Origin of the sequence: Metabacillus sp. YM-086 (assembly GCF_048059995.1) — a bacterium.
Lineage (GTDB): Bacteria > Bacillota > Bacilli > Bacillales > Bacillaceae > Metabacillus > Metabacillus litoralis_B.
In genome coordinates this window covers 1-110,228 of the sequence record NZ_JBLUOI010000012.1, presented here as the reverse complement: position 1 = coordinate 110,228, position 110,228 = coordinate 1, and the positions used below count along the sequence as shown (strand labels likewise).

Below are 110,228 nucleotides of genomic sequence, written 5' to 3'. Positions count from 1 at the left end.
GCATCGATATTATGCGCTATCAATCTGGTAATACACAATACCGTGATCGTATTAATAAACGAGGAAATAAGAAGCTAAGGAAGATTTTATTTTTTATGATTTGTACGATGATTATGGCAAAAGGAAAACCTAATCATTTAGTAGACTATTATTACAAATTAAAAACGCAACCTCAGAGAAAGCCTCATAAGGTCGCGATTGTGGCGTGTATCAATAAGTTTCTGAAAGTGACGTTTCAGTTACTGACACACGGCATACTTTACGATTATGAGTCCGCACTACCAGCTCAGAAATCGTAGCCAAGTTTATATTCACTATAGCACACTGACCTTTCGAAAAAAAGAATATCGTGAGGTCTTTTTGTCATGGGAAAATTTAGATGTATTTGGGAGGGGTACCCCTCCCAAATACATCTAATAAAAAAATATAAACGAATTAACTGAAATACGCTTGACTAATCGTAAGAAATAAGCGGAATTTTTCCGGTTAGACGAAGAATGGAACTCAATTTTGGGGATATAAGCGGAATTTTTCTGCTTACACCAAGTAAAATGGTCCATTTTCATCTTTTTCGATTAAATAGGCGGATTGTTTCCGTCTATTTAATCTATTTTTTGTGCTATCTCCTCATTAAGAGGAATTTCTCCACTTATTTTAGTAGCTTATTTCCTTGCGATTCTTGAAGATTTGGAAATCGCTTAATCGGGTGTTATCTTGGTATAAAAAATGCTTGGAGCATAATACATCTCCAAGCATTTTTTGTTTGCTGATTTATTTGCCAAATTGCTTTTAATCCTAGTGCGAATTACTATTTTGAAAAGCAATGTTAATTCAATTTTGTACTTCAAAACCGAACCTGTAGGCCATAACAGTTTGCTTCCTTTTGAAGAAATTAATAAATAGATGTAGTATCTTTTGACGTTGTTTCCAGAATTTCTTTAACACGTGATAAGAATCGGCCACAAATTAATCCATCAAGCACTCTGTGATCTAAAGACATACATAAATTAACCATATCTCTGACAGCTATCATGCCATTAATGATGACAGGCCTCTTTACAATAGATTCAACCTGAACAATTGCAGCTTGTGGATAATTTATAATCCCCATTGACTGTACGGATCCGAAAGAACCAGTGTTATTTACCGTAAATGTTCCTCCCTGCATATCAGTTGAGGTTAATTTTCCGCTCCGAACTTTATAAGCAAGATCTGTAATCTCTCTTGCAATTCCCTTGATCGTTTTCTCATCTGCATTTTTAATGACCGGTACGTAAAGAGAATCCTCTGTTGCAACAGCTATAGAGATATTAATCTCCTTTTTCTGGATAATTTTATCTCCCGCCCACATTGAATTAATTTGAGGAAATTCTTTTAGTGCTTGAGCTACTGCTTTTACAAAAAAGGCAAAGAAAGTTAAGTTAAAGCCTTCATTTTTCTTAAATTCATCTTTTACAGAATTACGGTATTGAACTAAATTTGTAACATCCACTTCCATCATCATCCATGCATGAGGAGCTTCATGTTTGCTGCGAACCATGTTTGCAGCAATTGCTTTTCTAACTCCTGATACTGGAATTTCAATATCTCCCGGAGCACTCGGAGGTAGAGGCTGAGTTTGCTTAGGTAGTGGTTGTGAAATATCATTTACAGGTACTTCCTCAACCGGCTTTTTCTCTTCTTGATGATCAGAAGGAATTGACCCACTTTCTATTAGCTTTAATAGATCTTTTCTCGTAATTCTTCCACCTGCACCCGTTCCATTAACTAGCTCTATGTTTATATCATGTTCTTGGGCAATTCTCAGAACTGCAGGTGAGTAGCGTTTTTTATTCGATTGATCATTAATGCTAACATTATGTTCTGAAACAGATTCCTCATTACTTTGAGTAGCGTCTTTACTTTCACCTTTATGTTCAATACCACTGACCTCTATTGTGCAAATCACTTCACCAACCGCTAAAGTGTCTCCCTCTTCTGCAATAAGCTCACGTATTACACCAGTAAAAGAAGACGGTACTTCTGCATTTACTTTATCTGTCATTACTTCAGCAAGGGGATCATATTTATTAACTGTATCTCCAACAGCCACAAGCCACTTGCTAATGGTACCCTCTGTGACGCTTTCACCTAGTTGAGGCATTTTAATTTGTTCAATTGCCACTTATAATCCTCCTCATTAAAAAGGCTTTATTATTAAAATTCAGCAAGCTCACGTATCGCTGCCTCTACTTTATCAGGATTAATCATAAAGAATTTTTCCATCGTTGGGGCATAAGGCATTGCTGGAACATCTGGTCCAGCTAAACGTTTAATTGGTGCATCTAAGTCAAATAAGCAATTTTCTGCAATAATGGCTGACACTTCACCAATAATACTTCCTTCTTTATTATCCTCTGTTACAAGAAGCACTTTTCCTGTTTTTGAAGCAGCTTCAATAATTGCTTCTTTGTCCAAAGGATAAATGGTTCTTAAATCAAGAACGTGTACAGAAATACCATCATTAGCTAAACGTTCAGCAGCTTGCAAAGCGAAATGAACACATAGGCCATAAGTGATAACCGTTACGTCTTCTCCTTCACGCTTTACATCAGCTTTTCCAATTGGCAACACATAGTCATCTGCAGGAACTTCACCTTTGATTAAACGATAGGCACGTTTATGTTCGAAAAATAACACTGGATCTTCATCACGAATGGCAGCCTTTAATAACCCTTTTGCATCATAAGGAGTAGACGGGATGACAATTTTCAAGCCTGGTTGGTTAGCAAAAACCGCCTCCACTGATTGCGAGTGATACAATGCACCATGCACTCCACCACCAAAGGGTGCTCTTATCGTTATAGGACAAGTCCAATCATTATTAGAGCGATAACGAATTTTTGCTGCTTCTGAAATAATTTGATTCACTGCAGGCATAATAAAATCTGCAAACTGCATTTCAGCAATCGGTCTCATTCCATACATTGCTGCCCCTATTCCTACACCGGCAATTGCCGACTCGGCCAGAGGAGTGTCAATGACTCTTTCTTCACCAAACTTTTCGTATAATCCAGCTGTTGCTTTAAAAACTCCACCTTTTAAACCAACATCCTCTCCTAACACAAAAACTTTTTCATCGCGCTCCATTTCTTCACGCATCGCCATTGTAATGGCATCTATATAAGAAATAATCGCCATTTTTCTTCCCCCTTACTCTGCGTATACATACTTTAACGCATGTTCTGGATCCGCATATGGAGCCGCTTCAGCGTATTCAGTTGCTTCGTTCACAAGATTCATAATGTTTTCGACGATTTGTTTTTCTTTCTCATCGGTTAAAATAGTTAATTCTTTTAAGTATTGAGCAAATTTTAAGATAGGATCATTTTTCTTTGCTTCAGCCACTTCTTCCTGCTCACGATAGCTACGATCATCATCATCACTAGAGTGTGGTGTTAAGCGGTAGGAGATTGTTTCGATTAAGGTAGGACCTTCTCCGCGACGCCCGCGGTCTGCAGCTTCTTTTACAGCTCGATATACTTCAAGTGGATCATTTCCATCAACGGTTTCACCAGGCATGCCGTACCCTATGGCACGATCTGAGATTTTCTCACAGGCAACTTGCTTCTCATAGGGAACTGAAATAGCATATTTGTTATTTTCACACATGAATATAACAGGAAGCTTATGAACAGCAGCAAAATTGGCTCCTTCATGAAAATCTCCCTGATTCGAAGAGCCTTCCCCAAACGTAACAAATGTTACAAGATCTTTCTTTTGCATTCTACCAGCTAAAGCAACCCCTACTGCATGTGGCACTTGTGTGGTAACTGGTGAAGATCCTGTTACAATCCGATTTTTCTTTTGACCAAAATGTCCGGGCATTTGTCGACCACCTGAATTAGGATCCTCAGCTTTAGCAAATGCAGAAAGCATAAGTTCTTTTGTTGTCATACCAAACGCTAAAACAACACCCATATCACGGTAGTAAGGAAGTACATAGTCTTTGTTACGATCTAACGCATAAGCAGCACCAACCTGGGCCGCTTCCTGTCCTTGGCAGGAAATGACAAATGGTATTTTACCTGAACGGTTTAATAGCCACATTCGTTCATCAATTTTCCTTGCTAATAACATCGTTTCATACATATTTAACACATCTTCATCCGTAAGGTTTAATGAGAGATGACGGTTTTCTGTCATATCAATTCCTCCTATTTAAAAGGATGAGCACTGGTAGAGTCATTCCTGTAATAGATTAAGACCTTTTGTTCTACCAGACTCTTTATTTCAGGCAAAATAAATGTAATTTATAAATGGATTGCTTTTCCATAAACCGCTAGAGCTGCTTCACCGATTGCTTCAGATAACGTTGGATGTGGATGAATCGTGTGTGAAATTTCCCATGGGGTTGCATCCAACACTTTTGCAAGGCCTGCTTCGGAAATCATGTCTGTGACATGAGGTCCAATCATATGAACACCCAATAAATCATCTGACTCTGAATCAGCGACCAGCTTAACAAATCCATCTGTTTCTCCGTAAACAAGAGCTTTTCCTATCGCTTTAAAAGGAAATTTCCCTACCTTTACTTTAAAACCTTTCTCTTTTGCCTCGTCCTCTGTATAGCCAACACTAGCAATTTCAGGAGAACTGTAGATACATTTTGGAATAAGGGTTTCATCCATTGGCATCGGTTCTTTTCCTGCTATATGTTCAACGGCAATGATCCCCTCATGTGAGGCAACATGAGCAAGCTGTAACCCCCCGATCACATCACCAATCGCATAAATATGAGACTCTTTCGTTTGGTAAAAATCATTGGTATGGATATAACCCTTTTCAAGCTGAATATCTGTATTTTCTAGTCCAATTCCTTCAACATTTGGTAATCGTCCAACTGATACTAGCATTTTTTCGGCTGTAAATTCTTTCATTTCCCCGTTTTGATCAGCTTTTACAGAAATACCATTGTTGTCTTTACTTACTGTTTCAGGTAAAACCTTGGCACTAGTGACAATTGTAATGCCTTTAGTTGTCATTAACTTATTCATTTCTTCCGCTATCTCTTTATCTTCTGTTGGGAGAATTCGATCTGAATATTCCAGTACCGTTACCTCAACACCAAAATCTGATAACATGGATGCCCACTCAATTCCAATCACCCCACCACCGACGATCAGGATTGATTTTGGTAGTTCTGTTAATTCAAGTGCTTCATCAGAACTTAGCACAACGTTTCCATCAATTTCTAAGCCTTGTAGACTACGTGGTCTGGAGCCAGTCGCAACAATTACATTTTTTGGTATTAACATTTCATTTTCTTCTCCATTGTTCATTTCAACAGAGATGGTACCCGGCATCGGTGAAAAAATGGAAGGACCTAGAATACGACCGATTCCTTCATAAACATCGATCTTTCCTTTTTTCATTAACTGCTGAACACCGGTATATAATTGATTTACTATCGATTGCTTACGATCTTGAACTCTTAAGAAGTTCAAATTCACGCCGGAAGTTTCAACACCGTATTCTTCAGCTTTTTTAGTCATTGCATATACCTCAGCACTTCTCAATAAAGCTTTGCTAGGGATACACCCTTTATGAAGACAGGTTCCTCCTAGCTTGCTTTTTTCAACAACTGCTGTTTTAAGACCAAGCTGAGAAGCACGAATAGCCGCTACATAGCCACCTGTACCTCCGCCGAGAATAACCAAATCATATTCCGTTGCCATTAAAACACCCTCTCTTTCACTAACTTCAAACACTTGCTAATCCTAGACAAGTACTAAAAAACCTTTGAAACCATCTTTTCGTTAGGATAATGTTTTGCCTCTTCTTCATTTCTTAGAACCCGTAAAGCACCTTCTGCTAATGCCTGAAGTTCATTTTCACCTGGAAAAACTAAAACATCTGCAATCCAATCAATGTAGGAAGAAATCTCTTTTACAAACTTTTTGCCATATGCAAGTCCGCCTGTTAACACAATCGCATCAACTTTCCCTTTTAACACAGCACTTGCCGAACCTATTTCTTTCGCAATTTGATAGGCCATAGCTGAATAGATCAGGGCAGCTTTTTGATCTCCTGCCTCCACCATTTTTTCAACTTTAATCGCATCATTCGTTCCAAGGTATCCAACTAGGCCACCTTGACCTACTAGTTTTTTCATCATTTCTTCTCGAAAGTATTCACCTGAATAACACATGCTTACAAGGTCTCCTGCTGGAACGGTCCCAGCACGCTCCGGACTAAAAGGTCCGTCACCATGCAGCCCATTGTTCACATCTATTACACGTCCGTTACGATGAACACCAACTGTGATTCCACCACCCATATGGGTAACGATTAAATTCAGTTCTTCATATCGTTTATTTAAATCCGATGCTACTCTCCTTGCAACAGCTTTTTGATTTAAGGCATGAAAGATACTTCTTCGTTGAATAGAAGGAACACCTGAGATTTTTGCAATCTCTTCCATTTCATCTACAACAACAGGGTCAACAATAAACGCAGGGATATTTAAGGCATTGGCAATTTCAAATGCAATAATACCGCCTAAATTAGACGCATGCTGACCAGCGAATCCATTCCGCAAATCTTCAATCATTTGATCATTAACTGTATAGGTGCCACCTTCAATTGGACGAAGTAAACCTCCACGACCACAAACGGCACCTAATTTTGATATGTTGATCCCTTCTTGATCTAGCGTTTCTAAAATCGTTTGTTTTCGAAACTCATACTGATCGATAATGTGAGGATAGGTATTCAGTTTTTCAGAATCATGTCTTAATGTTTTTTCAAAGATTGATCTTTCATTATCAAAAACACCAATCTTTGTTGAAGTGGATCCCGGATTAATGACAAGGATTCGATATTCTTTTAATTCCAACGTCTAAACCTCCGCTGTATCTCAGACATCTTTTCCAAAAATATGATTATGTACGGGAGTTAGAAGTACACTCCTAACTCCTTTTACTTAGTTCATCTACGACTTAAAATATGATGTCCATTTTGTAAAAATTGACTACGAGAGTTTCTCATTCGTTCAATTCTTTCCTCTGCTAAGCGGTCTGCTGCAAGATAAGTAGGGATTCCGTCGCGTTTTGCAATTTCAATAACTCGTGAAATATTATTATAAATTGTTTCAACTTTTTTCAATGCTCTTTCACTGTTGTATCCATACAGTTCATCAGCTACATTAATTACGCCACCTGCGTTAATTACATAGTCTGGTGCATAAACAATACCCATTTCATGGATTATGTCACCATGTTGCGTATCTTTTAACTGATTATTTGCCGCTCCAGCAATAACCTTAGCTTTTAACTGTGGAATTGTTACATCATTAATTGTTGCCCCCAAAGCACAAGGTGCATAGATATCACATTCTACTCCGTATATTTCATTCGGCTCTACTGCCCTAGCATTAAAATCTTCAACTGCTCGACGTACGGCATCTTTGTTAATATCTGTAACAATTAGTTTTGCACCCTCTTCATGCAAATGCTTGCAAAGATTATACGCAACATTTCCTACTCCTTGAACAGCAACGACCTTTCCTTCAAGCGAGTCAGAACCAAATGCCTCTTTTGCTGCAGCTTTCATGCCACGATAAACTCCATAAGCCGTAACAGGTGATGGATTGCCTGATGATCCAAAAGCCGGTGAAATTCCAGTCACATAATTCGTTTCTTCATGAATTAAGTCCATATCAGCAACCGTTGTACCAACATCCTCCGCTGTAATGTAGCGACCGTTCAACCCTTGAATGTAGCGACCAAATGCTCGAAACATTTCTTCATTTTTATCTTTTCGAGGATCTCCAATTATTACTGTCTTTCCTCCACCAAGATTTAATCCGGCAGCAGCATTTTTATAAGTCATTCCTCTTGCTAAGCGAAGAGCATCTTCTATCGCTTCTTCTTCAGAATTATATGTCCACATACGTGTCCCACCTAGCGCAGGTCCTAACGTTGTGTCATGGATGGCAATAATCGCCTTTAGTCCTGATTGTTTATCCTGACAAAATACCAATTGCTCATAATCGTACTGCTCCATATATTTAAAGATTTCCATGTTGTTTCCTCCTAATGATTACTTTCCGGTTGAACATAAAGCTAACGCCAATGAATAGAGTTTGCTTTCTGAAGAATCCGATCGACTCGTTAAAACAATTGGTGCTTTTGCTCCTGCAATCACTGCCCCAACCTTGGCCTTCGCAAAATAAATTAAGGATTTATAAAGAACATTTCCTACTTCAATTGTCGGGACAAATAAGATATCAGCCTGACCAGCCACCTCACTTGTAATTCCTTTATGTTCTGCCGCCGATAGAGAGATTGCATTATCAAGCGCTAACGGTCCATCAATGATACAGTCTTTTATTTGCCCTCTTTTATTCATCATCGTTAGTGAAGCTGCATCTAACGTTGCTTGCATAGAAGGATTTACCCCCTCAATAGCAGCAATTGCTGCTACTTTAGGTAGTTTTATACCAATGGATTGAGCAACCTGGACAGAATTAACAATAATTTGCTCTTTCTGATGTAAATCAGGAGCAATATTCATCGCTGCATCAGTCACAATGATTGGGTTTTTATAACCCGGAATATCAAACAAAGCTACATGGGATAAAATCCTTCCCGTTCTTAATCCATACTCTTTATTTAAGACAGCCTTTAAAAGGGTAGAGCTTGAGATATTCCCTTTCATTAATACGGTTGCTTCATTTTGGTGAACCGCTCTAACTGCTAGTTCTGCTGCTTGTTCCCTTGTTCTAGCATGAAAAATGTGCACATGTTCTTTTTCTGCATTCTTTTGATTCAGTAAATAGTCAATTTCATCTCGATTACCGAATAATAGAAATTGTGCGAGACCTCGATGAGTAGCCTGCACTACAGCTTCTATTACTTCCTCATCCTCAGCTTGAGCAACTGCAACAGTTTGCCCTTTTTTGTTCACTGCTTCATTTAGAAGGCTTTCCAAATTCATTTGCTACTCATTTCCTTCCAAGATGTTTTTCATCAGCTTCTACTATCTTTTAAGCAAGAAGTGTGCCAAAAATATTTATATTTTTCATATTGAACTTGTCCATTATTCATTTATCAGCATTTAACTTTTTTTACATATGTATAATAAGGGCGACAAATTTTTAAATACATGAAATTTATCCTCCCTTATCATATAACGATTATGCATCATTTTGCAAACTATGAATCATGTTGCATGCTATTATTTGCAAGGTTATATTTTTCCATCTTATAATACAAACTTCGAAGTGAAATTCCTAAAGCCTTTGCTGTTTGGGTTCGATTATAATCATGTTGTTCTAAAGACTTCTTAATCACTTCCGCTTCCACTCTTTCTACAGCTTCCGCAAGTGTTTCACTATTATTATGAACAATTGTGATATCTTCTTGTATTTTATCCTCTTTGGCTGGTTGCTGAAGCAATGGTATATGTTGCCCATCAATCGCTGTCTCATGATGCTCCATAAAAATAATTGCCCTGCCTAGAACATTTTCAAGCTCCCTTACATTTCCCGGCCAGTTATACTCCATCAGCTTCTTAATTGCTTGGGACGTGAGGCTCTCAATATTCCTTCCGTAGTCTTGGTTTAACTTACGAATTAACCTCTCACAAAGGGCAGGAATATCTTCTTTTCGATCTCTTAATGGTGGAATTGAAATAGGATAACGATTTAATCTATAGTACAAATCTTCACGAAAAAGCCCCTCGGCCATTGCTTTCTCGATATTAACATTCGTCGCTGCAATACAACGAACATTAACTGAAGTGGGCTTTGTTCCTCCAACTCTTACAATTTCATTTTCCTGCAGGACACGAAGTAATTTCGCTTGCATATTGGCGGAAAGTTCACCAATTTCATCCAAGAAAATACTTCCATTATTTGCTTCCTCAAAAAACCCTCGTTTCCCACCACGCTTTGCACCGGAAAACGCCCCTTCTTCATAGCCGAACAATTCACTTTCAAGAAGATTTTCAGCAATAGCCGCACAATTTACCCGAATGAATTTATTAAATTTTCGATCACTAGCATTATGTATCGCGTGGGCAAACAACTCTTTTCCTGTACCTGATTCCCCTCTTAACAGAACAGTGGCAGGGGTTTTTGCTCCAAGCTTCGCCTGCTCAATTGCCATTTTCATCTCTTCACTAACTCCAATAATATCTTCAAAAGAGTATTTAGCTTCCAGTGTCCGAATAATCTGTCTTGCTCTGTTTAATTCAGTTGTAAGTGTTTGAATTTCAGACACATCATGGATCACACCAACACTACCTTTAAGCTTTCCGCTTACAATAACAGGAGCAACATTTACAATAACATCTTTTTTTGCTGGACCGACTTTCATTCTTACACCACGAACAGCGCGCCTTGTTTGCAATACCTTCATATGCATGCTTTCTCCCTCAGATATGTCAGCTGTAGCAGGCTTACCTATTACTTGCTCTTCTGTTAACCCGGTTAGTTTTGTGTAAGCCCGATTAATTAGGATTCCACGACCTTCCTCATCAACAACTGAAATTGCCTCTTCAGACGATTGAATGATTGCCTCTAGCATCATTTGTATATCTTTTAAATTTGTTACTTCTTCTGCTAAGTTCACCACTTCGGTGATATCTTTAAATAACGACAAGGCTCCTAACAAATTTCCTGATTCATCGATTAAAGGAATTCTTGTCGTAATAATTTTCAATCCATTTTCAAGAACCTGTTCTTGATTTGTCTCAACTTCTCGGGTTTTTAAGGTTCTTCCGAGTTTTGTCGATGGAATAACTTCCTTTATTTTCAAACCAATTGCCTTTTTTCGAGGAAATCCGGTGATTTTTTCTGCAGTTTTATTAAAAAGTATGATTCGTTCGTTAATATCAATAACGATCATTCCGTCATTTGTGGAATTAAAAATAGTTTGCTGCTTATATGTTTCTTCCTTTAATCTAGCAATCAACACCTCTTTTTCTTCCACTAATTCAGAAATGAGTAGTGCAACAGATCCAGGTATAATGGTTGTATCAGGATGTTTCTCCTGTTGAAGCTCGTGCATTAGTTCATCAGATCCAGTTGCATCTATAATAATATTTACCTTTTGATTGGTAACCTCTCTCCAATTAGTAGCTGTTTTAATTCCTTGAGCTTTAGCATATTTCACCCCAGGAGCATGCTCATTCTTATCAATAACCATCATTACATCCATCATCTTTGTTTCAATCATTCTTTTTATTAGTGCTTTACCACCTTTACCCGCACCTATGATCACAACTTGTTGCATACAATCTATCCCCTTCATTTCACATTAAAGTCCATCCATAACCTTTGTTCAGAATTTGCAATTTTTTGCACAGTTCTATTTTATCCTAAAAGAATACCACTTGACAAACCGAGCTTCGAAACAGACAATTATTCTGAGAATACGAAAGGACGAAGAATAATGTCGAGGATAATTGCATTAATCATTATGGTCATCCCAGGCGTGTTAGCTGCCTATGGTATTAAGCTTATGAGAGATATGACATTTGGTATCCTTCAACCTCCTATTCCTTTCTTAGCTCTACAATTTATCATCGGCTTAATTCTATTTTTAGGTGGACTAGCCTTTGTAGCAGGGTTTATTTTTTATCGAGATCGTAAACGAAATAAAGTACAAAAACGGTTCAGTAAAAGTAAATAGGCATGGTTTGAAAGGAATAAATAAAAAGAGTGAGCTCGTATAATAGCTCACTCCTCTTTGTTTAAATTTACTGCTTTCTCAGGAAAATCAGTTATAAATGCTGCACATCCATCATTGACTAAGTTTTTCATAACTTCTTCATCATTAACTGTAAATGGTCTAACATCAAGAGAATTTTGTTTCGCCTCATTAATGATAAAAGAGTTAACTGCATAATAATGCGGGTGCAAACCAGTAGCACCAATCGTTTTGGCATAATTCCACGGTTTATATAATCCTTCCATATACAGAATAGCCGTTTCAATTTCAGCATCAATCTGCTTACAAGTAACTAAACTATAATGATTAAAAGAAGAGATGATCACATTCTTCTGCATTTTATATTTATGTATTAATTCGATTGTTTTCTGTTCTATAAATGGATACTGAATGATTCCATTTTTAAGTTCAATATTAACAACAAAAGAATCTTGAAGCTGAGAAGCCCAATTTAATACCTCTTCAAGGGTTGGAATAGGTGTTTTTTTACTATATTGTTTAAATAGATAGCAAGCATCAAGGTGAGAAATTTGCTTTAAGGTTAGGTCCTTTACATACCCCAAGCCATCTGTAGTCCGATCTACTTTTTCATCATGGATGACGACTAATTCTCCATCATTTGTCATTTGAACATCCAACTCAATTCCGTTTGCCCCAACGTGGTGTGCTTCTTGAAATGATAGCATCGTATTTTCCGGGTACGTTCCAGCTGCTCCTCTGTGACCAAAAATCAATGTCATCTTGTTTACACCTTCTTTTCATGTAAAATAATAGTTAAATATAAATAGGAGGGATGATTCTTATGAGACCATTACAAATCTCTGCAGACACTGCACAAAAATTAGCAGCTTCGCTTAATGTTCCATTAGAACAGGTAATGCATATGCCACAGCATATTTTACTTGCTAAACTGGCAGAAATTAATAAAGAAGAAGATCAGAATTAATCTCTCTTCTACTGTGCCCTTAAAACCTATCTCAGACGATAAGTATTTAAGGGTTTCTTTTTTACCCACGCTCATTGTATCATCTTGAACAGTTAAATTTATCAACTTCTTTATTCTACCTTTTTACCCACTTTCCTTTATTCTTTTATTTTTTAGTACCAAGTAATAATAATAGGTGTTATGATAAACTTATAAAATTTGATGAGGTGATATGAATGCAATCAAAGGCCAGAATCACAGCAATTGGCACCTATGTCCCCACCAAAATCATGACAAATAATGATTTTGTTCAGATTATTGATACAAACGATGAATGGATTTCAAAACGAACAGGAATTAAAGAAAGACGCCTTGCTGCGGAAAATGAATTCACAAGTGACCTATGCGTAAAAGCTGTTGAAGATTTAGTCATTCGATATAATAAAGAAATTAGTGATGTTGATTTTATCATTGTTAGTACACTTTCACCAGACTTTTTAACACCAAGTGTCGCTTCATATGTCCAAGGTAGATTAGGTATTAGACAGGCAGGGGCTATCGACCTGAATGCAGCATGCGCTGGTTTTACATACGCACTGCATATTGCTAACAGCTTACTATCAAGTGGTCTTCATAAGAAAATACTTGTAATAGGAGGGGAGACGTTATCAAAGATAACAGACTTCACAGACCGAACATCATGCATTTTATTTGGTGATGGTGCAGGTGCTGTTTTAGTAGAAGCTGATAGCAAAGGTCATTTTCTGGCATCAAGCGTGAATTCTGAAGGGGAAAAAGGTATCCATTTGTATGGTACACACCTCTCAACTACGATGTTCGAGCAAGATCTTCAAGATAAAAAACAACTTGTACAAAATGGCAGAGAGGTCTATCGATGGGCGGTCACAACTGTCCCAACCGGTATTAATACGTTGTTAGCTGACTCAAACTTAACTAAGGAAGATATTGATTGGTTTATCCCACATAGCGCTAATTTGCGCATGATTGAATCAATATGTGAAAAAAGCGGATTCAGCATTAACCAAACCTTATATAGCTTAGTTCATTTTGGGAATACATCTGCTGCCTCAATTCCATTAGCTCTTGATTTAGGTATAAAGGAAGGAAAAGTGAAACCAGGTGACACCTTATTACTTTATGGATTTGGCGGAGGATTATCACATTCTGGCCATATACTAACTTGGGGATAGACCATTTCCCTGCCCCGTTACATAAGATTTTAATCTTTAGTGAATAGTAAAAAAAAGCGATGCTAAAGGAGATTCACAACATGAAGCCGCGTATGATTTGCACCGTTTTATTTCTTTTTATAATGGTTTTTTCTCCTACCCATACTATCGGTAATGAATCTGTAAAATACGGAGCTCAGGAAGCTTTAGAAGACTCAAACATATCTCTGGCCGAGGCACTTTCATATGCTCTTGAGGATAAATATTTAAAGCAAGCAAACTTTGATTATTCTATTGAAAAATACGGTAGTATCCGCCCTTTTGTTCAAATAAAAATCGAAGATCAACACCAGATGAGCATGTTGCTACCGTTATTTAAAAAATATAATATTGAGCTTCCTAAAGATAGAGCAAGACATTATATAAAAAAAAATACAGGAAGTCTCTATCAAGTGTTTCAAATACAGATTGGCCGAGAAAGAAACGCTATAAAAATGTATAAAAAGTTCTTATCTATTCGAGAATTTCCCAAAGACATTTTAGACACATTTCAAGAACAACTAATAGTTTCCCAAAGGCACTTAGAGTCATTAGAACAAAATGTGATAAAATATAAGTGATTTTTCAATACTGAACACAAAAACCTCCTTAACACTTTGGTTTAAGGAGGTTTTTCATTATCTTTGTTAGCTCGCTTTATGCTCTAAACGAAGCTTATCAGCTACCATTGCAATAAATTCTGAGTTTGTTGGCTTTGCTTTTGTCATGCTTACTGTGTAGCCAAATAGAGATGAGATGGATTCAATGTTTCCACGGCTCCATGCCACTTCAATCGCGTGACGAATAGCACGTTCAACACGTGATGCAGTTGTGTTATATTTTTTTGCAATATCAGGATATAACACTTTTGTAATTGATCCTAATAATTCGATATCGTTATAAACCATAGAAATTGCTTCACGTAAGTATAAATAGCCTTTTATATGTGCAGGAACTCCAATTTCATGGATGATGCTTGTAATGCTAGCATCTAAATTTTTACCTTTGGATTGTGGCTCAACAGCAGATCTAATTGAAGAATTAGCTCGTTTAATGATTGGTGCAGCATTTCCGCTTACTTGACGGATGTGACTTGCTAAACCTTCCATATCAAACGGTTTTAAAATAAAGTAAGCAGCTCCAAGGTCAACCGCTTTCTTCGTTACATCTTCTTGTCCAAATGCTGTAAGCATGATTACATTTGGTTGCGGACGATCCATTTGTCTTAGTTTTTCTAAAACGCCTAGTCCATCTAAGTGTGGCATAATAATATCCAATACTAAAACATCCGGCTCCTTATCTTTTAACATATTTAAACATTCTTGACCATTATATGCAACACCAAGAACCTCAATATCATCTTGGCTTGATAAATATTCTTCTAATAAACCAACAAGTTCCCGATTATCGTCAACTATACAAACTTTAATTTTACCCACAAATACTTCCTCCTCAGTCTTGATTTGCCATTATATCTTATATCTATACATATGATTACATAAATCAATTCGACAATCCAGTAAAAATACCTTTATTTTTTTGAAAAAACTTTAAAAAATGGAGGATAACAAAGTTTTTCTTCATTTTACTCTATTTTTCGACTTTATACACCATTTGACAAATCAAATCCATGTTCATTTTGTCGAAAAATCTTTTCACCTTTATTTTACATAATTCCACGGACATTGAAAAGGAAAAAGATAAAAAACTGCCAAGAAAAGAAAATTTTCTTGACAGTTCCTTATTAGCTTGCTTTATCTTTTTCTTGATTTCCATAAATATCAATACCTGCTTCATTTAGCATCCATTCAATATGAACACCATACCCTGAAGTTGGATCATTTACAAAAACGTGAGTAACCGCACCTATGACTTTTCCATTTTGGATGATTGGACTCCCGCTCATCCCTTGAACAATACCACCGGTTTTATCCAGTAATTTTTCATCTGTGATTTTAATAACCATTCCTTTAGTTGCCGGGAACTTTTGAGGAACAGAGCTAACGACTTCAACATCAAATTCCTCAACCTTGTCATTATCAACAACTGTTAGGATTTTTGCTGGACCTTCTTTGACTTCATTTGATAAAGCAATTGGCATCGCCTTATCCATTATTCCATTTGTAATATCTTGATTAAGCTCACCAAAGATACCAAAAGGACTATTACGTGTAATGTTACCGATAATTTTGCGATCTCCTGAAAACCTTGCTAGTTTTTCACCTGGGTTTCCGTTACTACCTTTTTCAATTGAAGTAACAGTTGATCGAACAATTTGACCATTTTCAACAACGATTGGCTTTTTCGTATCCATATCCGAAATGACGTGACCCAATGCTCCATATTTTTTAGATTTTGGATCGTAAAACGTCATGGTACCAATGCCTGCTGCCGAATCGCGAATATACAGGCCAATTCGATATGAACGATCATTTTCATCTTTTAGTGGATACAGTTTCGTTTTAATTTCTTGATCTTCTCTCGATAACACTAAATCAAGTGGCTTACCTGTATTACCTGCATCTTGAATAAATGGAGTAACATCACTCATTTGCTCAATTTTTTTCCCGTTTATCTTTGTAATAATGTCGCCTACTTCCACTCCAGCAATTTCACCTGGAGACTTCTTACCTTCTGCAGTATTAATTTGATGGTGTCCAACCACCAATACGCCAAGAGTATTTAGTTTTACACCAATTGACTGACCTCCAGGAATGACCTTGAAATCAGGTAACACCTTTACACCTGTTTTTTTCACCGGAAAGCCAGCAAGATCAAATACCACTTCACCTTCTCCTGCTTTTTTCCCATGAACATCAAGTGTTTTACCATCCGTATTTTTCTGAACAGTAAACGCTGTCTCTGCATCTTGAGAAGCATTTACAGGTATCGAACGATTCACGCTCACATTTTGTGACTCAAATACCGTCAAATTTTTAGGTATTTTAACGTATTCTTGAACTTCTTTCACAAAACCTAAACTCATTAATAAAACAAGGAGAAGTACACCAATTATTTTTCTGATTTTATCTGTCTGCAAAAACCTTCACTCTCCTCGCTCCTAACCCACACCATATCTTCTTATATGGCTACAGTTTTAATGTAGCCTTTTAAGGCCTGATTTATAACTGTAATGGATAGAAATTTAAAGGATTTGTTGTCAGAATTAACATCATTTTGAAAGTGAAACAAGGATGAAATTACCGTAAATAAAAACCAAAAAAGCTGCCAACTTATATAGTGGCAGCTTTCACTTAACGTTTTGATGAAGAAGCAAGTAACAGAAGTTCTTTTGCATGTTCCTTTGAAAGCTCCGTTACTTCTACCCCAGCAATCATTCGTCCGATTTCTTTAACTTTCTCGTCTTCTACCAATGGCTTAACACTTGTTTTGGTTCGACCCGATTTTGTTTCTTTTGCAATATATAAGTGTGTATCAGCCATTGCAGCGACCTGTGGAAGATGTGTAATACATAGAACTTGAGAACCGTTAGAAACTCGATAAATTTTTTCAGCAATAGCTTGAGCAACACGCCCACTAACACCGGTATCAACTTCATCAAAAATAATTGATGTGATTCCTTGGTGCTGTGAAAAGATACTTTTCATTGCAAGCATGATCCGTGAGAGTTCTCCACCTGATGCAGTTTTATTTAATGGTTTTAATGGTTCACCAGGGTTAGTAGAAATATAAAATTCAATTTCTTCTGCACCTGTTGAAGTATATTTTATCTCGTTAACATTGTTTCTTTTTTCTTTCATGTTAACATCAAAGCTTGTTTTCTCCATATATAACTCTTTAAGCTCTTGATGAATTTCCTCAATTAGCATCTTAGCATGCTTCTGCCTAATCATTGAAAGGTTTTTCGCCTCAATGGATAAATCTTCTGTAATCGATTGAAGCTCTTTTTGTAATTTAGTTATATGGCTATCTTTATTTTGTATCGTATCGATTTCCTCTTCAATCTTAGCTGAATATGTCAAAATCTCTTCAACAGATTGACCATATTTTCTCTTTAAAGTGTTAATTTCATTCAATCGACCCTCAACGTAATTCAGTCGTCCAGGATCAAATTCTAGAGATTCCAATTCATTTCGTAGCTGATACGAAATGTCTTCCAACATATAAAAAGCGTTTGAAACCGTCTCTGAAAGTTCCTTTAAAGTAGTATTTATTTGGCCCACATTTTCAAGCTGACTCATGGCAAGACCTATCCAATCTAACCCTTTTTGTTCGCCATGAAGTGAGTTATAACCGTTTTGCAGTGCATCATATATCTTTTCATAGTTCGATATTTGATTTTTCTCTTCTTGTAATAGCTCGTCCTCTTTTGGCTGTAGCTCTGCCTTTTCTATTTCATCTAATTGAAATTGAAGCAAATCAAGCCGGTGAGCCATTTCCTGTTCATTTTCGGAAAGCTGGGTAATTTTCTTTTTTAAGCCATCATAATGTCGGTATACATCTAAATAGGCTTCTAATGCATCCTTTACTTCTTGCCCACCATATTGATCCAGCAATGATAGATGATTTTCCTCGTTCATAAGCTCTTGATTATCATGCTGCCCATGAATATCAACCAAAAGCTGACCAACTTCTCTTAAAACAGCAATTGTTACTAACTTCCCATTTATCCGGCAAATACTTTTACCTGTTGAAGACATATCTCTTCTAAGAATAATCATTCCATCACTAACATCAATTCCAAACTCTTCACATTTGAGATAAACAGGATGATTCGTATCATCTAATAAAAATAGCGCCTCTAATTCTGCCCGTTTTTCTCCATACCGAACAAATTCCGAAGATCCTCTTGCTCCTGCTAATAAATGAATGGCATCAATGATGATTGACTTTCCAGCCCCGGTTTCACCAGTTAATACAGTTAGTCCTCTCTCAAATGAAACTGTTAAAGATTCAATAATCGCAAAGTTTTTTATTGATAATTCCGCTAACAAACAGAATCACACCTCTTATAATAATTTCTATCAATTTATTTCCTAAGGAATTAAAGCATGTCTAAAAAACGTTGTGTGATTATATCCGTGTCATTTGGTGTTCTGCAAATGAGTAGAATTGTATCATCACCACAAATTGTTCCTAAAACTTCATCCCAATCCAGGTTATCAATTAAAGCTCCAATTGCATTAGCATTTCCTGGTAATGTTTTCATCACAAGCATATGCCCTGCAGAATCCACCTTAACAAATGCATCCATTAAGGCACGCTTTAGTTTTTGTAATGGATTAAACCTTTGGTCAGCAGGCAGACTGTATTTATATCGTCCATCAAGCATTGGCACTTTAACTAGATGCAGCTCTTTTATGTCCCTTGATACCGTTGCCTGTGTTACATTAAAGCCCATCCCTTTTAATAAATCAACTAATTCATCTTGTGTTTCAATATCATTATTTGTAATTATTTCACGTATTTTGATATGTCTTTGTCCTTTATTCATCTAAGGCACCCCTTTTGCATTGATGCAATTCTTCTCTTTTTGTATGTTTATACTTCTCATCTTATATTAAATCCTTATAAATGTACAGATTTAATAAAAATCCTTTAGAAAAACTGCATAAAATAATGCAAAATTGGATTTTGGATTTCTTTGTTGATTATTAGGAATTGCATGAATATACAGACTATTTTTAGGACCAATTAAAAAAACAGGAAAATAGCTGTGGGCTATTACTCCTGTTTATCACTTTGCCTTTTTTCTTTTAGTGTGGCATGCGCTTCCTCTACTACTTGTTTTGCTGATTTTTGAAAATGATTTGTTCCTTTTTCCTGAGAACCTTCCCATCTTATGTGTAGAAGGAACTCAATATTGCCATCTCCTCCCGTTATCGGAGAAAATGAAAGGTTCTGAATATCATACCCTTCCTTTAGAACGAATTCCATCATTTCTTTTAAAACATGCTCATGTACCTCAGGGTCACGTACAATGCCCTTTTTCCCAACAAATTCTTTTCCAGCCTCAAACTGAGGTTTTACAAGAGCAACTACATCGCTTTCTGCACGTAAAATTGTTTTAAGGACAGGAAAAATAAGTCTTAAAGAAATAAATGAAACATCTATAGATGCAAATTCTGGCATTCCTTTTTCAAAATCAGCTGGAGTTACGTAGCGGAAATTTGTTCGCTCCATTACAACTACACGTTCATCTTGTCGAAGCTTCCATGCTAATTGATTATACCCTACATCAAGTGCATAAGATAACTTTGCACCGTTTTGGAGGGCACAATCCGTAAATCCACCTGTCGACGAGCCGATATCAATCATTATTTTGTCACTAACATTAATATCAAACTCATTTATTGCTTTTTCCAGTTTTAAGCCACCACGACTTACATAAGGAAGTGTTTGACCTTTAATTGTTAATACAACATCTCTTGAGACCTTTTCACCGGGTTTTTCTAATCGCTCTTCGTTCCCATAAATAAGACCTGCCATAACTGCACGCTTCGCTTTTTCTCTTGTATCAAACAAACCATTTTCTACAAGCAGAATATCTAATCTTTCTTTTTTATTACTCATGAGCGAAGTACCTTTTGTTCTTGTTTAGGAATCATAGCTTCTAACTTATGAACAACATGTTCAGTTGTCATTTCGATTTCCTCAAGTAGCTTCGAAACACTTCCGTGTTCAATAAATCGATCTGGAATACCGATTCTTGAAATAACAGTTTGTATATATTGATGTTCCTGAGCAAATTCAAGTACAGAGCTTCCAAAACCACCTTGAAGAATGGCTTCTTCAATTGTCAAAATCGGCATTCCCTCAGCAAAGATTTCATGTAACATCTTTTCATCTAAAGGTTTTATGAAGCGCGCATTTACAACTCGAATTGATTTTCCTTGTTTCTCTAGGATAGTAGCTGCTTCCATTGCCATTTCAATTGTCGTTCCAAATGTTAAAATAACAGCATCCGTACCTTGCTTTAACACTTCCCATGTTCCAATCGGAATCACTTTAAGCTCTTCGTCCATAGCTACACCTAAACCATTGCCTCGAGCATAGCGTAGAGCAATCGGACCATCATTATATTTAAGTGCCGTATTAACTAAATGCTGACCCTCATTTTCATCTTTAGCCATCATAACGACAATGTTTGGAACATGTCGTAAAAAGGCAATGTCAAATACACCTTGATGTGTTTCACCATCAGCACCAACTAAACCAGCTCGGTCAATTCCGATGAAAACATTTAAGTTTTGACGACAAATATCATGAACGACCTGGTCATAGGCTCTTTGTAAGAAAGTCGAGTATATCGCTAAAAACGGCTTCATATTTTGTGTTGCTAGACCTGCTGCTACTGTAGCTGCATGCTGTTCAGCAATTCCAACATCAAACATGCGATCAGGAAATTCCTGAGCAAAGGCTTCTAATTTAGAACCAACTGGCATTGCTGGTGTAATAGCTACAATTCGCTCATCTTCACGAGCAAGTTTTTGAACTGTATCACTTACTAGTTTACTCCAGGCAGGACCAATTACTTTTGGTTTTACGAAGTCACCCGTTTCAATCTTATATGGACCTGTTCCGTGCCAGGTTCCAACTTTATCAGATTCTGCAGGTTGATATCCCTTACCCTTCTTGGTAATTACATGAAGTAAGACAGGTCCTGAAGTCTTTTTAGCATATTGAAGATTTTCAAACAAATCATCATAGTTATGTCCATCAACAGGACCTAAATAAGTAAAGCCTAGTTCTTCAAAAAAGACGCCTGAAACTAGCATATACTTTAAGCTGTCTTTCACTCGTTCAGCTGTAGCGGCAAGCTTCCCACCTACTGCTGGAATTTTCTTCAATAAATATTCCAGCTCATCTTTAACCCAATGGTATTTGCCAGCTGTACGGAGTCTTCCAAGGACATTATGAAGTGCCCCAACATTTGGAGCAATCGACATTTCGTTATCATTTAAAACAACAATCATGTCTTTTTGCTCATGTCCAATATGATTTAGTGCTTCTAAGGCCATCCCACCTGTTAAGGCACCGTCTCCAATAATCGGGATAATATGTTCTTTAGATTTTTTAATGTCTCTTGCAATCACCATTCCCATTGCAGCGGAAAGTGATGTTGAGCTATGACCGGTTTCCCATACATCATGTTCACTTTCGTCACGTTTTGGAAATCCTGAAAGTCCTTTATATTGACGTAACGTATCAAAATCACCAGCTCGGCCAGTTAAGATTTTATGAACATAAGATTGATGGCCAACATCCCAAATAAATTTATCCTGTGGACTATCAAACACTTTATGAAGGGCAATTGTTAATTCAACAACACCCAAATTAGGTCCAATATGCCCGCCTGTTTCAGATAATTTTTCTATAAGAAATTGACGAATTTCTGCACTAAGTTTTTCGAGTTCATTGTTAGATAATGTTTTTAAAAAGCTAGGGTCTTTAATGGATAGAAGATCCAAATGGATCACTCACTTTCAATTCAGTTTGATTCTCTAGTCGATTTCGTTACTTCTATTATATTCTTGTCTATCTATTTTAACGTAAAAACCTTATATTTGAAAACGTTTTTAAGAATTCAACAATACTCTATGTTTGATGATCGTAACGTTTTGCAAGCAAAAAAAACTTACCATAAAAATGCTATAATTACAATGATTTATGTATATAATTGACTTTTATTAAGCTTGAAAACGTTTAATTTATATGAGGAATAGAGAGATCTAAAAAAACCGTTACCAAACGGAAACGGTTTTTTAATCAATGATCTCTTTTGGCAATTAAATCACACATTTGTTCTAATAGTTCAGATGGAACAGATAAGCTTTTTATTAATTGTTTTGCTTTCATAATATGATCCTCAAGCTTTGTTTTTGCTCCTTGCATAGTTAAGATTGAGGGGTATGTTGTTTTTTCATTAATTGTATCCGAACCTACAGGCTTTCCAAGTTTTTCTTGATTTCCTTCTAGATCTAAAATATCATCTCGGATTTGAAACGCAATTCCTACATGATAGGAAAATTCTCGTAGCTTGTTAATATCCTCTTCAGGCGCTTCAGCTAATATAGCTCCTGCAATAATACTAAAAGCGAGTAACTTTGCTGTTTTGTTTTCATGAATAGACTGAAGCTCTTCTATGCTTAACTTTTTTGCTTCGCCTTCCATGTCAGCAACTTGTCCACCAACCATTCCTTCTGCACCAGATGCCTTAACTAGTTCAGATATTAGTCTCAGCTTCTGTTCAGCTGAACAAGTTGGATCATTAGCAATTAGGGCAAAGCTTTGAGTTAATAACCCATCACCAGCTAGCACAGCTATCGCTTCACCAAATACTTTATGATTTGTTGGTTTTCCTCGTCTTAGATCGTCATCATCCATACAAGGTAAATCATCATGAATTAATGAATAGGTATGAATCATTTCGATGGCACAGGCAGTCGCCAAGCCAAGTTCTTCAGGTTTATTATATGTATGTAGCACAGCTAAAACTAAAATCGGTCGTAAGCGCTTCCCACCAGCCTCTAGCGAATAAATCATTGACTCCTGTAAGATTTTTGGCGTTTGAAGTTCTTTTATATAAAAAGGAAGTGCCTCTTCAATCTTTTGTTTTCTAGTACTTAAAAAATCGTTTAACATGTTGGTCACGATTTTTCTTCCTCCTGAAGCTCAAATGGCTTTAGCTCACCATCTTCACGTAAAATAAAATCCATTTGTTTTTCAACATGCTGAAGCTTATCATGACATAACTTTGAAAGTTCCATTCCTTTTTGAAAATATTCAATTGCTTTTTCTAAAGGAACATCACCCTCTTCAAGCTTGCCAACAATCTCTTCTAGCTGTTGCATCACAGTTTCAAATGAAACTTCTTCATTTTTTGTTTGCTTTTCATCACTCATGTATTGTTCGCTCCTCTATCCCCTGAACTTGACAATCAATCTGACCATCTTTTAATTGTACTTTCAGTTTGTGCCCTGTTTTTATACCATTTACGCTTTTAATCAGCTTGTCATCTTGATAAACAAGACTATATCCACGATCCATAATCTTTAATGGACTTAATGCATTTAGTTTAGCAAGTGTTACTTGAAATTGCGACTGTTTATGCGTTATTAATGTACTCATTTCCCTGTTAAGCTTTTTAAGTAAGGCTTCATGCTCTAGATTGGATCTTTTTATTTGATCTTTTGGATGCACTTGGGCCAAACGGTTCTGCAAATACATATAGTTATCTCTTTTGCGATTTATCGTTCTTTGGCCTTCTTTTGATAATCGGTCCATTATTGTGTCAAGTTGCTGTTCTTTTTGTAGATAAAGCTGCTTTGGATAACGAAATGCATACGAATTTTGATAATGATTCAGCTTTTCTTTCTGAGAATTTACCTTCTCTTGTAAAGCTCGTTTCACCCTATTTTTCCGGTCTAACACACGATCAATCAAATCACTGGCATGTGGAACAGCTTGCTCTGCTGCACCTGTAGGGGTTGGTGCTCGTAAATCTGCAACAAAGTCAGCAATTGTAAAATCTGTTTCATGGCCTACTGCAGAGATAATTGGCACAGTTGAAGCAAAAATCTCCCTTGCCACAATTTCTTCATTAAAAGCCCAAAGCTCCTCTATCGATCCGCCACCTCGACCAACAATTAAAACGTCCAATGTTCCTAATTTATTAGCTGTTTTAATGGCTTTTGCAACCGACGCCCCAGCTTGAACACCTTGAACAAGGGCAGGAATGAGAATGACTTTTGCTAGAGGATAACGTCTGTTTATTGTTGTTAATATATCACGTATGGCCGCTCCAGTTGGTGAAGTTATGACTCCAACTTCATTCGGGTATTTCGGTATTGGTTTTTTATGTATTTCATTAAAAAGCCCTTCATTTTGAAGCTTCTTTTTTAACTCCTCGTAAGCTAGATATAGACTACCAATTCCGTCTGGCTGCATTTCTTTAACATAAACCTGGTAGCCGCCACTTTGTTCATAAACAGAAATTTCACCACGCATTAATACCTTCATACCATTCTCTGGTCGGAATTTTAATGATTTGTTTGCCCCAGCAAACATAACTGCTTGAATTCGTGCTTTTTCATCTTTTAAAGTAAAATACATATGACCACGACTATGTAAATTAAAGTTTGAGATTTCCCCCTTTATCCAAATGTCTGACAAGTGTGGGTCAACATCAAATTTACGTTTTATATATTTTGTTAGTGCTGTAACAGTTACATATTTTGGTTCATTCATTAGCATGCCTCCTTCCCTTAACAAAAAAATTGAAGGAAGGACAGAATATGAAGTTCCATTCTGCCCTTTTTTTGAATTTCTTATTATAAGTTTCTTATTTCGTTTCCAGAACTTGCTTGGCAGATTGAACAGTGTTATGCGCAAGCATAGTAATCGTCATTGGGCCTACTCCACCTGGAACCGGAGTTAGATAACTTGCAACTTCTTTTGCTTCTTCGAAAACAACGTCCCCTACTAATTTTCCAGTTTCAAGGCGATTAACACCAACATCAATGACAACCGCACCGGGTTTAATTTGGTCGCCTTTTATAAAATTAGCTCGTCCAACAGCGGCCACCAAAATATCTGCTTCCTTTGTATAGGATGTCAAATCTTTTGTTTTTGAATGACAATAAGTTACTGTTGCATGTTCATTTAATAAAAGTTGTCCCACAGGTTTTCCGACAATATTACTTCTTCCAACAACAACCACGTTTTTACCAGCCATTTCTACGCCAACCGATTTTATCATTTCTACAATACCAGCAGGTGTACATGGTAAAAATGTTTCTTGCCCTGTCATCATGCGACCGATATTAATTGGGTGGAAGCCATCAACATCTTTTTGAGGTGAAATTTTCTCTACAACAGCTGTTTCATTGATATGTACCGGAAGCGGAAGCTGAACTAAAATACCATGATATTCATCATTATTGTTATAGCTTTCGATCACATCTAGCAGCTCTTTTTCCGAAAGACTTTCAGGGAAATGTTCCAATTTAAACCCTACACCAATTTCCTCAGCTGCCTTTTGCTTTCCTCTAATATAAGAGAGTGATGCTGGATTGTCCCCTACTAAAATAACAACAAGTTTCGGTAGCACACCTTTTGCTTTAATTTGTTCTACCTCAACAGCCAACTCACTTCTTTTTGTTTTAGATAACTCTTTACCATCAATTATTGTTGCAGCCATTCCTTATTCCTCCTCAATTATCCCTAATTAAATCTGTAAATTTTGTTTAATTTTAGAAAGAACACCATTAACAAACTTGCTAGAATGATCATCCCCAAACGCTTTTGCAAGTTCCACTGCTTCATCAATTGTCACATTAGCAGGAACATCTTGTTCATATTTTAGCTCATAGGCAGCCATACGAAGAATGGTTTTATCTATGTTTGCCAAGCGATCAATTGTCCAGTTTACTAGATGCGGACTTATTAGCTCATCAAGCTCTTTTTCATGCTCAATTGTTCCGAAAACAAGTTGATTCATAAATTCATTAGAACGTTCTTCATCTAAAGCATGTTCTATTGCTTCATTGGGATCTGTATTACTTACATTCACTTGAAAAAGCGCTTGAAGGGCCTTTTCTCTTGCTGTTCTTCGTTTCATCCTTTACTTGCTCCTTTAATGTTAAAAAATGTCGAATGTCATAATGTGATCATAACATATCTCACAAACATATTCATTCAGAAATCACCTGTTTTTTAGGAATACCCGAATGAAAAGGCTTTTTTTATAAAAAACATTCGTTGTTTTAAATTTGATGTTTCCTTTTCCATTACTGTTTAAAACTATAATCTATTCAATTAGGTAAAAGCATTCAGGTTGATAAGAATATTGCTCTATTATCAATATAACCAGTCATAAAGATTCTATAATCACCTGATACGGTTTCATGTAAGAAATACCTGACTCAAACCAGTTATTTGTCTATACAAACATCCAGTCAACCCTACCATCTTATCATACAAAAAAAGAAACCAAAGGAAGATCCTTTGGCTCACAGACACATATATCTTTAATAGAAGTATGAAATGTTACATTTCTTGATCTACTTCTACCTCATTTGTTTTTGTCTCAAATTGGACACCAACAACGTGAATATTGACTTCATTCACCTCTAAAGCTGTCATATTTAACAACGCTTGGCGGATATTGTCTTGAATTTTTTGAGCAACAGTTGGAATAGAAACTCCGAAGATCATGACACAGTAAACTTCGATAATAATTCCTTCTTCAGTTAAATCAACTTTTACACCTTTTCCGTGATTTTTCTTTCCAAGTCTCTCAACAACACCTGCAGCAAAATTACCACGCATTGATGCTACTCCTTCAATTTCTGAAGCCGCAATACCTGCAATGACTTCAATTACCTCAGGAGCAATCTCGACCTTACCTAAACCGTTGTTTTCAGGATTCATCTCTAAAACATTATTAGTATCTTTCAAGAATCAGCACCTCCGTGTAATTTTATGACTCCATAACCTTATGCAATTCTAAGAATTTCGTATTAAAATCTCCACTTACAAACTTTTCATGCTCAAGCAGTCTCAAATGGAATGGAATGGTTGTCGATATTCCCTCAATTACAAATTCACTCAAAGCACGCTTCATTCGAGAAATTGCTTCTTCTCTAGTTGCACCGTAAGTAATAAGTTTCGCAATCATTGAATCATAATACGGTGGAATAGAGTAACCAGGGTAGACCGCTGAGTCCACTCTAACACCCAAACCACCCGGCGGCAAGTACATCTGAATCTTACCAGGTGACGGCATGAAGTTCTTTTCAGGATTTTCTGCGTTAATACGACATTCAATTGACCACCCATTAAACGTAACTTCATCTTGTGTAACTGATAATTTTTCACCAGAAGCAACTTTAATTTGTTCTTTTATTAAGTCAATTCCTGTTACCATTTCTGTTACTGGGTGCTCCACCTGAATACGCGTATTCATTTCCATAAAGTAAAACTTCTTGTTCACATGATCAAAAATAAACTCGACTGTTCCTGCACCAGTATAAGCAACAGCTTCTGCCGCTTTTACGGCTGCATCACCCATTTCTGCTCGAATTTCTTCAGTTAGCGCAGGAGATGGTGTTTCTTCAATTAATTTCTGAAGTCTTCTTTGGATTGAGCAATCACGCTCTCCTAAGTGGATTGTATTGCCATGGCTATCTGCTAACACCTGGATTTCAACATGGCGGAAATCTTCAATGTACTTTTCGATATATACACCTGGATTCCCGAATGCTGTAGCAGCTTCTTGTTGGGTAATTTCGATTCCTTTTACTAAAGCTTGCTCATCTTTTGCAACACGAATCCCTTTTCCGCCACCGCCAGCTGTCGCTTTAATTATAACAGGATATCCCATTTCATTTGCTAGTTTTTTGGCATCATCAATGCTTTCAATAATACCTCTTGAACCTGGAACAATCGGAACTCCAGCCTCACGCATTGTCTCACGCGCAACATCTTTTGTTCCCATTTTCGAGATTGCTTCTGCACTTGGTCCGATAAAAGTGATGTTTACTTCTTTACAGAGCTCTGCAAAATCAGCATTTTCAGCTAAGAATCCATATCCAGGATGAATAGCATCACTTTCAGTAAGCTTTGCTACACTAATAATATTTGTAAAGTTTAAGTAGCTGTCCTTTGAAGCAGTTGGTCCGATACAATATGCTTCATCAGCAAGCTGTACATGCAAAGCTTCACGGTCTGCTTCGGAAAATACAGCTACGGTTTCAATCTCAAGCTCTTTGCATGCACGAATAATTCGAACAGCTATTTCTCCTCGATTTGCAATTAGTATTTTCTTAATCATATTATATGCTCCTTATTCAGGCTTAACTAAGAATAAAGGTTGACCATATTCAACTAGTTGTCCATTCTCTGCTAGTATTTCGACGATCTCACCCTTTACTTCAGCTTCGATTTCATTAAAGAGTTTCATCGCTTCTACAATACATACAACAGTGTCATTCGTCACCTTTGAACCAACTGATACATAATTTCCTGCTTCAGGTGAAGAAGCTGCATAGAATGTTCCTACCATTGGAGAAGTGATCTTATGTAAGTTTGATGTGTCAGCTTTAGTCTCTTCTGTTTTTGGTGCAGAAGCCTCTTGAACAGGCTGTTGAGTTGGGACAGGTTGTGGTTGTGTAGACACTGCTTCCACTGGTGGAGCGGCTACTACATTTCTTACAACTGTTTCAACTTCCTGTGATTGCTTTTTCATTTTTATTTTGGAACCATCTTGTTCAAATGTAAATTCATTAATAGAAGATTGATCAATTAATTTAATCATTTCTCTTATTTCTTGTATTTTTAGCATGCTTAGGCACCCCTTTAATTCATTGATCATGCGTAGTACATGATCTGCTAATTTATAATCTAGTACTAAAACTTAGTCCCATAATACCATCTTACAGTACATGTGAGAAGAAATTCAACAATAATTCTACCCATTTCTTTTCGTTTCTACCGGTAATAAGTAGATTTATTTTAGTATAGTGCTATATTTAATCGTTTCTAAAAACAGAATAAGATGGTAAAAAGGTTAGCCCTATCATTTTAGGGCTAACCTTTTTGGTTATTTTTAAAAATTATTTATCTCTTACTGGTTGGAAGGTAACAATAACATCTTCCATGTTTTCCATTTCATCTCTTACTAGTAGCATGATTTCATTTGCAGCTGTTTTACTATGCTCTTCTGCTTTAATCGTAATTTTCACATCATTTCCTTCAGCACGTACTAGCGCATCGTCAAAGCCTTTTGATTTGATTAAAGTTTCTAAAAGCATTTCTTTACGCGCTGCATCATTTAAAGCTTCCATCTCGTCATAAGCATCACTTTTTTCTTCCGCTGACGCGTCATTGCTAGCTACAATAGCTTGCAATTGCTCTTTCATTTCATTACGTTGATCATCTAATTGCAAACGTAATTCTGTGAATAACTCATCACTAGAAACACTAGAGATTACTGTTCCATCTTCTAACTCTTCTGTTTGAACATCAGCTTCTTCTCCTGCTTCTGTGCCTTCGCCTTCAGTTGCTTCACCCTCAGTATTTTCACCTTCAGTTCCTTCTTCTGCAGGTTGCTCTTCGGCAGCTTCTTCAGCTGTTGCATTTTCACTAACTTCTTGATCTTCTCCTGTCATTACGATATTACTTGTTCCACCTTCAGGAGATGTTACATAATAAACTGATAATACCACCACTAAACTTAACATTGTTAATAACCAAACCGTTTGTTTTTTCAACATCATCTATTCATCCTCCTTCATTTTTTTCGATGCTACAGCTACTCGATGACTAGGTACTCCTAACACCCGTGTAACTGACTCTACTATTGTTTTTTTTATATGAATGTTGTCAGCACCCTCGGCAACAATTAGAACCCCACGAATTTCCGGCTTTTGTGTTTGAACAATAATTGGAGTCTCTTTTTCACCATCCTGGATGATGACAACTTGTTCATCTATTGATTGATCTTCCACTTCTCGTTTCCCACCTTCACGATCCGTTTCTGTTGTTGTTTGGCTTTGGGAAACGCTGTTTTTTTCAATTATTTTCTTTGCTGTTGAATCAACATTTACAACAACATGTACATTTCCTACACCTGAGACTGTTTCAAGCACTTCTTTTAATTGGTTTTCGTATTCAGCCTCATAATCAGAGATGGAGCCAGTCGTATCACCCTTTGCCTGCTTAAACACTTCTGTACTTTCAGCTTCCTCAGTACTAGATGTGACCGGTAGTGCATTTTGTACTGAATCCTCACTACCTGTAAAAAGATTACTAAACAGCATGAATGCTACGCCTAGCACGAATACGAGAATAAAATAATGATATTTTGATGGTTTTTTAGAATCTGATTGACCAAGCATTGACTTTAGCTTATCAATGAAGCTTTCTTTATTACTCATTTAATGACTCCTCCCCCCTTTCCAAGTCAATTGAGATTTTTTCTTCTTCAACTTCCCAAATTTCAGCCAATGATGCTACCATTTTTGATAGTTGATTTTCATCAACTAGTTCTTCTTTTACTAATTCACTTGTAGTATCTATGGATACAGGCTGAACAACTTCAACCGCCCCATCCTCTGCCGCTTCTTTTGCTACATTTGGTTTTAATATGACCTGAATATGTTGCAAGTCTTTTTGAGAATTGATTTCTTCTACTTGTTTGTTTTCGGAAAGGTGGATCGTATCAATCATGACATCATAACTTTGCACCAGCTCCTCTTCTGCCATCGTTTTCATTTGGACAGCCATTTGTTTTAAAATATATGCACGTTGTGAGGCTTGTATTTCTTTTTTCTGAAATTCTATTAAATTTTTTCCATTTTCACCTTCTGAAGAAGCTTGCAATCTAAATTCACTCAAAACCTCATTCATATCAGCAGAAAATATTTTAAAGATTGGGTTAATAATGACAATGATTAGCAATAAACTGATAACCATCTTTGCATATTTCTGCATAGATGAATTTGGTAGAAGCAAGTCAATGACAACAGCCAGTAAAATAAACACGATAATATTGGTAATCCATTCTGTTAAAAATGACATCCTAGATTCCTCCTTTATCGCATCATCATCGTTAGATTTCCTGCTGCAATGATCACCGTTAAGCTCAAGAAAAACATAAGAGAAACGATTGCCAATGCTGCAAAGATATAAATAACACTTTTACTAATAATATCTAAACAGGTAATAACTGGGCCTCCGCCAAGCGGCTGAAGGATAGATGCAGCAAATTTATAAATAAAGGCTAGAGATAATACTTTAATCGCTGGAAATGCGGCAATAACTAAGAGAATCGCTACCCCGATTACACCCACTGTATTCTTTAATAAAACTGAAGCACTGATTACTGTATCAGTTGCATCAGTAAACATCCGACCTAGTACTGGTATAAAGTTTCCAGTAATAAACTTTGCTGTACGAATGGTGATTCCATCTGACACAGCTGCAGATGCCCCTTGGACGGATATCACCCCAAGAAAAATGGTTAGAAATGAAGCAAGTAAACCGATGCTTATATTTCTTAGCAGTCCTGCTAGCTGAGTTACTTTATATTGATCTGTTAACGTACTAACAATACTTAATAAAGCCGATAAGAACAGAAGCGGTAAGACTACATTTTGGATTAATAATCCGCTAGTGTTCATTAAAAAAATAATTACTGGATGGAAAAATGCCGCTGAAATGATTCCCCCTGATGAAGCCATTAAGGCTAATAACAACGGTATAAGAGCTAAAATAAAATTTGTCATTGACTCTATCGCATTGGTTGTATATTCAATCGCAACATGAAAACTGTTCAGTGCAATAATAATTAACACCATGTATACCAATGCGTATGCCACTTTACTTACTGTACTTTGGTTAAAAGCATTTTGTAGTAATTGAAGCAGCATACTAAAAATGGTTAATAATATTAATGTGCCTAGCAGCTTTCCATTAGCAATTAATTCATGAAACAAAAACTTGAGAAATGCCTTCATCCATTCTTGAAAGGAAAGCTCTTTTTCCCCACTTAAAAATTGAAGTAAGCTCCCTTTCTGACTTTCTGGTAAAAACCCCCCGTATTCCGTCATCACCGCATCCCAATAGGATTTAATGTCGGTGACATCAAGTTTCTCAACCTGTTCATTTACAAATGTTTCTGTGTTCAATTCCATTCCCGGATCTTCGGTTTCCTGAGGTGCTGTCGTGGAGGCTTGTACACTTATTGGGATCGCAAGAAAAATAGAAAGAAAGAGTAAGATATTAAGAAATGCTCTCATTCATACACCTCCACTAAAACATGTCAAATAGAGTATTAATTGTTGTGATTTACTAGTTGATTCTTGATTGTTTCCTACTGCCTGAGAGGTCAGAGATGAGTGATTAGGGCGCTTTAGCCCTATAACAGGTAAAATTAAGTTCCAGGTATCATCCCAAGGACTGTTTCAATAATGACCGTTAAAATTGGAATCGCCATTGTTAATATGAGAATCTTCCCTCCTAATTCAATCTTAGAAGCGATGGCACCTTGTCCAGCATCTTTCGTGATCTGTGCACCAAATTCTGCGATATAAGCAATTCCAATGATTTTTAAAATAGTTTCCACATAAATGAGATTCACATTTGCGTTAAATGCAATTCGTTCTACCATCCGAACGATTTCATACACCTGATCTATCAAAAACAGAAAAATAACACAGCCGACAAACACAACAAGCATAAAAGCGAAGGTCGGCTTTTGTTCTTTTACGATCAGTGCAAGAAAGGTTGCAATTAGCCCTAGTCCTACGATTTGAATAATTTCGATAGTGGCCGCCCCCCTTACCCTTGGAAAAGAAAGACAGATTTTATCTTCTTGAATAGATCATCTACTATAGATGCAACCATGAATAAGATATAAATAAAGCCAATGAGTGTAACCCATTGTGCGTATTCTTTTTTTCCCATTTGATCTAAAATTGTGTGGAGAAATGCAACGACGATTCCTATCCCGGCAATTTGAAAGATCGTGTTAATATCTACACCCACCTAAAGACGACTCCCTTCCACTTCTACATCAATAAAATGACTAATAATAACCCTGATAATACACCCAAGCTTTTCACCATTTTTTCATAGCGATTTTGACGGTCAATTGCATCTGCTTCTTCCCTTTCTAAATGAGAAAGCGCTAACTTTATATGCTTCTGCTGTGAAACACGATCATGCTGTCCTAAAGTTTCCCCAAATTGCTTTAGGACTTCGTACTCTCCTTGCTTAAACGCTGTAAAACGCCAAATTTCTTGAAGACTCTCCTCCCAAGCCCCTTTGACACTTGTATGACCCTTAACCAGCTTTTTAGCAAACTGTTCAAAAAACCATGATAACGGCTTAGGCAGCTGCTTTGAGATATTTTGGGACGCAACAATAAGAGAGGTATGGCCGTACATAATTTCTGCCTCCAGTGATTGTAATGCAACCTTAAGCTGCCTTAGTTGCCGCGTCCTTTGACTCAAGTGCTTTGCCGCTTCAAAACCCACCCAGGTTGTTGCAATGACAATGAGGATCGCACCTACCCATTTGATCATTTATGTAACACTTCCTTTTTTAGTAAGTGTTGACCATGATTGTTTACTATTTGTTGAACCGTTCCTGGGCCATCCCTTCTAGTTAGCTCTACATAACGATCAAAGACGTTGGCTTCAAATAACGCTTTTAAGCTTGGCCGATTCAACAACTCACTTGCACGGTATCCATGTACCGTTACAAATAATTGAACTCCCGCATGAACAGCCTCCATTACAGCTTCTGCATCCTCTAACGTACCAATTTCATCAACAACTAACACATCAGGACTCATTGACCTGATCATCATCATCATTCCTTCAGCCTTTGGACAAGCATCAAGAACATCCACACGTTCACCTAATTGATGCTGTGGAACACCCTTTACACACCCGGCAATTTCCGATCTTTCATCAACAATTCCTACTTTTTTGGATTCAATTTGTTGATATCCACTACTAATTAAGCGAGCAAAATCTCTTAATAGAGTCGTTTTTCCTGTTTGAGGAGGGCCAATAATTAATGTGTTCAACCATTTTTGTTGATAAAGATAGGGAATATATTTCTCAGCGATACCTATCTTTTCTTTTGCGATTCGGATATTAAACGAAGTTACATCACGAATGGCTTTGACTCGTCCATTTTCTGTAATGACTCGTCCTGATAAACCAACACGATGTCCCCCGCGGACGGTAATATAACCCTTTTTTAATTCATCCTCTAATGTGTAAATGGAGTAATGACTAAGCTCATTTAATAGATTGATTGAATCCTCATAGGTTGTGTTATAAGAAAGAAAGACAGGCTTTCCAGCAATAATCACTTCAACTCTTTTCATAACACGTATTCGGATTTCTTCTATTCGAGACAGACTTGCAGGGTGAAGCTTCACAAGTTCTTTACTAATCGATTCCGGAAGCATTTCTATCATTTCCTTCATACCGCTTCCTCCTATTAACCTATTCGTTACTCTAATGTATGCAGGCTTGACCATAATCATTACTTATTTACATAATGTTTTGTAGGAAGTAGACACGTTCACTTATAGATTCCAAATAAGATAAAGAACACCCCAAGACCAATAAATAATAATTTGGCATAAGATAATTGATCAGCAATGTGAAAGATTCCAATCGTCATTGTTACAATAAAAATGACTGGACCTACAATTGCTAACAAAGAATTGATCGTAACAGCCTTCTTTACATCATTAAAGAGAAGCATTAATATCGCAGCTGTAAGTTCAATTGAAGCAGATAAAAACCTCAGTCCAGCCATTGTCATAACAGTAGAATCAATGTGAGAGAATAATCGTTTCATGTTGTCCTCCTAAAACACAGTTTGTACAACATATGCTGCAAAGAGAAAAATTAGACAGAAAAAAAATCGGGCGGTGCCAGTGCACCACCCGATTTTCTTTGTTTCACAAAAAAAGAGATGCATACTCTGCACCTCTTTTCCCTACTATTAACTTAATTTATGCACGCGAAACATAAGAAGCTTCAGTTGTGTTAATGATTAAACGATCACCTTGGTTGATAAAGAACGGAACTTGAACTGTTAAACCAGTTTCTAGAGTAGCTGGTTTAGTTCCACCAGAAGCAGTGTCTCCTTTAATACCAGGTTCTGTTTCTGTTACTTCTAATTCAACTGAATTTGGTAATTCCACCCCTAGAGTTTCTGTACCAAACATTACAATTTGAACTTCCATATTTTCTTTTAAAAATTTTAATTCATACTCAATTTGAGTAGAGTTTAATTCAATTTGGTCATATGTTTCTGTATCCATAAAAGCATGTTGGTCGCCATTTGCATATAAATATTGCATTCTGCGTGTTTCAATTTGCGCTTTTGCTACTTTTTCACCCGCACGGAATGTTTTTTCTTGAACAGCACCTGTACGTAAGTTACGTAATTTTGAGCGAACAAACGCTGCTCCTTTTCCAGGTTTAACGTGCTGGAAATCCATTACACGCCAAATGCCGTTATCTACCTCAATTGTTAAACCTGTGCGAAAATCATTTACTGAAATCATTAAAAAAATCCTCCTAGTGATATATAAATAAGGAATGGTAAACGAATATTTACATCATTCTTTTATATAAAAAGATGTTTCCTATTATAAAATAATAAGATCTTTCGGTGAATGAGTTAAAGACTCATTTCCTTTTTCCGTGATTACTGTATCATCTTCAATTCTTACTCCACCAAGGCCGGCTACATAGATTCCCGGTTCAACCGTGACAACCATTCCTTGCTCAAGAACTGTATCCGATTTAAAGGAAAGGGCTGGACCTTCATGAACCTCCATACCAAGACCATGTCCGGTAGAATGACCAAAGTACTCCCCGTATCCTTGCTCTTTTATGTAGTCACGTGTTAAGGCATCTGCTTGTTTACCAGTTAAACCTGGCTTAATGCCGTTCATGCCCCGTAATTGAGCCTCTAGAACAATCGAATAAATTTTCTTTAACTCGTCACTTGGTTCACCTACTGCAAACGTTCTAGTAATATCTGAACAGTATCCTTTGTAGTATGCACCAAAGTCAAGTGTTACAAAATCACCTTTTTCAATTTCCTTTTCACTCGCTACACCATGAGGTAAGGCCGAGCGATATCCTGAGGCTACAATGATGTCAAAAGATGATGAAACAGCTCCGTTTTTTCTCATGAAAAATTCAAGCTCATTTGCCACATCAATTTCTTTTAACCCTGGTTTTATGTAAGTTAAAATGTGTTTATAAGCCGCATCCGCTATTTCAGCAGCTTCCTTTAATATCTTAATCTCTGCTGGTGACTTAATCAAGCGTAACTTTTCCACAGCACCTGAAACTGGAATAAATTCACTGCTCTTTAATGCTTCTTTGTATGAAGAAAATAATTGATAAGTTAAAGAATCCTGTTCAAAACCAAGTCGTTTTATACCTAGCTTTTCAACTTGATCAGCTACCTCCTCAATAATTGGGCCAGTATGCTGAACAATTTCAAAGCCTTCGATTTCCTTTGCTGCTTGCTCTGTATAACGGAAGTCTGTTATAAAAACTGCTTTGTCTTCAGAAATGACAACCACACCAGCCGTACCTGTAAAGCCAGTCATATATCTTCTATTATAACTGCTCGTTATTAAAAGACCATCAATTGATAATTCTTTAAAACGTTGACGAATTTTTTCAAGTTTCATATTTTACCCTCCAATTCGTTCTTTTAATGCTAAAATCGCCAGCTCATATCCTTTAAAGCCAAGCCCAATAATTTGCCCAACTGTGACCGGTGCTGTTACAGATGTATGTCTGAATTCCTCTCTAGCATGGATATTTGAGATATGTACTTCAATGACTGGTAGAGAGATGCTCGCAATCGCATCTCGTATTGCATAACTATAATGTGTAAAAGCACCAGGGTTTATAACAATACCATGATATTGCTCATTTGCTTCATGAATTGCATCAATTAAATCTCCTTCATGATTTGATTGAAAGCATGTAACTTCACAATTTACTTTTTCACCAATTGTTAAAAGGTCTTTCTCAAGATCTGTTAATGTTTTTGAACCGTATATTTCAGGTTCTCTTAATCCAAGCCTATTTAGGTTCGGCCCATTAATAACTAAAACCTTCATGACTCTCTTACACCTCACAGTTAATCCTTAAGTTAAACAATCTGTTAATATCGCATAGGAGCAACTTCCCACTGCTACAATTAACAAATAAGCTTCAACATAAGCTTATACATAATAGAATAAAAAAAGAATGTTCATCACATGAACATTCTATCATATCTGAACACATCTCTACTATTGTTTCGTTCAGCTTTCAGGATTAGCTTGAAATTCATTGTAATCAAATGAAATTGAGTATCCAACAAATGCACCGTATAGAATATAAAGACATAATGTAGTAACAACAGTTCCACGAGGCAGTTCAAAAACCGTATCCAAATTTGGAAAGATTGGATTTAAAACAAAGAAAACTAATGCCCACAAGGCCCCACCAAATGCAACACCAATCCACAAGGATTTAAATCGTTTCAGTATAGCAAAATAAGCTAATGCTACACCGATAGACACCAGTCCCAGTATAACGATGCTTATTAGATGCCCTAATGTTCTATCCTTCCAATCACCTAATGCAAATGGTTGCAGAATTAAGTTAGGACTAATTTCCGTAAAATTTAAAATATAAGAAAAGTATGCTAACAAGCTCCAAAATACACCTCCAACAAAACCTGTAGTTATCGTTTTTCCGACCGTTGACATTGGTTCTTCTTTTTTGTTTTGTTCTAATTTAGGGTTATCCTCTAGCTTTTGTTCATCATCATTTTGTTTCTTTTTATCCGCCATTTTCCAACACCTCCATTATTACTATGTCCAATTTTTTGATTGTCCATGTTTTTAGAAATACAGTTTTTTGTTGAAGAAATTTTAAAAGACTATATTAGAGGTGTTGGTGCACAAAAAAGCACAGATGACCTAAGGAAGTTTACGTGCACCAAGTCGAGATAATTTTCAAATAAAATGGAAATTCCATGTCTAGCAGGAAAATGCATGGGTATAATGTAAATAAAGGAATGTTTTCCAGGCTATTGGTTACACTAACGAAGATGACATGGGGGCTAAGGTTTTATTTTGACAAAAAATCCAACCATGAACAGAAGAAGAAATACGCAATCATATTGTTCATTTCTAAACATCGCTCTAGAGGTTTCCTTTCAAATTCTGTATTATAGAGATAATAGCTAAACATTGTATTAGACGTTGTTTACTTTAATTTAGAATTAGGAATAGATAGGTTGGTGTCATATGTCAAATCAAAACAAGCCTGCATATGGTGGGCAAGCTGTTGTCGAGGGTGTTATGTTTGGTGGTAAGCATCATTATGTAACAGCCATTCGACGAAACGATAACTCAATTGATTATTTTCATTTACCTAGAAAAAATCAACCTGTTTTATCAAAACTAAAAAAAATACCCTTTTTAAGAGGTATTGTTGCCATTATCGAAGCAAGTGCAAATGGTTCAAAGCATCTAAATTTTGCTACTGAACGTTTTGAAGTAGATCCTGAAAATGACGAAAAAATGTTAGCTGAGAAACAGAATGATTCAAAGCTTACGATGTGGCTGGGAATTGCAGCAGTCGGGGTCCTTTCATTTTTCTTTGGAAAAGTGATTTTTACTCTTCTACCCGTTTTTTTAGCCGAATTTTTCCGCCCCCTTATATCATCAGACTTCGGGCAAATTCTCTTAGAAGGCGCTTTCAAACTTGTGTTACTATTAGCATATATATATGCTATATCTTTTACACCTTTAATTAGGAGGGTGTTTCAATACCACGGTGCAGAGCATAAAGTAATTAATACTTATGAAAACGACTTGGAATTAACAGTTGAAAATGTCCAAAGTCAATCCAGGTTGCACTACAGATGTGGTAGTAGCTTTATTTTATTCACCGTGATTGTGGGTGTGTTTGTTTACACTCTTGTCCCGACTGATCCTCTATGGCTGCGAATCGTGAACAGACTAGCCTTGATACCTGTTGTATTAGGTATTTCCTTCGAAGTGTTACAGCTAACGAATAAAGTTCGTGAACTACCAGTGTTACGCTATTTAGGATATCCAGGACTCTGGTTACAACTGTTAACAACAAAGGAGCCTACAAACGATCAAGTTGAAGTGGCGATTGCAAGCTTTAATGAATTAATTCGGATGGAAAAAGAGACAGAAACATCTACAGAACAAATTGTCTAATTATAATCTACTTTGATTGGTATCTTTTCTTGGAGGTGGTCAAATGAATCGTCGTGTGAATTGGATTGTCATGATTGTTATCTCTTTAGGGGTTATTGGTTTTATTACAACGTTAGTATCTGATCCTCTATGGCTTTTAAAACAAATCGCCATCTATGCTGCTATTGCTGGTTTAATCTATCTTGTTTATCGATTATTTTCAAAAAGAAGAATGGGCAAAGAACATTCCTCTTATATGAAAGCTGCAAAGCAATCTAAAAGACGTTTTGACGACCGTAGCACGAAGTCTTCTAATGTCAAAAACATTTCACAAGCTAAAAAGGCAAGAAAATCCTCTGCAATCAAAAAGAAAAAACAAACTCCTTCTCATTTAACTGTCATAGAAGGAAAAAAAGGCAAAAAGAAAAACAGAGCGTTTTTCTAAAAAGACCACTTCTTTAGAAATTCATTCGTTCTGTTTCTACCTAGCTCTATAAGGGCTAGTTTTTTTTGTTCATTTAATTCAAATTCGGTTGTTACAATATCCTCAACAGGGATAAACACCATATCTTTTTCATGTCGTCTTGAAATATGCCGCCCATCATGTGCTTCCTTCATTGTTTCAAATAATGCTCCAAATAAATCAATTGCATTATTAATCTTCTTTTTAGGTCGTTCTTTTTCACTATAACTAAGCTTTACGCCAAGAACCGGCCTTGTTTTAAAAGGCTTATCCTGCTGATAAAATAGCCAAATCGGGAAATTGCTAAGAACTCCCCCATCTACAAATATAGTAGCCCCCTTAGAAGTATTCAACTTAACAGGTTCAAAAAAATAAGGTAAGCTACAACTCATGCGCACTGCCTTTGCCACAGAAAAGGATTGTGAGTTAATACCGTACTGATGGAGATCATCAGGTATAACAATCAACCTTCCATTGGTTAAATCAGAAGCAATAACTCTTAAACTCCCCGGTGCTATATCAGCAAACGTGGAAATACCTCTTTCTTTTAGCCTCTGACATAGCCATTCCTCTAATTTATTCCCTTTATATAACCCAAGATTCCAATATAATGAGAGCCATTTCGTAAATGGTAAAGGCAGAAGAGATTTACGTTCATCCAAAAACATTTTCAAATCTACTTCATCCATTATCTTCAAAATTTCATCACTTGTATAACCTGCAATAATGAATGCAGAAATAATAGAACCTGCACTTGTACCAGCTAGCCTTTTAAATTGATATCCCCTTTTTTCAATCGCCTGATAGGCACCAATGAGCGCAAACCCTTTAATACCCCCACCTGAGAAAACACCATCAATTTGCATCGGCCTCTCCCCTTCCCTCTAATAGTGTAAGAGCAGGGAAATGAAAATAGACCATCAATCATCATTTAGGGGAATCATTTACACCATGTACTTATATTTTGAGATGACCTTTCAAACTTACTAGCTATAAAACATAAACTCAAAGAAAAAACCCTTATCAATAAAAGGGTTTTTCCTAAAGACTTTATTGTTTCATTTTTGGATCAAGAACATCTCGTAAACCATCACCCATTAAATTAAACCCTAGTACTGTTAACATAATCGCTAATCCAGGAAAGAAAAGTGTCCATGGCGCTTGTACAAGGTACTGCTTAGAATCTGACAGCATTTTTCCCCACTCCGGATTTGGTGCTTGTGCTCCTAACCCTAGGAAACCTAGAGCTGCAGCTTCAATGATAGCTGTTGCGATAGCTAGTGTTGCTTGTACAATGATGGGCGTCATACTATTCGGCAGGATATGTCTAAATAGGATTCTGCTATCCTTCATCCCTACTGCCCTTGCTGCCATAATATACTCTTCTTGTTTCACACTCAAAACCTTTGATCTAACCAGACGACCAAAGTTAGGAATATTTATAATAGCAATTGCAATTAAAGCATTTTGTAAAGATGGTCCAAGGATCGCTACTACAGCTATCGCTAATAAAATACTTGGAAAGGCAAGCATAATATCAAAGATTCTTGAAATAATTGAATCGACCCAACGTCCATAATAGCCTGCAATAATCCCTAAAAGTGTACCAAAAATCGCAGAACCTAATACAGAAAAGAAACCAACCCACAGCGAAATTCGAGCACCATAGAGAATTCTTGAGAGAATATCACGCCCGAAATCATCTGTTCCAAACCAATGCTCACTTGATGGTGCTAACAGTCGTTTTGATAATTCCTGTTCCTTAAAGCCATAAGGAGCAATAACAGGCGCCAATATGGCCAGAATGATAAAAAAGATAACAATCCCAAGACCAACAAGCGCTAATTTATTTTTACAGAAGGATTTCCAAGCCTCTTTCCAAGGTGGTGTTACTTGTTCCTCAACAGCGGTATTCAAAGGATTTGGAGTGTTTTTTGCTAACTCTGCCACAATTATCCCCCCATTCTAATTATTGATGATATTTTATACGTGGATCAACGACAGCATATAATAAATCGACGATTAAATTGATTAAAATAAAAATGGCTGCAATGACTAAGATTCCTGATTGTATAACTGGATAATCTCGATAACCGATTGCATCATATAAATAACGACCAATTCCCGGCCAACCGAAAATCGTTTCTGTTAAAATGGCTCCACCTAATAACAGACCTGTTTGCAAACCAATTACAGTTAGAACTGGAATAATAGCATTTTTTAAAGCATGTTTATAAACAACCCAGAACATTTTTAGACCTTTTGCTCTAGCTGTACGAATATAATCAGATTTCATTACTTCCAACATTGTAGAACGAGTCATTCTTGCGATAATCGCCATCGGTATTGTAGCTAATGCCAAACTTGGAAGGATAAGGTGCTGTAGTACCTGAACAAATTGATCTGTCCTGCCCTGAAGCAAGGTATCGATCATATAAATATTCGTTATGGCGGTTATCGGGTTCCTAACATCTTCTCTTCCTGTTGAAGGCAACCATCCTAACTCTATCGAAAACGCCCATTGCTCCATTAAGCCAAGCCAGAAAATTGGCATTGATACACCAACTAACGCCAAGATCATAGCTAAATAATCAAACCATGAATTTGAGAACCATGCACTAATAATACCTGCATTTACCCCTATAAATATAGCGATTATCATCGCCACGATCGTTAGTTCAATCGTTGCAGCTAAGTACGGCCAAATTTCCTCATTAATTGGACCCCTAGTTCTAAGGGAGGTTCCAAGATCTCCTGTCAAAAGTGCTTTTATATAATCCACATATTGGATATACCATGGTTTATCTAATCCTAGTTCTGTCGTTAATGTAGCAATGGCCTCTTTCGTAGCCTTTTGTCCAAGAATAACCTGCGCTGGATCACCTGGTATAGCACGTATTATTGCAAACACAACTAATGTCATTCCAAACAATACGGGTATAAGTGAAAAAACACGACGGACTGTATAAGAAAACATATTGCTCACCTCTTTTTGTAGAAACTATCAATATTTTGCTTAACAAAAGGGGAGACAGAGCTCCCCTTTCTTTACATGATTATTTAAATTCAACTTTCGTTAATGCCTCAGAACCAGTTGGATGTGGTAAATAATTTACTAAATCACTAGTTCCTGCTAATAACGGTGTTGAGTGAACCAATGGTACCCATGGTGCATCATCATGAATGATTTCTTGAGCTTGTTTGTATAAATCATTTCTTGTGTTTTGCTCTGTTTCAGTTTGAGCTTTAATTAATACATCATGAAGCTCATCATTACTGTAATAAGAATAGTTGTTACTTCCAATACTATCTTTGTCTAAAAGTGTGTATAAGAAGTTATCAGGATCTCCATTATCACCAGTCCAACCTAACATGTAAGCGTCAAACTCACCTTTAGCAGCTTTATCTAAGTAAGTTGCCCAGTCAACTGATTGAATTTCTGCTTTAACGCCAATCTCAGCAAATGACGCTTGGATAACCTCTGCTACCTTCATGCCTTCAGGCATATAAGGACGTGCAACTGGCATAGCCCAAAGATCCATTTCAAATCCATCAGCATAGCCTGCTTCAGCTAATAATTCCTTTGCTTTTTCTAAATCATAAGGATATGCTTCAATCTCATCATTGTATCCTTCAACAGAAGGCGGCATTGGGTTCTTTGCAACTTCTGCTTTACCACCATAAAATGCTTCGATAATTGCTTCTTTATCAACTGCATGGTTTAATGCTTGACGTACAAGTTTATTATCAAATGGAGGACGATTTACTGTAAATCCTAAGTATCCAGTATTCATCGATGGACGCTCAATTAATTGAAGCTGATCATTACCTGTAATTGTTGCTTCATCTGAATTATTTAACCCATCCATAAGATCAATTTCACCATTTGTTAAAGCATTGAGTCTTGATGAGTTTTCAGGAATAACACGGAAAATAACTTGCTTTAACTTAGGAAAACCTTCTAACCAGTAATCCTCATTCTTTTCAAGTACAATACGATCGTTTTGTTTCCACTCCACAAATTTAAATGGACCAGTACCAACTGGATTTTCTCTAAATTTGTCACCAGATTCTTCAACTGCAGTCGGACTAGCGATTCCAAATGGAGACATTGCTAGGTTCTTTAAGAATGGAGCTTGTGGGCGGTTTAGAACAAATTGAACTGTATTTTCATCTACAGCTGTAACAGACTCAATAACATGCCCTTCTTCACCTTTAAATCCCCCAAACATTGTGTAGTAAGGAAAATCATCTGCATTTCCATTCATCCAACGTTCAAAGTTAAAAACAACTGCTTCTGCATTAAAATCTGTACCGTCATGGAATTTAACACCTTGACGTAGCTTTAATGTGTATGTAAGAGCATCTTTTGAAACTTCCCATGACTCTGCAAGTCCTGGGTGAAGTGTTGTATCTTGCTCTCCATATTCAACTAAGGTTTCAAAAATGTTTTCAGTTACTTTAAATGTTTCACCTTCAGTTGTTGTAATTGGATCAAGAGATGTCGAATCTCCCCCACGTCCAAAAACTAAAGTATCCTTTTTCTCTCCTTCGCTAGAAGACTGTCCTTCGCCACCAGCTTTTTCGTTTGAGTTACCACTACATCCAACTAGAAGCATACTAATCGCTAATAGTGAAATAAGTAGCAGCTTGAGTGATTTGTTTTTCATTCGCTTTCTTACCCCCATTTTTTTATTTATCATAAATGCTGCATGTTAGTCATTGTATAAATGACATGCAACAAAATGACCATTTATATTTTTATATTCTGGTCGAGTTGTTTTACAAATGTCCATACATTCTGAGCATCTTGTATGAAAGGCGCATCCTGCAGGAGGATTCGATGGACTTGGTATTTCACCAGTAATCGTAATTCTCTCACGATTATTTTCTGGATCTGCGATAGGTACAGCAGATAGTAGTGCCTGTGTATAAGGATGCATCGGGTTCGTATAAAGTTCCTCACTATCAGATAACTCTATTAATCTACCTAAATACATAACACCCACTCGGTCACTAATATGACGAACAACACCAAGGTCATGAGCAATAAAGATATAGGTAAGTTGAAACTCATTTTGTATATCTTTCATTAAGTTTAGTACCTGGGCTTGTATGGATACGTCCAATGCTGACACCGGCTCATCGGCGATAATTAATTTAGGCTTTGTCATAAGCGCTTTCGCAATACCAATCCTTTGACGTTGTCCACCACTAAATTGATGTGGATACCTTCTTGCATGGTAGCTGCTCAAGCCAACGATTTCTAACATCTCTTGAACTCGTTTCTTTCTCTCTTCTTTTGAACCAATACCATGTACAATAAGGGGCTCTTCTAAAATTTTTTCAATAGAATGTCTCGGATTTAAAGAAGCATAAGGATCCTGGAAAACCATTTGTATGTCTCTTCGTGTTTTTCTTAATTCTGTTTTAGACAGGTTCCTAAGATCTTTATCTTCAAAAATGATGCTTCCGTCACTAGCTTCTATTAATCTCATAAGCAATCGGCCTGTTGTAGATTTCCCACAACCACTTTCACCTACGATTCCTAATGTTTCGCCCTTTTTAACGAAGAAAGATAAATCATCAACCGCTTTCACTTCACCTTGCTTTTTGCCAAGTAATCCACCATTTATAGGGAAATACTTTTTTAACCCGTTAACTTGAAGAAGTAACTCTGTCATTTTTCTCTACTTCCTCCTTTCCACTATGCAAAAAGCATCGAACATTATGATCTTCTTTTTCCATTTTATATAGTTGAGGTGTTTCTTCTTGGCATTGACCAAACATTTCCTCACATCTTGCAGCAAAACGACATCCGTTTATAATACTTCCAGGTCGTGGAACGTTACCAGGTATACTGTATAACCGATCTTTTTTCCCTCGAATATCAGGAACCGATTTAATTAATCCCTTTGTATATGGATGTTTAGGATTTTTCAAGATTGTTTTTACGTCACCTTGTTCGACAATTTGACCGGAATACATAACAATTACCCTATCACATACTTCTGCCACTACTCCTAAGTCATGAGTAATAAAAATAATCGATGTATTCATTCTTTCATTTAAATCTTTCATAAGAGATAGAATTTGGGCTTGTATCGTAACATCTAGGGCAGTTGTAGGTTCGTCCGCGATTAAGACTTGCGGATTACAGGCCATCGCCATCGCAATCATTACCCTTTGCCTCATCCCCCCGGAGAGTTGATGTGGATAATCATTAACGATTTCATCTGCTCTTGGTATTCCAACTAACTTAAGCAATTCAATTGCACGCAGTCTTGCCTCTTTTTTCGCTAGATTTGTATGTAACTTTAAAGCTTCAATTAATTGATTGCCTATTGTAAACAATGGGTTTAATGATGTCATAGGCTCCTGGAAGATCATCGATATCTGATTCCCTCGAATGCCTCGCATTTCTTTTTCACTAAATTTTGTTAGGTCTTTACCTTCAAATAATATTTCACCATGCTCAATCACACCAGGAGGGCTAGGTATTAATCCCATTGTTGACAATGATGTAACACTCTTTCCACTTCCCGACTCTCCAACAATCCCTAAGATTTCGCCTTTATTTAACTCGAAACTTATTCCATCAACTGCTGGGACCAGCTTTTTTTCAGAACGAAAGGATACCTTTAAATCTCTTATTTGAAGTATAGGTTCTTTACTCATTTGATCACCTACCAATTATCTTGTTAAAATTTTAAATTATTAAAATATAATGAAAGTAGTGAATATTATCACATAAAAAATATTCTAATATTGTCGTTTTTTGTCATATTAAAAGAACTTTCTTTCGACATATTTCGATATTATCACTTTAAACCTTTACTGCTAACTTGCGTTAAAGAGTTAAATACATTAAGGAACATTGCAGAAAAAGGATCACACCCTCGCGGCACCCTTTTTCAAAAAAGCTTCTAATTCTTTCTCAGGATAATAATCAAAATAATATTCCACTACATTAATAGTGATTTTACCTTTCTTATCATTACAATGTTTCTTTACACAGACAAGGAGTTGGTTACTTTTTATACCAAGTATCTTTTTGAACAAACAAAAAAGCGGTGAATGTAGATTAACTATCATTCACCGCTTTTCTTACTCTTCATTATTTTTTTGGATATTCCGTAGTGATTGAATTCTCTCTTCTTTTTCTTCAAAATATTGAACAAGATCTCCAATTCGATCGATTGCATTCCAACTTAGATGATGCTCAATACCTTCAACATCATTATATATCTTATCTTGATCAACGCCGATAATAGTTAAAAACTGCTCTAGCAGCTCATGGCGATAAACTAGTCGTTTTCCTGTTTTCTTCCCTTTATTCGTTAACACGAGTCCGCGATATTTCTCATAAATTAAATACTCATCTTTATCTAATTTCTGAACCATTTTTGTGACGGAGGAGGGATGAACAGCCAATGCTTCTGCAATATCAGAAACACGTGCATATCCTTTATCTTCAATAAGTAAATAAATTTGTTCGATATAATCTTCCATACTAGGTGTTGGCATGTAGTCCCCTCCAGAATTGCCGATCTTTTTTAACGAAATCATTACAATTTTACATGAGTTTAAGGGTAATGACAAGGAATATTAGGAAAGCACTCCCAATTTCATGAGTGATCCTAGTATAGAACAAATTCTCCATGAGAAAATAACTTGATCGCTCATTTCTATAGCATTTTCAGGTAGTGTATTTAAAATGAAGTGACATTAAAATCTGTTGCGAGGTTCTTTTATCTTCGATTATAAGGAGTTTATCTTCGATTTTGTCCATTTTATCTACGATTCCTGAGATTTATCTACGATTATTGGGATCGTATCTTCGAATAGATAAAATTCATCATTTTTCGACATGATGAATTTCACTCCTCCTCATATAAAAAGGACCTGACATGGTCAGATCCTTTTTAAAAGTTCATATTATAACCCGCACTTCAATTGTGCTCCACAGCTCGTACATGTGTTACAGCCGCCTAAATCTTCAACCGTACCTTCACGACAAACCGGGCAAGTGTTCCCTACTTCATTACCAATTGTAACGTCTGTTGAACGAAGGTCATTTATAGTATCTACAAGTACTACTTTCCCTTTTTCTTTCGGAACAACTTCTTCGTCACTATCATCAAACGTATTTTCTTCTGCTTTTAATGTTAGTACTTGTGTGTCACGGCTACCATCTACATAAACAGTACCGCCTTTTGCTCCACCTTTATATAAACGCTCATACACTTTTTCAACTTGCTCAACTGTGTAACCTTTAGGAGCATTTACAGTTTTACTGATCGAACTATCAATCCAACGTTGGATAACACATTGTACGTCAGCATGTGCTTCCGGTGCTAATTCCATTGCTGATACGAACCATGATGGTAGGTTATTCGCATCTGCTTCTGGATGTTGATCTAAATATTCTTGAACGATATCCGCTTTTACTTCAATGAACTTCCCTAAACGCCCGCTACGGAAGTAAGAGAATGAGAAGTAAGGCTCAAGGCCTGTTGCGACGCCAACCATTGTTCCTGTGGATCCAGTAGGAGCAACAGTCAATAGATGTGAATTACGAATTCCGTATTCTTTTACACCTTCACGAATATCTTCAGGCATTTTGCTCATAAAGCCTGTTTGTGTGAATGCTTCTCTTAAACGATTTGTTTCTACTTCTTGTTCACCAGCTAAGAATGGGAAGCTTCCCTTTTCTTTAGCAAGTTCAATAGATGCACGGTATGCAGTAGTAGCAATCGTTTCAAATACTTTATCTACTAACTGATTACCTTCTTCAGAACCGTACTCTGTTTCACAATAGATTAGTAAGTCATGAAGACCCATTACACCAAGACCGACACGACGCTCACCTAGAGCTTGATGTTTGTTTTCTGGTAAGAAGTATGGAGTTGCATCGATTACGTTATCTTGCATTCTCACACCAACTTCAACTGTTTTTCTAAGCTTATCGAAGTCAACAGTTTTTGTTTCTTTGTTTGCCATTTCCGCAAGGTTCACTGCTGCTAAGTTACAAACGGAATATGGCGCGAGGGGTTGCTCGCCACACGGATTTGTCGCAACAACTTGTTGACCATATGCTTTAGCATTTGTCATGTCGTTTGCATTATCTATAAAGAAAATACCTGGCTCTGCTGAATACGTTGCACAAATATTAATTAAGTTCCAAAGCTCTTTTGCTTTAATTTTGCGGTACGTACGAACTTTGTAGCCTTGACCCGCCCATTCACGTACATCCCCAACTTTATGCCAGTTTTCATTGTATTTGTTCATTTCTTGCTGAGTGTAGCTCTCTACATCTGGGAATCGAAGCTCATATTCGGCATCATTCTCAACGGCTTCCATAAAATCTTTTGTTAAAGTAACAGAAATATTTGCTCCTGTTAAAAACTCTGAATTATGAACACTGTAAGTACCGCCAGTACGTAGTTTTAACTCTGCGTCTTTAATAATCTTTTCACTAAATCCACCTGTGCCCGGAATTTGCTTGTAGTTCACAATTCCTTGATACATATCAATTTCTTGTTGTGTTAGTGGTGTGAATTTTAATTTATCTTGAGCGTATTTTTTAATCGCTTCATCGTTTGTGTTTTCAATTAGGTAACGTAAAATTCTTGGATTTTGCATTTTTGAGATAATGAATTCTATGATGTCAGGATGCCAGTCTGCCAGCATGATCATTTGCGCCTTATAAAAATGTTACGTTGATTCGTTAGATCAACTCTCTAAGTCACCTTAGAGTTCAGACCATATCTTACACTCTATCTGAGTGCCCTCGCACTTCGGGATCACTTAATCCCTACTCTACTCACTTCCGCCATGTATGACGTGTTTTCGATGGTCGTTGAACCTTCTCCATAATAGGAGCTTGGCTGCTGATTGTCTTTATCCACTTACTGTTTTTAAGCATTCACGCTTACCGTTTCCAGTTACGTTGTAGCCAGTAAGTCATGTATGATGCATTTTACATTATCAAAATTATTTAATATGTCATCTTCCCAAAAACGGACTATTTGAAATCCGTTTTTTAAGGCAATCTCATTTTTTTCAATATCTATTTTTATCCTCTGTATTTGCCACTGCATAGGTTCAGGATAAAATTTTGGATTTGCATGCCAGTAGTCACCATCACATTCTATAATTAATTTGTGCTCTATTAAAAGAAAATCAAATTGTCTGCCTTTCAAAACAAAAGAGTATTTGTATTTTATATTGAGTCTCTTTAAATACTCCTCCATTAACCTTTCAATTGTTGTTTTTTTAAAGACTTGATTTTCCATTTGTTTCAATATAGATGCACGAATCTTATCTATGGTCTCTTTACTATAAATCCCAGTTTTACCACTATTCCAAGAAGGAGTTTTATTTAACTTTCTAGTTTTTGCTGTTTTATTAATTATAGTCCTAAAATGTTCCTGCTTTTGTTCATTGCTCATTGAATGATGCCAATTAGCAAGCTTTTGTGATTTTAACTTTCGTGCACATATTTGACTACAGGTTTTGGTACCTCTATGTTTAGCCTCAAACTTCTTACCGCATGTTTGGCAAACTAATGGTTTTCCTTTAGCACCACATGAAATACTACAAAACTTGTTAGGCTTCCCTCTTCTTAATGTTACAAGCCTTCGACATAACTCATATGCGCATTTCAAGTCATTGTCTTGGTAATAGTGTTTTAAAAGGTATTCATTTAATGTAAGACCATCTTTCTTTAGATGTGACGTGAACTTCCCTTGTTTGTTATGAGATATTTGAAAATGACATATTTTACATTCTTGTAATTCAGATGCATCATATGGTTTTATCATTTTTAATTCACCTCTAGTTAATTATCTTTCAATTATGAAGATCTAGAAGTAATTAATAACTTAAACCATAAAGAGTTTCCAGCAATTCACGAGGTTTTTTATAGACGAGGCACGCGTTATTGTACTCTACCTCGTCTTGATCCACCCTGCTCAACAAGATGAGTCAACTTCGCAATATCATCTAACCATGAAACCGAACCAGATGATTTTCCGTTAACACCTTTTGCAAGTGTGTTTCGTGGTCGTAATGTTGAACCGTTCGTTCCAACACCGCCACCTCGGCTCATGATTTCCATTACCTGCTTACGGTGCTCTGAGATTCCTTCACGTGAATCTTTTACAAATGGCATTACGTAGCAGTTAAAATAAGTTACTTCTGTTCCTGCACCAGCTCCATAAAGAACACGGCCGGCTGGAATAAAGTTTAGATTCACAAGCTCTTGATAAAACTTTTCAAACCATTCTTGACGTTTTTCTTCTGTTGTTTCAACCGATGCTAATCCCGTTGCATTTCTTTTTGCAATTTGTTCGTAAAAGATTTCAAGTGGTTTTTCAATGACGTCTAACGAGCGTTTTACGATTCCTGTTTCCACTTCCTCAGGTTTGTCTAGTGAGTGTCTATACTCCTCATCGACTAGAACACTTGCCGTTTTTGCTTCCCAATCGATTGACTTAATATACCCAAGTCCTCTCGCTGGAAATTTAGGGTCTTCTTTAATTGTTAAGACAACGAAGTCCCCTTCAGATAACGTAATTTTTTCCGTATCTTTAAATGTGTAACGATCTAGCATAACTAGTCTTGAAACACCTTTATGAGTTAACTTCATATCTTTTGTAATAGGATGAACTTGTGGGAATGCACTAATATCTTTATTAAGCTTCTCCACATCTAAGCTCATCTTCTGCTCAGTAACAACTGTCATTGTACCAACTCCTCTATCTTTCTAGTAAATCTCCTGATTTAATTTATCATATCCAAATGCATTATTCAATATATAGTGCCTAGTTTCTCACAAACAATACTACATATAGTTTTTAGGTCAACTATTTTTCATTTTGTCAAATTGATAACTTATTAAAAAAGAAAGCAAATGAAAGGTTTAGAATGATTTATGAGCAAAAAAGGGGATTTTTGAAGAATTTTGTCACTTGCATGATGTTTTGTGTCGGAAAATGTTGCTGCATCAAGCTTTCATTACTTTCAAGTTTGTAAAATTACTTTTCGTCAAAGTTCTACAAGTCTGACTTCTTCTAAAATAATAAAGGACGCAATCATTTGAGATCACGCCTCTTCATCATTTACCTTTTAAAATTCCACTCTTCACTTTCATACTTATTCTTAGCAATTTCATTTACATAAGCTTCTTCTTCACTTGTTAATGTATAAGACTCAAGCTCTATTTTAAGGCCTTTTTCGAAGCCTTCTTTAAATGCCTTTTTTGCCTCATCAATTGTTACTGGCTCAGCTCTTAGTTCATTTGTCGCCACGGCTTTATTTTTAAAAGCACGCTGCATTCTCTCTTTTACACGATCATTAGGATACTTGAATAAGTTAAATAACATATCTTCATCAAGATCTAGTAGTATCGATCCATGCTGAAGAATTACACCCTTTTGCCGTGTTTGTGCACTTCCCGCAACTTTACGCCCCTCAACAACAAGCTCATACCATGATGGGGCATCGAAGCAAACAGCCGAACGAGGTGATTTCAAGCCAGCCTTTTCTTCATCTGTCCGCGGTATAGCAAAATATGCATCAAGACCGAGGTTTTTAAAGCCCTCTAGTATTCCTTCAGATATTACTCTGTAAGCCTCTGTTACAGTTTTAGGCATTTCAGGATGCGCCTCTGAAACAATGACACTATATGTAAGTTCTTGGTCGTGAAGCACTCCTCTTCCACCGGTTGGTCTTCGTACAAACCCTAAACCATATTTTTTTACAGCTTCTAAATCAATTTCTTTTTCTACCTTTTGAAAATATCCAATTGAAAGAGTTGCCGGATTCCAACCATAAAATCGTATTGTTGGAGGAATCTTTCCTTCACTATGCCATTCTAAAAGCGCTTCGTCCAAAGCCATATTATATGCTGGTGAACAATTACCAGAATCAATGTATCTCCAAACTTCTTTTATCATGTTGTAACCCTCTTTGTTCATTAATTTTACTTATTTAGTCTAGCAGAACTTTTATAAGAAGAAAATAATATTGCATGTAACCTGATGACATTTCAGACAAGCTCTTATATAATAATAGAAGTCTTATAAGAGTTCTTATGAGCTACAAACAAAGATATTAAAGGGGTCGAGAGCATTGACAACAACTATTTTATTTATCATTTTAGCAGCCGCTTTAATTGCGTACACTGCTTTTAACTTTTTCTACCAACGTAAAATAATGAAGCAATTACCTGAAGAAGATTTTCGTGCAGGCTATCGTAAAGCACAATTAATTGATGTTCGCGAACCAAATGAGTTTGAAGGTGGACATATTCTTGGAGCTAGAAACATCCCGCTTTCTCAGTTACGTCAACGTTTAAAGGAAATTCGTCCAGATAAGCCAGTCTACTTATACTGCCAAAACACAGTTCGTAGTGGTCGTGCCGCACAAATGCTGAAACGTAAAGGCTATAATGACTTAAACTGCTTAAAAGGTGGTTATAAAAACTGGACAGGTAAAGTTAAAAAGAAATAATAGATAGAACCTACAAGAAGCGACTAACAACACGCATACCTAGACTACGTTTGGGATGTGAGTGTCAGTCTGCTTCTTTTTTATTTATTTCCTATTGAGGAGTGATGATTTGAAGTTTATAGATAGTATATTCTTTCTATTTCGGCAACCAAAGATTGTTCTTATCCCAATTTTTTTAGATGTATTATTAACTCTCTTTGTAACGACAGGAGCTTTGTGGGGGTTTACTATTTTTGATTCAATAGAATTTACGATAGGGAACCCTATCCAACCCTTTCAACCTACTGGAACATATCCAATCTGGATACCAGAAATTAGTGATTTAAAAGTGCCAGCAGGATTTATTCATCCCACACTCGATTATAACGTGGTCTTATCCCTTATTATCACGGCTGCATTTTTTGTCATCAGAAGCTTTTTGATGGGTGCTTATTTAGGTAGTTTAAAATCAGCACTTACTGAAGAAAAAGCCATAATCTTTCATGAAGGTCGATATTATTTCAAGCGTTTTTTTCTACTGCATATCCTGTTCGCAATTATAATGGTAGTAGTAATAATACTAGGTTCATTTATCGGTCCCTTTGTGATTGTTTTATTTTTATTGACTATTCCGTATATCCTTACTCCATATGTTGTTGTTTTAGAGGATTGTGATATCACAGAGGCACTTGGAGAATCAAAAAATTTAGTACAGCAACATTTTTGGTTTTTAATTAGATTTGCTCTTTTACTAATGTTTAGTACGTTTTTGCTCACATTATCATTACAAACTCTACCGGAGTCTGTAATCTATATCACGATACTCATCGTTTATCCTTTTATAGGCTCAGCGGCCATCCTTACTGTTATGGGACGTTTATACGAAAAGGACGAAGACGAAGCAACAAAGGAATTTAACGATAAAATTAAGCTACCATTCCTACTTGCTTGCTATTTTGTTCTATTCTCCTTACCCCTCCTAGGAGCAAATTTGGCAAAAGGTGAATACCTAATGTTTTTAGATTTCTCAGAAAAGCAAACATTTGAAGGACTTTCTTATCAATCCGCAAATGGATACATTCTAGATGACACGTTTCCAACATATGAATGGCGTAATGATGAAAAAATCAAAATAAAATTATCTCTTCCTTCATTAGAAAATGAACCGGAAAAAATATCGGGAACAGGTACAGTCGGTATAGTAACTACAACTAATGGTGGAGAGCATGAAATTAAAAAGGTAGACTTTATTTATACATTACATAAATCAATCATTAATGACACCATCTATTACCGAAATTCGCAACAAGAGTCTATCTCGCTGTTAAATTGGGAGAGTGACATTCCACAGCCTGCTGTAACAATGATGGTTAATAACGAAGGAAACGATGTGTTCTTTTATTTATCGGAGTTTAATCAACCTCAAGACGGAGCTTTTGGATTTCAACAAACCGAAACATACTTTGATGTTAATGAAACAGGCCAGATATTCTTACCGATCAGAAATGATACGATCATGTATAGCTATCCTTATTATTGGTTTTCAACTGAATGGACGAAAGAAAAGGTCAGCGCATTCCTTGACAGTAAAAATAATTATAGTGCGTACCATCTAAACGATCCAGGCTTTCAAATAGCCTCCCTTATACAGGAGGGCTCATATCAGACAATTATCAGACTTGCGCCTAACTTAACAGAGCAAAATATTCAGCATAACTTAGATGAATGGAAAGCACGTTGGGAAGGCTTTTTTGAAGATCAATATGGAAACTTAACGCTATCAGAGTATTTAACGTACGCGAGTAAATCAGCTACGTACGAAGGATTTGAATCACATGCCATAACTGAGGATGGGAAAGAATACTACGAAAGAAACATTTCATTTCCTACCGCTCAGTTAAAGGTTCGCTATAGTGTGAATGAAGATGGACAATTCGAAGAACTTTATATAATAGAAGAAGAATAATTTTTTCATATAATTCCTTACGGATTAATCGACTTTTTCCGCTAAAATCGATAAGATAATAAAAGGTAAAAAATTTTCAGTTTCAATTTGTTGGAGGAATAACATTTTGCTTATAGCTATAGCGTTTTTTCTATTTATGTCTTTTTTCTTATCAGGAAGTGAAACTGCTTTAACAGCTGTTAATAAAATGAAATTAAAGAGCAGAGCAGAAAATAATGATAAGAAATCGCAAAAACTTCTTGATCTCATTTCAAAGCCTGATGAATTAATCACAGGCATCTTAATCGGTAATAACATTGCAAACATTATGCTTCCAACTCTTGTGACCATTATTGCACTTGAATATGGCATTAGTGTCGGAATTGCAACAACAGTTTTAACGGTTGTTTTAATCATCTTTGCAGAGGTATTACCTAAATCAATTGCTGCTACATTTGCAGATAAGATTGCTTATACTGTTTTTCCAGTGATAAGAATTATCCTGTTTTTGTTTAAGCCTTTGATTTTTCTTTTATCAAGGTTTACGAGGATCGTCATTAACAAACTTTCAAACGATGAAGAAAAAACTGCTTCAATTTCAAGAGAAGAGCTTATTACGATGGTTAATATCGCTACTTCAGAAGGAATTCTACAAACCGATGAAGAACAGCGAATTAAAGGAGCGATTGACTTTTACGACCTGGATGTTCGAGATGCACTAAAAGTTCCTCGAACAGAAATACAGGGAATCTCATCAGGATCAACTTTTGAAGAAGCACGTGAAATCGTCTTAGAGGGAAGTCATACCCGCTTTCCTGTTTATAAAGAAAGCATGGACCATATCGTTGGTGTGCTACATTCAAAATCTCTTTTATCATGGTCATTAGAGCCACAAAAAAAATTAGAAGATTTTATTGATGATGATCCACTTTTTGTATTTGAATTTCACTCAATTGAAAAGGTCTTTAAATTAATGTTAAAAAAACGCAGACACTTAGCGATTGTTCTCGATGAATATGGCGGTACAAAAGGTATTTTGAGTCACGAGGATATTATTGAAGCGATGATCGGACAGGAAATAAAAGATGAAACCGATCATGATGAAGAAATACTAATTGAAGAATTAACAGACTATCATATTATTTGTAATGGAAAGCTTGCATTGCGACGTTTAAATGAAGTGTTTAAAACGAAAATTCCTGAGCAAGAAGATATTCTTACAGGATTTTTACTAAAAGAAATGGGGCGTTTTCCAGAAGAAGGAGAAACTTATGAGTACCATCACCTTCATTTTGAAGTCATGAACGTTGAGGATAATAAATTAAAGAGTGTTAAAATCACGAAAAAAGTTGTACCAGATGAATCGTAAATGATACATATCAAAAAGGCCGCAGAATTTCGCGGCCTTTTCCTATTATCTTGCAAAGCTTAAAATTTGTTTTAAAAAGCCTAATCCTGATTTTTGCTCCTGTTTCATTCGTTCTGATCTGTGTTGATGTTCCCTCACAAACGTTAAGAAGCGTTCTTCACGTTCATCTGTTTTCTTTTGAGCGAGCTCCCGTTCAACTTGTATTTCTTCCTTATATGACGCTCTTTCCGCTTCAGCAGTGACCGCTAAACTTGTAATCATATCCTGAACATCAGAAAATTCAAATCTAGCCACTTCTGTTTGTAGTTTTGCTGTTTCCGTAATTTTCTCGCTAACAGATGAAACCACATTTTTTTCTAGCTTATCAAGACGTTCGTCCAGCTTTAGCATGCTTTGGACTTCTTGTGATTCAATAAATGACGTAATTTTTAATAATGTTTCTTGTAATTCAGTAACGTCACTTGCTTCTTGTGCTGAAGATGGAACAGTCGTTTTTTGATTTTGCAAAAGCTGTTTAATGGTTTGTGTATCCATATTGCTTTCCTTAAACGCTTTTACCTTTTGGAAGAATTCAATATTTTCTGCTGTAAACAGCCTAGCGTTTTTTTCATCTCTCTTGATTGTAATAAAATCTGAATACTCTTCTTCCCATTGCTTTAAAATAAACACCTTTTCCCCTACAAGCGAAGCCGCCTTCGATATAGTAATATACTTTGCTGCCAACCTAAACACCAACCTTTGTCTATTTTTTCTTATCTAACTAGTTCTACTAAAGCCCTAGTAAATTCCTCCCTCTCGACAAAGGTTCCAAAAACTAGTCATAATGTTTTGTGTTTTGGTTGATTTCAACATGAAATGATGAATCTTTATGAATATGTACACGGTAACATAAAAAATCGTGGAAGATGCACGATGAAAATTTAAATAAAAAGTCGAAAAATGGAAATTTAGTTTGTCTTTTTTCAAGTTTTTTGGTAAATTTATTTAGTTATTTACCCTTTTTATACAAGATTCATATGAATTTTCACTGTAGCATTGGGGTAATCCCCCCTAAAGCCACCATGAAAGATATACTCACAAAAAGAAATGGGAGAAAAAATTTATGTTTAATAAAATTGATTCCTTAGAAACGGTCATTCGTTTAGTACCAATTTTAAAAGCAGCAGTTCCAGCTGACCTATCAATTGCTATTTGTAATTTGCATGAATTTGTTGCTTATTTCCCAGGTGAAAATATCAACCTCCAAATAAAGGTTGGTCAAAAAATCAATCCTGACGAGCCTCTTTCAATTGCCATTCGTCAAAATAAAAAACTACAGGCAGAGGTACCTGCTGAATTTTATGGATTTGAATTTACAGGGACAGCTCTACCTTTACATGATCAAACTAATCAAGTAATCGGCGGAATCGCTATTCAATTACGCAGAGAAAGCGAGTTAAGAGCCATTATTAAGCAAATAGCCGACTCTTTATCACAAGCCAAGGAAAGTGTAAATACAGTTGTGGATGGATCAAACTCTTTAGCGTCTTTATCTCAGGAACTTCTTTTACAATCACAACAAGCATCAAGTGATGTAAAAGAAACAGATGTTGTATTATCTATGATTAAAAAGGTAGCTGATCAAACAAACTTGCTTGGTTTGAATGCAGCAATAGAAGCAGCACGCGCTGGGGAAAAAGGCAAAGGTTTTGAAGTTGTTGCTAACGAAATTAGAAAGTTCTCAAAAGAAACAGTCTCCTCCACTCAAAAAGTAAATCAAATAACTGCGCAAATTCAGGGTGTTACAACTAAGATGGGGGAGTCCATACAAACAATTGCCTCCATCGGAAATGATCAAGCAACATCAATGCAGGAAGTTTCTTCTTTAATAAAAGAGATTGAGCAACTTTCAAAAAAGCTATCAGAATTTGCAAACAAAATCTAAATACTATTATAATTCTTCAAGAAAATGATCAACAAATTTATGATTCAACCGATAATAAGGCTATCTAGAAATTTTGTTGGAGGTTATTATGTTTGCTTTTTTGATTGCTTTAGCTAGTGTTATTGCAAGTTTTCTTTTCTACTCTAAATTAAAATCACGAAAAGAAAAAACTATGTCTATTGGAAGTATGACACAAAGTCTTACTTTACTGGTTGCGTTTGTTATGCCTATTTACTATTTAAGAGATCTTAGTGATATAGAAGCAGTAGGGCATGGTATTAGTACATCCATAATTATTGTCATTTACGGAGCAGCAATAAATATTTTCTGTAAAATCATTGCTCGATTTCAAGCATAAACTCTAAACAAAAACTGACTTACCATCTTAGGCAAGTCAGTTTTTTATTACGCACGTTGATATTTTAAAATCGGTTTTCTCGCAGCTGTTGTTTCGTCTAAACGTTTAACAACCGTTGTATGTGGAGCTTCCTGAACAATTTCAGGTGTTTCTTCTGCTTCTTTTGCAATTTGAATCATCGCATCAATAAAGGAATCAAGTGTTTCTTTTGATTCAGTTTCAGTTGGTTCAATCATGATACACTCTTCCACGTTTAACGGGAAGTAGATTGTTGGTGGGTGGTAACCGAAATCTAATAATCGCTTCGCAATATCAAGAGTACGAACACCAAGCTTCTTCTGACGTTTTCCAGAAAGAACAAATTCATGCTTACAGTGCTGGTTAAATGGTAGATCATAATATGGCGCTAAGCGACGCATCATATAGTTTGCATTTAACACCGCATATTCTGTAACAGCTTTTAAGCCATCAGGACCCATTGTACGAATGTAGGTGTACGCTCGAACATTAATGCCAAAGTTTCCGTAAAATGGTTTTACTCGTCCGATTGATTGTGGACGATTGTAATCAAAATGGTAGCCTTCTTCTGTTTTCACTAGAACAGGCTTTGGAAGATAAGGAATTAAATCCGCTTTTACCCCAACAGGACCAGATCCTGGACCCCCACCACCATGTGGACCTGTAAATGTTTTATGAAGATTCAAGTGAACAACATCAAAGCCCATATCTCCTGGACGAGCTTTACTTAATACCGCGTTTAGATTTGCTCCGTCATAATAAAGCTTTCCGCCTGCATCATGGACAATTTGCGCCATTTCTAGAATATGTGCTTCAAAAAGTCCCAGTGTATTAGGGTTTGTTAACATCAATGCCGCTGTTTGATTATCAACAACACGTCGTAAATCCTCTAAATCAACAAGACCATTTTCGTCAGATTTAACTGTGATTGTTTCAAATCCTGCAACTGTTGCAGATGCCGGATTTGTACCATGAGCTGAGTCAGGAACGATAACCTTCGTTCGTTTTGTATCATTGTTCGCTTCATGATACGCACGAATCATCATTAACCCTGTCCACTCACCGTGAGCTCCTGCTGCAGGCTGAAGTGTTACTTCATCCATTCCTGTAATTTCTTTTAAATGCTCTTGAAGGTCAAATAATAATTCCATTGCCCCCTGAACCGTTGATTCTTCTTGTAATGGGTGGATATGAGCCAGTCCGGCAATACGCGCCACATTTTCATTAATTTTTGGATTGTACTTCATTGTACAAGATCCTAGTGGATAAAATCCTGAATCAACACCATGATTACGTTTCGATAACGCTGTATAATGTCTCATAATATCAAGCTCAGACACTTCTGGCAGCTCAGCTTGTTCTGTGCGAATATAATCAGAAGGAATGAGTTCGTCTAACGACACTTCGTCAACTTCAAGCTCTGGTAAGCTATATCCAACACGACCTTCTCTGCTTAGTTCAAAAATTAATGCTTGATCTTGATTACTCATTAAGCATCCCCCAATTCCTTCACAAGTGTGTCGATTTCTTCTTTTGTGCGCAGCTCTGTTACTGCAATAAGCATATGATTTTCAAGCTCAGAATCAACCTTACCTAAATCAAAGCCACCAATAATGTCTTTTTCTAAAAGCTGTTTGTTTACTTCTGATATAGGTTTTGATAATTTTACAACAAATTCATTAAAAATTGGTTGATCGAAAGGAACCTCAATACCAGCTTGGATACATGCACTTTTCGCATAATTGGCTTTTTGGATATTTTGAATGGCCATTTCTTTCACACCTTGCTTACCTAGAGCTGTCATGGCTACAGAAGCTGCAAGTGCATTTAAAGCTTGGTTTGAGCAAATATTAGAAGTTGCTTTATCACGACGAATATGTTGTTCACGTGCCTGAAGTGTTAACACAAATCCACGTTTTCCGTTTTCATCCGTTGTTTGACCAACAAGACGACCTGGTACTTTTCTTAACAGCTTATTTGTTACCGCAAAATAACCACAGTGTGGGCCACCAAATGCAGTTGGTATACCGAACGGCTGTGCATCACCGGCAACAATATCCGCACCAAATGCTCCTGGAGGTGTTAATGCTCCTAATGCCAGTGGGTTGGAAGAAACGATAAACATGCTTTTTCCTGTATGTGCAATTGGCTCAATGTCTTTTAATGACTCAATATGACCGAAAAAGTTTGGATATTGAACAATAACTGCTGCAACATCATCATTCATCTCTTGTTGTAATGCCTCTAAATCTGTTACACCGTTTTTTGTAGGTACTTCGACAATTTCAATATACTGTCCAGCAGCATACGTTTTGATAACATCACGTGATTCAGGGTTAACTGCCTTTGAAACTAGTACTTTCTTTTTCTTTGTTTGACCTGCTGCAAGCATTGCTGCCTCAGCTAATGAAGTTCCTCCATCATACATAGAAGAGTTGGCAACATCCATACCAGTTAACTCACAAATCATTGTTTGAAATTCAAAAATAGCTTGTAGCTCCCCTTGTGAAATTTCCGGTTGATAAGGTGTGTAAGCTGTATAAAATTCTGAACGAGAAATCACATGATCAACGATAATTGGCATGTAATGATCATAAACACCTGCACCTAAAAATGATGCATGACTGCGCAGATCCTTATTTTTTGCTGCAAGCTTCGTAAGTTCTTTTAGAAGCTCTGTTTCAGATTTTGCTTTTTTAATATTGTATTCTCCTTGAAAACGTACACTCTCAGGAATATCTTGAAAAAGCTCTTCAACAGAAGTAACGCCGATTGCTCCAAGCATTTCCTGCTTATCTTGTTCCGTCATTGGTAAATAACGATGATTCATTTCGTGTGAACCCCTCTCTTTTTTAGGTCAATACATATTAGTTTTTAGGACGTTTATAAAAAGGTGTCGCAACGACAACGGCTTTTAATCGTTTTTTACGAACCTGAACTTCAACTTCTGTTCCTAGTTCAGTAAATTCTGTTTTTAATAGAGCCAATCCAATGTTTTTACCTAATGTTGGTGATTGAGTTCCTGTTGTTACCACACCAACTTCATCACCATTCACAAACACCTCATAGCCATGACGTGGAATTCCTTTTTCAATTAATTCAATTCCAACAAGCTTACGAGCTGCTCCGTTTTCTTTTTGATCTTTTAAAACAGCTTTTCCGTTAAAATCAGCTTCTTTATTCGTTTTAACCACAAACCCAATGCCTGCTTCAATTGGTGTGATATCTTTCGAAAGCTCCTGACCGTATAAAGGAAGAGTTGCTTCAAAACGAAGGGTATCACGGGCACCAAGGCCACAAGGTAACACACCGTCTTCTTTTCCAGCTTCTAAAATTTTCTCCCAAAGCGTAACAGCATCATTTGCCGCACAGTAAAGTTCGAAGCCATTTTCACCTGTATAGCCTGTTCTAGAAACTAATGCTTTTACACCAGCAACATTTACATCATCTTTAAATTTAAAAAACCTAATTTCTGTTAAATCTGTATCTGTAAGAGTTTGAAGGACTTTTTCAGCAAATGGTCCTTGAAGAGCTAAAAGGGCTAAATCATCGGAAACATTTTTAATTGAAACATCACCGAAGAGATTCGTAGTTAGCCAATCCACATCTTTTTCAATGTTTGAGGCATTGATAACTAGCAGATAGTCATGATCAGCTTTTTTATAAATAAGAAGATCATCGACTGTTCCGCCATCTTCATAGCACATCGCCGTGTATTGTGCACCACCATTTTTGAGCAAAGACACATCATTTGTAGCGATTTTTTGTAGAAAAGCTAAGCTATCTTCACCACGAACTTCCACCTCTCCCATGTGAGACACATCGAAAAGTCCAGCTTTTGTGCGAACAGCTTCATGTTCTTCTTTAATAGAAGAAAATTGAACTGGCAAGTCCCAGCCCCCAAAATCAATCGTTTTTGCACCGTAATTTTTATACACATCATATAAAGGTGTACGATATAGCTCTGTCATATGGATTGCTCCCTTCAAATCCTTAAAATTTGGCATCAAAAAAAGGACATAGTACTCCCATTTATAAAAATAGAAGTCTCTGTCCTTTTAACCTGAAAGTTTACCTTATGTAAAGCAGTACAAATTCGCACCTACATATGGCTTTCCCCTTTGGTAGTTTGTCTACATGACAAACACTCTCCAGAGTTGCGTCAAATAAGAGTTCTTTTGCCTGAGAGATTCACAGTTTGTTTGCTCCTTCGGCGCTATACTAAGTTATAGTCTCTCCCCTTATTCTCATCCGCTCATATTTTGTTGTAAAGTTGGTTATACTACTAAAACCTGTATTCATGACATTTAACATTTAACATTTAACATTTCAATAAAGAATGAAAGCGTTAAGCTAACTGAAAGATATGAAAATGATGAACTTTCTTACTAACATCCTACCATGAGGGAAGAGTTTCGACAATCACTTTTTAGCTTAACATTAAAATTATTTTCCAACACAATGTTCGTGTTTTCATTATATCAAAGTCATAATCTTGCATATATCCCTTTATGTTAATGAAATAGTGAACATTACAATAAGCACACAACACGAAAGGACTGTCTTTACGATGAATATAAAGACGAACTTCGATACAACCTGGCAGAAAGGCTTTTTTGAAAAACTAGATAGCGACGGACCTTGGTCGAACTGGGAGCTGTATAAGCTTGCTTATGAGGTTCAAAAAAATACAGCTGTACCAACCTTTGAAGGGCTGCAAGCACCTAATCACCTACCACACTTCACTCCTCTTCCCCACCAACTAGAGGTGGCTCAAAGAGTCGTTGAAAAAATGAACGGAAAAGCTATTCTAGCTGATGAAGTTGGTTTAGGAAAAACAATTGAAGCAGGATTAATTTTAAAAGAATATATGATTCGTGGACTAGTTAAAAAAGTGCTAATTTTAGTCCCTGCCTCCCTTGTTTCACAATGGGCCCGGGAATTAAATGAAAAGTTTTTTATTCCGGCAGTCGAGCAAAAGAAAAGCTATGTTTGGGAAGCATGTGATGTTGTTGTTTCATCAATTGACACAGCAAAACGTAGTCCACATCGAGACATTGTTTATGAACAAAACTACGACTTAGTCATTATTGATGAAGCTCATAAGCTAAAAAATAATAAAACGAAAAACTATGAATTTGTTCAGAATCTAAAGAAAAAGTATTGCTTACTTTTAACCGCTACTCCCGTTCAAAACAGAGTTGAAGAGATTTTCAATCTTGTTTCACTGTTAAAACCAGGTCACCTTGGTAACGAAGCATACTTTACAGAGGTGTTCTCCGCTAAGGAGCGTTCTCTGGAGGATCATGAACATTTACGTGAATTAATTAACAAAGTAATGATTCGAAACCGTCGTGGAGACACCGGCATTGACTGGCCAAAACGGAATGTTGAAACAGTTCCGATTGAGTTTTCCGAAACCGAGCAAAACCTTTATGACACGATAACAGCTATAAAATCGTCTTCACAATATGCAGCAAATGCCTTTTCGATCATGACACTCCAACGTGAAGCGTGCAGCAGTCGTGAAGCCGTTTATATGACTTTGAAAAAAATGTTGGATTTGCCGGAAGAAGAGGAAGCTGCTCTACCAAATGAGGTTATTAAAGATATTATGATGGCGATAGACGGTGTAACACAAAACTCAAAAGCTCTGAAAGTTGTAGAGTTAATCAAAGAAATTGACGATAAAGTTATTATCTTTACTGAATACCGTGCTACTCAGTTTTATTTACAATGGTTTCTACAACAAAACGGTATCAGCTCTGTTCCCTTCCGCGGAGGTTTTAAGCGAGGCAAAAAAGACTGGATGAAAGAACTATTCAAAAACCGTGTTCAAGTACTAATCGCAACCGAAGCCGGTGGTGAAGGGATTAACCTACAATTCTGTCATAATATTATTAACTATGATTTACCATGGAATCCAATGAGGCTGGAACAACGGATTGGACGTATCCACCGCTTAGGACAAGAACATGACGTAAACATCTACAATATGGCAACAAGAAACACTGTTGAAGAACATATTCTCACTCTTTTATATGACAAAATTAACTTATTTGAAAAAGTCATCGGAGATCTTGATGAAATTTTAACTCGACTAGAAATCAAAAACTTTGACGAGCATATTCAAGACATTATGATCAATTCAAAAAGTGATCGTGAAATGAAAATTAAAATGGAAAATTTAACATCTATTCTTGATTATGCCCAACACTCACAAGAACAACGAAAAGCGGCTAGTGGTGACAAATAAATTTTTCTGAAAGGTGGCGAAAAGCATGCAACAAGAACAAATTCACAGCTATTTAGAAAGCTTCTTCACAGCCAATTCCTGTGACATCATTGAAAAAGGTCAAGGCTACATGACTGTTCAGCTAACCATTGAAATGGACAAGGAATTAATGAACCGCCCCTTCTACTGGCATTACCTAGAAAAAACAAACGGTGTTCCGAACCCGATGAAGCTCACACTGATCACAGACCAAAATCGTGCTCCAAGTGATCTTAAAGGCGAGGTCATGCACTTCGGTGCCCCCCGCCTTCACCAAATTTTTCGTTCGACAACAAATTTAGGTAGCTATATCCGACTTTTTGAGCAGGTCAAAGAACCAGGTGGAAACATCCCACTACACCCTTGGATTGGTGTTAACATTATAGTTTCCTATCAGTGTGACATGAAAAAAGATCAGCTCTATTCGATTGGATTACATTTGGTAAGTGGGACCTTAGTAGAAAACTTTCAAGAAAAACTTGAGAAATTGGAGCTAACACCGAAGATCCCAGACCTTTGTTTTACCATGACACCGTTAATCAAACCCCAAAGTGGACTTAAACGGATTGAGCAGTTTATTATGCAATCTATTCATGAACAAGATCATTCCTGGGCGGATAAAGCGCGCGAAAGATGGAATGAGGATTTGAAGCTTTTGGATCATTTTTATGAAGATATGGATGAGAAGCCCGATTGTTATGAGGTGGAAAAGGAAGCGTTGAGGGAGCTTTATGAACCGCAGATCAATATTTCGGTTCAGAATGGTGGGATTTTTTATTTGACTCCGCAGGGGATATTTAAATAGTATTACGAAATGACAATCGGTACCGATTGTCATTTTTTTGTAAAATGTTCGACAAAAATTCAATTTTAGACACGACTTCTTATATTAATAATTTGTTAACAAAAACCCCTTAACATACTAAAAACCCCCCTAAACAGACAACAAATCAGGACTAATTACCCGTTTAATATTACAGTAAAATTAAAAAAACCATCAATTAAAGAAATTTTTCCTTATCGACACCATTCTGCACACTTTCTAAAAATTCCCTTTTATAATAAGAATAGTTAATAAGACAGACATTTTTCAAGGACTTTTGCAACGTTAGGTCAGTCATTCAGTGACAATATAATCAGTTCAAAGGCAAACCTATTGAAAAATAGGGACGCAAAGTCACAGATCTTCAGAATTAAAACTAAGATGGCTGGGCTGCCTGGAATACAGGAGTATTTTAGGAGGATGAGATAGTTGAATAATGAAACGATACACAATCTTATTAAAGACAGACAGCTTGACCACGAATGGGTTGAATTAATTTTAGAAGCATTGGAAATTGGTATTAGTGTAGAAGAAATTAAAGAATTCTTTATTAAGATGGGAAGTCCTGCTGTTTAACTCATTCTTACATAAAATTTTTTTGGAAAACCGTTCTCCATATCAAACAAATCCCTTCTTTATATGTTATAATAGCATTATTAAAGGAAGGTGACTTGACGTGATTGGCCCACGAATTAAAAAATATAGAACCCAAAAAAACCTATCATTATCCGAACTAGCAGAACGAGCAGGAGTTGCAAAATCATATTTAAGTTCGATTGAGCGCAATCTCCAGTCAAATCCTTCTGTTCAGTTTCTGGAAAAGGTGTCATCTGTACTCGGTGTATCGGTAAATACCCTCCTAAATGAACAAAATGAAACGGATCCCGAAGAACTTGACTTAGAATGGACAAAACTTGTTCAAGATGCGATGAAATCCGGTGTGTCTAAAGAACAGTTTAGAGAGTTTTTGGAATTTAATAAGTGGAGACTACAGAACGATAATGATAAATGAGAGCATGGTTGGTGGCTTAGGCTGCTTATTGTGCTTTTTTGTTTTTATGTTGTTATTTATAATGAACATGAATATGCAGATATTTTATAATTTCGTTCATTTTAAAGAAAGTACTTGTCGAAAATTAGGACTTTCCTTTTAGGAATTAGGTATATATAATGTTATTGAGAACAACAAAGTGTATAACGAACTATAACAGACAGACTTCCTCACTCTGTTTGTTCTTTATAAAGAATTAAAATAGGAGGTGAGAAAAAATGACACAAAAAATTACTAGTGATCGTCCAATTGTTTTGGAACATCAAGCAATTCGGTTTGAGACTGCTCAGAGTTGGAATCCAGGTAAAGGAAATAGAGATCATAAAGGAACAGGAAATGATGGAATAAACTTTCCACCTTCTAATCCAAATACTATTCCAGGAGGAGCTGGAACGCCCGGTAAAGGAAAATAAATAAATAAATAAAACTGAAAATGGGGGTCAGCTTTGACCTCCTTCATAGAAAAGAGGTAAAACCTAAAATGTATTCTGTCAAATTTAAAATAGCAGAACACCATTTTTTAGCCCATAGTTATTCTAATAAGATACCAGATATAATAAAGAAAATTATTCTTCAGTTCAATTCTGAAGTTAATACACCTGACCTCACCTTACAAATTGAAAATGGGTATGGTATTCCATTTGAAAATTGTATAGTAACCATTACTAAAACTGAAGAGTATATTTCTTATAAACGCGCTGATTATCTAATTCGTGTAGATCATTTATACAGAAACGCAATGATTTGGGTACATGATGAACTTGCTTTAAAACATGCTTTAATGAATTTGTATAGCTCTTTTATCGTCTATCATAATTGGGGAATCCTACTTCATTCTTCTTGTGTTATTGATAACGACAATGCACATATTTTTTCCGGACATTCTGGTGCGGGGAAATCTACAGCTGCAAGACTTTCTTCACCAAGGGAATTATTATCTGATGAGGCATCTATTATTAAAATTTCCCCTGACAGTGTAACTGTCTTCGATTCCCCTTTTAGAAGTGAATTAAATAGTAAATGCATAAATACATCATTTGAGTTAGGGAGTATTCAACTACTACATCAATCTCTAAAGAATAAAAGAGAACAAATACAAAAATCAAACAGCATGCTACATTTAATGGACAAAGTCTTTTATTGGGATGATTCTCCCAAGGAGACTACTAAAATCTTTCATTTGCTCCATTACCTAGTACACCAAGTACCAATCTATGACCTCCATTTTCAAAAAAACAATACCTTTTGGGAGATGATCTCATAATGACACAGTATATCAAAAAAAGTGATTATGAAGCTGTTCAGCTTGATGATCAGTGGATTATATTAAATACAGACCAATTTACAGTAACAAAATTAAATGATTTGGGTGGATATTGCTGGTCTTTACTTGACTCACCTCAAACTGTTGAAAGGATGACGCAATTGATTGAGGAAAAATATCTTTTAGATAATAACTCCCTTTCTTCTAGTATACAAGAATTTCTACAAGAGTTAATAGAATATGGATTGGTCCAACATGCAGTTTAATCAAGATACTGTCGAGTTATTACTAATAACTATAAAAAAATACGGTTGGATAGATCTACCCTCGTATGGTACTAGCATGTACCCTTACATAAAAAAAGGAAACATATGCCGTTTTGTTGCATTTGATGAAATGAACGTTAAAAAAGGAGACATTTTACTTTATCATACAAACTCTGGTCAATTAATAGCCCATCGATTACTTTCTGTTCTAAAACAAGATAATAATCAGAAACAATTTGTTTTAAAAGGTGATACAAATCTATGTACAGATGAGCCTATTAATCAAAATCAAATAATAGGTAAGCTTATCACAATCCAAACTACAAAAAGTAAGAAATACACAAATAAGTTCCCCTCCATTGCCTGGAGCAAGTTCATATTATCTTTTCCAATTGTTTCAAGGCTACTAAGATACTATCTGTCATTAGAATATCAATACAAAAATCGTTCGGGAGTCTCTACATGATAACTGATAAACTATCATCTATCTTAAAGGAAATAAATTTAAAAGGAATCAAGAGAACCTTTCAGTTATTAGGTCCATATATCCTTTCTAGCTGGAAATCGTATACTGGAATTATCGTTATTTTATTCGCAGATATTTTTTTAACTATCGGTTTTGCTTGGTTCTTTGGAACAATTACAGATGCAGCAGTATCTGGGGAATTCGATAAAATTAAATCCTTACTGCTTGTTGTATCAATCCTAATTGTTATCAGCCAAATAGTTACCTTTTTTAATACCTATTTAGAATCCTATGTAACAAGTAAAATAAAAAGAGATCTAAAGGAATATGTCCTAAAACAAATTATGTTGTTACCCACTAGTAAACTGTCAAAAATCCGTACTGGTGAACTAATGACTCATTTTACAAATGACATTAATTGTATTGATGGTGTAATTGGTAGTAACCTTATATACCTTATTCAACTTCCACTAATATCAATAGCTGTGTTTATTTACATGCTCCAAATTAATTGGCAATTATCAGTGCTTAGCCTCTTTATCATCCCCATCGCAATAGTCGCTGGTGGGATTTTTGGTATTCTTATTAGAAATAATAGTCGAACAATTTACAATAAAATAGGTGATATAAATAGTCAGCTCAATGAAACATTTCAAGGAATACCAATTATCCGCTCATTTCTTATTGAACGATTGTTTTTAAGGAAATTTTATGATCAAAACCACTCTTTGTTTGACTTGGAGATGAAAAATGCTAAACTACGTGGGACCTTTTATGTTGTTGGTGGTCTGATTTCGTCTATTACCTACATTATAAGCCTTTGTTTAGGAGCTTTTTTTGTATCTAATGGACAAATCACAGTTGGTTCTCTTCTAACTTTCGTAACCCTAATGCAACATCTAATTAGTCCTCTTACAGGGCTTGCAGGCTTATGGGGAAGCTTTCAAAGCTCAGCATCTGCTGTTGAACGGATCTCAAATGTACTCGATATTCAACCAATAAATAAAGAGCTCCCTACCTATGTTGATTCAGTTAAAATACCTAAAACTATACAGTTTAGTCATATTTCTTTCTCCTATGATCAAGAAACACAGATTTTTAATTCACTAAACTTAACGATCCAAACTGGAAAGGTTATTGCATTTGTAGGTCCTAGTGGTGCAGGAAAAACAACATTATTTCACTTACTTCAAGGATTTTATCAGCCACAATCCGGGCAAATTTTAATGGATAACACTCCCATAGATCAACTATCTTCCTCTCACCTCAGAAGTACTTTTGCTCATGTCGCACAAGATACTTTTTTATTTAGCGGCACTATTAAAGATAACCTATTACTCGCTCGACCAAACATTAGCGAATTAGAAATGATCAATGCTGCGATAGCTGCTAATATCCATGACTTCATTATGTCACTACCCGAACAATACAACACTGAAATTGGTGAACGTGGAGTAAGACTTTCCGGAGGACAAAAACAAAGAATTTCTATTGCCAGGGCAATATTAAAGAATGCTCCAATTCTATTACTTGATGAAGCTACATCTGCTTTGGATAGCGAGTCAGAGTTTAAGGTGAAAGAAGCATTGGAAAGATTGATGAAGAAAAAAACGACTTTAGTCATTACCCATCGTTTATCAACAATACAACACGCTGATGTAATTGTTGTTCTTGATAACGGTGAAATCGTTCAACTTGGTACACATGAAGAGTTAATGCTGCAACCTGGCTTATACAGAAGACTAACAGAGACTCAATCTTTAGCACAGGAAATATTTAAAGAGAACAGCGCTATATCTATATGACAGAAGGAGGTGCATAAATGTGATTAAAAAATTTATTGAAGATCTTTATTATGAATCTTCTCTCCCACTCAATTATAGTAATAAGGAATATAAAGAACTAAAAGCAGATATAATCCATTTCAATCTAGAACCCACATTTCTATCAATGTTAAAACATAATAATATAATAGATACGATACCAATAAATCTCAAAGACATGCTGCTTAAAAAGTACAATCAACAGTTCATCCAAAATTTACTCATTAAGAACCAAACCCAAATGATACTGTCCGCATTTGAAGAAAACAATATTTTTGTGATCCCACTTAAAGGTCCATTCTTCTCTGAAAAATACTTTAATGACTTTGCTGCGAGATCATCATCAGATATTGATATCCTTATTAAGGAAGAACAAATTGATGAAACGATAGCGTGTATAAAAAAACTGGGATTCATTGTTGAGGAAAATAATGATGAAGAGCATTTCCATCGTACATTCAGTAAAACACTTCCAGGATCAACTATTCCACTGCTAATAGAAATTCATTGGAATATAGTAAGAGAAAACACCTCGACCCTATCTATTGATGAGTTATGGAACCAGTCTATACCAATAGAAAATTATCAATTTGTATTAGAACTATCTACAATTCATGCATTTTACTTCATCATTTTACATTCTTGGCGTCATAACTTAGACTCACTAAAGCATTTTCTAGACATCATTCAAATGATTAAAATTCATGGTAATGATTTAAATTACGAATCACTTTTTAAAATAGCCAAAAAACATAAAACACTCAAACGAGTTATACGAACACTATCAATCGTATATCAGCAGTTCCCCTTTCTAAATAATATATTGAAGCTGCCAATTACAAAACAATATGGATCATTATGGCAATACGAATGGATTCGGGAAGGGAAAATAGATAAAAAGAAGATATATTTAGATTTTATAGACTATCAGTTTAGAAGTTATGATACCTTTTCACATCGACTCATTGCGTTGTTTGAGTGGCTTTTCCCTTCTAAATTTGGATTGTCAGGAGAGCTGAAGGGTAATAAAATGAGTTATTTGAGATTATTTAAACAAAGAGGGAAAGGAATACTTTCGTCTATATCAATAAAAAGTAAAATTTAAAGGAAAGGATTAAACATGATAGTCATGTTGACCTTTCCTTTTTATGTAATTTTATCTGACCTACATATAATATCCTAAAATAATTCGATTTTCTAAATTTTATAAGAAACCTTGGACCTTGACATTTCTTTAAAATCATAGTGCATTTGATTGTTATTAAAAAAGGATAATTCTGGTTTATTACTTGCAATAATTGCTTTCATTTTGGTTAAGTCAGAATTACAAGTTGGACACAACCATTCCCCTATTTTACAGCTTTTACAGCTGCTGTAAGACGAGCGATAACATCGATTACAATGCTTTTTATACATATCGAGGTCTCCTATTTAAATTAATTTTAGTTCTCAATAAAGAACAACTCAACAGAACAATAAATATAAATCCGCAATTCCAACTCATACAATTCTTATTAGAAAACACATATTTACACTTAATAAATGGAGTTAATTATCCAATAAACATGTATAAACATCACGAAGGTATATAGAGTAACTCCTACAATAGAGATTGACTTCATTACTTTATGGTTAGGTATTTTCTGATAATAGCAAAGTGTACACAACATTATTGATAAAAGCGACTTAACAATCAGAAAATAAATCGGTTCTGCTTCATAAAGTATTCTCATTAAAGCATTAGCCTCTTCAATAAGATTTAGTTTGAGTCCAATATACGTGAGTAATCCGTCTACTAAATTGAGCAATGCTAAAAAGTAGCAAATACGTTTCACAAACTTATCTCCTCTATTTTTTAAATGACTTCTATTTCGGACTACCGTAACACACAACTAAGAAATGTGCCCTTCTTTCATCCTTATTTTTTTTGGTAATCCTTGCCTTTTAGACTCATTCTCTTTTTAGTGTCAAAACATTTATTTCTGGTGTATTCAAAAATCGAAAGCTTAATAACGGAATCGTATTACTACTTCCTAACCCTGCACTTACATATTGTTTTGTATCTCTATATTCCCATAACCCCTTCACTCGGTTCTGTGGGGGAAATAAACCATTTCTTTCATACCATGCTTCCGGAACAAATAAGGCTCCTACAAACGGGAGTCGTATTTGACCTCCATGATAATGACCTGCCATGATAAGATCGTAATTTCTAAAAATTTGTGCTGGATTTTCCATTATTTGATCAATTCTAGCATCTACTACTGGATAGTGACTTAATGCAATTAGCACGTTTGAGTTATTTTCATTTTTTAGTGAATCCATTTCAGTTAATAAATGCTTAATATCTTTAACACTTGTTGTAGGCTCACCATAATTAGGAATTTCTGACTTAGAGGTTGGGGTTAAAATTGAAAACTCAAAGTTTACAAATTCAACAGAAGCTCCATCTTTATTAATCATGTAAATTGAATTTAATAGCTTTACTCCTCTTTGCTCAAGTCCTAATATAAAAGGATTTTTTGACATAGATCCATTTACATTGACATATGGGTCTGTGTTACCTGGAACAAATAAGACATGTTCTTTATTATAAATGCCATCTAAAATTTTATATGTAGCTGAGTAGTTGGTACTTTCCTGATCTTTAAGATAATCACCTGTTAATGCCAAAATATCGTAATTAATTGAGTTTATCTTTTTAATTAAGTTTTCTTGATTTTGACCAAATTCTTTTTCATGTAAATCTGAGATTTGTAAGATCTTGAAACCTTCAAGTTCATTTGGTAAGTCTTCAACTAGGATATCTTCTTCTAAAATAGCCACTCTATTGTTATCCCATATTGTATAGATGACCATGATGATTAGAAAAGTTAAAATAAGGATGAAGAGTTTTTTAAACTTAATCATTGCTACCTCTCCAATTTTTATATCGAGATAAAATATAGGTAAGCTATCATGGTTTGTGAGTGATTTTATACTGATATCACTTGATTTTTATGTAACCAAGTTTTCTTCCTATATACTTGTAGTTGCCTAAACTCCCAAGAAGAGTAGAACGAACAATGTCTCATTCAACATCGACTGTCAAATAAGTTCAGTTCCATACTTCCTAGGATATTACATGCTTTCTTTTTTTCCTCCAAAACACAATAAAAGGCCTTAGAGGAAAATATAAAAAGTGAAATAGTTTTGGTAAAGGAAATACTTCTGCATCTTCTGCAAAAGGATGAACAATACTTAAAATATACATGAGCTTTTGTCTTTTCGTCATGAGAGAAAATAAGTGATGAGAGTGATAGCTAAACACTTCTTTAGGAACTGGATCTGTATGAAGATTAACCATCCTCTCCAAGTAAAATATCGCATCTTGTGCAAGTGCTTTGGCACGTTTGTTTTTTATTAATGCTTTCATTGGTTCTTTGATTTTTGTATTGAAAAGCTTACTTGATAATATAAGAGCCTGTGCACCAGCATTATAAGATTGATATTTACGGAGTAACTTGTTCACCTCAATCCAATCAACCGATTGTTCCGCCAATCTATGAATGTCAAATAACCAACGAATTCGTGACCAGCCATGTCTTGCCCCATGTACAACTAGAAATACAAATAAGTCTTCTTTTCCCAGCATATAAACTGGATAGCTTGTTAACTTACTCTTTACTCTCCTACTCCACAATTCTTGAAACTTTGGTTCTACCCCAGGACCTGGATGTAACCTCCAATGAATTTCTATCTTTAACTTTTTCTGTGGATGAAAAAAAGTAACATGATGATGTCTCCATTTCCAGTCATTTAAAACTGACTTAAAGTAATCATCTTTTACATAGCCAATATTAACTAGGATTTCTTCTGCTCTAGTAAGATGCTCAATTGGTATTATTAAATCAAGGTCACTCGATGTTCTAAATGAAACATCACCATATAACTCATGAGCAATTATTGGACCTTTAAGGAAGATAAGTGGCATTTTAGCCTCGGTAAAAAAACGGCTTATGTTCTCCATTTCTGCTGTTAAAAACAGCATTTTAAATGTGTTTTGTTTGTATAGATATGATAGTTGCTCAATGATTTGTTTTGGAATTACTCCTCCATCGTATTTTTTAAAGAGTGGATATACTAGAGGAAATACTCTGTGGTGAATAACTTGTTGAATAAAAAGATCCCAATCTATATCAGAATACAGCTCATCATTAACATTACTTGTTCTCAGCAACTTAAGAATAACTTTTAATTCTTGTGGGACATTTGCTAAATCCAATTTTTGATTGTCATTCATATTATTTCCCCTCCTTCTTTTAGCAAATCCCCCTATTATTTCTCATTTCATAAGTGTTTTATATCCTAAAATTATGACTCTAATATTAACAAACCATCATCATTTAATAGATTGATAAATTCCATTACCTGCTCCTCACATTCTGACCGTTCAACATCATATTCTAGAAGTAATCTATCTATTATTTTTGAAATGGAAATTGGTTCTTTCATTAAATCCCATATAACTCCACCAGTCCCACCTAGATTATAATATTTACCATTTTCTAAATTTAACATTACCTTTTCTCCATCCATATCACTTTCAATATTTCCTTCTCTCTGTTGAGCAATATGACTTATTAAAATTTTCTGAGTTTTAATCATAAATAACTTCCTCCCTTTTAGATGTTGTAATTTTTGTTCTTTTTAAAATAATTTGACTATTTTGTCTATCTGTTCAACATGGCTCTCATTTTTTGTCGAAATTAAAAGTACATGAAATAGTTATAAAAGTAATACATTCAGTAGTTATAACATGTTAATTTAATTTGCAATTTTTAGTTGATTTCCTAATAACTCACTGAATAATCCCTTTTCATCATTAGCGAGATCATCATATCCCCCAGATTGAACAATCTTACCATTCTCTATTACAAGAATTTGGTCTGCATTTCTAATGGTTGATAGTCTATGGGCAATAACAATAACCGTCATACTACCTTTTAACTGTTCGATTGCATGTTTGATTTTCATTTCATTTACTGAATCTAAAGCACTTGTTGCTTCATCTAGTATTAATATAGAAGGTTTCTTTAAGATTGCACGTGCTAAAACAATTCGTTGTCTTTCTCCACCAGATAACTTAATTCCTCGGTCCCCAATTAATGTATCGAGTCCGTTAGGTAAGTTCCTCACAAATTCAGCAGCTGAAGAAAAATCCATTGCTTCCCATAATTCTTCTTCGCTAGAATCTGGTTTTATCATTAATAAATTATCACGTATAGTTCCATGGAATAGAAAAGGATCTTGAGGCACGTAACTTATCGAGTTTCTCAGTGATAACAAGTCACTATTTGAGAGTTTTTTATTATCAATTAATATGGTGCCAGATTCAGGTTTTAGAAAACCCATTAATATATCAATAAGTGTACTTTTCCCTGCACCTGATTTGCCAACAATAGCTGTCATTTGGTTTACTCTGATTTTCAAATTAATTTCCTCGAGTATATACTTAGTAGATTCATCGTTATAGCGAAAAAAAACGTTTGAACACTCCAATGAATCATTAATATTAATTTTATCAATTCTTTTCTCCTTGATGCTTACAAGACCACCTAAGTCCTGAGATTTATTGCTAGATTCTTGAAGCTCCATAATTTTCTCAACAGCAGGCATGGCAGATGATATGTTTTCTAAATTTGATTGTATACCTGTGAAACGAGGCCATAAACGAGTAAAAATCATAATAATCAATAACATTAATGCTCCATCACTCTGAAAAAAATTAAAAGATATATAAATAAATAAAGCAATCATCATAGTGGAAAATAGCTTATAAGTCAGTTTTGAATTACTGCGAACTTTTGCGCTTTCATATCTTTCATTTGCAACAAGATCAGACCAAGTGGATAACCATCTATATTGTGAAGCCTCTAATAAGTTACTTTTAATATCTTTAACACCATTAAAATGATCTGAAATTCCTGCTAAATATCTTTGAGATAATTCATTCATTACCTTCCCTAATTCCCTGGACCTTCTAAAAAAACTTTTAGATAAGAAGGTTATAATCAATCCACAACATAAAACAAAAAGTGTCATCTTAACAGAGACAAACAATGCAATTACAATTTGAATTACTGTGAAAACAAGGGAGGCTAAAAATTGTAATAATAAAAATGTGCTGTTCGTTACTCTTCCAAGTTCAGAAGTAAGAGAATTGACTAAATCTGACTTTCTTCTTTTGGTGAAAAATTCCCAATCCGCCTTCAACAAAGAGCAATAAAGATCTAATCGAATATGATTTATAAAACCAGTATGAATTCTTATTTCTCTTAATCCTATATTTCTAGAAAGGAGGGCCTGACTTGATACCAAGATTACATAGAAAAATAAAATGATAAGTAAGGCTTGTTCTGTCGGGATATTTTCTAGAAAATTAAATACTTGAATACCTGGTATATCATTTATACTTATCTCGACAATCCCAATTGCACTTAATAATGGTATAAGCAATAAGATTCCAGCACTTTCTAAAAGCCCCATTAACATACTTCCAAATAGATTGATATATAGTATTTTCCCTGAATAGTTATGAAGTTTTCTTAAGAAAACTAATAATGGTGATAGTTTCATCTTATTTTCCACCCACAAGATTTGTCATTTTCGCAAATTTACCAGTGACCGTGAATCTATACATCTCCTCATAACCGGTCACATACATTGAACCACTCCTTAACCAAGCATGAGCAATCATTTTACCATTCTCATCTTTACCTGTTCCTAAATAAAGGGTACTATCTATGTTACGTCTTTCTAGCATCTTTAGTGCTGCAATAGCCCTAACTAAGCATTTACTTTCCCAAAAGGTATACTTACTCATAACTTGAATTGAATGTCGAATATGTTTCAATTTACTATTATGACTTTCTGTATCCTCTACTTTTGTTTCCTTCATATATACACCGAGAGAGAGCGCTAATTTTGAAAATGGGAGATACATTAGTTGAAACCGAGCCCACCCTAGATAAAGGAAGGCTTCTATTAATAAACCTATTGTCGTTAAGTCCAAACTCATAAGAACCTTAAATTTTCCTATCATATATTTCACCTATTTACTATTATTTCATTTTGAGTATTAGTATTGTTTCCTGAACTATTAATTTCTGTTAGTATCTTCTCAACAATCTGGAAAGCAGAGAATCCTGTTTCTGGCCTTTTAATTTGATAAAAAGGAAGACGCTCTGCTAATAAAGTGGATTTAATAAAATGCCATTTAGTTAAATTTAGTTTAGGAATAAGAAATTGGCGATATGTATGTGTAAAGAGTTTCTGCAGTAAATCAAGTCCATGTATAGGATGGATAGAAATTGAATCACCATTCGTTTTAACTAGTTCAAAAATTCCACCTAGAGGAAGCTGTGTTGTATGGAAATTTTTTATTACCGGCTTACAAAATTTACTTTCCCTTCCATAAATCGGTCTCAGTTTTTCGTTACTAATACCAAAAGCGTCGAGGCTTTGCTGCCAAAGCTTTTGCTGTGGATAAGAAGGGATTACGATTGGAAGATTTTCCTTTGAAAACTTGACTGCTATAACATCATCACTTAACAATTGATATCCCCTTTCCATAAAAGCTGAAGCAAGTGTGGATTTTCCGGCTCCTGAGTCACCTATAATGGCAAAAGCTTTACCATCTATTGCAATAGCACTACCATGTAAAGGGTAAATACCTCTCTGAAGCAGCAAAGCCCCGAAGCTAGAGCCTAATAAATATAAACGAATAATATCCTGGTTAGCTCCTTCAAAAGGAGAAACTGTTATCTCCTTACCATCTTTAACTTGGAAAATCGCAATCTCAGGTACCATAAATGTAACAGTTTGATTTTCTACCAAAAACTCAAAAGGTCTACTTTTAAAACAATTTTTAAGGCTTGTGTTTATCTTAATTTCAATATCAGCAGCTTCAGAATATCTCCGTTGTATTAGCTCTTGCAAAATAATCTCACTTTTAATAGTTAGACCAAATGCTTTATACATGTTATATTTAGTAGTTTCCAAAATTCTCACTCCAAATAAAATTCAATTATATAAGGGAGAAGCCCTTACACAGGTGTATAAGAGCCTTTAACCATGTTAATTTCAACCTTAGCTTTCATGATGTGGTACTAATTTGCCATCAGGCTTTCTTCTTGTTTGGTCACCATTATAAGCTTCATCGTGTTCTGGCTCATCGTAAGTAGCAGCTTCAGTCATATTTATGTTAAGAAACTCGAACTTAGGCTGTGCCCATGCTTTTTTCGTCAAATTATTCACCTCCCTTCATTATTAATGAAACGGTAAAGGACAAGGCTATCCATTAATATCTTTAGATGCCTTGAATACGCATGTTGAGGTTTGACAGGCTCATGTAAGCATTCTTGAGCATCTAGTAATTTCTCTTCATTAACAATCTCCATAAATGCCTTATCGTTACACATGGTTGAAACCTCATATGTAAAATCATTCCATCTCGGGATAATACGGTGCACCCAATCCACACCTTGAACCCCTCTAACTCTCATATTTAGACGAACATTATCAGGTAAATAGTTTTCAGTTGCTCTTCTAATCAAGGCACGATTCAGCCCATTTTGAACATATTGCTCGTGTGGTATTGACATACAAAACCTTATTACTCTTAAATCATTGGTCGGATCTCGTTTCCAAACTGAGTAATGTAAAGACAATTTTGCTGCAAGTGAATTACTAGCATTCCACTGGAATAACTGTTCAAAATGTTGTTTACGAAGAGCAACTGAGTCTTTTATTAAAGATTGCCCTGTTTTGTCAATTTCATATAGGTTCCTCAGCTTATCATATACACGAGTCCGATTTGCAAATTCCTGATTAATAAGTGGCGTATGAGTAGTTGATAAATTAGAATTTCTTTGTAATATTGGAAAAGCTTGATTTAGAACTGACGATAATATGGTTTTCCGTCCAGAGCCAACATTATTACTAAATGACTTTACCTCCGATAAAAGTCGAACCCACTTAAATCGTTTTAGTAGCTGAGCATAGAATGGAAAGGCATCTCCCCAAGAGATTGAAAGATTGCCTCGACCACCATTAAGTAGTATTCCAATATCCATTTTGTTAGCTTGTTCAAACATTCCTTTTAACCAAAAAGAATTAACATAAAACTTATAGGGTGTTTCCATATGACTCATCACACTATCAATTTCTGAATATGAATCCCTTCCCTCAAAGTCAAAATAGTGATCTTTTAATCCCCCTATATAATTTACAGTCGATTTAATATATGGTTTTTCATTTGCTACTAAGTGTTTAGGAGTATAATCAGTAAAATCACTAGGCGGTATGTAACTAAAAGTATGTAATTGTTTATTTTGTTTTTTTAATTCTCTTGCAGCGAAGCTAACGATAGAACCTGAATCAAGCCCACCACTTAACTGTGCTCCAACTGTCTTATAAGTTCTTATTCGAGAAGAAACAGCCTGTTGGAACACTTCTTGAAAAGCTTCGATATATTCATTATTAGAAAGGTTCTGAAGAGAACTTTCCCATTTTAAATACTTATATTGCTTTAATGAAACTTTCCCATTTTGTACTGTTATACTATGCGCAGGAGGTAATTGTTTGATTTCCTTATAGGGAGTAATGGATGTATCAGCCACATCTACCATTCCAGCAATGACTAGGAATTCAGCTATCCATTCTTGGTTCAATACACTACTAATATATGGAAGACTTAATAAAGGTTTAATAGTTGTGCAAAAGGTAAACTGTGTGAGGTCGCTATTGTAGTAGAGTGTCCTGCCTCCAGAGAAGTCTCTAGCACCGAATAACTTTTGCCTTTTTTCATCCCAAATCACAAAAGCAAAGTCACCAACTAAATATTCAGGACAATCGTCTCCCCATTTTTTATATGCTTGGAGAATTAAATAACTATCTGGGATCGTTTTTCTTTTATTTTCACTTATTTGAAGTTTCTCAAAAAGTTCTACCCTATTATCGATAATCGCATCTGAGGTTATGACCATTCCCTGTTCTACATCATAAAATGGTAGCATTTCATCTACTGATTCTGGAGTAATCCACTGTGCATGGCAACCAAGAAATACTTCATCTTTTATCCACACCTGAGTGTCATCAGCTGGAAAATGTAATAACGAATCCATTATCCTTTTGTAGTGATCTGTGTTTATTGGTTCTTTATTCATTTGATAAATACCAGCTATTGCACTCATAAAGCCCTCCAGCTTATTCTTATTTAAGAACTACTAATGACAAAAAAGGTGTTTACTATAGAAAAATCAACTAATAACCTCGTAAATCAAAACATATTCGTTCTTTAAAAAGAACGTCATAACACAAAAGTAACACTGCTTAAATTAAGTGTCAATACCTATTCGTTTCATATTTATTTAATAAACCTTAATCACTTCTTTGTATTTTAAAATTAATATATTTATTTAATATTACCCCTAATGGCAGTGCAAAAATAGTTAACAATTTTTGAGGAGATTGCATTGTTAGACTCCTACTCTCTGTAAATAAACTACAAGACACATAATGCACTGCCTGCTTAAACTTAAAAGTTAAAGAAGTATTAGGCAACTTCATCATTTCCATACGATAAAATCTAAAACCGTTTGCACTATTTCTATATTGTCGGAAGATATTCATAGATGATCCATCAGGTAGATACTCAACTACACATAGTGGTTCATTTAGCAGTAGCAATTCACATTCAAGATCTAGCATAAAATATTTATATGACAAGGGGACTAATTTTTCATTAGGAAACACTGGATAAGGAAACTTCTTTGATAGCTCTGTTCGATATACAATCTTTTTATCACCTTTAACCCCTTTTTTTTGATATAGGTTAAATAAGGTTGATTTCTTCAGCTCTGCTGGTAATTTTGTCCCGATAATGTCACCATTACTTTTGCAATCGAGCCCTATCATACCTCCTACTTCATTACTACCATGTTTTCTCCAAAATGAGATAATCTTTTCAATAGCATCATCTGGCATATAATCATCGCTATCAATACAAACATTTAATTCTGTATCTATTAAGCTATACGCAGTATTATGAGCACCATGCATCCCTTGGTTTTCCTGCTTAAAATAACTGATTGAAATATCATTATCCTTGATCCAACTGTTAACTAGTTCTTCAGTGTTATCAGACGATCCATCATCAATAATTAACCATATAAACTCCTTATTTGTTTGCCTTTTAAGGCTTTCATAACACTGATGAAGAATATATCCACGATTAAATGTAGGTGTAAAAACTGTTAAAATTGGCAAGAAAATCACCTCGTTTTTGACAGATAAAAGTCTTGCAGCCAGCTTGTTGTGCTTTTAATATCATAGCCCCGTTCTCTAATCTGGTTTATTTTAATTTTATTTAGCTCTCTTTGTTTAGGATTTAGATCCCTCAGCTCAGAGACCCACAAATCAATATTTTCAATGTTTAAATATTTAATTAATCCTAATCCTAGGTCCACTTCAGCTGTAATTTTATTTGAAATTACACAAGGTACACCTGCTGCCTGTGCCTCAATAAGTGTCACAGGTAAACCTTCGTGCAAAGAAGGAAATAAAAATACATCAAATGCTTGAAGTAATTGGTTTATATCACTTCTAACACCTAAAAATTTAATATTTTCATGTATATTTAATATTTTTGCTTTATTTTCAATTTCATCTCTTAGGAAACCGTCACCACATAACAACAAGATAGCATTAGGTCTTCTTTTTAAAACATCAGCAAAAACCTCAATTAAAAACTGATGATTTTTCTGCTTCGTAAATCGTCCTATATGACCAATGACTAATTGTGAATCATGAATTCCTAGCTCATTCCTTTTCATCTTTCTTACATCTGGAGAATAATGAAAAGTCTCCACTTCTATTCCATTGTTAAGTAGCTTTACATCATTTGATTTACTTCTAAATAGCCATTTAGCAGCAGCTTCTGAACAAGCAAAATTAAAGTCTGAGTTCGACCGAATATATAAACCGGAATACCATTTATACGACTGAGCCAGAAAACTTCCTTCTCCACCTGTGTTATGACTATGGGTTATACAGTATTTCACTCCAAATTTTTTGGCTGACCGTACCACTAATCCACTCATTTTATTTAAATGTGTATGTACGATCTTATAATTACTATATTTTGAGAAGAAATTGTTCAAGGCCTTAATATAACCAAAATGACCTGCTTCACTAACATATGGGATTCTATGAACAATTCCACCGAGTTGTTTAATTTCTGAATCAAAAACCCCTTCTTTACAAGTTAAAAAATCAAATTGCACTTTTGACCGGTCGATATTTCTATATAAATTCATGATGAGTGTCTCTGCCCCACCTCTGTTCATATTGACTACTACATGTAGAATTCTAATAGGTTTTGTCATTTACAATCCTCCCGGTCAACTATCAAAATCTTAAACGACTTTTAAAGCTTTTAAATCCGCTTTATACCAATCTATCGCAGCTTCAATTCCTTTTTCAAAACTCCATTCTGGATCATAGCCTAACAGCTCTTTAGCTTTGGATATATCAGCATTACTATGCTTAATATCTCCCCTTCTTTCGGGACCAAATATAGGTTGTATATCTTTTCCTAATGCTTGTGTTAAATGGTAGTAGATATCAATTAAAAACTCTCTACCTCCATAAGCAATATTAAAAACCTTTCCAGCTGCCTCACTATTTGCCTTACAAGCCTTTAAATTAGCTTCAATAACATTTTCAATATAGGTAAAATCCCTACTTTGTTTTCCATCTCCGTTAATGACTGGTTGCTTATCATTCAGCAGCTGCTTAATAAACTTTGGAATAACCGCTGCATATGCTCCATCAGGATCTTGTCTCTTTCCGAATACATTAAAATATCTTAAGCCATAGGTATCAAGGTCATAAAGACTAGTGTACAGACGGGCATATTCCTCATCTGATTTTTTAGTAAGCGCATAGGGCGATAATACTTTTCCCTCTCTTCCCTCCTGTTTAGGCAATGTGGGTTCATCTCCGTATACAGAGGAACTTGATGCATAGACAAACTTTTTCACACCATTTTGTCTAGCCGCCTCCAGCATATTCAAAGTACCTTTTAGATTTATTTCTTCATATAATAGTGGTAATTCAATGCTTCTTGGAACACTTCCCCATGCAGCTTGATGAAGCACAAAATCTACACCATCACATGCCTTCATGCATGTATCAAGGTCACGAATATCTCCTTCAACAAATTCATAGTTAGGATGATGAAGAAATAAATCTACATTTTCTTTTTTACCAGTAGAGAGGTTATCAAGTCCTCTAACTTGGTAGCCTAAGTTGATAATGGCTTCAACTAAATTAGACCCAATAAATCCAGCTGACCCTGTTACTAAAAACTTTGTTTTCTCTGGAAAGCTAATATTTTGATATCCCATACTTATAACCTCCAATGGTATTTAAAAGTAACTTTACTATTCAGTAGTATTCTTTTTCCAAATTTTACTTGCAACCTCATTAATTTCATCTAAATAAGCATTTATCACAATCCTTCGGTCATATTCCCGTTCCATTTTTGTCCGCCCAGCAATTCCCATTGCTTGCTTTTGTTCATAAGGCATGCTTATAAACTTTTCGATGGTATCAACTAAGCTATCTACATTTTTTACTTCAAACCCTAAACCTGTGATTTCCTCATCAAAGGTTTCTTTACAACCCGGAACTCTCGTGGCGAGAACGGGACGACCAGCTGATGCTGATTCAAGGAGTACATTCGCTGTTCCTTCATGATAGGAAGGTAGAATGGTAGCATGTGATTTCTTAATAAAAGAATGGACTTCTTGTTGTTGGCCATGGTAGGTAATTACATTCAAACTTTGGAGATCTTTTAATTGGTGTTGGTAATCTTCTTCACAACCACCAACTAAGTCGAATTGTGTATTGGGAAATTTCCTTTTAATGATGCTAGCTGCTTGGAGGAGTTCATCGACGCCTTTTGCTTTCATCATCCTTCCGATAAAAAGGAACCTAATGGTGTGATCTTCCTCAGGATATTTTTCAAGTGAATGGAGGTGTATGTTTACACCAGAACCAGGAACTAGCCTAGTTTTGTTTTTTACGATCTTATTCTTTATAAAGAACTTTAAATTGTTATCATTTTGAAAAAATAAGCAAGAGGAATCTTTAAGACCTATTTTATAGAGGGACATCGTAAACTTTAGGATCTTACTCTTACTCTCAAGTGCAGTACCTAACCCTGTTATATTGGTAATATACGGGGTATTGGTCACTCTACATGCAAGACCACCGTAGACATTTGGCTTAATCGTATAGGTTAGGACAAGGTTCGGTTTTATTTCCTTAATAAGCTTAATATAATGAAGGAATAGCTTTGTGTCTTTAAGAGGATTAGTTCCTCTCCTCTCGAGTTCAGTCTCTAAATATTGACAGCCTAAACTTTTAAGTTTTATTACATATTCATCATGAGGCAAGGAAATGTAAACTTCGTTACCTTGTTTAATTAGCTCCGCTAATAACTCTTTTCTAAAGTTGTATAGTCCCATACCGAAGTTTGCTAATATTAGGATTTTCATTATTAAACTCTCCCTATACAAAACATGTATAACGGCTTCAAACTCGTCTAGGTGGTTCTTTAATAAGAACAATCAAGCATAAAAAAATAAACATTTTAACTTAATGTTCTCTATAATGAACATAATATATTGGGCACACCTGTATGTCAAGAATATATTTATACTATTTAATTAGTCTATATGTGCAACTGAGTAACCCTCTATCTGGGTTTTAAACTCTTTAAGGTTTGGTTATACTTTTGTTTTTTGGGGACTTTTACATGGAATAGCTACTGTCATAAATCGATTTGGGAAAGCGCAAGAACATAATTTGAATAAAATTGTAGCCTGGTCTATTAGTTAAATAACATAATATATTTCTACCATTATTGTTAATTTAATTTCTTTCTTAAAAAGAGGGTTGTCATATAATATTTGGTTATACTGATAACCTTATATTCTTGAAATAAAAACCCAAATACCGTTATTATTTTTATCCAAAATAGTATGGTTTAAATAATATAACTATTTAATAGTTATGAAAATGGAACTGAATTTTGGAAAAGATCCCCTAAATTATCAATAACTAATTTAGCCCCTTCTCTACATTTTAAATCTTGTTCCTCTGTTTGCACTGTAAATCCTGACATATAAATAAAGTCAATATTTAATGACATAGCAGTATTCATATCTGAAATAGCATCTCCGATAAAAACAGCTTTTTGATCGCTATTACTTAACAGTATTTCCTTTGAACATTCAAGTTTGGTTTTAGGAGATCCATATATCCCATCAAAATACATAGATAATTTCCTCTTTACAAAAACCTCATTAAGTTCCTGTTCGTCACTTCCAGAAGCTATATATAATTTTTTATTTTTTCTATTTAATTCTGCTAATAATTCCTTTGCATCTGGTGTTATTGCTGCATGATCATATATCTCCTTGCAAATATTTGAGTAATTTTTCAAAAGAACCCTATACTTCTCTTCTTGGAAGGGCTCCCTTGCAAAGTCACTGAGAAACTCTTTAAATTTTATATACCTAGATACACCAAAAGTCTTTTTACAATAGTGGACAAATTCATTAATAATTTCTACAGGATACCCTTGAACAGCCTTTCCGAAGGCTTCACATTTTAATAAATTTATGTCAATAATTACACCGTCACAATCGAAAATGATAATATCATATTCATCTAATTTTGTAATAGTCATTATTTTACTCCTTCTAAAAAGTGATCTGGATAAAATAAATTACCTAGAAATTTTTTTCATATACCTAGGATTTGAGTTCTCTTCTGAATAACTGCTTCAACACGTTGAACATCATCAGGATTATCAACTGCAATAGAATCACTAGATAGTTCAATCATTCTCACTTCCCACCCTAGCTCTAATAATCGAAGAATTTCAATATCTTCAATGCTCTCTAGTGTTGTCTTCTCAGATACCGACGCAAAATCAACTAGCGCCTCTTTTGGAAAGGCATAAGCACATACTTGTCGCCATGATTGCTCAAATTTTCTTTCTTTATTAGATGGGATTGGTGCTCGAGACATGTAAAGCAAACGTCCATCAGGTCTGAATACTGCTTTAGGTATAGAACTGCTTCTAAACAAATCTTCGTCATTAATTTCACAGTACCCATTCAATATTTCGCCCGGAAACTTCTCTACATTTGAAATCAATTGCATTAAATCATCGGGATTAAATATAGGTTCATCTCCTTGAACATTTATGAATACATCTGCATCAATATAATTTGCACACTCCGCAATTCTATCCGTTCCTGTAAGACATTTACTAGAAGTCATAATTACTTGTATTCCATGTACCTCACAAGTTTGTTTTATGCGTTCATCGTCTGTTGCAACATATATTTTTTCAGCCGGGCATGCTTTTAGACATTGTTGATAAGTTCTAACAACCATTGGAACACCACATAACTCAATGAGTGGCTTCCCCGGCAGTCTAGAAGATTGATAGCGAGCCGGTATAATGACACAATAATTCATAAAGATCCCCTCCTAATATGCATATACTGAACTAGTTTCTATTTCATATTGAGTTGGTGTGATTGATATAATTGGTGGTGTATTAGATGTTTTTGTGAAAGTAAATAATAATTGATTCACCTCATTTGTTCTGGGATCGTCAGCTCCATAACCGTCAAAACCTGCTAGAAGAATTCTTGAAGCTTTTCCACTCGTTGCAATGGCTAAAGCATATGAAAACACTAATGAATTAGGCAGAACACAATAATTTGATTCAAACCTGAAAGTATTTTCTTGAATTGAAATGCCAAAGTCTAATAGTTCTTTTCCATTAAAAGCATTAACAATATTTTTAGACAACATGGAAGCTGGAATCACTAATGGTTGTGGTAAATCATCATGTAATGAGCTATCTGCAAGGAGCCGAACCGGATGACAAGCAGCTCTAACATTTATTAATTCTGATGAGATAGAAGATTGAGTATTTAAGGCAATAACAAAAGGTTGATTAGTAGCAATATAGTTTTCCAGTGCTTGTTTATGTTTTACAATATTTGGACCCGCTCCAATTATTAAAACTTCCTTACCAAATATTTCAGTTGAAGGTTTCCAAGTACCAACTGGGCTACCTCCATAGAAATTACGGGCAGTTTCCAATGTATTAATACTATATTTCTTACCACCTTCTGATTTTAGATGGTCGATTACAGCGAATATATCTTCTTCAATGTACCGAGAGTCACTAATCATTTCTTGTATATATGTAGGGTGGATGCCATATTTGCCGGCAAGGTAGTAAAAGGCATTGGTTCCCCAGCCACATTTATGTTGTAATGGCTTGAAATACCAATCTATTAACTTCATCAACGGAGTAATATTTAACTTTACATTTCTTTTTTCTTCAAGCTCAATTGCTAGATATTCTGTTTTAGCATTACCCGGCCCTCTTCCCATTCCGGTAACAGTTCCATCTATCCATGTTACTCCTTCTTCTATAGCACGAATGGAGTTTGCTAATGCATACCCCATGTTATCATGAGTGTGGATCCCAAGTGGCCCATCCCATTCTTCACGGATTATATTAATGATTTGAGCTGTTCTATCAGGATCTAAGCTTCCTAAACTATCAGCGAAATAAAGAACGTCTATTGGATAGTTAGTTGCCTCATATGCTAGATTTTTTATCTCTTCTTCACTTCGATCAGCAACTTGCATAAGATTAAAACCAACAATGTACCCATGGTCCTTCAGCCAATTTGCTGCAGGTAACACCTTCATAAATTCATGTACGTGGCATGCAATACGAACTAAGGTTACAGGTGATTCAGATGATGAGACAAATAGTTTGGATAATGCACTTTCAATTCCATTGGAATAATTAACAAGCTCACTTGCATTAACCATTACACCTATTTTCACCCCCGCAGGTATAGCTAAACTTCTTATAAAGCTATCAGTTGTATATGCGCATGCTCCTCTAAAGCCATCTCTAGCAAAACTTCTTAATCCTAATTCAACATAATCAACTTCTACTTCCTTCATAGCTTTCAAATAATCCTGAATTAGCAAGTCATCAAAGTCCCACGAGTTATAATATCCTCCATCTCGAAGGGTGCAGTCTAACACCATTATTTTACTCATAATAAAATCCTCCTTTATTTATTTCACACCGTGCATTCTCAATAAAGAACATAATCTTATAAATTTTTCTGTTTTCTAATTCTTAGAGGTTAAACCCTTGAAAGACCTTTAGTCTTCCATTTCTAGTACTAATTCTTTTCACAATAATGATTTGCAGATTGGTATGATTGTTTCATACATATAAATATAGATACCCCTGTTTTTTCATGTTCACCGTGAGATCTAAAGAAATAAATCAACTCAACCTAAAACCTTCCTTTGTAATACATTTACTTCTTCAATGAATCTCCCACTCTCATCAAATAATTCATCAAAGTTAACACGTGGAAACACCTCTAATTTTCCACCTCTTGTTGCGTTATATATTTCTATCCCATTTTTGTCACAGTAATTTTTTGCTGCTATATACGACTTATTCATTAATTCAGTATTAGTTGAGGGTTTCTTCTCATCATTAAACCATGAATTATAGTAATTTCTATCAAAGTGATCTTTACCTAGTAGTTCTTTATTTATCTTATATGTACCGTCTTCATTTCTGTTGATAGCATAATTATGGTCAACACCAATTAAGTAAATTTTTTTAAAGCCCATATAGGTAGCTAACTGTATATTTACATAAGTAACTGTAGCATGTGTAAATATCTTTTTTGATGGATCATTACTATATGCAGGCAATCCGTTATCATCTTTCTTTCTAGTACTCTTTAAAAATAAAGAGTCTGTATTAAAATACCTCTTAAGTGTGTCATATCCATAGTTTGTTACTACTGCAAACATCCTCCGCTTTTCCATTGAGTTTATTTCATCAATAAAATTATTGGCCATAGATGAATCAGATATTGAGTAATAATAGGGTTTCCAGATTGTCTTATCTAAAATTAGATTTATTCTATTTGAAGAAAATGAAGGGATGTTATTTAGCATGTTTAAGTCTTTTGGATTTAAACTGGGTCCATTTCCTATAATGAAGCAACTTTCCCCCAAGTGCCTATCTTTATAAATTGCAAGTCTTCCCTGAAGTTTTTTCAATTTATTATTAATGAAAGGTACTCTAAAATGGTTCTTCCATTGCCAAATTATAAAAGAAAGAACATTATTTATTATTTTCTTTATAAAATTAACCACTAACTACCCCACCCTTCTTTTTGTATTTAACAAACAATTCATCAAAACTCATTACTTCAAAGGTATCTAAATAAGTGACCCTTGTTACGTTATATATTTTTTTTCCAGATTGTTCATAAACAAGATTCGCTTTTTCCATTCCAGAGTAAATTTCAACCGGAGCTTGACCAGGTTTTTTTTCATTTTCTCTAATATAATCTGAACTAAAATAATGCTTTGAATTATCCTCACTATTTAGAAAAGACAAATCTTTTGTAGTGGAAATAGCTCCTTTGTAATTATAATCATGTCCTAGTAAATAAACTTCTGAAAAACCCATATAATGTGCTATTTGTAAAAGATGATAAGAGACTGTTCCTGAAGAGTATAATGATTCCATAATATTTTCGGAAAAACTACCATGTTTCTTTTTTATAAGGTTATTGTTAAAATAAATATCAGCTTTAAATAAATGATTATAAGCTTTTAAAGTAAACTTTGTCTTTGCATCAACTAAATTTATATCTTTAATGTTTTCCTCAAGTACTGTTGGATCTACCACCATATAGAATGTAGGTCTCCAATCGGTATTGTTGAAGATTTTATAGATTTTATTAGAAGCAAATGTATATTCGTCTTTTAATCTATCTAAATCTTCTGAAGTTAAACTTGGTCCGTTCCCAATAATAAAGCATCGTTCACCCTTATACCTGTTTTTTAATTTTAATATTTTGTGGTTATTTTTAGTTAGAGGAATATTTAACTTTGAAAAAATATTAACTAGAAAAAATACAAATGAATAAAGACAGTTATATATTCGAAGTAAGTACTTTTTAATTTTAAACACCCCACTACCTATACGTATTTACTTCCACAAAAGGAACTGTATTACTTTGTGTTTTTACTATTAAATCAATGAATTCTCTAACAGCTCCATTTCCTCCATTCATCTTGCATGTATAATCGACCACATCCAAAACTTCTCCAATAGCATCTGCTGGACAAGCTTTTACATAACAGGAATTCATACATTCAAGATCATTCACATCGTCTCCTATATAAGCAACGTTTTCATATGATAACTGGTACTTTTCTATAACTTCATTCAAGATTGATAGCTTATTATCAATTCCTTGAAAAACTTCAGTAATATTTAATTCAGCAGCTCGCCTCAATAAAATGTGTGATGTTTTCCCTGTAATAATTACCGGTATAATACCATCATTAACCAGGTTTACTAACCGATAACCATCCTTCACATTGAATGCCTTAAAGACTTCCCCATTTTCCCCAACGTATATCTTTCCATCTGTTAAAGTTCCATCTACGTCCATTACAAGCATCTTAATTTTGTTTAAATCCTTGTCATTAATCATACGATTATCCCCACTCCAAGAATATCGTTTACTCTTATCGTTCCAACTAATTTTCCGTCTTCGATAATTGGTAAAGCCGATATATTTTTTTCCTTCATTATCTTTAATGCATCGACTGCAAGCATTTTAGATTCTATAAACACTGGTGTCATATTCATTACTTCATCTACTGATAGATCATAGACATTTACTTCTCTTGTAAACGTTCTTCTTAAATCTCCATCTGTGAAGACACCAATCAGTTCATGATTTTCGTTAACTATATTAATTATTCCAATTGCTTTTGTGCTCATCTCAATAATTGCATCTTTGAGCTTATTACCTACTATTACAACTGCATTTTTTTGTCCTGTATGCATAAGATCTTCAACCTTAATTAACAACTTTTTTCCTAGTGAGCCTGCAGGGTGAAATAATGCATAATTACTTTCATGAAACCCATTGATTTTTGATAAACAAACAGCTAAAGCATCTCCTAACACCATTTCGACTGTGGTGCTTGATGTTGGAGCTAGGTTCATAGAACAAGCTTCTATGAATTTAGGGAATACGAATGAGTAATCACTGTATCTGACTAGAGTTGAATGTTGATTACCCGAAATACCAATAAGAGTTGCGCCAATAACTTTTATATTTGGAAGAATTCGAGTTATTTCATCACTTTCTCCACTAAAACTAATGGCAATAACGATATCTTTTGGAGAAATCATTCCTAGGTCTCCATGTTGAGCTTCTGCGGGATGAATAAAAAATGCAGATGTACCTAAACTTGCCATGGTTGCAGCAATTTTTCTAGATACATGACCAGGTTTCCCCATTCCAGTTACAATAACTTTCCCATCACATTTAGTAATTAGGTCTACTATTTTTATAAATCTATCATCCAATGCATCTTTTACTGAAATTATTGCATTTACCTCAGTGTCAAAAACATATCTCGCTTCTGAAAGAATATCTATATCTTTAATAACCTTCACTTCAGATAGAGTAGCTATGTTGTTCAACATCGCGCACCGCCTTATATACTTTTATTAATTTTTGTAGTATTACCTCAACTTCTTCAAGTTTTACCATATTAGGCCCATCAGACATTGCATTGTCTGGATCTTCGTGTACTTCCATAAATAGGACATCAGCTCCTACAGCTAAAGCTGCTTTAGCTAACGGTTCTACGTATTCTCTGTTACCGCCAGTAGACGTAAGATTCCCTCCTGGTTTTTGAACACTGTGAGTCGCATCAAAAACTACTGGATACCCGTACTTTTTCATTTCTATAAGATTTGTCATATCAACAACTAAATTGTTGTAACCGAATGTGTTACCTCTTTCGGTTAATAGAATATTGTCATTGCCTGATTCCAAAACCTTTGTGACAACATTTTTCATATCCTTTGCAGATAAAAACTGAGCTTTCTTTATGTTAACTGGTAATCCAGTTTGCGCAGCTGCGATTAATAGATCTGTTTGTCTACATAAAAATGCAGGGATTTGAAGCATATCCACAACCCCTGCAGCGACTTCTGCTTGATAGGGTTCGTGAATATCTGTTACTACTGGTACATCTAACTCATCCTTAACTTTTTTCAAAATACGTAATCCTTCCTGTAATCCAGGTCCTCTGAACGAATTTACAGATGTTCTGTTCGCTTTATCGAACGAAGATTTAAAAATAAAAGGAATCCCTAGCTTCCCTGTAAAGTCTTTCATTCTTTTAGCCACATTCATTACTTGTTCTTCTGACTCAATTACACATGGTCCTGCGATCAGAGTTAATATATTATGGTCTACTTTTATATTCCCAACATTAATAGCCTTCATTATTCATTCTCCCTTTCAAAAAACAAGAATTTTCACCCTTTATTGAATAACTGGTATTTTTCCACTTTTAATCATATATTCTTCAACCTTTTCAATATCTTTAGGCGTATCAACAGATATCGTTTCGCAAAGAGCATTTATGTAATAGATGTCCTTTCTGTTTTCAATAAATCTAAAAGAATCGTTTTCTTCAATTTTCTCAATAGGTCCCCTGGGTGTTTCATGGTAGTATTGTAGAGCTTTTTTTGTAAAAGCTCCTACACCGACAAATTTCTGGTAGGTATAGTTCATTCCACCTTTAGGAAATGGTATTGGACTTCGTGAAATGAACAAACAAATTCCATCTTTGTTTGTAACTATTTTTAAGTTAGTGGTATCAACTACTTCAACAGGATCAGAAAAATTTGTCATAAGGTTAGATACATAAAAGGCTTCCTTGTTTAAATTAGCAGGAATGCATTTTACGATATCTTTTGCTTCTATGACTGGCTCATCACCATTTACCATTACATAGAGGTCAGCATCTATATATTGTGATACTTCATAAAGCCTTTCTGTAGCAGTATCATGCTCACTAGATGTCATGATGACTTTTGCCCCAAAGCTTTCACATACTGTTTTAATTTCTTCACTATCCGTTGAAATATAGACCTCATCAAAGCAATCTACTTCCTTTGAATGCGTGTAAACCCACCATACCATTGGTTTTCCAAGTATATTTGCTAATGGTTTGTTATGAAATCTAGCAGAACCACCTCTTGCCGGTATTACTCCAACTATTCTCATATTGTTACCCTCTCATTCTCTAAAAATAGTTTATCAAAATCTACTCTTTCAAAAACTTCTAATTTTCCACCGCGTGTTGCGTTGTAAATTTTAATATTGTTTTTGTCTGCATATTTTTTTGCAACCTTGAATGCCCTTGTAGAAACTTCAACATTAGGGATGTATAAATCATCTTTGTCGGTATTGTATTCTTCTGTAAAATAATCCTTTGCTGTTTTATCAATAATAATTTCACCTTTATCATTTAGCATCTTGCTAAAATTATGGTCAACACCTAATAAGTAAATCTCTTTGACCCCCATATATACAGCTATCTGGATTGCTGTATAAGCCACTGTATTTCCCCAATATATTCCTTTAACAATGTCTCTTGAAAACTGAGGTTCTATGTTTTTATTACCAAATTTAAATAAATAATAATTAGCATTAGTGAAATGGATCTTATAGTCCCACGGAAAGTTCACAGGGAAAAACTTGTGTTCTACTTTTATACTATTAATCTCTTCTTTACTCCTAAAAATTGTTTTATTGTCTTCTGAACAATAATAGGTTGGTCGCCAAGTTGTTCTATTAAAAATATAATAAACTCTATTAAATGCAAAAGTAATCTCATTAGACAGCTTATCAAGATCGCCTGATGTTAAACTAGGACCATTACCAATTATGAAACACCTTTTGTTCAAATGAATATCTTTATATTTTTTTATCTGTCTTCCTCTTTTTGAAAACGGAAAAACTAATTCTTTAATATACTTATTGGTTTTGTAGACAAAATTATACAACAACTTTATTTTCCCCATTTATCAACAAACCTCAATTAAATTATAAATTTTATCCATAACTACTTCTGGACTATAATTTATTAAGACCTCAGTCTTATCTTTCTTTAATCGTTTATATAATGTATCATCCTTTAACAAAGAAACTATACCTTCATATAATCCATCTGGGGTAGGGTCAACGAGTATTCCATTTTCTTCGTGACGTATAAACTCCATAGGTCCCAAGGACTTGACAACGGTAACAGGTGTATTTAATGCTAATGCTTCTAATACTGTAATTGACAATGACTCAACAAGGGAGGGATGAACAAAAATATCAACGTTTTTCATATATGGATAAGGATTCGGGAGAGCACCTAATATTTCAATATTTTCTGCCAATTTATATTCATTTATATACCTTTTTATCTTTGCCCGTTGGTCACCTTCTCCTATGATATACCACTTTACGTTATAACCCTTTTCAACTAACTTTTTACAAGCATGGACACAATTTACCATGCCTTTTTCATGTGTTAGTCTTCCAACACTAGCTAGAGTAATAAAATTTTCTCTGTGGATATATGGAGTACCATTTTTGGCTTTATATAGAATGTCTTCAACATTAATAATGTTTGGTATAGTAATAACCTTATGATCTATCCCTATGATATTATTAATCAAAAGTTTTCTACTGCTATCAGATACAGCAACGATTTTATCAAACCGTTTATACACTTTACTCCAACTTTTTGTAAGTTTATTTGAATAGTCATAAGAACCGTGATGCCACCAAGTGACCTTTTTATTACTTTTAACTAAATATCCTACAATTTCTGTACAAATTCCTGGTCGATAAGCAATTGCACAATCATATCGTGTATATAATTTAAATAATGGTTTTGCTAACGAAATTGCTTGATCTCCAAAGATATACTTAAGCAATAGAATTATCCTAAAGAATAGTGTAAACCAATCTTTTGTTTTTATACTTTTAACCATTATCCGTACAAACGATCCATATGATTTTGTTAAATCATAATATTTTAGATTAACCTCTTTAGGAACCTCACTCCAATAATCTCCTAATCCTTCTATTAAAAACACATCAACTTCATAAAGGTTGTAATCAATATGTTTCAGGATATCAATAAGTGACTTTTCTGCTCCACCAATATTTAAATGACCATTGACAAATAATACTTTCTTTTTCATTATTTCACTTCCCTTATGAATAGAAGTATTTTTTGTAATTGATTTCTTATATCTTTATCATTATTTACCTTGCATTATTTAGAATTAATAAACTATATAGTCTAACCATTTTGTACTTTATAAACAGAATTGCCATTTTTTGTTTCCAAGGAACTTTTGGTAGATTGAATTCATCAAATATTCCAGCTACTCTTGGATGAGTTATGATTTCGCAAATTAATTTTTCCTTTTGATTTTTTCCTTTGTCTAAATGCCTGATTTGCCCTAAAGCATTTAATGTAAGATACAACATATTAATTTTTATTTGCCTTGAGAAATCAAAATCTTGAGTTCTCATAAAAAATTTCTCTAACTCGTCATTTATTTTTAAGAATGAATGCCACTTTTTTTCAGTATATGTGTTCGTTGTAGAATCTGGATTGTAAAAATAATTATAGTAATGTTTTCCTTTTAAATAGAAAAAATTTCTCGCATGATACATTACTTTTGACCCAAATATTGAATCTTCACAGTAATGAATATTCTCATCATAATATAAATTGTACTTCTTAAGAAATTCAAGATTATACAAAAGGACACAATTCGAAATGGTAGGTGGAAATTCTATATTCTCAAACATAATCAAGCAATGATACAATTCATTTTTGATATGTTCTTTAGAGTAAAATCCTCCACGAATAGAGTGTGTTCGCTTTTCCGTATCATAAATTGATGTTTTCTTGAAATCACACATAATAACATCAAGATCATGTTCAATCGCTTTCTCAATCATCCCCTTATACATTCCTGGATCAACCCAATCGTCTGAGTCAATAAAGCTGACAAATTCTCCTTGGGCCATTTTTATTCCATCATTTCTAGCTGCTGAAACTCTAGCATTCTTCTTATGTAGTACTTTTATTCTTTTATCTATTTTTGCATATTCATCACAAATTTGACCCGAATTATCGATAGAACCATCATTTATTAACAGGATTTCAAAATCTTGAAATGTCTGTTTTAGTATACTATCAATACAGCGATTGATATATTTTTCTACATTATAAACTGGAATAACAACACTTATTTTTGGCCTCATACATCCTCCATAAGATTGCTTTTAAAGTTATTTAAACTTCATTTATCAATTCATATATTTAAATCTGAAATTCAAAAATCTTGTTGCTAAGTTTTCGTGAATTGAAGTTTTCTTCTAATTGAGACAACTAAACCAACTGGAAATGCTAAAAGAGTTGGTGCTAATTTATTGCTTTTTAGTATATAAATAGGGTTCCTTCCTACAATTGATAACGCAATAAACTGAACTGCTGCTTTATACTTATAAAGAAATGACTTATCATATTTAAGCATATGGTTATACATCATTGCATAACCCATTGGATTGTTTCTTATTAAATTCCAACTTCCTCTGGTCAGACCATCTTCTCGATATTCACATATACAAATAATGTCTTTGTGCCATCTAATTTTATAGCCGTCAAGGGCCATTTCAAACAAAGTAATTTGCTCAGGTGCAAATTTTTCACTTGGCCACACATGAAATGGGTACTTCTTTAAAATTTTTAATTTGTAAGCTTCACACATATCAGCATCTAAATTATAACTCTCTCTTTCTAAATCTGTAGCATCAATAAAACCCATAGAGTCATTTATATATGGATAACTTCCTTTTAAAGGCTTATTATCTGAGGTGCCTCGTAAACCACCAACACCAAGTATCATATCGTCATGATCGATTCCTTTAATCCATTCATTTACTTTTATAAAACAATCATCAGTTAGATAGTCGTCTGAATCTACTTTGCAGAAATATTCACCATTTGCTAAAGAAATGCCAAAATTAATAGCCCGATTTAATCCACCGTTTGGAACTTTTTTATAAATTATTTTAAATTTATTTCTATCCTTCAACCAACTTTGGAATAATTCCTCCGTATTATCTGTACTCCCATCATCTATTACTAACCATTCAAAGTTAAAAATACTTTGTCTTTGTAATGAACGATAAAGAGCTTCAATGATATAACCTCTATTGTAAGTTGGAGTAAAAACTGTTATCTTAGGATTTCCCACCTTTTCTGTCCCCCATTTTATTTTTTAGTTTCACACCTTTCAGATTGATTGTATAATTTGATTCTGTACTGAAACTAATTTACCTTTATCAACCCTATACACAATGTCACAATTTTCAATTGTACTTAATCTATGAGCAATTATGATTAAGGTCTTTTCACCTTTAAGGCCATCTATTCCTCTCATAATCTCTTTTTCAGTTTCATTATCTAACGCTGAGGTTGCTTCATCCAAGAAAATTATTTCTGGATTATGGTATAGTGCTCTTGCTATACCAATACGCTGTCGCTGACCACCAGAGAGCCTAACTCCCCTTTCTCCAACAACTGTTTCTAAACCTCCAGGAAGAGAATCCACAAAATCTTTTAACTGAGCATCTTCTATTGCTCTTTCTACCGCCAAATGATCAATATCTTTATCATCAATCCCAAACGCAATGTTTTTCCTGATTGTTTCATCTGATAAATATATAGTTTGTGGAATATAGCCAATTTTATTTTTCCATAATGGCAAAAGATCTTTTAGATCTTTTCCGTCTATAAAGACTTTTCCCTTATCTGGCTCTAATAAGCCTAGGATAATATCGACAATCGTTGTTTTCCCGGCTCCTGAAGACCCAACGAAAGCAACTGAACTTCCAATAGGAACCGATAAAGAAACATCTTTAATTGAATATTCTTTTTGATTTGGGTACCTAAAATAAACGTTTTCTAAATTAATCGACTGCATAAATGTTTTCTCACTATTATTTACTGGTTTTTCTTTATCAGACGAGTCTTTGTATAAGGAAGTTGAAACACTGAAGCCTTGGTCTTGAACTAAATCATTATAAACTACTGACAATGCCGACTGATTAAACCGAATAGATGTTAGCAAAGAAACAATTCGATTTATCGATGGCATCAGTCTAAAAGCAGCCATTGCAAATAATGACATGGTTGAAACTAACTTACTAGTATCAGACCCTTGGAAAACAAGTGTAACCATTGTAATCAGGACTACTGCTACTAACAATGTCTCGATAAAAAACCTAGGTACCTGATCTAAAATATTTTTATAAATATTATTCCTGGCGAGAATTTGACTATGTTTATCATATGCTTGAACAAAGTAGTTTTCCTTTCCTGATACCTTTACCTCTTTACTTGCCCCTAAGCCTTGATTTACAGATTTGATTACCTCACGATTTACTCTTTGCTCTTCTTTTCCTAAAAAGGAAATTTTCTTACGGAAGGTTTTTAAAAATATAATGACACTTCCAAGTAACAATAAACCAGCTATAAGGGTTGCTAAAGGCGCTGTATATACTAGTAAAATTAGGATCGATATAATAACTAATGTTTCAGTCAATAATTGAAAACCTGCTAATACAATACCACCAAAAACTTTGGACACTTCTCCATTTATATTCCTTAGTAATTCCGCGGAGTTTCTCTGCAAGTGAAATGTATATGGTTTCGTAAGATACTCCTTAAACATTGTTCGAGAAAGTTTTACTCTTTGGTTAAATATGACTCTGTACTGTACATAGTAAAAAAGTAATAAATAAGCATTTTTCAAAACATAGAATGATAATAAAACACCAACAGCGAATAAAATAAATGCATTCATTGATTGAAAGTGTAGAAGATCATATGTAGAAGATAAGAATAATTGTTCCTGGACCAAATTAGGATTTGTCACAATTCCAACAAAAGGTATGATTAGTCCAATACCTGCTGTTTCAAATATTGCAGCGATGATCATCATCATAAAGAGTAATAAAAACTTTTTCTTTTCTTTCTTATTAAAAAGAAATCTTAGCTTTTGTAATGTATCTTTCACTTTAGTCACACCTTAATATTGTTATTCACATTGTGCGAATGTAAAAACAACAGTTTTTTTGCAAACACTTCAATCATTGTTCATTATAAAGAACTTTCTACTCAAAAAAAATATACCTGGCAGAGATTTGTTCTATATATAATACAATAACTCAAAATAAGTTCTTATTAAAGAATAAATATTCGACAATTTTTTCATTTTCAACACATTAACTAATAATCTTATATATTTTTTCTAGTTCAAAGTTATTGCTATAATCTATCCTTTTAATATTGTTTACCAATATTTCTTTCAAATTATGATCTCGATACAAATCCTCTATTCCTTTTGATAAACCTTGAACACTAAGATCACAAATAACTCCTTCAATGCCATTCTCTAATTGGCTAGAAGCTGTTGGATAATTTGTAATTAGTATTGGTTTTCCTAAAATCTTAGCCTCCGAAACAGTTACAGCCTTTCCTTCATATCTGGATGGTTGTACGTAAAGGTCACATTCCTTTATATATGGATAAGGGTTTGTTTTTTTTCCTAATAGAATAAAACTGTCTTTTAAATTATGTCTAATGATCAAATTTTTCAGTTCTTTCTCATATCCGCCATAACCAATAATGTACCACTTTATATTCGTGAGTCCTTTTTCATGTAAGCGTCCAAGCGCTTCTATTGCCATATCAAATCCTTTAACATAAGATAGTCTACCAACAGAGACGATTTTAAAGGTATTTGCTTCATTTTCAATAACCCTTGGTGTTTCCGCTGCCATTTTCTTAATGAAGTTAGGTGAAGTTATATTTTCTACAACCATCAACTTCTTTTTTAAAGTTGGATAGGTTTCTAGGAAGGAATCTTTGCATGCATCTGATACTGAAGCAATATAATCAAATTGATTCCATACCTTTAAATCTAACTCATTATCAATTTCTAACTTACTATAGTCTGTATGTACCCATGCGATTTTCTTTTTAGCTCTCACCTTATATGCGACAATATCATGTGGCCATGCATAGCTTATCGCTACATCATAATTTTTTTCCAGCCTAGGTAAAAGAATTGAGGAATATTTTTGTGCTAGCTGCATTTGAATATAACCTGATCCTTCCACTAGATTCCTAGACTTAGATTTAATCTCTGCCATATATTTTGCTAACACTCGAGTAAAAGCTAATGAATACTGTTTTTCCTTAATACAGAGAGCAACAGGTTTCCGAAACACACTGTATTTTCCTATTTCAGGCAACACATTTACAGAACTCGGTATAAGGCACATAAACTCTCCAACATGGTGATAAATTAAAAGATCAACATTATAGTTATTGTAGTCAAAGCTATCTAACATATTGATTAAGCTTCTTTCAATTCCACCTATCTCCATATTATATACGGCAATTAATACATTTTTTTTCATTCTTTCCCTCACCTAATTGAAGTATTATCCTTGGACTTTTACTAGCCTATTATAATCATGCTGAATAGGTCGTGTATCTATTTCTCTTTTATTCAAATAGATTGTGTTTGATGGAACATTTCCTTTCACCACACTACCAGCTGCGATGACTACATTATCTCCAATATGTGTATCCCTTAAAATTACTACATTCGAACCTATCCAAACATTCTCACCAATCGTCACTTCACCTCTTATTAAATGGTCAGAAGTATTTTTTTTATAATTATGATCATGGTCATTAATACAAACATTTGGAGCAATTTTTGTATTCCTGCCTATTGAAATTCGATTAACACAATTAATCGTGCAATTATCATTAATAAAAACATTGTTATCTAACGTAATTACTCCATTATAATCTATTCTGAGGCTTGCGTTTTTACGGATGAAGACAAACTTGCCAATTTGAATTCTAGCATTTTTATTGAAAATTTCTATTTTACTATTAGACTGTAAAGAAAATATAGTTGATTTTATGTTTTTAAAATAGAGGAGCTTGAATAGCATTCCTCTAAAAATTCCAAACAAATGGGAGATATTCATAAAAAATGTAATTATAATACCACGTTTTTTACTCTCAGCAACTAGAGTCTTAACTATCTTTATTATCACATTCACCATGCTCCTTATTACTTTTCACTCACAATTTTTCGTAATTTTGCAATATTGTGACCGCCTATTAATCTTGAAAGGTATGTTTTTATTTTCCCCTTTATTCTCACCCTGAGCGGCAACCAACTCTTATAAAAATGATGCATGGCATATGTATGTTCTGTTAAAAAGCTTTGACAATTAATATAATCATACGGAGAAAAATAGGTTTGAGGGTAAAAAACACCCATCCCTTCAATCTCCTGATGCTTACCATTAGTTTTAAGTCCCAAGCTCTCAAGCAACCTCGTAATAAAGGCTACATTTGTTAAACTGTTTACTGTACCGTCTTCATTAAGAAACTTCTTATCCTTATACGAATCAAGAAATTGCTCAATTAATATATTTCCTTTTTGTGCTCCAATTGTACTTGTTGCAACATAGTTTTCTTGCTCAAACCCCCAGAAGGAAGGATGGTGTAATAAATCATTAAATGACTTATACACTTCTACATCTGTATCTAAATATATACCTCCGTAGTGATATAATGCATGCACTCTTACATAATCGCTGACAAATGCGAATTTTCCTGAAGCGTATGCTTCTTTTACATATGAATTTATGCTTATATCAAAATTCGTTTCGTTCCATTCCACAATCTCATAATCTGATAAATGCTTCTGCCAGCTCGCAATACATCTTTTAACAATTTCAGGCTTTTCTTTCCCACCAAACCAACAGTAATGAATAGTTTTGGGAATATCCTTTGTAGAGTTCATTTGTCTCCCTCTGACCTTTCTACTTTTTTTGTTTCCTCCATTGAATAAATTCTATAAGTGTTTTATATTCTTTGATTTCTTCCTTATCTATTCCTGATTCTTTGAGCGTTGTAGCTAATTCAATCAAAACAGGATCTATATCTTGTTGTTGTAGTCTTATCTTTTTCCCTGGGTTTAAGAGCACGTTTATATCTACATCCAAAACTGTCGCTATTCTTCCCACAACTTGTAAGGAAGGATTGAGATTTAAATTCCGTTCAATATTACTTAAGTATGATTTAGACACTTTTGCCCGTTTAGCCACTTCTGATAACGTTAACCCCTTCTGTTTACGTCTATTACAGATCAAATCTCCTAACAAGTTTCATTCTCCGTTCATTTTCAAATAGAAACTAAATACTATTTATCTCTACTTTTTGTTTACTTTTAATAACTGTTTGTTTTATACAATTAATAATTCTCTCGAAATCTTCATCAGTCATATTTGACCCTGAGGGCAAGCATAACCCGGTTTGAAAAAGTTTGTCTGATATACTTTCTTGTTCACTATGAGGATAATATTTCTTTCCATTAAAAACAGGCTGAAGGTGAAGCGGCTTCCAAACAGGCCTTGCTTCAATCTGCTCCTCACCTAAAGCTGTTAAAATATCTAATACAGATACTCCAGCTTCCTCCTCATTAATTGTTAATGCAGTTAGCCAACGATTAGAAAAAGTATCCTCTAGTTCAGGCATAAATGAAAAACCGGGAAGAGTTGAAAGCTCCTCTAAATAACGTTCAAAAATGGCCCTTCTAGATTCGATTCGATCCTCTAATACCTCAAGTTGGGCTCTTCCTACACCAGCTAAAATATTACTTAAACGATAATTGAATCCGATTTGACTATGCTGATAATGAGGGGCATCATCTCTTGCCTGTGTTGCAAGAAATCTTGCTTTCTTTATTGCATCACAGTCGTCGGATATCAACATGCCTCCACTAGATGTTGTTATAATCTTATTTCCATTAAAGGAGTAGATGCCAAACTTTCCGAAAGTTCCACTCGCTCTCCCCTTATACGAAGCTCCTAATGACTCTGCCGCGTCTTCTATTATTGGAACATCGTATTGATTACAGATCCCTATAATTTCATCCATTTTAGCACTCTGTCCATAAAGATTTACCACAATAACAGCTTTTGGAAGAATCCCCTCTTTAACCGCATCTTGAAAAGCTCTTTGTAAAGCATTGGGAGACATATTCCAAGTTTCAGGTTCAGAATCAATAAATATAGGTTCAGCACCTTGATAAATTATTGGATTTGCACTTGCTATAAAAGTAAGACTAGAGCAAAATACTTTGTCGTCTCGTGTTACTCCTAATAAAGAAAGAGCCAAATGAATAGCTGCCGTTCCCGAACTTACGGCTAATGCTTCATTGGCTTCTACATACTGAGCTATTTCCTTTTCAAATGCATCTACATTTGGCCCGATTGGAGCAATCCAATTGGTTTTAAATGCTTCCTCAATGTATTTTAGTTCTTGCCCACTCATATGTGGGGAAGATAAATAAATCCTTTTTTTATAGGTTTCGCCATTCAAAAAATTCACCCCACAATTATTTTATCTTTCATTTTTGCTTTGGCAGGAGTTCCAACTGCTAGACAGTTGGAAGGGAGATCTTTCGTAACAGTAGCTCCTGCACCAATCGTTGTCCATTCACCAATCTTCTTATTTGGAATAATGGTTGCTCCACTTCCTACCATACACCCTTCACCAATCGTAACCGTTCCAGCAATTGTACTGTTAGGACATATGTGAACAAAATCTTCTATAGTGCCATCATGTTCCACAATTGATCCTGAATTTAAGATACAATGATTTCCTATAATTGTATCTGCATTGATAATTGTATTAGGCATTACAACTGTACCGCTGCCGACCTTTGCACTTGGACTTACAACTGAAGTTGGATGTATGACTGTAATAAACTCTTTTTCAGTTATCTTCAGCTTTTCTACTATCATTTTTCTAATTTTGTTATCTCCAATAGCTATAACAAACTTGATTTCTCCGATTTTCTTCTTCAGATCATGAACAGCATGTAAAGGAGCATAAATGACATGATTCATGACTTGAACTTTTTCATATTTGTTATCAAGGTAACCAATCATATGAAGTCCCTTTGTAGCATGGACGATATCAGTAACCACTTTACTATGTCCGCCATGACCAATAATAATTATTTTCATTAATGACCTCCTCCAACTGACTTTGATCCCTTAAAGTTTTCTACTGTTGCATTCCCTGGTTGATTAATTCCGTCTGAAATGATTACTTTATACACCGTTAAAAATAGGATTTTTATATCTAATAAGAATGATTGATTTCTAACGTACCAAACATCTAGCTTGAATTTTTCCTCCCAGGATAGATTATTTCTCCCATTCACTTGTGCCCAGCCCGTAATTCCTGGTCTAACCTTATGTCTTAATGCTTGTTCCTTTGTATAAAGGGGCAAATATTCAACAAGTAAAGGCCTCGGACCAACCAAACTTAAATCTCCTTTTATGACATTCCATAATTGAGGATATTCATCTAAACTATATTTGCGTAAAAATTTACCAAATCGTGTAAGTCTCATAACATCCGGAAGAATTTCACCATCCTTATCTCGTTCGTCTGTCATTGTTCTAAATTTATAAAGCCAAAAGACGTTACCATTTAGACCTGGTCTTTTCTGTTTAAAAATTATAGGTGAGCCAAGTCTCACTTTGATTAACAAAGCTATTATAAAGAAAACAGGAGATAAACATACAAATATAATGAATGAAATCGTAAAATCAAATATTCGCTTCATTCTTCACTCCTCAAACTACTGGAATCATCTAAAATTTGCTCAATTATTTCTTCAATAAGCTCATTCACGTGCATATTTTCAGTTTCCACACCTTTAACATAGATTTTCATTAATATTTCTTTCAATCTATGCTCGTTCAATCGTTCTGAAATAACCATTATCCTTTCCTTTCATACTAATAATTATTTGTTTTTAACAAAAAGTCCTTACTACAAAGCAAGGACTCACATCTTGGCTATACTTTATTTAATTAATTTTATTCATTACGCTTGAGATATCTTTAGCCAAAATATTGACTTGAGTATTTAAGATTAAGATTAATAACAGTCTCATAAAAATAATAGAGCAAGTAACAAATTAGTAATGAATAGTAAACAAGTTTCCTGTCTCTTTCTTTAAATACATGTAAGATCCAAGACACTAAAACTAATTGGTAAAGTTCAAAATAAATATTAAACCTGGCAAAAATCCAATTTGCTGTTGAAATAATCATAAAGCATAGACCAATTAGAGCCATATTTACAAAAACATCACTTTGAGGAAATATTTCTCTTAACTTTTCTCTTCCAAAAAAAGCAATAGCTAAAGGTGCGGCAGATACGAAAACTCTAATAATGTTTGCTCCACCTTCATCGAAATTACTATACCCACCATACTGACTATCTTCTATTGCAGAAAATAATACCGTTGAAAACTGGTTAAAACCTAAAACGATTAGGATTGAGAAAAATAAGAGAACTAAAGTTGCTTTTATCCATGGTTTAAACCTAACTAAGAAATAAACTGGAATCAATATGAGGGCACTTTGATGAAAGAAAGAAGCAAATATTACCACTAAAAAATATTTAACTTTATTACCTTCGATTAAGAATTTTGTTGCTGAGAAGATAATTGCAGCCGCTAGACATTGTCTAATTCCATTCATAGTGACTAAGAACAAGCCACCAGTAATATAAACAAAGATACTCAATTCAACTACCCTTGAGTATTTGTAAAAAACAAGAATGATCAGTAGATTTGTTACAAAAGCTGTGATGAAGATTAATAACTGTGGATCATTTGTATAGCTTTTTAAAATCATTTGTAGGATAGCAAATCCTATATCATCTTGTGTTTTAACATATTCCCATGAAAAATCATTGAGAATATAAGTGCGCATATATAAAGGGGTATCCCCTATATTATTACGCAGTCCAGAAACTAAGATAAAAGGTATTATAGAAAGTAGGGCCATCAATTTATTCGGTTGCATTTTAACCAATGAACCTGAGCCATTTAACACGACATTAGTTGAAAAAAACCGGGAAAGAAATGCTAATAGAAACACAAGAACAAGGTTAACCCATAAAACTGTCATACAATAAATCCTTTCAAAGTTTAGAATTTCTAGCTATTAAACTAGTTCTTTTTCTATCCTTGAGGAAAGATAGTGCAATAATTCTTCTCTTAAGTCTTTCCTATTAAGAGCAAATTCTATTGTCGTTGTAATAAACCCCATTTTTTCTCCAACATCATATCGAGTTCCTTCAAAATCATAGGCATATACTGCTTCATGCTGATTTAGCCTAGCAATTGCGTCCGTTAATTGTATTTCCCCACCAGCACCTGGCTGTTGTTTTTCTAAGATTTCAAAAATCCTCGGATTTAATATATACCGCCCCATTATTGCTAGATTAGAAGGTGCTTCCTCTTGTTTTGGCTTCTCAACAAGGTTATTAACACTAAAGAATCGCTCCCCAATTGGATTAGCATCAACAATCCCATAACGAGATACTTCGCTATTAGCTACAGTTTGAACACCTAATATTGAAGCGTTGTATCGTTCGTATTGATCTATCATTTGCTTTAAGCATGGCTTCTCAGCTGAAACAATATCGTCACCTAATAATACAGCAAATGGCTCGTTACCAATAAATTTACGCGCACACCATATTGCGTGGCCTAATCCTCTTGGTTCTTTTTGACGGATATAGTGGATATCAACAAGCTTTGATGCCTTTTGTACTTCATCTAACAAATCAAACTTTCCTTTATCAATTAGGTTTTGTTCAAGTTCGAAGGAATGATCAAAATGATCCTCTATTGCTCGCTTGCCTTTTCCTGTAACAATAATAATATCTTCAATCCCTGACTCTACAGCTTCCTCAATAATATATTGAATTGTTGGCTTATCTACAATTGGTAACATTTCCTTCGGCATTGCTTTTGTTGCTGGTAAAAATCTCGTTCCTAATCCTGCTGCTGGTATGATAGCTTTTCTTACTTTCAATGGACACACTCCTATTAAACTGAGATTAGTTTCTTTTTATAAGCAATCCGTGTTCGAGCATTTGCCAATTCCAGAAGAGAATCTCTCAGGTGCTCACGGTCTAATGATCTAAAATTCTTTATCATATATTCTATTTCTTCTATATATAATTCCGATGTTTTCCCAATGTAAATTTTGGGGTAAATTTGTTCTTCATGAACCTCATCACTACTTAATAGTTCTTCAAATAATTTCTCACCAGGTCTCATTCCAGTAAATTCAATGCCAATCTCGTCAAGATTATTTCCTGACAGTTTAATCAAATTTTTGGCAAGATCAACAATTTTCACTGGTTCCCCCATATCTAAAACAAAGATTTCTCCACCCTTTGCTAAAGCTCCAGCTTGAATGACTAGCCTAGAAGCTTCAGGTATAGTCATAAAATAACGAACCATTTCCGGATGAGTCACGGTTACTGGTCCACCCTTTTGAATTTGTTTTTTAAATAACGGAATAACACTTCCTCTACTTCCTAAAACATTTCCAAAACGTACAGCAACAAATCTAGTTTTGCTTATTTGATCAAAATGTTGAATAATCATTTCTGCAAGTCGTTTTGTAGACCCCATAACACTCGTAGGATTTACAGCTTTATCAGTTGAAATCATTACAAAGGTGTCCACACCATGAAGACTAGATGCTTCTGCAATGTTCTTGGTTCCTATTATATTGTTTTTTACAGCTTCCTCTGGGCTTCTTTCCATTAAAGGAACATGCTTATGAGCAGCCGCATGATAAACAACGTTAGGCTGATACTGTTTCATAACTCTCATTAATTTGTCATTATCTTGTAGATCTGCAATTTCAGTAATGATATTGATCTCAGTATCTTTACATCGCTCTTTTAATTCCAATTCAATCGTGTAAATACTGTTCTCTCCATGTCCTAATAAAATGATTGTTTTAGGATTAAAAGAAGAAATTTGTCGGCAAATTTCAGAGCCAATTGATCCTCCTGCTCCTGTAACAAGAACTACCTTATTAGTGACAGAATCACTAATACTAGTTATGTCTAACTCAATCGCCTCACGACCTAGCAGATCTTCAACTTGTACATCTCTAAATTGATTAACAGAAACTTTTCCAGTTAACAAATCTTCAAGCATTGGAATCATCTGAGTCTTAGCAGTGGTTTTTGCACACTCTTTAAAGATATGGTTAAGCTGTTTTTTATTAAGAGAAGGAATGGCAATGACTATGTTTGATATATTTAGTTCTTTGGTAATGCGTTCAATTTCTTTCACACCACCAACAACTGGAATCCCTAATATATCTAATTTCTGTTTTTTTACATTATCATCAATAAATGCAATCGGCTGAAGCTCACCATCGTGATTATGAAGCAATTGTCTAGCAACCATCGTTCCAGCTGCTCCTGCTCCTATTATTAATGTTCTTTTCTTATTGAAAGAATGTCGTAAGTATGTATCTCGATAAACTCTCCAAACAAACCTAGATCCTCCGATAAGCAATAAGTGAATCATCCAAGTAATCGCTAGAATTCTAAAATAGATATCATTTTGTACCATTTGTTGTACAATAGCTGTTACGATTATCGTAAAACTAATTACCTTAAAAATACTTATAAGTTCTCCTATACTTGCATATTCCCAAGCTTTTTTATAAAGCTTATAAATAAATGAAAATAAGTGGTGACAAAATAATAAAGAAATAGAACTGATAAAAACTTGAAATGATACTATTTCCATACTTGGATTTATCAAAGCTTTGCTAAAATAAATTGTAGATAGAACAATGATAGAGTCTAATATAATAAGCAACCAAATTCGGCTATGATAAGTCATTGTCTCTCACTCCTTTCTATTTAATTTTGTGATGATTTCTTTATTACTATTGTTCTTCTTTGTATGGCATAATCTAATTCTTTCTTAAACTGCTCAAGCTGTTCTATTGATGC

General features: G+C 35.0%; 108 protein-coding genes, 2 pseudogenes and 2 riboswitches. Of the genes and pseudogenes, 22 read left to right on the top strand and 88 right to left on the bottom strand.

What is annotated here, in order from left to right; genetic code table 11:
• Positions 1 to 299 (top strand): transposase (locus tag ACEWK1_RS07975; protein WP_416635911.1); only part of this gene is annotated, 299 nt, incomplete at its 5' end.
• Positions 300 to 892: 593 nt separating this feature from the next.
• Here the strand turns inward: ACEWK1_RS07975 and ACEWK1_RS07970 are convergent.
• From ACEWK1_RS07970 to ACEWK1_RS07935, 8 genes are all read right to left on the bottom strand, one after another.
• Complete coding sequence (locus tag ACEWK1_RS07970) at positions 893 to 2,164, bottom strand: dihydrolipoamide acetyltransferase family protein (protein WP_416635910.1); 1,272 nt, start codon at positions 2,162 to 2,164, stop codon at positions 893 to 895.
• Between the two features lie 32 nt (positions 2,165 to 2,196).
• Entirely contained in the window at positions 2,197 to 3,180 is a 984-nt protein-coding gene (locus tag ACEWK1_RS07965; protein ID WP_121662713.1) for an alpha-ketoacid dehydrogenase subunit beta, read from the bottom strand.
• Between the two features lie 12 nt (positions 3,181 to 3,192).
• Positions 3,193 to 4,185, bottom strand: coding sequence for a thiamine pyrophosphate-dependent dehydrogenase E1 component subunit alpha (locus ACEWK1_RS07960; RefSeq protein ID WP_121662714.1), 993 nt, complete (start codon positions 4,183 to 4,185; stop codon positions 3,193 to 3,195).
• A gap of 107 nt (positions 4,186 to 4,292) precedes the next feature.
• On the bottom strand, positions 4,293 to 5,717 hold the full coding sequence (gene lpdA / locus ACEWK1_RS07955; RefSeq protein ID WP_416635909.1) for a dihydrolipoyl dehydrogenase: 1,425 nt from the start codon (positions 5,715 to 5,717) through the stop codon (positions 4,293 to 4,295).
• A gap of 53 nt (positions 5,718 to 5,770) precedes the next feature.
• A complete protein-coding gene (gene buk, locus ACEWK1_RS07950; protein WP_212138548.1) occupies positions 5,771 to 6,877 on the bottom strand; it encodes a butyrate kinase in 1,107 nt (368 codons plus the stop codon).
• Between the two features lie 92 nt (positions 6,878 to 6,969).
• Positions 6,970 to 8,064: a branched-chain amino acid dehydrogenase gene (gene bcd / locus ACEWK1_RS07945; protein ID WP_121662716.1), complete on the bottom strand. Its 1,095-nt coding sequence runs from the start codon at positions 8,062 to 8,064 to the stop codon at positions 6,970 to 6,972.
• A gap of 18 nt (positions 8,065 to 8,082) precedes the next feature.
• Entirely contained in the window at positions 8,083 to 8,979 is an 897-nt protein-coding gene (yqiS, locus tag ACEWK1_RS07940; protein WP_251398263.1) for a phosphate butyryltransferase, read from the bottom strand.
• Positions 8,980 to 9,197: 218 nt separating this feature from the next.
• On the bottom strand, positions 9,198 to 11,279 hold the full coding sequence (locus tag ACEWK1_RS07935) for a sigma-54 interaction domain-containing protein (RefSeq protein WP_212138549.1): 2,082 nt from the start codon (positions 11,277 to 11,279) through the stop codon (positions 9,198 to 9,200).
• Positions 11,280 to 11,438: 159 nt separating this feature from the next.
• Between ACEWK1_RS07935 and ACEWK1_RS07930 the strand changes: the two genes are divergently transcribed.
• Positions 11,439 to 11,678 (top strand): DUF2627 domain-containing protein, encoded by a 240-nt coding sequence (locus tag ACEWK1_RS07930; RefSeq protein WP_121662719.1) that lies wholly within the window; start codon positions 11,439 to 11,441, stop codon positions 11,676 to 11,678.
• Between the two features lie 47 nt (positions 11,679 to 11,725).
• Here the strand turns inward: ACEWK1_RS07930 and ACEWK1_RS07925 are convergent, their stop codons facing one another.
• Complete coding sequence (locus tag ACEWK1_RS07925) at positions 11,726 to 12,457, bottom strand: glycerophosphodiester phosphodiesterase (RefSeq protein WP_416635908.1); 732 nt, start codon at positions 12,455 to 12,457, stop codon at positions 11,726 to 11,728.
• 62 nt (positions 12,458 to 12,519) lie between these two features.
• Between ACEWK1_RS07925 and ACEWK1_RS07920 the strand changes: the two genes are divergently transcribed.
• The 3 genes from ACEWK1_RS07920 (at position 12,520) to ACEWK1_RS07910 (ending at position 14,452) form a co-directional block, all read left to right on the top strand.
• On the top strand, positions 12,520 to 12,663 hold the full coding sequence (locus ACEWK1_RS07920) for a YycC family protein (RefSeq protein ID WP_121662721.1): 144 nt from the start codon (positions 12,520 to 12,522) through the stop codon (positions 12,661 to 12,663).
• A 215-nt stretch (positions 12,664 to 12,878) separates the two neighbouring features.
• Positions 12,879 to 13,853 carry a ketoacyl-ACP synthase III gene (locus ACEWK1_RS07915; protein WP_416635907.1) on the top strand — a complete coding sequence of 325 codons (975 nt, stop codon included), beginning with the start codon at positions 12,879 to 12,881 and terminating at the stop codon, positions 13,851 to 13,853.
• 80 nt (positions 13,854 to 13,933) lie between these two features.
• Positions 13,934 to 14,452, top strand: coding sequence for a hypothetical protein (locus tag ACEWK1_RS07910; RefSeq protein ID WP_416635906.1), 519 nt, complete (start codon positions 13,934 to 13,936; stop codon positions 14,450 to 14,452).
• Positions 14,453 to 14,518: 66 nt separating this feature from the next.
• Here the strand turns inward: ACEWK1_RS07910 and spo0A are convergent, their stop codons facing one another.
• The 27 genes from spo0A to ACEWK1_RS07775 all read right to left on the bottom strand — a co-directional run bounded on the left by spo0A (position 14,519) and on the right by ACEWK1_RS07775 (position 38,238).
• Positions 14,519 to 15,310 carry a sporulation transcription factor Spo0A gene (gene spo0A, locus ACEWK1_RS07905; protein WP_416635905.1) on the bottom strand — a complete coding sequence of 264 codons (792 nt, stop codon included), beginning with the start codon at positions 15,308 to 15,310 and terminating at the stop codon, positions 14,519 to 14,521.
• Between the two features lie 305 nt (positions 15,311 to 15,615).
• On the bottom strand, positions 15,616 to 16,911 hold the full coding sequence (gene spoIVB, locus ACEWK1_RS07900) for a SpoIVB peptidase (RefSeq protein WP_121662726.1): 1,296 nt from the start codon (positions 16,909 to 16,911) through the stop codon (positions 15,616 to 15,618).
• A gap of 214 nt (positions 16,912 to 17,125) precedes the next feature.
• Entirely contained in the window at positions 17,126 to 18,826 is a 1,701-nt protein-coding gene (recN, locus tag ACEWK1_RS07895; protein WP_416635904.1) for a DNA repair protein RecN, read from the bottom strand.
• A gap of 50 nt (positions 18,827 to 18,876) precedes the next feature.
• Positions 18,877 to 19,326, bottom strand: a complete 450-nt coding sequence (gene ahrC, locus ACEWK1_RS07890) for a transcriptional regulator AhrC/ArgR (RefSeq protein ID WP_251398251.1) — start codon at positions 19,324 to 19,326, stop codon at positions 18,877 to 18,879.
• Positions 19,327 to 19,556: 230 nt separating this feature from the next.
• Entirely contained in the window at positions 19,557 to 20,405 is an 849-nt protein-coding gene (locus ACEWK1_RS07885; RefSeq protein ID WP_212138556.1) for a TlyA family RNA methyltransferase, read from the bottom strand.
• The gene (gene dxs / locus ACEWK1_RS07880; protein ID WP_212138557.1) at positions 20,402 to 22,303 is read right to left on the bottom strand and encodes a 1-deoxy-D-xylulose-5-phosphate synthase; all 1,902 of its coding nucleotides are present in this window, start codon (positions 22,301 to 22,303) and stop codon (positions 20,402 to 20,404) included. The genes ACEWK1_RS07885 and dxs overlap by 4 nt, the downstream gene beginning before the upstream one ends.
• A 298-nt stretch (positions 22,304 to 22,601) precedes the next feature.
• Entirely contained in the window at positions 22,602 to 23,486 is an 885-nt protein-coding gene (locus ACEWK1_RS07875) for a polyprenyl synthetase family protein (protein ID WP_232273292.1), read from the bottom strand.
• Positions 23,483 to 23,737, bottom strand: coding sequence for an exodeoxyribonuclease VII small subunit (locus ACEWK1_RS07870; RefSeq protein WP_251398248.1), 255 nt, complete (start codon positions 23,735 to 23,737; stop codon positions 23,483 to 23,485). The genes ACEWK1_RS07875 and ACEWK1_RS07870 overlap by 4 nt, the downstream gene beginning before the upstream one ends.
• A complete protein-coding gene (gene xseA / locus ACEWK1_RS07865; RefSeq protein WP_251398245.1) occupies positions 23,730 to 25,082 on the bottom strand; it encodes an exodeoxyribonuclease VII large subunit in 1,353 nt (450 codons plus the stop codon). The genes ACEWK1_RS07870 and xseA overlap by 8 nt, the downstream gene beginning before the upstream one ends.
• Before the next feature lie 94 nt (positions 25,083 to 25,176).
• Positions 25,177 to 26,034 (bottom strand): bifunctional methylenetetrahydrofolate dehydrogenase/methenyltetrahydrofolate cyclohydrolase FolD, encoded by an 858-nt coding sequence (gene folD, locus ACEWK1_RS07860; RefSeq protein ID WP_121662733.1) that lies wholly within the window; start codon positions 26,032 to 26,034, stop codon positions 25,177 to 25,179.
• A gap of 27 nt (positions 26,035 to 26,061) precedes the next feature.
• Positions 26,062 to 26,454, bottom strand: a complete 393-nt coding sequence (nusB, locus tag ACEWK1_RS07855; protein ID WP_121662734.1) for a transcription antitermination factor NusB — start codon at positions 26,452 to 26,454, stop codon at positions 26,062 to 26,064.
• Positions 26,455 to 26,882: 428 nt separating this feature from the next.
• On the bottom strand, positions 26,883 to 27,293 hold the full coding sequence (locus ACEWK1_RS07850) for an Asp23/Gls24 family envelope stress response protein (RefSeq protein WP_162987411.1): 411 nt from the start codon (positions 27,291 to 27,293) through the stop codon (positions 26,883 to 26,885).
• Positions 27,294 to 27,315: 22 nt separating this feature from the next.
• On the bottom strand, positions 27,316 to 28,668 hold the full coding sequence (gene accC / locus ACEWK1_RS07845; protein WP_121662735.1) for an acetyl-CoA carboxylase biotin carboxylase subunit: 1,353 nt from the start codon (positions 28,666 to 28,668) through the stop codon (positions 27,316 to 27,318).
• A 12-nt stretch (positions 28,669 to 28,680) separates the two neighbouring features.
• On the bottom strand, positions 28,681 to 29,178 hold the full coding sequence (accB, locus tag ACEWK1_RS07840) for an acetyl-CoA carboxylase biotin carboxyl carrier protein (protein WP_121662736.1): 498 nt from the start codon (positions 29,176 to 29,178) through the stop codon (positions 28,681 to 28,683).
• A 271-nt stretch (positions 29,179 to 29,449) separates the two neighbouring features.
• A complete protein-coding gene (locus ACEWK1_RS07835; protein WP_269671072.1) occupies positions 29,450 to 30,112 on the bottom strand; it encodes a SpoIIIAH-like family protein in 663 nt (220 codons plus the stop codon).
• Positions 30,113 to 30,772, bottom strand: coding sequence for a stage III sporulation protein AG (spoIIIAG, locus tag ACEWK1_RS07830; RefSeq protein WP_121662737.1), 660 nt, complete (start codon positions 30,770 to 30,772; stop codon positions 30,113 to 30,115).
• Positions 30,765 to 31,415, bottom strand: a complete 651-nt coding sequence (gene spoIIIAF, locus ACEWK1_RS07825) for a stage III sporulation protein AF (protein WP_121662738.1) — start codon at positions 31,413 to 31,415, stop codon at positions 30,765 to 30,767. Before spoIIIAF ends, spoIIIAG begins: the two co-directional genes overlap by 8 nt.
• A 14-nt stretch (positions 31,416 to 31,429) precedes the next feature.
• Positions 31,430 to 32,635 carry a stage III sporulation protein AE gene (spoIIIAE, locus tag ACEWK1_RS07820; protein ID WP_121662739.1) on the bottom strand — a complete coding sequence of 402 codons (1,206 nt, stop codon included), beginning with the start codon at positions 32,633 to 32,635 and terminating at the stop codon, positions 31,430 to 31,432.
• Positions 32,636 to 32,769: 134 nt separating this feature from the next.
• A complete protein-coding gene (gene spoIIIAD, locus ACEWK1_RS07815; protein ID WP_176551010.1) occupies positions 32,770 to 33,162 on the bottom strand; it encodes a stage III sporulation protein AD in 393 nt (130 codons plus the stop codon).
• Between the two features lie 14 nt (positions 33,163 to 33,176).
• Positions 33,177 to 33,383, bottom strand: a complete 207-nt coding sequence (gene spoIIIAC / locus ACEWK1_RS07810; protein WP_026558844.1) for a stage III sporulation protein AC — start codon at positions 33,381 to 33,383, stop codon at positions 33,177 to 33,179.
• Positions 33,384 to 33,406: 23 nt separating this feature from the next.
• Positions 33,407 to 33,922, bottom strand: a complete 516-nt coding sequence (spoIIIAB, locus tag ACEWK1_RS07805; RefSeq protein WP_098796024.1) for a stage III sporulation protein SpoIIIAB — start codon at positions 33,920 to 33,922, stop codon at positions 33,407 to 33,409.
• Positions 33,919 to 34,839, bottom strand: coding sequence for a stage III sporulation protein AA (gene spoIIIAA, locus ACEWK1_RS07800; protein WP_251398239.1), 921 nt, complete (start codon positions 34,837 to 34,839; stop codon positions 33,919 to 33,921). Before spoIIIAA ends, spoIIIAB begins: the two co-directional genes overlap by 4 nt.
• Positions 34,840 to 34,937: 98 nt before the next feature.
• Positions 34,938 to 35,219, bottom strand: coding sequence for a YqhV family protein (locus ACEWK1_RS07795; protein WP_121662741.1), 282 nt, complete (start codon positions 35,217 to 35,219; stop codon positions 34,938 to 34,940).
• 157 nt (positions 35,220 to 35,376) lie between these two features.
• Positions 35,377 to 35,934, bottom strand: a complete 558-nt coding sequence (gene efp, locus ACEWK1_RS07790; protein ID WP_121662742.1) for an elongation factor P — start codon at positions 35,932 to 35,934, stop codon at positions 35,377 to 35,379.
• Positions 35,935 to 36,018: 84 nt separating this feature from the next.
• A complete protein-coding gene (locus tag ACEWK1_RS07785; protein WP_251398236.1) occupies positions 36,019 to 37,080 on the bottom strand; it encodes a M24 family metallopeptidase in 1,062 nt (353 codons plus the stop codon).
• 3 nt (positions 37,081 to 37,083) lie between these two features.
• Positions 37,084 to 37,518, bottom strand: a complete 435-nt coding sequence (aroQ, locus tag ACEWK1_RS07780) for a type II 3-dehydroquinate dehydratase (protein ID WP_121662744.1) — start codon at positions 37,516 to 37,518, stop codon at positions 37,084 to 37,086.
• A 186-nt stretch (positions 37,519 to 37,704) separates the two neighbouring features.
• Positions 37,705 to 38,238: a YqhR family membrane protein gene (locus ACEWK1_RS07775; protein WP_212138564.1), complete on the bottom strand. Its 534-nt coding sequence runs from the start codon at positions 38,236 to 38,238 to the stop codon at positions 37,705 to 37,707.
• 459 nt (positions 38,239 to 38,697) lie between these two features.
• Between ACEWK1_RS07775 and ACEWK1_RS07770 the strand changes: the two genes are divergently transcribed.
• Both ACEWK1_RS07770 and ACEWK1_RS07765 read left to right on the top strand, forming a co-directional pair.
• Complete coding sequence (locus ACEWK1_RS07770; RefSeq protein WP_121662746.1) at positions 38,698 to 39,642, top strand: DUF1385 domain-containing protein; 945 nt, start codon at positions 38,698 to 38,700, stop codon at positions 39,640 to 39,642.
• Between the two features lie 43 nt (positions 39,643 to 39,685).
• A complete protein-coding gene (locus ACEWK1_RS07765; RefSeq protein ID WP_121662747.1) occupies positions 39,686 to 40,066 on the top strand; it encodes an SA1362 family protein in 381 nt (126 codons plus the stop codon).
• Here ACEWK1_RS07765 and ACEWK1_RS07760 read toward each other — a convergent pair.
• The 11 genes and pseudogenes from ACEWK1_RS07760 to ACEWK1_RS07710 all read right to left on the bottom strand — a co-directional run bounded on the left by ACEWK1_RS07760 (position 40,063) and on the right by ACEWK1_RS07710 (position 53,046).
• Positions 40,063 to 40,950, bottom strand: a complete 888-nt coding sequence (locus ACEWK1_RS07760) for a patatin-like phospholipase family protein (protein ID WP_121662748.1) — start codon at positions 40,948 to 40,950, stop codon at positions 40,063 to 40,065. The genes ACEWK1_RS07765 and ACEWK1_RS07760 overlap by 4 nt on opposite strands.
• A 184-nt stretch (positions 40,951 to 41,134) precedes the next feature.
• A complete protein-coding gene (gene nikC, locus ACEWK1_RS07755; RefSeq protein WP_121662749.1) occupies positions 41,135 to 42,034 on the bottom strand; it encodes a nickel transporter permease in 900 nt (299 codons plus the stop codon).
• A 19-nt stretch (positions 42,035 to 42,053) separates the two neighbouring features.
• Positions 42,054 to 43,061 carry an ABC transporter permease gene (locus tag ACEWK1_RS07750; protein ID WP_121662750.1) on the bottom strand — a complete coding sequence of 336 codons (1,008 nt, stop codon included), beginning with the start codon at positions 43,059 to 43,061 and terminating at the stop codon, positions 42,054 to 42,056.
• 79 nt (positions 43,062 to 43,140) lie between these two features.
• Complete coding sequence (locus ACEWK1_RS07745) at positions 43,141 to 44,754, bottom strand: ABC transporter substrate-binding protein (protein ID WP_121662751.1); 1,614 nt, start codon at positions 44,752 to 44,754, stop codon at positions 43,141 to 43,143.
• A 45-nt stretch (positions 44,755 to 44,799) separates the two neighbouring features.
• Positions 44,800 to 45,768 (bottom strand): ABC transporter ATP-binding protein, encoded by a 969-nt coding sequence (locus tag ACEWK1_RS07740; RefSeq protein WP_121662752.1) that lies wholly within the window; start codon positions 45,766 to 45,768, stop codon positions 44,800 to 44,802.
• Positions 45,743 to 46,762, bottom strand: a complete 1,020-nt coding sequence (locus tag ACEWK1_RS07735) for an ABC transporter ATP-binding protein (protein WP_212138566.1) — start codon at positions 46,760 to 46,762, stop codon at positions 45,743 to 45,745. The genes ACEWK1_RS07740 and ACEWK1_RS07735 overlap by 26 nt, the downstream gene beginning before the upstream one ends.
• A gap of 429 nt (positions 46,763 to 47,191) precedes the next feature.
• Positions 47,192 to 47,611, bottom strand: a complete 420-nt coding sequence (gene mntR, locus ACEWK1_RS07730; protein ID WP_098796009.1) for a transcriptional regulator MntR — start codon at positions 47,609 to 47,611, stop codon at positions 47,192 to 47,194.
• Positions 47,612 to 48,022: 411 nt separating this feature from the next.
• Positions 48,023 to 49,789, bottom strand: a pseudogene (locus ACEWK1_RS07725) (vitamin B12-dependent ribonucleotide reductase); the annotation flags it as partial.
• A 242-nt stretch (positions 49,790 to 50,031) separates the two neighbouring features.
• On the bottom strand, positions 50,032 to 50,910 hold the full coding sequence (locus tag ACEWK1_RS07720; protein WP_251398233.1) for an endonuclease domain-containing protein: 879 nt from the start codon (positions 50,908 to 50,910) through the stop codon (positions 50,032 to 50,034).
• Positions 50,911 to 51,038: 128 nt separating this feature from the next.
• A pseudogene (locus tag ACEWK1_RS07715) lies at positions 51,039 to 51,833 on the bottom strand (ribonucleotide reductase N-terminal alpha domain-containing protein); the annotation flags it as partial.
• A gap of 376 nt (positions 51,834 to 52,209) precedes the next feature.
• Positions 52,210 to 53,046 (bottom strand): lipoate--protein ligase family protein, encoded by an 837-nt coding sequence (locus tag ACEWK1_RS07710; RefSeq protein ID WP_212138568.1) that lies wholly within the window; start codon positions 53,044 to 53,046, stop codon positions 52,210 to 52,212.
• A gap of 175 nt (positions 53,047 to 53,221) precedes the next feature.
• Between ACEWK1_RS07710 and ACEWK1_RS07705 the strand changes: the two genes are divergently transcribed.
• The 3 genes from ACEWK1_RS07705 to ACEWK1_RS07695 all read left to right on the top strand — a co-directional run bounded on the left by ACEWK1_RS07705 (position 53,222) and on the right by ACEWK1_RS07695 (position 56,895).
• On the top strand, positions 53,222 to 53,602 hold the full coding sequence (locus tag ACEWK1_RS07705) for a rhodanese-like domain-containing protein (RefSeq protein ID WP_232273291.1): 381 nt from the start codon (positions 53,222 to 53,224) through the stop codon (positions 53,600 to 53,602).
• 109 nt (positions 53,603 to 53,711) lie between these two features.
• Positions 53,712 to 55,547 carry a hypothetical protein gene (locus tag ACEWK1_RS07700; RefSeq protein ID WP_251398230.1) on the top strand — a complete coding sequence of 612 codons (1,836 nt, stop codon included), beginning with the start codon at positions 53,712 to 53,714 and terminating at the stop codon, positions 55,545 to 55,547.
• Positions 55,548 to 55,653: 106 nt separating this feature from the next.
• Positions 55,654 to 56,895 (top strand): hemolysin family protein, encoded by a 1,242-nt coding sequence (locus ACEWK1_RS07695; protein ID WP_251398227.1) that lies wholly within the window; start codon positions 55,654 to 55,656, stop codon positions 56,893 to 56,895.
• A gap of 45 nt (positions 56,896 to 56,940) precedes the next feature.
• On the opposite strand, the gene ACEWK1_RS07690 is transcribed toward ACEWK1_RS07695, so the two are convergent.
• Entirely contained in the window at positions 56,941 to 57,618 is a 678-nt protein-coding gene (locus ACEWK1_RS07690) for a MerR family transcriptional regulator (RefSeq protein ID WP_251398213.1), read from the bottom strand.
• A 379-nt stretch (positions 57,619 to 57,997) separates the two neighbouring features.
• Between ACEWK1_RS07690 and ACEWK1_RS07685 the strand changes: the two genes are divergently transcribed.
• Complete coding sequence (locus ACEWK1_RS07685) at positions 57,998 to 58,819, top strand: methyl-accepting chemotaxis protein (protein WP_121662761.1); 822 nt, start codon at positions 57,998 to 58,000, stop codon at positions 58,817 to 58,819.
• 88 nt (positions 58,820 to 58,907) lie between these two features.
• Positions 58,908 to 59,177 carry a hypothetical protein gene (locus tag ACEWK1_RS07680; protein ID WP_121662762.1) on the top strand — a complete coding sequence of 90 codons (270 nt, stop codon included), beginning with the start codon at positions 58,908 to 58,910 and terminating at the stop codon, positions 59,175 to 59,177.
• Positions 59,178 to 59,224: 47 nt separating this feature from the next.
• Here ACEWK1_RS07680 and gcvPB read toward each other — a convergent pair whose 3' ends face one another.
• From gcvPB to gcvT, 3 genes are read right to left on the bottom strand one after another with little or no spacing between them, the layout of a single operon-like run.
• Positions 59,225 to 60,685 carry an aminomethyl-transferring glycine dehydrogenase subunit GcvPB gene (gcvPB, locus tag ACEWK1_RS07675; protein WP_212138573.1) on the bottom strand — a complete coding sequence of 487 codons (1,461 nt, stop codon included), beginning with the start codon at positions 60,683 to 60,685 and terminating at the stop codon, positions 59,225 to 59,227.
• Positions 60,685 to 62,025 carry an aminomethyl-transferring glycine dehydrogenase subunit GcvPA gene (gene gcvPA / locus ACEWK1_RS07670; protein ID WP_212138574.1) on the bottom strand — a complete coding sequence of 447 codons (1,341 nt, stop codon included), beginning with the start codon at positions 62,023 to 62,025 and terminating at the stop codon, positions 60,685 to 60,687. Before gcvPA ends, gcvPB begins: the two co-directional genes overlap by 1 nt.
• Positions 62,026 to 62,062: 37 nt before the next feature.
• Positions 62,063 to 63,166 carry a glycine cleavage system aminomethyltransferase GcvT gene (gene gcvT / locus ACEWK1_RS07665; RefSeq protein ID WP_212138575.1) on the bottom strand — a complete coding sequence of 368 codons (1,104 nt, stop codon included), beginning with the start codon at positions 63,164 to 63,166 and terminating at the stop codon, positions 62,063 to 62,065.
• Between the two features lie 189 nt (positions 63,167 to 63,355).
• A riboswitch (glycine riboswitch) is annotated at positions 63,356 to 63,446 on the bottom strand.
• 319 nt (positions 63,447 to 63,765) lie between these two features.
• On the opposite strand from gcvT, the gene ACEWK1_RS07660 reads away from it, so the two are divergent.
• From ACEWK1_RS07660 to ACEWK1_RS07615, 10 genes are all read left to right on the top strand, one after another.
• Complete coding sequence (locus ACEWK1_RS07660; protein WP_121662766.1) at positions 63,766 to 65,451, top strand: DEAD/DEAH box helicase; 1,686 nt, start codon at positions 63,766 to 63,768, stop codon at positions 65,449 to 65,451.
• A 25-nt stretch (positions 65,452 to 65,476) separates the two neighbouring features.
• The gene (locus ACEWK1_RS07655; RefSeq protein WP_212138576.1) at positions 65,477 to 66,274 is read left to right on the top strand and encodes a YqhG family protein; all 798 of its coding nucleotides are present in this window, start codon (positions 65,477 to 65,479) and stop codon (positions 66,272 to 66,274) included.
• A 331-nt stretch (positions 66,275 to 66,605) separates the two neighbouring features.
• A riboswitch (cyclic di-GMP riboswitch) is annotated at positions 66,606 to 66,690 on the top strand.
• Positions 66,691 to 66,721: 31 nt separating this feature from the next.
• Positions 66,722 to 66,868 carry an anti-repressor SinI family protein gene (locus ACEWK1_RS07650; protein ID WP_232273288.1) on the top strand — a complete coding sequence of 49 codons (147 nt, stop codon included), beginning with the start codon at positions 66,722 to 66,724 and terminating at the stop codon, positions 66,866 to 66,868.
• A gap of 100 nt (positions 66,869 to 66,968) precedes the next feature.
• Complete coding sequence (locus ACEWK1_RS07645; RefSeq protein WP_212138577.1) at positions 66,969 to 67,304, top strand: helix-turn-helix domain-containing protein; 336 nt, start codon at positions 66,969 to 66,971, stop codon at positions 67,302 to 67,304.
• Positions 67,305 to 67,561: 257 nt separating this feature from the next.
• On the top strand, positions 67,562 to 67,756 hold the full coding sequence (locus tag ACEWK1_RS07640) for a hypothetical protein (protein ID WP_212138578.1): 195 nt from the start codon (positions 67,562 to 67,564) through the stop codon (positions 67,754 to 67,756).
• Between the two features lie 68 nt (positions 67,757 to 67,824).
• Positions 67,825 to 68,607, top strand: a complete 783-nt coding sequence (locus ACEWK1_RS07635) for a hypothetical protein (protein ID WP_212138579.1) — start codon at positions 67,825 to 67,827, stop codon at positions 68,605 to 68,607.
• The gene (locus tag ACEWK1_RS07630; protein ID WP_212138580.1) at positions 68,607 to 68,873 is read left to right on the top strand and encodes a PqqD family protein; all 267 of its coding nucleotides are present in this window, start codon (positions 68,607 to 68,609) and stop codon (positions 68,871 to 68,873) included. The genes ACEWK1_RS07635 and ACEWK1_RS07630 overlap by 1 nt, the downstream gene beginning before the upstream one ends.
• A complete protein-coding gene (locus ACEWK1_RS07625) occupies positions 68,863 to 69,339 on the top strand; it encodes a signal peptidase I (protein WP_416635895.1) in 477 nt (158 codons plus the stop codon). Before ACEWK1_RS07630 ends, ACEWK1_RS07625 begins: the two co-directional genes overlap by 11 nt.
• Entirely contained in the window at positions 69,336 to 71,144 is a 1,809-nt protein-coding gene (locus ACEWK1_RS07620) for an ABC transporter ATP-binding protein (RefSeq protein WP_212138582.1), read from the top strand. The genes ACEWK1_RS07625 and ACEWK1_RS07620 overlap by 4 nt, the downstream gene beginning before the upstream one ends.
• Positions 71,145 to 71,163: 19 nt before the next feature.
• Positions 71,164 to 72,267, top strand: coding sequence for a nucleotidyltransferase family protein (locus ACEWK1_RS07615; protein ID WP_212138583.1), 1,104 nt, complete (start codon positions 71,164 to 71,166; stop codon positions 72,265 to 72,267).
• A gap of 430 nt (positions 72,268 to 72,697) precedes the next feature.
• On the opposite strand, the gene ACEWK1_RS07610 is transcribed toward ACEWK1_RS07615, so the two are convergent.
• The 37 genes from ACEWK1_RS07610 to ACEWK1_RS07430 form a co-directional block, all read right to left on the bottom strand.
• A complete protein-coding gene (locus ACEWK1_RS07610; protein ID WP_121662775.1) occupies positions 72,698 to 72,997 on the bottom strand; it encodes a DUF5658 family protein in 300 nt (99 codons plus the stop codon).
• Positions 72,998 to 73,112: 115 nt separating this feature from the next.
• The gene (locus ACEWK1_RS07605; protein ID WP_121662776.1) at positions 73,113 to 74,072 is read right to left on the bottom strand and encodes a metallophosphoesterase; all 960 of its coding nucleotides are present in this window, start codon (positions 74,070 to 74,072) and stop codon (positions 73,113 to 73,115) included.
• Between the two features lie 202 nt (positions 74,073 to 74,274).
• Entirely contained in the window at positions 74,275 to 75,444 is a 1,170-nt protein-coding gene (locus ACEWK1_RS07600) for a nucleotidyltransferase family protein (protein WP_212138584.1), read from the bottom strand.
• A gap of 71 nt (positions 75,445 to 75,515) precedes the next feature.
• Positions 75,516 to 75,809, bottom strand: coding sequence for a lasso peptide biosynthesis PqqD family chaperone (locus ACEWK1_RS07595; protein WP_121662778.1), 294 nt, complete (start codon positions 75,807 to 75,809; stop codon positions 75,516 to 75,518).
• 159 nt (positions 75,810 to 75,968) lie between these two features.
• Positions 75,969 to 77,780: an ABC transporter ATP-binding protein gene (locus tag ACEWK1_RS07590; RefSeq protein WP_121662779.1), complete on the bottom strand. Its 1,812-nt coding sequence runs from the start codon at positions 77,778 to 77,780 to the stop codon at positions 75,969 to 75,971.
• 1 nt (position 77,781) lies between these two features.
• Complete coding sequence (locus ACEWK1_RS07585; protein ID WP_212138585.1) at positions 77,782 to 78,246, bottom strand: lasso peptide biosynthesis B2 protein; 465 nt, start codon at positions 78,244 to 78,246, stop codon at positions 77,782 to 77,784.
• Between the two features lie 5 nt (positions 78,247 to 78,251).
• Entirely contained in the window at positions 78,252 to 79,214 is a 963-nt protein-coding gene (locus tag ACEWK1_RS07580; protein ID WP_232273282.1) for an HPr kinase/phosphorylase, read from the bottom strand.
• Between the two features lie 78 nt (positions 79,215 to 79,292).
• Positions 79,293 to 79,451, bottom strand: a complete 159-nt coding sequence (locus ACEWK1_RS07575; protein ID WP_162987247.1) for a hypothetical protein — start codon at positions 79,449 to 79,451, stop codon at positions 79,293 to 79,295.
• A gap of 5 nt (positions 79,452 to 79,456) precedes the next feature.
• Positions 79,457 to 81,397 carry an asparagine synthase-related protein gene (locus tag ACEWK1_RS07570; protein ID WP_121662782.1) on the bottom strand — a complete coding sequence of 647 codons (1,941 nt, stop codon included), beginning with the start codon at positions 81,395 to 81,397 and terminating at the stop codon, positions 79,457 to 79,459.
• Between the two features lie 187 nt (positions 81,398 to 81,584).
• The gene (locus tag ACEWK1_RS07565) at positions 81,585 to 82,472 is read right to left on the bottom strand and encodes a glycosyltransferase family 2 protein (RefSeq protein WP_121662783.1); all 888 of its coding nucleotides are present in this window, start codon (positions 82,470 to 82,472) and stop codon (positions 81,585 to 81,587) included.
• Between the two features lie 5 nt (positions 82,473 to 82,477).
• A complete protein-coding gene (locus tag ACEWK1_RS07560) occupies positions 82,478 to 83,590 on the bottom strand; it encodes a glycosyltransferase family 1 protein (RefSeq protein WP_121662784.1) in 1,113 nt (370 codons plus the stop codon).
• Between the two features lie 30 nt (positions 83,591 to 83,620).
• Positions 83,621 to 84,613, bottom strand: coding sequence for an SDR family oxidoreductase (locus tag ACEWK1_RS07555; RefSeq protein ID WP_121662785.1), 993 nt, complete (start codon positions 84,611 to 84,613; stop codon positions 83,621 to 83,623).
• Positions 84,614 to 84,649: 36 nt separating this feature from the next.
• Positions 84,650 to 85,768 (bottom strand): glycosyltransferase family 4 protein, encoded by a 1,119-nt coding sequence (locus ACEWK1_RS07550; RefSeq protein WP_332326980.1) that lies wholly within the window; start codon positions 85,766 to 85,768, stop codon positions 84,650 to 84,652.
• A gap of 515 nt (positions 85,769 to 86,283) precedes the next feature.
• Positions 86,284 to 86,964 carry an HAD-IA family hydrolase gene (locus tag ACEWK1_RS07545; protein WP_212138586.1) on the bottom strand — a complete coding sequence of 227 codons (681 nt, stop codon included), beginning with the start codon at positions 86,962 to 86,964 and terminating at the stop codon, positions 86,284 to 86,286.
• Between the two features lie 56 nt (positions 86,965 to 87,020).
• Complete coding sequence (locus ACEWK1_RS07540) at positions 87,021 to 87,764, bottom strand: 3-deoxy-manno-octulosonate cytidylyltransferase (RefSeq protein ID WP_212138587.1); 744 nt, start codon at positions 87,762 to 87,764, stop codon at positions 87,021 to 87,023.
• 12 nt (positions 87,765 to 87,776) lie between these two features.
• Complete coding sequence (locus ACEWK1_RS07535; RefSeq protein ID WP_212138588.1) at positions 87,777 to 89,384, bottom strand: aldolase catalytic domain-containing protein; 1,608 nt, start codon at positions 89,382 to 89,384, stop codon at positions 87,777 to 87,779.
• Positions 89,385 to 89,624: 240 nt separating this feature from the next.
• Positions 89,625 to 90,512: a 6-hydroxymethylpterin diphosphokinase MptE-like protein gene (locus ACEWK1_RS07530; RefSeq protein ID WP_212138589.1), complete on the bottom strand. Its 888-nt coding sequence runs from the start codon at positions 90,510 to 90,512 to the stop codon at positions 89,625 to 89,627.
• Positions 90,505 to 91,338: a 6-hydroxymethylpterin diphosphokinase MptE-like protein gene (locus ACEWK1_RS07525; protein ID WP_416635893.1), complete on the bottom strand. Its 834-nt coding sequence runs from the start codon at positions 91,336 to 91,338 to the stop codon at positions 90,505 to 90,507. The genes ACEWK1_RS07530 and ACEWK1_RS07525 overlap by 8 nt, the downstream gene beginning before the upstream one ends.
• 4 nt (positions 91,339 to 91,342) lie before the next feature.
• Entirely contained in the window at positions 91,343 to 91,867 is a 525-nt protein-coding gene (locus ACEWK1_RS07520; RefSeq protein WP_232273276.1) for a KdsC family phosphatase, read from the bottom strand.
• A complete protein-coding gene (locus tag ACEWK1_RS07515) occupies positions 91,864 to 92,874 on the bottom strand; it encodes a KpsF/GutQ family sugar-phosphate isomerase (RefSeq protein ID WP_212136636.1) in 1,011 nt (336 codons plus the stop codon). Before ACEWK1_RS07515 ends, ACEWK1_RS07520 begins: the two co-directional genes overlap by 4 nt.
• The gene (kdsA, locus tag ACEWK1_RS07510; protein ID WP_212136638.1) at positions 92,846 to 93,685 is read right to left on the bottom strand and encodes a 3-deoxy-8-phosphooctulonate synthase; all 840 of its coding nucleotides are present in this window, start codon (positions 93,683 to 93,685) and stop codon (positions 92,846 to 92,848) included. Before kdsA ends, ACEWK1_RS07515 begins: the two co-directional genes overlap by 29 nt.
• A gap of 39 nt (positions 93,686 to 93,724) precedes the next feature.
• Entirely contained in the window at positions 93,725 to 94,471 is a 747-nt protein-coding gene (locus tag ACEWK1_RS07505; protein ID WP_212136640.1) for a 3-deoxy-manno-octulosonate cytidylyltransferase, read from the bottom strand.
• Positions 94,468 to 95,271, bottom strand: coding sequence for a 6-hydroxymethylpterin diphosphokinase MptE-like protein (locus tag ACEWK1_RS07500; protein ID WP_212136642.1), 804 nt, complete (start codon positions 95,269 to 95,271; stop codon positions 94,468 to 94,470). Before ACEWK1_RS07500 ends, ACEWK1_RS07505 begins: the two co-directional genes overlap by 4 nt.
• Positions 95,272 to 95,274: 3 nt before the next feature.
• The gene (locus tag ACEWK1_RS07495) at positions 95,275 to 96,447 is read right to left on the bottom strand and encodes a glycosyltransferase (RefSeq protein WP_212136644.1); all 1,173 of its coding nucleotides are present in this window, start codon (positions 96,445 to 96,447) and stop codon (positions 95,275 to 95,277) included.
• A gap of 64 nt (positions 96,448 to 96,511) precedes the next feature.
• Entirely contained in the window at positions 96,512 to 97,525 is a 1,014-nt protein-coding gene (locus ACEWK1_RS07490) for a glycosyltransferase (RefSeq protein ID WP_212136646.1), read from the bottom strand.
• Between the two features lie 86 nt (positions 97,526 to 97,611).
• Positions 97,612 to 98,520: a glycosyltransferase family 2 protein gene (locus ACEWK1_RS07485; protein ID WP_212136648.1), complete on the bottom strand. Its 909-nt coding sequence runs from the start codon at positions 98,518 to 98,520 to the stop codon at positions 97,612 to 97,614.
• Between the two features lie 39 nt (positions 98,521 to 98,559).
• Positions 98,560 to 100,344 (bottom strand): ABC transporter ATP-binding protein, encoded by a 1,785-nt coding sequence (locus ACEWK1_RS07480; protein WP_212136650.1) that lies wholly within the window; start codon positions 100,342 to 100,344, stop codon positions 98,560 to 98,562.
• Between the two features lie 208 nt (positions 100,345 to 100,552).
• Positions 100,553 to 101,752, bottom strand: a complete 1,200-nt coding sequence (locus ACEWK1_RS07475; protein WP_212136652.1) for a glycosyltransferase — start codon at positions 101,750 to 101,752, stop codon at positions 100,553 to 100,555.
• 24 nt (positions 101,753 to 101,776) lie between these two features.
• On the bottom strand, positions 101,777 to 102,415 hold the full coding sequence (locus ACEWK1_RS07470) for an acyltransferase (protein WP_212136654.1): 639 nt from the start codon (positions 102,413 to 102,415) through the stop codon (positions 101,777 to 101,779).
• Between the two features lie 8 nt (positions 102,416 to 102,423).
• The gene (locus tag ACEWK1_RS07465) at positions 102,424 to 103,164 is read right to left on the bottom strand and encodes a glycosyltransferase family 32 protein (RefSeq protein WP_212136656.1); all 741 of its coding nucleotides are present in this window, start codon (positions 103,162 to 103,164) and stop codon (positions 102,424 to 102,426) included.
• A gap of 19 nt (positions 103,165 to 103,183) precedes the next feature.
• On the bottom strand, positions 103,184 to 103,525 hold the full coding sequence (locus ACEWK1_RS07460; RefSeq protein ID WP_121662806.1) for a helix-turn-helix domain-containing protein: 342 nt from the start codon (positions 103,523 to 103,525) through the stop codon (positions 103,184 to 103,186).
• Between the two features lie 31 nt (positions 103,526 to 103,556).
• The gene (locus ACEWK1_RS07455) at positions 103,557 to 104,696 is read right to left on the bottom strand and encodes a DegT/DnrJ/EryC1/StrS family aminotransferase (protein ID WP_212137062.1); all 1,140 of its coding nucleotides are present in this window, start codon (positions 104,694 to 104,696) and stop codon (positions 103,557 to 103,559) included.
• Positions 104,697 to 104,749: 53 nt separating this feature from the next.
• Complete coding sequence (locus ACEWK1_RS07450; protein WP_212136658.1) at positions 104,750 to 105,394, bottom strand: acetyltransferase; 645 nt, start codon at positions 105,392 to 105,394, stop codon at positions 104,750 to 104,752.
• Positions 105,394 to 106,002 carry a sugar transferase gene (locus tag ACEWK1_RS07445; protein ID WP_212136660.1) on the bottom strand — a complete coding sequence of 203 codons (609 nt, stop codon included), beginning with the start codon at positions 106,000 to 106,002 and terminating at the stop codon, positions 105,394 to 105,396. The genes ACEWK1_RS07450 and ACEWK1_RS07445 overlap by 1 nt, the downstream gene beginning before the upstream one ends.
• Before the next feature lie 280 nt (positions 106,003 to 106,282).
• Entirely contained in the window at positions 106,283 to 107,359 is a 1,077-nt protein-coding gene (locus tag ACEWK1_RS07440; RefSeq protein WP_212136662.1) for an EpsG family protein, read from the bottom strand.
• A gap of 36 nt (positions 107,360 to 107,395) precedes the next feature.
• Entirely contained in the window at positions 107,396 to 108,271 is an 876-nt protein-coding gene (gene galU, locus ACEWK1_RS07435) for a UTP--glucose-1-phosphate uridylyltransferase GalU (protein WP_212136664.1), read from the bottom strand.
• Positions 108,272 to 108,285: 14 nt separating this feature from the next.
• On the bottom strand, positions 108,286 to 110,115 hold the full coding sequence (locus ACEWK1_RS07430; RefSeq protein ID WP_121662811.1) for a polysaccharide biosynthesis protein: 1,830 nt from the start codon (positions 110,113 to 110,115) through the stop codon (positions 108,286 to 108,288).
• Between the last annotated feature and the right edge of the window lie 113 nt (positions 110,116 to 110,228).

Bases quoted from the DNA above. Each gene is read 5' to 3' on its own strand.
- ACEWK1_RS07965 (WP_121662713.1), bottom strand. From the start codon at position 3,180: ATGGCGATTATTTCTTATATAGATGCCATTACAATGGCGATGCGTGAA.
- ACEWK1_RS07960 (WP_121662714.1), bottom strand. From the start codon at position 4,185: ATGACAGAAAACCGTCATCTCTCATTAAACCTTACGGATGAAGATGTG.
- lpdA (WP_416635909.1), bottom strand. From the start codon at position 5,717: ATGGCAACGGAATATGATTTGGTTATTCTCGGCGGAGGTACAGGTGGC.
- bcd (WP_121662716.1), bottom strand. From the start codon at position 8,064: ATGGAAATCTTTAAATATATGGAGCAGTACGATTATGAGCAATTGGTA.
- yqiS (WP_251398263.1), bottom strand. From the start codon at position 8,979: ATGAATTTGGAAAGCCTTCTAAATGAAGCAGTGAACAAAAAAGGGCAA.
- ACEWK1_RS07935 (WP_212138549.1), bottom strand. From the start codon at position 11,279: ATGCAACAAGTTGTGATCATAGGTGCGGGTAAAGGTGGTAAAGCACTA.
- ACEWK1_RS07930 (WP_121662719.1), top strand. From the start codon at position 11,439: ATGTCGAGGATAATTGCATTAATCATTATGGTCATCCCAGGCGTGTTA.
- ACEWK1_RS07925 (WP_416635908.1), bottom strand. From the start codon at position 12,457: ATGACATTGATTTTTGGTCACAGAGGAGCAGCTGGAACGTACCCGGAA.
- ACEWK1_RS07920 (WP_121662721.1), top strand. From the start codon at position 12,520: ATGAGACCATTACAAATCTCTGCAGACACTGCACAAAAATTAGCAGCT.
- ACEWK1_RS07915 (WP_416635907.1), top strand. From the start codon at position 12,879: ATGCAATCAAAGGCCAGAATCACAGCAATTGGCACCTATGTCCCCACC.
- ACEWK1_RS07910 (WP_416635906.1), top strand. From the start codon at position 13,934: ATGAAGCCGCGTATGATTTGCACCGTTTTATTTCTTTTTATAATGGTT.
- ahrC (WP_251398251.1), bottom strand. From the start codon at position 19,326: ATGAATAAAGGACAAAGACATATCAAAATACGTGAAATAATTACAAAT.
- ACEWK1_RS07885 (WP_212138556.1), bottom strand. From the start codon at position 20,405: ATGAGTAATAAAAAAGAAAGATTAGATATTCTGCTTGTAGAAAATGGT.
- ACEWK1_RS07870 (WP_251398248.1), bottom strand. From the start codon at position 23,737: ATGAGTGATGAAAAGCAAACAAAAAATGAAGAAGTTTCATTTGAAACT.
- xseA (WP_251398245.1), bottom strand. From the start codon at position 25,082: ATGAATGAACCAAAATATGTAACTGTTACAGCACTAACAAAATATATA.
- folD (WP_121662733.1), bottom strand. From the start codon at position 26,034: ATGGCTGCAACAATAATTGATGGTAAAGAGTTATCTAAAACAAAAAGA.
- nusB (WP_121662734.1), bottom strand. From the start codon at position 26,454: ATGAAACGAAGAACAGCAAGAGAAAAGGCCCTTCAAGCGCTTTTTCAA.
- accC (WP_121662735.1), bottom strand. From the start codon at position 28,668: ATGATTAAGAAAATACTAATTGCAAATCGAGGAGAAATAGCTGTTCGA.
- accB (WP_121662736.1), bottom strand. From the start codon at position 29,178: ATGCTAAAAATACAAGAAATAAGAGAAATGATTAAATTAATTGATCAA.
- ACEWK1_RS07835 (WP_269671072.1), bottom strand. From the start codon at position 30,112: ATGATGTTGAAAAAACAAACGGTTTGGTTATTAACAATGTTAAGTTTA.
- spoIIIAG (WP_121662737.1), bottom strand. From the start codon at position 30,772: ATGAGTAATAAAGAAAGCTTCATTGATAAGCTAAAGTCAATGCTTGGT.
- spoIIIAF (WP_121662738.1), bottom strand. From the start codon at position 31,415: ATGTCATTTTTAACAGAATGGATTACCAATATTATCGTGTTTATTTTA.
- spoIIIAE (WP_121662739.1), bottom strand. From the start codon at position 32,635: ATGAGAGCATTTCTTAATATCTTACTCTTTCTTTCTATTTTTCTTGCG.
- spoIIIAB (WP_098796024.1), bottom strand. From the start codon at position 33,922: ATGATCAAATGGGTAGGTGCGATCCTCATTGTCATTGCAACAACCTGG.
- spoIIIAA (WP_251398239.1), bottom strand. From the start codon at position 34,839: ATGAAGGAAATGATAGAAATGCTTCCGGAATCGATTAGTAAAGAACTT.
- ACEWK1_RS07795 (WP_121662741.1), bottom strand. From the start codon at position 35,219: ATGAAACGATTATTCTCTCACATTGATTCTACTGTTATGACAATGGCT.
- efp (WP_121662742.1), bottom strand. From the start codon at position 35,934: ATGATTTCAGTAAATGATTTTCGCACAGGTTTAACAATTGAGGTAGAT.
- ACEWK1_RS07785 (WP_251398236.1), bottom strand. From the start codon at position 37,080: ATGAAACTTGAAAAAATTCGTCAACGTTTTAAAGAATTATCAATTGAT.
- aroQ (WP_121662744.1), bottom strand. From the start codon at position 37,518: ATGAAGGTTTTAGTTATTAATGGGCCGAACCTAAATAGGCTTGGATTA.
- ACEWK1_RS07775 (WP_212138564.1), bottom strand. From the start codon at position 38,238: ATGGCGGATAAAAAGAAACAAAATGATGATGAACAAAAGCTAGAGGAT.
- ACEWK1_RS07770 (WP_121662746.1), top strand. From the start codon at position 38,698: ATGTCAAATCAAAACAAGCCTGCATATGGTGGGCAAGCTGTTGTCGAG.
- ACEWK1_RS07765 (WP_121662747.1), top strand. From the start codon at position 39,686: ATGAATCGTCGTGTGAATTGGATTGTCATGATTGTTATCTCTTTAGGG.
- ACEWK1_RS07760 (WP_121662748.1), bottom strand. From the start codon at position 40,950: ATGCAAATTGATGGTGTTTTCTCAGGTGGGGGTATTAAAGGGTTTGCG.
- ACEWK1_RS07750 (WP_121662750.1), bottom strand. From the start codon at position 43,061: ATGTTTTCTTATACAGTCCGTCGTGTTTTTTCACTTATACCCGTATTG.
- ACEWK1_RS07745 (WP_121662751.1), bottom strand. From the start codon at position 44,754: ATGAAAAACAAATCACTCAAGCTGCTACTTATTTCACTATTAGCGATT.
- ACEWK1_RS07740 (WP_121662752.1), bottom strand. From the start codon at position 45,768: ATGACAGAGTTACTTCTTCAAGTTAACGGGTTAAAAAAGTATTTCCCT.
- ACEWK1_RS07735 (WP_212138566.1), bottom strand. From the start codon at position 46,762: ATGAGTAAAGAACCTATACTTCAAATAAGAGATTTAAAGGTATCCTTT.
- mntR (WP_098796009.1), bottom strand. From the start codon at position 47,611: ATGCCAACACCTAGTATGGAAGATTATATCGAACAAATTTATTTACTT.
- ACEWK1_RS07720 (WP_251398233.1), bottom strand. From the start codon at position 50,910: ATGATAAAACCATATGATGCATCTGAATTACAAGAATGTAAAATATGT.
- ACEWK1_RS07710 (WP_212138568.1), bottom strand. From the start codon at position 53,046: ATGATAAAAGAAGTTTGGAGATACATTGATTCTGGTAATTGTTCACCA.
- ACEWK1_RS07685 (WP_121662761.1), top strand. From the start codon at position 57,998: ATGTTTAATAAAATTGATTCCTTAGAAACGGTCATTCGTTTAGTACCA.
- ACEWK1_RS07680 (WP_121662762.1), top strand. From the start codon at position 58,908: ATGTTTGCTTTTTTGATTGCTTTAGCTAGTGTTATTGCAAGTTTTCTT.
- gcvPB (WP_212138573.1), bottom strand. From the start codon at position 60,685: ATGAGTAATCAAGATCAAGCATTAATTTTTGAACTAAGCAGAGAAGGT.
- gcvPA (WP_212138574.1), bottom strand. From the start codon at position 62,025: ATGAATCATCGTTATTTACCAATGACGGAACAAGATAAGCAGGAAATG.
- gcvT (WP_212138575.1), bottom strand. From the start codon at position 63,166: ATGACAGAGCTATATCGTACACCTTTATATGATGTGTATAAAAATTAC.
- ACEWK1_RS07660 (WP_121662766.1), top strand. From the start codon at position 63,766: ATGAATATAAAGACGAACTTCGATACAACCTGGCAGAAAGGCTTTTTT.
- ACEWK1_RS07655 (WP_212138576.1), top strand. From the start codon at position 65,477: ATGCAACAAGAACAAATTCACAGCTATTTAGAAAGCTTCTTCACAGCC.
- ACEWK1_RS07640 (WP_212138578.1), top strand. From the start codon at position 67,562: ATGACACAAAAAATTACTAGTGATCGTCCAATTGTTTTGGAACATCAA.
- ACEWK1_RS07635 (WP_212138579.1), top strand. From the start codon at position 67,825: ATGTATTCTGTCAAATTTAAAATAGCAGAACACCATTTTTTAGCCCAT.
- ACEWK1_RS07630 (WP_212138580.1), top strand. From the start codon at position 68,607: ATGACACAGTATATCAAAAAAAGTGATTATGAAGCTGTTCAGCTTGAT.
- ACEWK1_RS07625 (WP_416635895.1), top strand. From the start codon at position 68,863: ATGCAGTTTAATCAAGATACTGTCGAGTTATTACTAATAACTATAAAA.
- ACEWK1_RS07620 (WP_212138582.1), top strand. From the start codon at position 69,336: ATGATAACTGATAAACTATCATCTATCTTAAAGGAAATAAATTTAAAA.
- ACEWK1_RS07605 (WP_121662776.1), bottom strand. From the start codon at position 74,072: ATGATTAAGTTTAAAAAACTCTTCATCCTTATTTTAACTTTTCTAATC.
- ACEWK1_RS07600 (WP_212138584.1), bottom strand. From the start codon at position 75,444: ATGAATGACAATCAAAAATTGGATTTAGCAAATGTCCCACAAGAATTA.
- ACEWK1_RS07595 (WP_121662778.1), bottom strand. From the start codon at position 75,809: ATGATTAAAACTCAGAAAATTTTAATAAGTCATATTGCTCAACAGAGA.
- ACEWK1_RS07590 (WP_121662779.1), bottom strand. From the start codon at position 77,780: ATGAAACTATCACCATTATTAGTTTTCTTAAGAAAACTTCATAACTAT.
- ACEWK1_RS07585 (WP_212138585.1), bottom strand. From the start codon at position 78,246: ATGATAGGAAAATTTAAGGTTCTTATGAGTTTGGACTTAACGACAATA.
- ACEWK1_RS07570 (WP_121662782.1), bottom strand. From the start codon at position 81,397: ATGAGTGCAATAGCTGGTATTTATCAAATGAATAAAGAACCAATAAAC.
- ACEWK1_RS07560 (WP_121662784.1), bottom strand. From the start codon at position 83,590: ATGACAAAACCTATTAGAATTCTACATGTAGTAGTCAATATGAACAGA.
- ACEWK1_RS07555 (WP_121662785.1), bottom strand. From the start codon at position 84,613: ATGGGATATCAAAATATTAGCTTTCCAGAGAAAACAAAGTTTTTAGTA.
- ACEWK1_RS07550 (WP_332326980.1), bottom strand. From the start codon at position 85,768: ATGAAAATCCTAATATTAGCAAACTTCGGTATGGGACTATACAACTTT.
- ACEWK1_RS07545 (WP_212138586.1), bottom strand. From the start codon at position 86,964: ATGACTATTACAAAATTAGATGAATATGATATTATCATTTTCGATTGT.
- ACEWK1_RS07540 (WP_212138587.1), bottom strand. From the start codon at position 87,764: ATGAATTATTGTGTCATTATACCGGCTCGCTATCAATCTTCTAGACTG.
- ACEWK1_RS07535 (WP_212138588.1), bottom strand. From the start codon at position 89,384: ATGAGTAAAATAATGGTGTTAGACTGCACCCTTCGAGATGGAGGATAT.
- ACEWK1_RS07520 (WP_232273276.1), bottom strand. From the start codon at position 91,867: ATGATTAATGACAAGGATTTAAACAAAATTAAGATGCTTGTAATGGAC.
- ACEWK1_RS07515 (WP_212136636.1), bottom strand. From the start codon at position 92,874: ATGTTGAACAACATAGCTACTCTATCTGAAGTGAAGGTTATTAAAGAT.
- kdsA (WP_212136638.1), bottom strand. From the start codon at position 93,685: ATGAAGGCTATTAATGTTGGGAATATAAAAGTAGACCATAATATATTA.
- ACEWK1_RS07505 (WP_212136640.1), bottom strand. From the start codon at position 94,471: ATGAGAATAGTTGGAGTAATACCGGCAAGAGGTGGTTCTGCTAGATTT.
- ACEWK1_RS07500 (WP_212136642.1), bottom strand. From the start codon at position 95,271: ATGGGGAAAATAAAGTTGTTGTATAATTTTGTCTACAAAACCAATAAG.
- ACEWK1_RS07495 (WP_212136644.1), bottom strand. From the start codon at position 96,447: ATGAAAAAGAAAGTATTATTTGTCAATGGTCATTTAAATATTGGTGGA.
- ACEWK1_RS07490 (WP_212136646.1), bottom strand. From the start codon at position 97,525: ATGAGGCCAAAAATAAGTGTTGTTATTCCAGTTTATAATGTAGAAAAA.
- ACEWK1_RS07475 (WP_212136652.1), bottom strand. From the start codon at position 101,752: ATGAAAAAAAATGTATTAATTGCCGTATATAATATGGAGATAGGTGGA.
- ACEWK1_RS07470 (WP_212136654.1), bottom strand. From the start codon at position 102,415: ATGGTGAATGTGATAATAAAGATAGTTAAGACTCTAGTTGCTGAGAGT.
- ACEWK1_RS07465 (WP_212136656.1), bottom strand. From the start codon at position 103,164: ATGAACTCTACAAAGGATATTCCCAAAACTATTCATTACTGTTGGTTT.
- ACEWK1_RS07455 (WP_212137062.1), bottom strand. From the start codon at position 104,696: ATGAGTGGGCAAGAACTAAAATACATTGAGGAAGCATTTAAAACCAAT.
- ACEWK1_RS07450 (WP_212136658.1), bottom strand. From the start codon at position 105,394: ATGAAAATAATTATTATTGGTCATGGCGGACATAGTAAAGTGGTTACT.
- ACEWK1_RS07445 (WP_212136660.1), bottom strand. From the start codon at position 106,002: ATGAAGCGAATATTTGATTTTACGATTTCATTCATTATATTTGTATGT.
- ACEWK1_RS07440 (WP_212136662.1), bottom strand. From the start codon at position 107,359: ATGACAGTTTTATGGGTTAACCTTGTTCTTGTGTTTCTATTAGCATTT.
- ACEWK1_RS07430 (WP_121662811.1), bottom strand. From the start codon at position 110,115: ATGACTTATCATAGCCGAATTTGGTTGCTTATTATATTAGACTCTATC.